Below are 84,585 nucleotides of genomic sequence, written 5' to 3'. Positions count from 1 at the left end.
ACCGGCAATGTAGCCAGCTACAACACCAACGGAGCAGTCGCGACAACGTCCTGGTCGGTATACGGGAGAGAACGGGTCCGAAGAACCCGCTCGCCCTCCTTCTTGGTCGCCGCGATGATCGGGGTTCCGACATGCGGGCCGACCAGGCTGATGCCCATGGCGACTGTTCACCTCGCGCTCATGTCAGGGGCCGCCCTGGATGCGTAGGGTGGCTGCGTGCCTCGGAGACGTATGTGCCTGCCGATCCTCTTCGCCGCCGTGCTGACGCTGACCGCCGCGCCCGCCGTCGGCGCCAAACCGGCGCCGGACGCGCGATTCGCGACGTTCAACGCGTCGCTGAACCGTGGCACGGAAGGAGAGCTGCTCGCGGACCTGTCCGCGCCGGGCGACGGGCAGGCCGCCGCGATCGCCGAGGTGATCCAGCGCAACCGGCCGGACGTGCTGCTGCTCAACGAGTTCGACTACGTGCCCGGTGGCGCCGCCGCCGACGCGTTCCGCCGCAACTATCTGGCGCGGCCGCAGAACGGCGCGCGGCCCATCGACTACCCGTACGCGTTCACCGCGCCGGTGAACACCGGGGTCCCGACCGGGTTCGACCTCGACCGCAACGGCACGGTCGGCGGCGGCAACGACGCCCACGGTTTCGGCCTGTTCGAGGGCCAGTACGGGATGCTGGTGCTCTCGAAGTACCCGATCGACACCGCGAAGGTCCGCACGTTCCAGCGGTTCCGCTGGCGGGACATGCCGGGCGCGCTGCTGCCGGACGATCCCGCGACGCCGGCACCGCGCGACTGGTACCCGCCGGAAGCGCTCGACGTGCTGCGCCTGTCGTCCAAGTCGCACTGGGACGTGCCGATCCGTATCGGCAGGCGCGACGTCCACCTGCTTGCGGCGCATCCGACGCCACCCACGTTCGACGGCCCCGAGGACCGCAACGGCACCCGCAACCACGACGAGATCCGCTTCTGGGCCGACTACGTCACCCCCGGAAGGGGCGGCTACATCTACGACGACACCGGCCGCCGCGGTGGCCTCGGCGCGGGCGAGCGGTTCGTGATCGCGGGTGACTACAACTCCGACCCGGTCGACGGCGACAGCGTCCCCGGCGCCATCGACCGGCTGCTGCGCGCGCCTCGGGTGCACGACACACGGCCGGCCAGCATGGGCGCGGCCGTCGCCGCACGGCAACAGGGCGGGGCGAACGCGGAGCACCGCGGCGATTCGCGGCTGGACACCGCCGACTTCAACGACGCCGCACCGGGCAACCTGCGGGTCGACTACGTGCTGCCCTCCCGGGGGCTCGTGGTGCGCGGCGACGGCGTCTTCTGGCCGGTCCCCGGTACGCCGATGGTGCGGCTGAACGACGCCTCGGACCACCACCTGGTCCGCGTCGACGTGCTCGTGCCTTAGCGTTGGCGGCATGAAGATCGCCATTCTGGACGACTACCAGGACGTCGCACTCGGCCTCGCCGACTGGGGCAGGCTCGATGCGGAGACCGTGGTGTTCACCGAGCACATCGCCGACCGGGACGAGCTGGTCCGGCGGCTCGCCGGCTTCGAGGTGGTCGTCGCGATGCGGGAACGCACACCGTTCCCCGCGGAACTGCTGGAGCGGCTGCCTGATCTGCGCCTGCTGGTGACCACCGGCCAGCGCAACGCGGCCATCGACGTGGCGGCCGCGGACCGGCTCGGGATCGTCGTCTCCGGCACCGGCTACCTGCCGCACCCGACCGCGGAGCACACCTGGGCGCTGATCCTCGCCGCGATGCGCCATCTGCCGGAGGAGGAGCGCTCCGTCCGCGCCGGCGGCTGGCAGCACACGGTCGGCACCAGCCTGCACGGCGCGACCCTCGGGCTGCTCGGGCTGGGCAGGCTGGGCTCACGCGTCGCGCGGGTCGGCCAGGCGTTCGGCATGCGGACCATCGCCTGGAGCCAGAACCTCACCCGGGAACGGGCGGACGAGCACGACGTCACCGCGGTGTCCAAGGAGGAGCTGCTGCGCGAGTCCGACGTGCTCTCGATCCACCTGGTGCTGAGCGAGCGCACCCGCGGCCTGCTGGGCGCCGACGAGCTGGCCGCCATGAAACCGACCGCGTGGCTGGTGAACACCTCCCGCGGCCCGATCGTGGACGAGGCCGCGCTGCTGGACGCGCTGCGCACGACCCGGATCGGCGGCGCCGCGCTCGACGTGTACGGCACCGAGCCGCTGCCGGCCGAGCACCCGCTGCGGTCGCTGCCGAACACCGTGCTCACACCGCACATCGGCTATGTGACCCGGGACGTGTACGAGATCTTCTACGGCGACGCCGTCGACGACATCGCGGCGTATCAGGCCGGATCGCCGGTCCGCGTCCTGCGGCCGTGATCGCTACCGGCGCAGCTCGGCGAGCACGGCGTCGGTGAAGGCGGGCCATGCCTGCGCGGCCCACGGGCCGAAGTCCCGGTCGGTCAGCGCGATGCACGCGGCACCGGCGTCCGGGTCGACCCACAGGAAGGTGCCGGACTGTCCGAAGTGGCCGAACGTGCGTGGTGAGCTGTTCTCGCCGGTCCAGTGTGGACTCTTGCCGTCCCGGATCTCGAAGCCCAGCCCCCAGTCGTTGGGCTTCTGGTGACCGAAGCCGGGGAGGACGCCCGTGACGCCGGGGAAAGCGACCCGCGTTGCGGTGGCGAGCGTGTCCGGCGAGAGCAGCTTGGGACGCTGCAGCTCGGCGGAGAACAGGACGAGATCGTCCAGTGTGGACACCGCGCCCGCGCCGGGCGAGCCGTCCAGCCGGGTGTTCTCCAGTCGCAGCGGCTGGAACAGGGCCTCGTCCTGGTATGCCTTGAAGCCGATGCCGGAGTGCTCGGCGAGCGCGTCGGCCAGCCACTGGAAGCCGGCGTTGGAGTACATCCGGCGCTGCCCGGGCTCGGCCAGCACCCGGTCCTCGTCGAAGGCCAGCCCGGCCGTGTGCGCGAGCAGGTGGCGGATCGTCGAGCCCTCCGGCCCGGCCGGCGTGTCGAGCTCGACGACGCCCTCCTCGATGGCGATCAGGGCGGTGTAGGCGGTGAACAGCTTCGTGACCGAGGCCAGGCGGAACACCCGCGTGCCGTCACCGTGCCTGCCGAGCACCGTGCCGTCGGCGCTCACCACCGCCGCCGCGGCGTTGTCCACCGGCCACTGTTCGATCAACCGCACACTGTCCATGGCCCCACCCTACGAAGGGGGGCGGCTCAGGTCGCGGTGAGGTGCGTGCCGAACCAGCTCGCGGCGAGCTCGGCCACCTGTTCCAGGGCACCCCGCTCCTCGAACAGGTGCGTCGCGCCGGGTACGACCTCGATCCGCTGTGTCCCCGACAGCTGCGCCGCGGCCTGCTCGTTGAGCCGCAGCACCTGCTCGTCGCGTTCGCCGACGATGAGCAGCACCGGGCTGACGACGCCCCCGAGCGACTCTCCGGCCAGGTCGGGACGGCCGCCGCGGGAGACGACCGCACGCACCTCCCGGGGCCGCCGGGCCGCGGCCGTCAGCGCGGCGGCGGCGCCGGTGCTCGCACCGAAGAGGCCGAGCGGGAGGCCGGCGGTGTCGCGGTGCCGCGCGAGCTCGTCCACCGCGTCGGTCAGCCGCCCGGCGAGCAGCGGCACGTCGAACCGCAGCTCGGCGGTGGCCGCGTCGATCCGCTCCTCCTCGGGGCTCAGCAGGTCGAACAGCAACGTGCCAAGCCGGTAGTCCTGCAGGGTCCTGGCCACGGCGACGTTGCGCGGGCTGTGCCGGGAGCTGCCCGAGCCGTGGGCGAACGCGACCACCCCGGCCGCGTCGGCGGGCAACGTCAGGTCGCCGCGCAGGGACGTGGTCTCCGTGTTGAGGACGAAGGGCGCTGTCATGGGTCACACTCCGGGGCTGCGGTCGCGGGCGTCGGCGAGGAGCCGGACCACCTCCTCGTCGGTGGTCTGCCGGAAGTCGCCGTACCACTGGCCGACGGCGCGGAACTCCTCCGGCTCGCCCGCGCAGACGACCTCGTCCGCCTCCTCGCGCAGCCCGGCGGCCGCCTGAGCCGCGCAGACCGGGGCCGCGAGCACGAGCCGGCGCGGCCCCTCGGCCCGCAGCGCGCGCAACGCCGCGGTGGCGGTGACACCGGTGGCCAGGCCGTCGTCCACGACGATGACGTCGCGTCCCTCGACCCGCACGGGGTCGCGACCCTGCAGGTAGCGGTCCACTCTGCGGCGGGCCTCCGCACGCTCCTGCTCGCAGGCCTTTTCCAGCGCCTCCGGCGTGAGGCCGAGCATGCGGATGCTGCGCTCGTCGTAGATGGCCGGGCCCTCCGCGGTGACCGCGCCGACACCGAACTCGGGGTGGCCGGGTGCGCCGATCTTGCGCGACACGGCAACGTCCAGGGGCGCGTCCAGCTCGGCGGCGATCTCCGCGGCGACCGGGACCCCGCCGCGGGCCAGGCCCAGTACGACGGGCTCCGCCCAGTCCCGCTCGCCCAGCAACTCCGCCAGCCTGCGGCCCGCGGCACGCCGGTCGGCGAAGGTCTCGCTGGCGGTAGCGCTCCACCGCATCATGTGCTGACTCCTCCTCGCGTGTCAGCCGGGTTCGCCCCGGCGCTTGCGATGGATGACCCATCCGAGGTCGATCGCACTCCCGACGGCGAGCACGCAGAGCAGCGCCGTGCCCCACAGGATTCCCGCGACGGCGAACACGACCGCCCCTCCGACGGAGAGTACGACGGCGACCGCGGACAGGATGATGCGCAGCGTCAGCGCGCTGTAGGCCGGTGCGGCGCCGCCGAAGCCGCCGGTCGGGTCGTGGTAGTCGGGCAGGCCCCGCTCGTACTCCTCGCGGGCGCGAGGCCGGTCGTGCCGTCGTTCCATACCGGCCGGATACCCGCCGCTGCCCCGGCCCACACGCCCGCGCCGGTTCCCCGGCGCCGTGCGGCACCGGGGAACCGGTTGGTCACTCGTCGAGGTCGGCCGCGATGAGCTCGGCGACCTCGTCGAGGGCCTGTTGCGCGCCCTCGCCGTCGGCGGAGAGCACCACCTCGTCACCGTGGCCGGCGCCGAGCGTCATCAGGTTGAGGACGCTGCCCGCGGGGACGGGGCTGCCACCGTTCTTGGCGATCGTGATGGTCACCGGCTGTGCTGCGGCGGCCTTGGCGACGAGCGCCGCCGGCCGCGCGTGCAGGCCGACCTTGCTCGCCACGGTGACCGTTCGTTGCGGCATCTCTCGAGCCTTTCTAGGATTTGGCGCCGTCCGGCCCCTGTCGGCCTTCCTCGGTCTTCTCGGCCTTCTCGACCCTCTCGGCCGGCTCGGCCTTCTGCACCGGATCGCGGGGCGTCTCGGCGGCCTCGATCTCCTCGTCCTCCTCCCGGCCAGGCGTGCGGAGGTTCCACTTGATGATCACCCAGCGGAAGAGGAAGTAGTAGATCACCGCGTAGCCGAGGCCGATCGGGATCAGCAGCCAGGCCTTGTTCGCGGCGGCCGCCCCCGAGTTCAGCAGGAAGTCGATCGCTCCCGCGGAGAAGGAGAAGCCGAGGTGGATGTCCAGCGCGTTGACCAGTGCCAGCGAGATCCCGGTGAGCACCGCGTGGATCAGGTACAGCGGCCAGGCGACGAACATGAACGAGAACTCGAGCGGCTCGGTGACGCCGGTGATGAACGACGTCAGCGCGGCCGCCATCATGATGCCGCCGACGATCTTCTTCTGGCTCGGCCGTGCGGTCTGCCAGATCGCCAGTGCCGCGGCGGGCAGTGCGAACATGAAGATCGGGAAGAACCCGGTCATGAAGGCACCGGCCTCCGGGTCACCGGCGAAGAAGTTGGGGATGTCGCCGCCGTCGAAGATCAGCCACACGGGCACGTTGAGCAGGTGGTGCAGCCCGAGCGGGATGAGCAGCCGGTTCAGCATGCCGTAGATCCCGCCGCCGACGACGGCGTCGCTGGTGACCGCCTCGCCGAGGTTCTGCATGCCGGCGTCGATGACCGGGAAGATCAGGCCGAACACGACACCGAGCAGCAGCAGCGCGAACGAGTTGATGATCGGCACGAACCGGCGCCCGCCGAAGAAGGCCAGGTACTGCGGCAGCTTGATGCGGTGGAACCGTTCCCACAGCTTCGCCGTCACGAGGCCGACGACGACACCGGAGAGCACGCTGTAGGGCCATTTGGTCGGCTGTAGGTACCAGGCCGGATCGAAGCCCTCGACCGAGTCGATGGGCGCGAAGACCTGTACGACCTGGTTGAACACGACCCAGCCGACCACCGCGGCGACGCCGGTGGAGCCGTCGCCCTTGCGCGCGAAGCCGACCGCGATGCCGACCGCGAACAGCAGAGGCAGCCAGCTGAACAGGCCGCCGCCCGCCGCGGCGAGGACCTCGGCCACCCGGTTCCAGCCGAGCCCGTCCTCGCCCAGCATGTCGGCGGCACCGAGCCGGGACAGCAGACCGGCGGCGGGCAGGGTGGCGATGGGCAGCATCAGGCTGCGGCCGAAGCGCTGCAGCCCGGCGAAGCCCTTCTTCTTCCTGCCCTTCGACTCCGTTTTGGTGGGTGTGCTCATGACCGTCCTCCCTCTGCTCGTGCCGCGTCGCGCGAGGACTGCCATGAGGCACGCTCGCGCCGCGTTAAACGGAGCGAGCCCGCGCTCCGCTCGTCATTGCTCATCGGGTACCTCCATGTTTCGGAAGGCGGCCGGAGTCCGGGGAGCTCCGGTCCAGTTGCACGGTCACCTGGTAGTGATCTCCCCGGTACCAGGACGTCATGTCCTCAACCGGCTCTCCGCGCACGCTGGAGATCCGGCGGAAGACGAGCAGCGGGCTGCCGGTGCGGATTTCGAGCAGCCGTGCGGTTTCCCGGTCCGCGGACTCCGCCCGGACCGTCTGCCACGCGTTGTCGAAGCGGATCCCGTAGCGCTGCGCGAGCTGGGCGTAGAGCGACTGGCTCAGGTCCAGCTCCAGCAGCCCGGGCACCGCGTGCGGGCGGTACCAGCCGCGCTCGACCGCGAGCGGCACGCCGTCCGCCCTGCGCAGCCGGTGCAGCCGGTATGCAGCCTCGCTCCGGCCGAGCCGCAGCGCCTTCGACGTGGCCGCGGGTGGTTGCTCCGTCGCCGTGGTGAGCACCTCGGTGGCCGGTGCCAGCCCGCGGCGGCGCATGTCCGCGGTGAACGACATCAGGTAGAGCTGGAGCTCCATCCGCCTGCTGGCGGTGAAGGTTCCCTTGCCGCGCACCCGGGACAGCAGGCCCTCGTCGACGAGCCTGCCGATCGCCGAGCGCACGGTGAGCCGGGAGACCGCGTAGCGCTCGGCGAGCTCCCGCTCCGACGGGATGGGGGAGCCGGGCGGGAGCTCCCGCTCCACCATGCGCCGCAGGATCTCCCTGAGCTGGGCGTGTTTCGGGGTCGGCCCGTCCACGACCCGGTCGACGGAGATGCGGGCACCGGCTGCGGTATCCACGGGCACCTCCGTACTCGCGTCCTGGGGCGGGGATTGGTACGTTCCGGTCTAGACCATTTGATGATGGGGCAGAATGCTCCGCTATCCGATCGGGTGTCAACCACCGTTACGGGTTCGTGCTCCGTAACCGAACGATTCAGGAGGCCGCGATGGCGGACGACAGGCCGGAGAAGATCCTGGCGGCGCTCGGCGGCGCCGGGAACATCATCGACATCGAAGGCTGCATCACCCGGCTGCGCTGCGAGCTGGAGGACGGCTCGGTGGTCGACGAGGCGGCGCTGAAGAAGGCAGGCGCGCACGGCGTGGTGCGGGCCGGGGACGTCGTTCAGGTGATCGTGGGACCGGAGGCGGACACGATCGCCTCCGACATCCAGGACCTGATGTGAACCTGCCGGTGGGGAGCCCGGTCGCGGGCACGACGCTGGCGCTGGGCGAGGTACCGGATCCGGTGTTCGCGCAGGCGATGGTGGGGCCCGGGATCGCGGTGCGGCCGGAAGGCGGGCGCGGCGGCATCGTGGCAGCCGTGGCGCCCATCGACGGCACGATCGCGACGCTGCACCCGCACGCGTTCGTCGTGGCGGGCGAGGACGGCCGCGCGGTGCTCGTGCACCTGGGCATCGACACGGTGAAGCAGAAGGGCGAGGGCTTCACGCTGCACGTGGTGCAGGGGGAGTCGGTGCGCGCAGGGCAGCCGATCGTCGGCTGGGATCCGGACGCCGTGAGCGCCGCGGGCTACTCGCCGATCGTGCCGGTCGTCGCGCTCGACGCCGCGGAGGACGCGCTGTCCGGGCTGCGGCCCGGCACGGGCGTCGGGGCCGGCGACGAGGTCTTCACCTGGTCGGGCTGACGGGGGTGCTCCATCCCCGGGAGCACCCCCGTCGGCCCGCGCTCACGGCGACGGCCGTCAGGCGGTGACGATCTGCTCGTTCTCGATCTTGACGTTGACCGCGGGCAGCGGCTCGCTGGCCGGGCCGTTCTTCACCTCGCCGGTGAAGGCGTCGAACACCGAGCCGTGGCAAGGGCACTTCAGCTCGGCGCCCTCGGGGGTGACCTTGCAGCCCTGGTGTGTGCAGACCGCGCTGAAGCCGGCCACGGTCGTCTCGTCGGGCCTGGAGACGATCGCGTCCTGGCCGTCCGGCGTCGTGACGGCCTTCCCCTGGCCGACGGGGACGTCGCTGAGCGCGGCGAGGGGCTGGTCGGCGGCCGGTGCGGGGCTGTCGCCCCCGCCGGAGTCGCCGTAGCCGGACGAGGACGTGTCGCCGCCGTTTCCACAGGCGGCCAGTGCGGCGCCGCCCGCGGCCACGCCGGCGACGGCGGCTCCGGTGGTGAGGACGGTGCGGCGGGTGTGGGATCGGTCAGTCATGTGTGTGGACACGAGGCGGCCGCCCATCCGGTTCAATCGCACTTGCGGATTGAACCCGGCCGTGGTCTACATCGTGTTCAGGGGTGCGGTGATCCGGGTTTCTCGAACGGCGGGAGCGAATGATGGTCGGCTGGGTGTTGCGGCTGCTGGTGGTCCTCGGACTGCTCGGCTCGGCGTGGGTGCATCTGGTCGTCTGGCTCGACTGGGCGCGCGACACGGCGGTCGTCGGGCCGTTGTTCCTGGTCAACGTGGTTGCCGGGGTGGTGATCGCGATCGGCGTGCTCGCGTGGCGGCACTGGCTGCCCGCGCTCGCGGCCGTCGGGTTCGGCGCGGCCACGCTGCTCGCCTACGTGCTGTCGCTCACGGTCGGGTTCTTCGGTGTGCAGGAGCAGTTCCGGACCCAGGCCGAGCTCTGGGGCGTGATCACCGAGGCCGCCTGCATCGTCTTCGGCATCGCCCTGCTCTTCGTGCGGGAGGGCAGGCGGACGTGAGCGAGGCGGCCGAGTCGCGGTTGATGCGTGAGCTGCACGACGAGCACTCGGCCGCTCTCTGGTCCTACGCGCTGCACCTCACCTCGGGGGACCGCGCGCGGGCCGAGGACGTCGTGCAGGAGACGCTGTTGCGGGCGTGGCGCCATCCGAGGGTGCTGGACCAGTCACAGGGCTCGGCGCGCGCGTGGCTGTTCACCGTCGCCCGCCGCATCGCCATCGACGGCTGGCGCTCGGCGGCCGCCCGCTCCGAGGTGACCACCGACGCGCCGCCCGAGCTGTCGGTGCCGGACGGCACCGAACGGGCCGTGCAGGGCTGGCTCGTCGCCGACGCGCTCGGCGAGCTCTCCCTGCGGCACCGGGAGGTCCTGTCGCTGTGCTACTTCCAGGGCCTCTCGGTCGCGGACGCGGCGGTCCGTCTCGGCGTGGCGGAGGGGACGGTCAAGTCCCGGACGCACTACGCGCTGCGTGCGCTGCGGCTGGTGCTCGAGGAGAGGGGCGTGACCAGATGAACGAACAGTCCGGGTCGCGGACCGACCCGTTCGCCACGTTCGACGCCGCCTACGTGCTCGGTGCGCTGTCCCCGGAGGACCGCGCGGCCTTCGAGGAGCACCTGCGCGGATGCGACGCGTGCGCGCGCTCGGTGCGGGAGCTGGCCGGGCTGCCAGGGCTGCTGGCCGGGGCGGACCGGCCGGATTTCCCGCCACCGCGACCCGACGTGCTTCCCGCGCTGCTGGCGAGGGTGGACCGGGAACGGCGCCGAAGGCGGGTCGTGAGCCTCTCCGCCGCGGTGGCCGCGGTGGCGGCCTGCCTGGCGCTGGTCTTCGCGCTGGTCATCCCGCGCGGGGCCGAGGGACCGGCCGGTACCGAGATGACCTCGCTGGGCGGCTACCCGGTGCGGGCCAGCGCGAGCGTGACGGAAGCCCCTGCGGGCACGCGGGTGTCGATGTCGTGCAGCTACGGCGGCCGCGAGGGCGGCGAGTACGTGCTGGTGGCCGTCCGCCGCTCCGGGGGCACGGCCGAGCTCGCGACCTGGTACGCGCTGCCGGAGGACACCGCGGAACTGTCCGTGGGCACTCCACTGCGCCGGGCCGAGATCCGTTCGCTGGAGATACGGGTGCCCGGGGGCCCCACGGTGCTCCGGTTGCCGGTCTCCCGGTGACGGCGCGGCCGATCGGGTGATCTCCGCGGGCCGATCGGAGCGAGCGGAGCTGTCGCTCCGCTTCGTGCTTGCTCTGCCCGCCGAGCTGGGCGGACGCTCGCTGGGTGTACTGGGAACTGGTGTTCGCCGTTGCCGGCTTCGGCCTTGCCGGTTTCGGCGTCGGCCGGGCCGGTGGCCGGGTGCCTGCGCGGGCCCAGCCACCGGCCGCCGTGCCCGGCCGGTGGTGCGCGGCGGGCACCGCCGTGCTGTGGTCGGCGGTGGGCTGGCGGTGGTGTGCGGGCGGCTGGCCCGGCTGGTGGCTGCCCGTGCCGCTCGTCGTCACCGCCCTGGCCGTTCCGCTGGCGCTGGCCGATCTGCTCCACCGGCGGCTGCCCGACGTGCTGACCCTGCCCGCGTACCCGCTCGCGGGTGCGGCACTTGGCGTCGCGGCGGCCGCGGGGCCGGGTGGCGGCCTGCTCGTGCGAGCCGCTCCGGCCGCCGTGCTGTTCGCCGGTGCGCACGTCCTGGTGCACGCGGCCGCGCCCGCCGCGCTGGGCGCGGGCGATGTGAAGCTGTCGGGCAGCCTCGGCGTGGTGCTCGGCGCGACCGGCTGGCAGGCCCTCGTGGTCGTCGCGTGCCTGGCGGCGGCGATCACACTGGGCCTTGCCGTCGCCGTGGCGCTCCTGCGCGTGCGCCGCTGGCGCGGGGCGGTGCCGCACGGGCCGGGTCTTCTGGCGGCCACCTGCCTGGTCGCGGTGTTTCCCGGTGCCGGGCTGGGGGTGGGCATGGGCAGCTGAAACGAGAACACGCCCACGTGACAGGATCGTTGCGTGTTGCGCTGGATAACCGCTGGTGAATCGCACGGCCCCGCCCTGGCCGCGGTTCTCGAGGGCATGGTCGCCGGGGTCGAGATCACGACGGCCGACGTGGGCGAGCAACTCGCGCGCAGGCGGCTCGGCTTCGGCCGGAGCCCGCGCATGGGTTTCGAGACCGACCGGATCGAGTTCGTCGGCGGCGTCCGGCACGGCCGCACGCAGGGCGGGCCGGTCGCGGTGCAGATCGAGAACGCCGAGTGGCCGAAGTGGGAGAAGGTGATGGCGGCCGACCCGGTCGATCCCGCCGAGCTGGAGGGCCTGGCCCGCAACGAGCCGCTCACCAGGCCCCGGCCCGGTCACGCAGACCTGCCCGGAATGCAGAAGTACGGGTTCGACGAGGCGCGGCCCGTGCTGGAGCGGGCGAGCGCACGGGAGACGGCGTCGCGCACGGCGCTGGGCACCGTCGCGCGGGCGTATCTGCGGCAGCTGCTCGGCGCCGAGGTGATCAGCCACGTGGTGTCCATCGGCGGCGCGCGGGCTCCGGAGGGACCGCTGCCCGGGCCGGGCGACCTGGCGGCGATCGACGAGAGCCAGGTCCGCGCCTTCGGCGACGCGGCGACCGAAGCCATGGTCGCCGAGGTCGACGCGGTCCGGAAAGCCGGTGACACGGTCGGCGGGGTCATCGAGGTGATCGTCTACGGGCTGCCGCCAGGGCTCGGCTCGCACGTGCACTGGGACCGCAGGCTCGACTCGCGGCTGGCCGGCGCGCTGATGGGCGTGCAGGCGATGAAGGGCATCGAGGTAGGCGACGGGTTCACCACGGCGAGCCGCTGGGGCAGCAAGGCGCACGACGAGATCGACCCCGGCTCCGGTGCCACCGGCGTCACCCGGCGCTCGAACCGGGCCGGTGGTCTCGAAGGCGGGATGACCAACGGTGAGCCGCTGCGGGTCCGGGTCGCGATGAAGCCGATCTCCACGGTGCCTCGCGCACTGGCCACGGTGGACGTCGCGACCGGGGAGCCTGCGGTGGCGATCCACCAGCGTTCCGACGTGTGCGCGGTGCCGAGGGCCGGTGTCGTGCTCGAATCCGTGGTGGCGCTCGTGCTCGCCGACGCCGCGCTGGAGAAGTTCGGCGGCGACTCGCTCGCCGAGAGCAGGCGCAACGCCGACTCCTACCTGCGTTCGCTGGAGGAACGTCGGTGATGCCGCGCGCCGTTCTCGTGGGACCGCCCGGATCGGGCAAGTCCTCGGTGGGAAGGCTGCTGGCCGAACGGATCGGCGCCGGTTTCCGCGACACGGACGCCGACGTCGTCGCGCGCGCGGGCCGGCCCATCGCGGACATCTTCACCACCGACGGTGAGCCCGCCTTCCGGGCGCTGGAGGAGGAGATGGTCGCCCTCGCACTCGACGAGCACGACGGCGTGCTGGCGCTGGGCGGCGGCTCCGTGCTGTCACCCGCGACCCGCAAGCGGCTGATCGGGCACACGGTCGTCTTCCTCAACGTCGGGCTGGCCGAAGGAGTCCGCCGGACGGGCATGTCGAGCGCCCGTCCGCTGCTGGCCGGCGTCAACCCGCGGGCGACGTACAAGGAACTTCTGGACGCACGGCTGCCGGTGTACCGGGAGGTCGCCACCGTCGAGGTGGTCACCGACGGGCACAGCGTGGCCGAGGTCGTCGCCGAGATCACGGCGCGGTTGCCGCCACAGTAAAGCCGCAGTAAGGAGCACAATGACCGAGCCGGTCCGCATCGAGGTGAAGACCGCGCAGCCGTACCAGGTGGTGGTGGGCCGCGGCCTGCTGGGCGAGCTGACCGAGGTGGTACGGGACGCCTCGAGGATCGCGGTGATCCACCCGCCGACCCTGACCACCACCGCCGAGGCGATCCGGGCCGAACTGGCCGGGGCGGGTCTCGACGCGCACCGGGTCGAGATCCCGGACGCCGAGGAGGGCAAGGCGTTCTCGGTCGCCTCGTTCTGCTGGGAGGTGCTCGGCCGGATCGGCCTCGACCGACGGGGAGCCGTCGTCGCGCTCGGCGGAGGTGCGGTCACCGACCTCGCCGGGTTCGTCGCCGGCACCTGGATGCGCGGCGTGCGCCTGGTGAACGTGCCCACGACGCTGCTCGGCATGGTGGACGCCGCGGTCGGCGGCAAGACCGGGATCAACACCGACGCCGGCAAGAACCTGGTCGGCGTGTTCCACGAACCGTCGGCCGTACTGGCCGACCTCACGGCGCTGGAGACGCTGCCGCCGAACGAGCTCGTCGCCGGGATGGCCGAGGTGGTCAAGGCGGGGTTCATCGCCGATCCCCGGATCCTCGAACTGATCGAGGCCGAGCCGGCCGCCTCGCTCGACACCCAGGGCGACGTGCTCGGTGAGCTGGTCCGCCGCTCGATCCAGGTGAAGGCCGACGTCGTCGCCGCCGACCTGCGCGAGTCGGGGCCGCGGGAGATCCTCAACTACGGCCACACGCTCGCGCACGCGATCGAGCGCCGCGAACGTTACCGCTGGCGGCACGGCGCGGCGGTGAGCGTCGGCCTGGTCTTCGCGGCCGAGCTCGCGCGGCTCGCCGGGCGGCTCGACGACGCCACCGCCGACCGGCATGCCGCGGTGCTGCGCGCGCTCGGGCTGCCGACCACCTACGACGCCGACGCGCTGCCCCAGTTGCTGGAGGGCATGCGCGGCGACAAGAAGACCCGGTCCGGCACGCTGCGGTTCGTGGTGCTCGACGGTCTCGCCAGGCCAGGCAGGCTGGAGGGCCCTGATCCGTCGCTGCTGGCCGGCGCCTACTCGGCGATCGCGGCCGAGACCGACGGCAACGGGGGAGTGCTGCTGTGAACGTGCTGGTCCTCAACGGGCCCAACCTGGGCAGGCTCGGCAGGCGCGAGCCCGCCGTCTACGGCGCCACCACGCACGACGACCTGGAACGCCTCTGCACCGACGCCGGCAACGAGCTGGGCCTGCGCGTCGAGGTGCGCCAGACCGACCACGAGGGGGAGCTGGTCGGCTGGCTCCACGAGGCCGCCGACGCCGGGTGTCCCGTGGTGCTCAACGCCGGAGCGTGGACGCATTACTCGATCGCCGTTCGCGATGCCGCGGCGCAGCTGACCGCGCCACTGATCGAGCTGCACATCTCGAACGTCCACCGGCGCGAGGAGTTCCGCCACCACAGCGTGCTCTCCGACGTGGCCACCGGCGTGATCGTCGGCCTCGGCGTCGACGGTTACCCGCTGGCCCTGCGATGGCTCGCCGACAACGCCCGCTCGTGAGTGCGCACGCGAGTTCTGACTCGCGTGCGCACTCACGAGCTCGTCAGGCCGCGGGTCGTTTTGTGGCCAGGTGCAGGCCCCATTCGACGAGCAGCCAGCCCAGTCGCTGCCGGCGATTCCGGAGCCGGGGCGGGCGGACCGGCCGGGCGCGACCCCTGTGGGCCGTCGCCAGCAGGTTCGCATGTCTCTGCCGGACCACTGCCTCGGTGAACACGGGATGGGTCATCGGGCCCCCAGTCTCAGCTCGGGTTCGGCCGCTCGGGTGCCACGGTGGTCGCGGCGAAGAGCCGGACCTCGCGTGACCCGGCGGGTCGCAGGTCGGGGTCGGTGAGCCGGTCCCGGTAGCGGTCGACGATCGCCATCAGCTCCTCGCGCACCGCCGCGAGCTCGTCGGCGGTGAGAAAGGTGTTCGAGCTGATCATCCCGATCGTGCGCTGCCACTCGACGGGTTCGAGGCCGTGCCGGCGGATGCGGTCCTTCAGCAACGCCGCCTCGCGGTCGACCAGGGCACCCGCTGCCGCCTCGCCCGCGAGGACGCCCTCCTGCTCCAGGTCGTACAACCGGAAGTCCTGGTTCACGCTGGTGACCCGCCACGGCTTCTCCCGGCCCTCACCGCCGGCAGCCTCCTCGACGAAGCCGTACTTGGCCAGCATGTTCAGGTGGTACGAGCAGCTCGCCACGCTCTGGTCGAGGACGTGCGCGCACCGGGTGGCGGTGGCGGTCCCCTCGGCGGCGATCAGGTCGAGCAGCTCCCAGCGCAGTGGATGGGCCAGGGCACGCAGGCGCCTCGGGTCGCGGATCAGCTCGCGCTCGTCCTTGTCGGGCATGCTTAACAAGGTACCTTTAGAAAGACTCCTTTAGCAAGGCATGCTGCTAACCGCCGTCACCTTTTCGGGTGAGCCACTCGTACACTGGACGCGTTCCAGGCCGGACCCGTTTCCGTGCCGTGGCGGAGGATGGAGGTCCGGTCAGCATGGTCGATGCCGCTCGCCGGGCTCGCCTGTGCGCCGCGGTGCTGGCCGTGCTCGCCCTCGCCGGGGCGGCGGCCTGCAGCTCCGGCCTGCCGCAGGCCGAGGGAGCGCGGCCCGGAGGTGGCGGCGGTGTCGAGCAGGCGCCGCCGGAGCCCGGTCAGCGGACGCTCCTCGTGGACCGGGAGCGGGCCAGTTCCGGTGTCGTCGCGGCGGGTGGCGCGGACGCCGTGTACAACTACGGCCCCACCGTGATGGCCGACGGCGAGCGGGTCCGGATGTGGTGGTGCAGCCAGTACGGCAGCGCGCGGCCACCCGGCGACGACATCCTCCACGCCGAGGCGGACTCACCGGGCGGGCCGTTCACCGGCCGCGGCGGCGGAGCCCCCGGCGCGGTGCTCTCCGGTGAGCCGGGCGGGTTCGACGGCGTGCACACCTGCGATCCGTCGGTGATCCGCGTCGACGGCACCTACTACATGTACTACACCGGCGCGCGCGGCGACCACGCCGTCGGCAACGCGATCGGCCTCGCCACCAGCAGCGACGGGCTGAGCTGGCATCGTGCGGGCGACGGCCCGATCGTCACGCCCGCCCAGGACACGCGAAGGGACAACAGCTACGGCGCGGGACAGCCCGCCGCGGTCTACCTCGACGGCTGGTTCTACCTGATGTTCACCGACACCACCGGCGGCGCGGCCGGCTGGAACGGTGCCGGGCAGTTCCTGCTGCGGGCGAAGGATCCCGCGTTCGGCGCCGGCGTCGAGGCACTGGGGCCGGACGGCTTCGCACCCGTCTCCGGCACCGCCGGACCGCGGACGAGCTCACTGGTCGACGCGTTCAGCGCGGACCTGATGTGGGTCGCCGCGCTCGACGCGTTCGCGATCGCCCACCAGACCGACGGCGGCACCACGATCACCTTCTGGAACCGCGACTTCAGCGCGACGCCGTACCGGCCCGTCGTCATCCCGGGCAGGTGGCAGGAGGGTCCTGGCCTGCTCCGCAGGCCGCAGGGCCACGCGCCGGTCGATCCACTCGACCCGTGCGGGCGGGTCCCGCTCGACGTCGTCCACGCGACGGTGATCGGCTCGGCGAAGGCGCCGACCGACCTGCGCCATTTCGGCATCGACGTGCACGGTCTCGACGCGTGCGCCGAGCCGGAACGGGCGCTCGCCGTGCTGGAAGGGTTCACGATGCCCTCCCCGGCCCGCACGATGGATCTGGTGACCGGCGGCAAGGTGGTGCGGGTCGACCGGCGCTCGGTCGCCACCGTGCTCGCGACCCGCGTGCTCGACGAGCGTCTCCCGGTGCTGGACGAGGTCCCGGTCGCCGCGCGGCTGGCGTCCGGTGCGCGAGCGGTGCGGGCGCCCGGGCTGGGCACGGGCTTCGTCCTGGACGGCGGAACGCTGTGGCCGGTCACCGTGCCGGAGGCCGTGGAACGCAACGACTCCACCGCCGAACCGGTGAGCAGGCCGGAATGGGAGCGCTACGTGGTCGGCTCGACCCTGGGCCCGCGATCCTGAGCCTCCTCGGCTTCCTCTTCCGCCCGTTCGCTCCGGCGGGGCGTGCCGAGCCTGCGGCCCACCAGCAGTCCGGCGCCCGCCGGCACCAGCACCAGCAGCGCGGTGAACGCCGCGCCGCCGGTCAGCGCCGAGCCGAGCTCGCTGATGCCGGTGCGGTCGACGAGCACCGCACGGCCGATCACGGTCAGCAGGCCGGAGACCGGTCCGGCGACCAGCGCCGCGATGAACCAGATCCGGCCCGCGTCCACGAGGCCGAGCCAGCCGTCGAGCGCGCTCCACAGCGCGGCCGCACCGACCAGCAGCGCGAGCACCACGGCGGTGATCACGGTGAGATCGGTCGGCCGGAAGACCGCGATCTTGGCGAGCGCGACGGCGGTGGCGGCATGGAGCAGGGCCATGCCGAGTCCGCGGACAACCCAGGACGGCATCCGCCCACTGTAACCCGGCGTGCCGCCCGCGACGCGCCTCCTAGACTGGCCCGGTGCCCGAACTTCATGCCGGCCGCCGGATGGCGCTGCGCGGCCTGCTCCGCGCCGCGGACGTCGACGCTCTGCTGGTGACCGATCTGCTGAACATCCGCTACCTGACCGGATTCACCGGGTCGAACGCGGCGCTGCTCGTGCACGCGGCGGACGACGAGCGAAGCCTGTTCTGCACCGACGGGCGCTACACCGCGCAGGCGGCCGCCGAGGTGCCCGACCTGGAACGGGTCCTCGACCGGGCGAGCGCGCAGGCGTTGCTCGGCCGGGCCGCCGCGCACCCTGACCGCTACCGGTGCACGGGCTTCGAGAGCCAGCACGTGAGCGTCGAGCGGTTCGACGAGCTCGGCGCCGCCGCGGAGGGTATCGAGCTGCGCCGCGCCCCCGGGCTGGTCGAGCGGCTGCGCGTGGTGAAGGACGAGACCGAGGTGGAGGCGCTGCGCACGGCGTGTGCGGCGGCCGACCGGGCGCTTGCCGATCTGCTCGAACACGGCGGGCTCCGGCCGGGCCGCACGGAGCGCGAGGTGGCCAGGGACCTGGAGAACCGCATGCTCGACTTCGGCTCCGAAGGCGCGTCGTTCCCTTCGATCGTGGCAGCCGGCGCCAACTCCGCGATCCCGCACCACCGGCCCACCGGCACGCCGCTGGCCGCGGGCGACCTCGTCAAACTGGACTTCGGCGCCGTCGTGGACGGATACCACTCCGACATGACCCGCACCGTCGTGCTCGGCGAACCCGCGGCGTGGCAGCGGGACCTGCACGAGCTGGTCCACACGGCGCAGGCGGCGGGCTGCGCGGCCGTGCGGCCCGCCGCCGAGGTGGTGGCGGTGGACCGGGCGGCGCGGAAGGTGATTGAGCGCGCCGGGCACGCGGATGAGTTCTCCCACGGCCTCGGCCACGGCGTCGGGCTGCAGGTGCACGAGGCACCGAGCCTCGCCGCGACCGCCGTCGGTACACTGGCCGCCGGTATGGCGGTCACCGTCGAGCCAGGCGTCTACCTCGCCGGCCGCGGTGGCGTGCGCATCGAGGACACGCTCGTCGTGCGGGAAGGCACTCCCGAGCTCCTCACCCTGAGCACGAAGGAACTCGTGGTCGTCTAGAACGCGGCCCGCCCGAACACACAGGAGATCTCACACTCGTGGCCACCACCAACGACCTGAAGAACGGCGTCGTCCTCAAACTGGACGGCCAGCTCTGGTCCGTCGTGAACTTCCAGCACGTCAAGCCGGGCAAGGGCGGTGCGTTCGTGCGCACCACGCTCAAGCACGTGCTCTCCGGCAAGGTGGTGGACAAGACGTTCAACGCCGGTACCAAGGTCGACACCGCGACCGTGGACCGCCGCACGATGACCTACCTCTACAACGACGGCACCGACTACGTGTTCATGGACGGCGAGACGTTCGACCAGATCACCGTGCCGCAGGAGGTCGTCGGGGACAGCGCCGACTACCTGCTGGAGAACAGCGAAGCACAGGTGGCGATGCACGAGGGCAACCCGCTCTACGTGGAGCTGCCGGCCTCCGTCGAGCTGGTGATCGAGCACACCGACCCGGGCCTGCAGGGCGACCGCTCCACGGGCGGCAGCAAGCCGGCCCGGCTGGAGACCGGCGCCGAGGTGCAGGTGCCGCTGTTCGTCACCACCGGCGAGAAGATCAAGGTCGACACCAGGGACGGCCGTTACCTCGGCCGTTCCTCCAGCTGAGCCCGTTCGTGAACGCGGACGACACCCCCCGGCGCGGCTCCACCGGCCGCCGCGCGTCCCGCAGGCGCGCCGTCGAGATCCTGTACGAGGCGGCGCAGCGTGCCGCCGACCCGGTCACGTTGCTGTCGGAGCGGGTCGGCGCCACCGGGGCCGAACCGATCGGCGACTACACGATCACCCTGGTGGAAGGCGTGAGCGCGCAGCGCGAGCACATCGACGAGGTGCTCGCCGAGCACGCGCAGGGCTGGTCCCTGACCCGCATGCCGCCGGTCGATCTGGCCGTCCTGCGGCTCGGGGTCTACGAGCTGCTCTGGGCGTCCGACGTGCCGGACCCGGTCGCGATCGACGAGGCGGTCGGGCTGGCCAGGGAACTGTCGACCGAGGACTCGCCGCGCTTCGTCAACGGTGTGCTCGGCCGCATCGGCAACATCGCCGACCGGCTGCGCGCGGTTCTCTAGCGCCCGGTGCCCCACGGCGTCGTGAGTGGCGACAAGCGTTCTAACTCGCGTGCGCACTCACGACCCCGGGCCCCGTGCTGTCAGTCTTCCTTCGCCGGGCGTGCCTCCGGCGGCAGCACCCCCCAGTCGATCAGCTGCTCGGTGAGCTCGCCGGGCGTCATGTCGTAGATGATCGCCAGCGACCGCAGGTCCTCGGTGCGGATCGAGAGCACCTTGCCGTTGTAGTCGCCGCGCTGGCTCTGGATCGTCGCCGCGTAGCGCGCGAGCGGGCCGACCTTCTCCGCAGGCAGTTGCTGGAGCCGTTCCAGGTTGATCACGATCTTGGTGGCTGGCTCGGCGCCGGATGGCACCCTGCCCTCGGGCAGCAACTCGACCACCGGTACCCCGTAGAAGTCGGCCAGCTCGGCGAGCTTCTGGACGGTCACGGCGCGGTCGCCGCGCTCGTAGGAACCGACGACGACCGCCTTCCAGCGCCCGCCGGACTTCTGCTCGACTCCGTGCAGGGACAGGCCCTGCTGCTGGCGGATCCCGCGGAGCTTCGCCCCGAGCGCCTTGGCGTAATCGCCCATGTGGTGGTTCTCCGTTTCCTCGCCCGTTCGGCCCGGATGACCGACAGGGGACTCCTGAGTCGAATACTCAGAGTAATGGTTACTCGTTGTCGTCACCAGGTCAAGCAGATCATTGCTGGCTGCGTTGTGGACGTCGGCACACCACCCGGAAGATTGAGCCCGCCGGCCTGCTACTGTCTGTGCGATCGCCCAGCGAATCCGGGTGGTCGACATCCTTTAAGGACCCGTCCAGTGAGGCGGGGAAGGAGGTCCACCGTGGCGCCACGTCCACGTGGCGCGGCGGAACCGGCCGCCGAGCGCGAGCTGCTCTCGGCCGGCGATGTCGCGCGCACCATCGCTCGAATGGCCCATCAGGTCATCGAGAAGACCGCACTCGGTGCGGGCCCGGATGCCCCACCCGTGTTGCTGGGCATACCCACGAGGGGAACACCCCTCGCCACGCGGCTCGGCGTCAGGATCGGCGAGTTCTCCGGCATCGCCGTGCCCACCGGGGCGCTCGACGTCACGCTCTACCGGGACGACCTGCGGCGCAGGCCCACCCGGCCGCTGGAGCAGACCCAGGTTCCCGAGGGCGGCATCGACGACCGGGTGGTCGTGCTCGTCGACGACGTGCTCTACTCCGGTCGCACCATCCGCGCCGCGCTCGACGCCCTGCGCGACCACGGCAGGCCGCGTTCCGTCCAGCTCGCCGTCCTCGTCGACCGGGGCCATCGTGAGCTGCCGATCCGCGCCGACTACGTGGGCAAGAACGTGCCGACCTCGCGCAGTGAGGACGTCTCGGTGCTGCTCACCGAGGTGGACGGGCGTGACGCGGTCCTGCTCAGGGAGACCGGGGAGCAACGGCGATGAGGCACCTGCTGACCACCGACGGGCTGGACCTCGCCGACGCGACCGCCGTGCTGGACACCGCCGACGAGCTCAAGCGCACGCTGCTCGGCCGCGAGGTCCGCAAGCTGCCCACGCTGCGCGGCCGCACCGTCATCACGATGTTCTACGAGAGCTCGACGCGCACGCGGGTGTCCTTCGAGCTCGCCGGCAAGTGGATGAGCGCCGACGTGGTGAACGTCTCGGCGGGCGGGTCCTCGGTCGGCAAGGGGGAGTCGCTGCGGGACACCGCGCTGACCCTCGCCGCGGCAGGAGCGGACTGCGTGATCGTTCGCCATCCCGCGTCGGGAGCGGCGCACCGGCTGGCAGGCTGGCTCGCCGAGGCCGGGACCTCGGTGGTCAACGCCGGTGACGGTACCCACCAGCACCCGACCCAGGCCCTGCTCGACGCCGCGACGCTGCGCGAGCGGCTCGGCGACCTGGCGGGCAGGCGGATCGCGATCGTCGGCGACGTGCTGCACAGCCGCGTCGCCCGGTCGAACGTGCACCTGCTCGCCACGCTGGGCGCCGAGGTGGTGCTCGTCGCCCCGCCGACGCTGTTGCCCGCCGGGGTGGCCGGCTGGCCGGTCACCGTCTCGCACGAGCTGGACGCGGAGCTGCCCGCCGTCGACGCGGTGATGATGCTGCGCGTGCAGGCCGAGCGGATGCACGGCAGCTACTTCCCCTCGGCCAGGGAGTACTCGATCTCCTACGGGCTGAGCGAGGCGCGCCTGCGGCTGCTGCCCGAGCACGCCGTCGTGCTGCACCCGGGGCCGATGCTGCGTGGCATGGAGATCGCCTCGGCCGTCGCCGACGCGCCGCAGGCCGCGATCACCGAGCAGGTCCGCAACGGCGTGCACGTGCGGATGGCGGTGCTCTACCACCTGCTCGCGGGAGAAGAAGAAGGACGAGGGTCATGAGCCGGGTACTGATCAAGGGCGCGCGGTGTTACGGCGAGGGCGACCCGGTCGACGTGCTGATCGCCGACGGAGTCATCGCCGAGATCGGTTCGCCGGAGGCGGCCGGGGACACCGAGGTGATCGACGCCCGCGGGCAGGTGCTGCTGCCCGGCTTCGTCGACCTGCACACGCATCTGCGCGAGCCCGGCCGGGAGGACACCGAGACCGTGGAGAGCGGTTCCGCCGCCGCCGCGCTGGGCGGCTACACGGCCGTGTTCGCGATGGCCAACACGGATCCGGTGGCCGACAACGCCGTGGTGGTCGAGCACGTGTGGCGCCGGGGCCGGGAGACGGGGCTCGTCGACGTCCATCCGGTCGGCGCCGTCACGGTGGGGCTGGCCGGTGAACGGCTCGCCGAGCTTGGCACGATGGCCAGGTCGGAGGCCGGGGTGCGGATCTTCTCCGACGACGGCCACTGCGTGGCCGATCCGCTGCTCATGCGCAGGGCGCTGGAGTACTCGACCTCGCTCGGCGTGCTCGTCGCGCAGCACGCCGAGGAGCCCAGGCTCACCGTCGGCGCGCAGGCGCACGAGGGCGAGCGGGCCGCGCGGTTCGGCTACACCGGCTGGCCGGCCTCGGCGGAGGAGTCCATCGTGGCGCGGGACTGCATCCTCGCCCGGCACGCAGGGGCCCGGCTGCACGTCTGTCACGTTTCCACCACCGGGACGGTCGACGTGCTGAGCTGGGCCAAGGAGCGCGGCACCCGTGTCTCGGCCGAGGTCACCCCGCATCACCTGCTGCTCACCGACGAGCGGCTGGCCACCTACGACCCGGTGAACAAGGTGAACCCGCCGCTGCGGGCCGACGCGGACGTGGAGCGGATGCGGCAGGCGCTGGCCGACGGCGTGCTCGACTGCGTGGCGACCGACCACGCGCCGCACGCGGTACAGGACAAGGACTGCGAGTGGGCCGCGGCGCGGCCGGGAATGCTCGGGCTGCAGACCGCTCTCTCGATCGTCGTGCGGACGATGGTGGAGCCCGGCCTGCTCGACTGGCGTGGTGTGGCGCGCGTGATGAGCGAGCGGCCCGCGGAGATCGCCGGGCTGCCGGACCAGGGCAGGCCGCTGGCCGAGGGCGAGCCGGCGAACGTCGTGCTGGTGGACCCGGAAGCCGGGTGGACCGTGCGCGGCACCGAGCTGGCGAGCATCGCCGCGAACACCCCGTACGAGGGGATGCGGCTGCCCGCCGTGGTGAGCGCCACGCTGCTGCGCGGGCGGATCACGTCGCGCGAGGGGAAGATTGACTGATGGACAGGTTGTTGCTGACGCTGCTGGTCGCGGCGTTCTTCGCGCTGTGCGTGTACGGCATGTGGCGCGGCTGGCGCAGGCAGGCGCGGGCGCAGAGCGTTCGCTACCCGCCGTTCCCGGACGTCCCGGCCGAGCCCGGCGAACCGCTGCTCGAGGCATCCGGGGTCTACGTGGCGACGACCAGTGCGGGGCACTGGCAGGAGCGCGTGGTCACCCGCGGGGCGGGCCTGCGCGCCCGCGCGACGCTGCGCCGCCATGCCGGCGGCATCGCGGTCGAGCGCGCCGGCGCGCCCGCGTTCTGGATCCCGGGTGAGTCCATGGTGGATGTCAAGACCGCCAGGGGGATGGCGGGCAAGGTGATGGGAACGGACAGCCTGCTGGTGTTCACCTGGCGGCTGGGCGACAACGAGCTCGACACCGGTTTCCGCGGTGACGACCTCGACGTCTATCCGGAGTGGATCAAGCAGGTAAAGGGAGGAGCCCAGGTATGACGGGCACGCGGACACCGGCGGCGCTGGTGCTGGAGGACGGGCGGGTCTTCCGCGGCGCGGCCTACGGCGCGCGCGGGCGGACCCTCGGCGAGGTCGTCTTCTGCACGGGAATGACCGGCTACCAGGAGACCCTGACCGACCCGTCGTACCACCGGCAGATCGTGGTGCAGACGGCGCCGCAGATCGGCAACACCGGCTGGAACGACGAGGACGACGAGTCCGCTCGTATCTGGGTCTCCGGTTACGTCCTGCGGGACCCGGCGCGCACGCCGTCGAACTGGCGGTCCACCGGGTCGCTGGACGACGCGCTCGCCGGCCAGGGCGTGGTCGGCGTCTCCGAGGTGGACACCCGCGCGCTCACCCGGCACATCCGCGAGCACGGCGCGATGCGCGCCGGGGTGTTCTCCGGGGACGCGCTCGGTGACACCGGCGACATGGTGCGCGAGGTGCTGGCGAGCCCGCCGATGAAGGGCGCGGACCTGGCGGGCGAGGTGACCACCGCCAGGCCCTACGTGGTGCCCGCGGCAGGCGAGCCGCGTTTCCGGGTGGCGGCGCTGGACCTCGGCATCAAGAGCAACACCCCGCGGGAGCTGAGCCGGCGCGGGATCGACCTGCACGTGCTGCCCGCGGGCAGCGACATCGAGGACGTGCTCGCGGTCGAGCCGGACGGGGTCTTCCTGTCCAACGGACCGGGCGATCCGGAGACGCAGGAGCAGGCGATCGAGCTCACGAAGGCCGTGCTGGGCCGGCAGATCCCGCTGTTCGGAATCTGCTTCGGCAACCAGATCCTCGGCCGCGCACTCGGGCTGGGCACCTACAAGATGCGCTACGGCCATCGTGGGATCAACATCCCGGTGCTGGACGCGGAGACCGGCCGGGTAGCGATCACCGCCCAGAACCACGGGTTCGCACTGGAGGGGGAACCGGGCAGCCGGTTCTCCTCGCCGTTCGGCTCGGCGCGGGTGAGCCACTACTGCGCCAACGACGGCACGGTCGAGGGCATCAGGTGCGACGACGTGCCTGCCTTCTCCGTGCAGTACCACCCCGAGGCCGCCGCAGGCCCGCACGACGCGGCGCCGCTGTTCGACCGGTTCGTGACTCTGATGGAGAAGTCGAAGTAATGCCGAAACGTACTGACATCGAGCACGTGCTCGTGATCGGCTCCGGGCCGATCGTGATCGGACAGGCCGCCGAGTTCGACTACTCGGGCACCCAGGCGTGCCGGGTGCTGCGGTCCGAGGGCCTCAGGGTGAGCCTGGTGAACTCGAACCCCGCCACGATCATGACCGACCCCGAGTTCGCGGACGCGACCTACATCGAGCCGGTCACGCCCGACTTCGTGGAGAAGGTGATCGCGACGGAGAAGGCGCTGGGGCGGCCGGTGGACTCGATCCTGGCCACACTCGGCGGGCAGACCGCGCTGAACTGCGCGGTCGCGCTGCACGAGCGCGGCGTGCTGGAGAAGTACGGCGTCGAGCTGATCGGCGCCGACGTCGAGGCGATCCAGCGTGGCGAGGACCGGCAGAAGTTCAAGGACATCGTGCGCTCCGTCGGCGCCGACGTGCCGCGCAGCGCGGTCTGCCACTCGATGGACGAGGTACGGGAGACGGTCGCCAAGCTCGGCCTGCCCGTGGTGATCCGGCCGTCGTTCACGATGGGCGGGCTCGGCTCGGGCATGGTGCACACGCAGGACGAGCTGGAGCGGATGGCGTCGCTGGGGCTGGAGGAGAGCCCGGTCACCGAGGTGCTCATCGAGGAGAGCGTGCTCGGCTGGAAGGAGTACGAGCTCGAGCTGATGCGCGACCGCCACGACAACGTGGTGGTGGTGTGCTCGATCGAGAACATCGACGCGATGGGCGTGCACACCGGCGACTCGGTGACCGTCGCCCCCGCGATGACGCTGACCGACCGCGAGTACCAGCACATGCGCGATGTCGGCATCGACGTCCTGCGCGAGGTCGGGGTCGACACGGGTGGCTGCAACATCCAGTTCGCGATCAACCCGGCCGACGGCCGGATGGTCGTGATCGAGATGAACCCCCGGGTGTCCCGTTCCTCGGCACTGGCGTCGAAGGCCACCGGCTTCCCGATCGCGAAGATCGCGGCCCGGCTCGCGGTCGGCTACACGCTGGACGAGATCAGCAACGACATCACCGGCGAGACGCCCGCGTCGTTCGAGCCGACGCTGGACTACGTCGTCGTGAAGATGCCGAGGTTCGCGTTCGAGAAGTTCCCCGGCGCGGACCCGACGCTGACCACGACGATGAAGAGCGTCGGCGAGGCCATGTCGATCGGCCGCAGCTTCCCGGAGGCGCTCGGCAAGGCGATGCGCTCGGTCGAGACGAAGGCGGTCGGCTTCTGGACGGTGCCCGACCCGGAGGGCGCCACCCTGGAGTCGACGCTGGAGGAGCTGCGCACCCCGCGGGACGCCCGGCTGTACGCGGTGGAAAGGGCGCTGCGGCTCGGGGCGACCGTGGCTCAGGTGCACGAGGCCAGCGGCATCGACCCCTGGTTCGTCGACCAGATCGCACTGATCGGCGAGGTCGGGGCCGAGGTGCGGGACGCGCCGGTGCTGGACGCGGACCTGCTGCGGCGGGCCAAGCGCACCGGGCTGTCCGACCGGCAGCTCGCGGCGCTGCGGCCGGAGCTGGCCGGCGAGGACGGGGTGCGGGCGCTACGGCACCGGCTGGGTGTGCGCCCGGTGTTCAAGACCGTGGACACCTGCGCCGCCGAGTTCCCCGCGAAGACGCCGTACCACTACTCGGCCTACGAGGGGGACCCCGACTCCTCGGAGTCGGAGGTGGCGCCGCAGCCGGACCGGCCGAAGGTGCTGATCCTGGGCTCGGGGCCCAACCGCATCGGGCAGGGCATCGAGTTCGACTACTCGTGCGTGCACGCCGCGCTGGCGCTGCGCGAGGCCGGCTTCGAAGCCGTGATGGTCAACTGCAACCCGGAGACGGTCTCCACCGACTACGACACCTCGGACCGGCTGTACTTCGAGCCGCTGACGTTCGAGGACGTGCTGGAGGTCGTGCACGCCGAGCGGGAGTCGGGGACCGTCGCCGGGGTGATCGTGCAGCTGGGCGGGCAGACCCCGCTGGGGCTGGCGCAGCGGCTGGCCGACGCGGGCGTGCGGATCGTTGGCACCCCGCCGGAGGCGATCCACCTGGCCGAGGACCGGGGCGCGTTCGGCGACGTGCTGGTCGGTGCCGGACTGCCCGCGCCCAAGTACGGCATGGCCACCTCGTTCGAGGGCGCCAAGCGCGTCGCCGACGAGATCGGCTACCCGGTGCTCGTGCGGCCCTCCTACGTGCTCGGTGGCCGCGGCATGGAGATCGTCTACGACGAGCCCTCGCTGGAGGGCTACATCGCCAGGGCCACCGAGGTCACTCCCGAGCACCCGGTGCTGGTGGACCGCTTCCTGGACGACGCGATCGAGATCGACGTCGACGCGCTCTACGACGGCGAGCAGCTCTACCTCGGCGGCGTGATGGAGCACATCGAGGAGGCCGGGATCCACTCCGGCGACTCGGCGTGCGCGCTGCCGCCGATCACCCTCGGCCGCACCGACCTGGACACCGTGCGAACCTCCACCGAGGCGATCGCCCGCGGCGTCGGCGTCCGGGGGCTGCTCAACGTGCAGTACGCGCTCAAGGACGACGTGCTCTACGTCCTTGAGGCCAACCCGCGTGCCTCACGCACCGTGCCGTTCGTCTCCAAGGCGACGGCCGTCCCGCTCGCGAAGGCCGCCGCGCTGATCATGACCGGCTCGTCGATCGGCGAGCTGCGGGAGCGCGGCATCCTGCCCGCCGAGGGCGACGGCGGGCATCTGCCGGTCGACTCGCCGGTGGCGGTCAAGGAGGCCGTGCTGCCGTTCCACCGCTTCCGCACCCCCGAGGGGCACGGTGTCGACTCGCTGCTCGGGCCGGAGATGAAGTCCACCGGCGAGGTGATGGGCGTCGACACGTCCTTCGGCACCGCCTTCGCCAAGTCCCAGGCGGGCGCGTACGGCTCGCTGCCGACGCACGGCAAGGTGTTCGTCTCGGTGGCCAACCGCGACAAGCGCTCGCTGGTCTTCCCGGTCAAGCGGCTGGCCGATCTCGGCTTCGACGTCCTCGCCACGTCCGGCACCGCGGAAGTGCTTCGCCGCAACGGGATCCCGTGCACCGTCGTGCGCAAGTACTCGGAGGGCGCCACGGAAGAGCCCGCCGGGCCGAACATCGTCCAGGTGATCCTCGACGGTGGCGTGGACATGGTGATCAACACGCCGTACGGCAACAGCGGGCCCCGCATCGACGGCTACGAGATCCGCACGGCGGCGGTCTCGCGGGACATCCCGTGCGTCACGACCGTGCAGGGCGCGGCGGCTGCCGTGCACGGCATCGAGGCACTCATCCGCGGCGATATCGGCGTGTGCTCCATCCAGGAGCTCCAGGCGACGATGCGGGCCAAGCGGTGACGGAGAGGGCCGGGACGTTCGGCCGGCGGCTGGCGGCCGCGGTGGCGGCCCGCGGGCCGCTGTGCGCCGGGGTGGACCCGCATCCGGAGCTGCTGCGGGCGTGGGAACTGCCCGCCGACGCGAGCGGGCTGGAACGCTTCGCGCTCACCGCGACGGAGGTGCTGGCCGGGCAGGTGGCCGTGCTCAAGCCGCAGTCGGCCTTCTTCGAGTGTTACGGTTCGGCCGGGATCGCCGTGCTCGAGCGGGTCGTCGCGCGTGCCCGGGACGCGGGCGCACTGGTGCTTCTGGACGTCAAGCGGGGCGACATCGGCTCCACGATGGCGGCGTACGCGGCGGCCTACCTCACCGACGGTGCGCCGCTCGCCGCCGACGCGATCACCGTGTCGCCCTTCCTCGGCTTCGGCTCGCTGGAGCCGGCACTGACGGCCGCCCGCGCGTCGGGCCGGGGCGTGTTCGTCCTCGCCCGTACGTCCAATCCCGACGGCGGCCCGGTCCAGACCGCCGTGCCACCGAACGGTTCCACCGTCGCACAGTCCATTGTGGATTCCGCTGCGGAGCGCAACTCGGGTGTGGCCCCGGTCGGCGACGTCGGCGTCGTGGTGGGGGCCACGAACGCGCCGGGGGAGCTGGATCTGACGGCGCTCAACGGGCCGGTCCTTGCGCCGGGTTACGGAGCACAGGGGGCGGGTGCCGCGGACCTCGCCCGTCTCTTCGGCGGCTCGGCCCGGAACGTGCTGCCTGCCTCGTCGCGGGACATCCTCCGGCACGGACCCGACCCGACGGCGCTGCGCGCGGCCGTGCGGCGCGCACAGGACGCGCTCGCCAGCCTACCGGCATAGCCGGAACGCCGAAACGCTCCCACCGAGGTCCACGCCCAAGTTGATCTTGCACTAGGCTGATCGGCGTGGCGTCAGGCGGGGGCTCGAGCAATGGCCCGGAAGCCGGATTCACAGGATGCGAGCCGAGAACCGGCGCGTGAATGTGAGTAGGGTCGTCTCCGGCCGTGCCACGGCGCCCAGCCGCGGCGCGATCGGACCGTGCGCGAAGATGCGTCCATACGGCGTACTTTCGTTCCGGTCAGCGCACACCCCCGCATTGTGGGTCCAGGTCAAGGGTGGGTACGGTCGCCACACCCACCCAGAATTTTGAGTAATACCGGAGGAAAACGTGGCACTTCCCCAGCTCACCGAGGAACAGCGTGCTGCGGCGCTGGAGAAGGCCGCCGCTGCCCGTCGCGCCCGCGCGGAGCTCAAGGAACGGCTCAAGCGTGGCGGTACGACCCTCGCCGACGTGCTGAAGCAGGCCGACGAGGACGAGGTCCTCGGCAAGATGAAGGTCTCCGCTCTGCTGGAGGCTCTGCCGGGCGTGGGCAAGGTGCGTGCGCAGCAGACGATGGAGCGACTCGAGATCGCTTCCAGCCGCCGGCTGCGCGGCCTCGGCGACCGGCAGCGCAAAGCGCTGCTCGCCGAGTTCAGCGGCGAGTGAGCGAGCAGGACAACCGCGGCTCGATCAAGGCCGGCGTGTGCGCCGGCCGGCAGTCAGGCGGTGAGCCGGTGCCGGGCGGCCTCGCCCGGCACCGGCTCACGGTCGTCTCGGGGCCGTCCGGCGTCGGCAAGTCCAGCGTCGTGGCGGAACTGCGGCGGCTGTGCCCGGACGTGTACTTCAGCGTCTCGGTGACCACGCGCCCGCCGCGTGCAGGCGAGGTCGACGGCGAGCACTACCGGTTCGTCGACCGCGAGACGTTCGACTCCATGGTGGCCGCGGGGGAGTTCCTCGAGTACGCCGAGTTCGCAGGCAACTGTTACGGCACGCCGCGGGCGCCCGTCGAAGCGGCGCTCGACTCGGGCAGGCCGGCGGTGCTGGAGATCGAACTCCAGGGCGCGCGGCAGGTCCGCGCGGCCATGCCCGACGCGCGGCTGGTCATGCTCCTGCCGCCCTCGTGGGACGAGCTCGTCGGCAGGCTCACCAGTCGCGGTACGGAGCGGCAGGACGCCGTGCGGAGCAGGCTGGCCGAGGCCCAGACCGAGATCGCGGCCGCCGGGGAGTTCGACGCGCGGGTCGTGAACGACGACGTGCAGGCCGCCGCGAGGCGGTTGCTAGACTTGGTCGCCGGCGAAACCTCTCTTCTCGACGATTCGGAGCACAACGAGTGACCGCGATTACGTTGGGTGCCCAGAGCGAGCAGCTCGAAGGCATCACCAACCCGCCCATCGACGACCTGCTCGAGAAGGTCAGCTCCAAGTACGCGCTGGTGATCTACTCCGCCAAGCGTGCCCGCCAGATCAACGACTACTACGCGCAGCTGGGCGAAGGCCTGCTCGAGTACGTCGGCCCGCTCGTCGAGCCGGGCCCGCGGGAGAAGCCGCTGTCGATCGCGCTCCGCGAGATCCACGCCGGCCTGCTCGAGCACACCGAAGGCGAGTGACGCCGGCGTTTTGCCTGGCCAGCGCTCGTGAGTGGCGGCACGCGTTCTAACTTGCGACGCACTCACGAGGCCTGACCTGCGGAAACGGGTGGATGTGAGCCAACCGAAGATCGTCCTCGGCGTGGGCGGCGGCATCGCGGCCTACAAGGCTTGTGAGGTGCTGCGCGGCCTGACCGAGTCCGGGCACGACGTGCGCGTGGTGCCGACCGAGGCCGCGCTGCGCTTCGTCGGTGCGGCGACCTTCGAGGCGTTGTCCGGGCATCCGGTGCACACCGGCGTGTTCACCGAGGTGCCCGACGTGCAGCACGTGCGCGTGGGCAAGGAAGCCGACCTCGTGCTCGTCGTCCCCGCGACCGCCGACCTCCTCGCCAGGGCGGCTCACGGACTCGCCGACGACCTGCTGACCAACACGTTGCTCACCGCACGCTGCCCGGTCGCGTTCTTCCCGGCGATGCACACGGAGATGTGGGAGCACCCGGCCACCCGCGACAACGTCGCCCTGCTCCGTGCGCGCGGTGCCGTCGTCACCGAGCCCGACTCGGGGCGGCTGACTGGCGTGGACACCGGCAAGGGGCGGCTCGCGGACTCGCGCGAGATCGTCGATCTCGCGCGGCTGCTCCTCGCCCGGCCGGATGCGCTGCCGCGTGAGCTGGAGGGCGTGCGGGTGGTGGTGTCCGCGGGCGGCACCCGCGAAGCCCTTGACCCGGTGCGCTATCTCGGCAACCGCTCCTCCGGCAAGCAGGGTTACGCACTGGCCAGGGTCGCCGCCCAGCGCGGCGCCGACGTCACGCTGGTCGCCGCGCACACCGTGGCCCTGCCCGAGCCGGCCGGCGCCGAGGTCGTGCACGTGTCCAGCGCAGAGCAGCTCGGCAAGGCCGTCAGTGCCGCGGCGGTGGACGCCGACGTGGTCGTGATGGCGGCCGCGGTCGCCGACTTCCGGCCCGAGTCGCGGGCCGAGCACAAGATCAAGAAGACCGACGACGCGCCCGACCCGGCGATCACCCTCACCCGGAACGCCGACATCCTCGCCGGGCTCGTCGCCGACCGCAGGCCCGGCCAGATCATCGTGGGCTTCGCCGCCGAGACCGGCGACGCGCACGGCAGCGTGCTCGACCACGCCAGGGCCAAGCTCCGGCGCAAGGGCAGCGACCTGCTCGTCGTCAACGCGGTGGGCGAGGGCATGGCGTTCGAGGTCGAGGACAACACCGGCTGGCTGCTGTCGGCGGACGGGCTGGAGCAGCGGATCCCGCTCGGCGCGAAAGCCCAACTGGCGGCCACTCTGTGGGACGCGGTGACCGACCTGCTGGGCCGTTCGAGGGATCGCCAGTAGGCTTCCGGCAGGCGGTGCCGTGTGCGTCGCCGGGTAGCCGTTTGAGCGAGGATGTGAGGGACAGTCGTGACCGCGACCAACCGCAGGCTGTTCACGTCGGAGTCGGTGACCGAGGGACACCCGGACAAGATCTGCGACGCGATCAGCGACTCCATCCTCGACGGTCTGATCGGCAAGGACCCGCGTAGCCGGGTCGCCGTGGAGACACTGGTGACCACCGGCCAGGTGCACGTCGCGGGCGAGGTGACCACCGAGGCCTACGCCGACATCCCCACCATCGTGCGGGACGTCATCCTGCGGATCGGTTACGACTCCTCGGCCAAGGGCTTCGACGGCAACTCGTGCGGTGTGAACGTCGCGATCGGCGCGCAGTCGCCGGACATCGCGCAGGGCGTTGACACGGCGTACGAGTCGCGAGTCGGAGAACTCGGAGGACTCGGAGAACACCGCCAGGGGCAGGACACAGACGATCTGGACAAGCAGGGCGCGGGCGATCAGGGGNCAGTCGCCGGACATCGCGCAGGGCGTTGACACGGCGTACGAGTCGCGAGTCGGAGAACTCGGAGGACTCGGAGAACACCGCCAGGGGCAGGACACAGACGATCTGGACAAGCAGGGCGCGGGCGATCAGGGGCTGATGTTCGGCTACGCGTGCTCGGACACGCCGGAGCTGATGCCGCTGCCGATCGCGCTGGCGCACCGCCTGTCCCAGCGGCTCACGGCCGTGCGCAAGCAGGGCGTGCTGCCCTACCTGCGGCCGGACGGCAAGACGCAGGTGACCATCGAGTACGCGGGGGAGCGGGCGGTCCGGCTGGACACGGTCGTGGTGTCCACCCAGCACGCCGACGGCATCGACCTCGACACCATGCTCGGCGTCGACGTGCGCGAGCACGTCGTGGCGCCGGAGCTGGACCGGCTGGAGCTGGACAGCGCGGACGTGCGCCTGCTCGTCAACCCCACCGGGCGGTTCGTCATCGGCGGCCCGATGGGCGATGCGGGCCTGACCGGCCGCAAGATCATCGTGGACACCTACGGCGGCATGGCGCGGCACGGCGGTGGCGCCTTCTCCGGCAAGGACCCGTCCAAGGTGGACCGCTCCGCCGCGTACGCGATGCGGTGGGTGGCCAAGAACGTGGTCTCCGCCGGCCTGGCCTCGCGGGTCGAGGTGCAGGTGGCGTACGCCATCGGCAAGGCGGCTCCGGTTGGCCTGTTCGTGGAGACCTTCGGCACCGAGGCCGTCGACCCGGCCAAGATCCAGGCCGCGATCGACGAGGTGTTCGACCTGCGCCCGGCCGCGATCATCCGGGATCTGGACCTGCTGCGCCCGATCTACGCGCAGACCTCCGCCTACGGGCACTTCGGCCGCCCGGAGCTCGACCTGCCGTGGGAGCGCACCGACCGGGTGGAGGAGCTGCGCGATGCCGCCGGCGCCTGAGCACCTGGTGGATCACGAGGCGTGAGCCGGCCGGAGACGACCCCGCTGTGGAACCTGCCGCAGCCCTCGCGAGCCAAGGGCGGGCGTGGCAGGTCCACCGGCACGCCGCGTAAGGGGCAGCGGCACCCCGCGGACACCGACCCGGTGGCGCGGGTGATCGTCGACGTTCCGCTGGCCCACCTGGACCGCACGTTCGACTACCAGGTGCCGCGGGAGCTCGCCGACGCCGCGGTGCCCGGCTGCCGGGTGCGGGTCCGCTTCGCCGGCCAGCTCGTCGACGGGTTCGTCCTGGAACGCGCGGCGACTTCCGAACACCAGGGCAGGCTGGCTTTTCTCGAACGCGTCACCTCCAGCGAACCGGTGCTGCCGCCCGGGCTGGCGGCGTTGTGCCGGACGGTGGCCGAACGCTACGGCGGCACGCTGATCGACGTCCTCCGGCTGGCCGTCCCGCCGCGGCATGCCCGCACGGAGGCCGAGCCGCCCCGGGAGCCCGCCGCCGCGCCGCCGGAGCCGGAGCGGACCGGATGGCCGCGCTATCCGCGCGGGCCGGTCTTCACCGAGGCGCTGCGGGCGGGCCGTCCGGCGCACGCGGTGTGGCAGGCGCTGCCGGGGGAGGACTGGCCCGTCCGCCTCGCCGAGCTGGCCACCACGGTCGCCGCCGCCGGGCGCGGTTCGGTGCTGGTGGTGCCGGATCACCGCGACGCCGCGCGACTGCACGCGGCGTGCGCCGAGATGGCCGGACCGGAAGCGGTGGTGGCGCTGTCCGCCGACCTCGGGCCTGCGGAACGCTACCGCCGCTGGCTCGCCGTGCTGCGGGGAGCGGTGCGGATCGTCGTGGGCACCCGTGCGGCGATGTTCGCCCCGGTCGCCGACCCGGGGCTGTACGTCGTCTGGGACGACGGCGACGACCTGCACGTCGACCCGCACACGCCCTACCCGCACGTCCGGGACGTGCTCATGCTCCGGGCGCACGCCGACCGGGCCCCGCTGCTGGTCGCCGGGTTCGCGCGGACGGCCGAGGCCCAGTTGCTCGTGGAGTCCGGCTGGGCGCATCCGGTCGTCGCGGCCCGCGACGAGCTGCGCGCTGCCGCTCCGCGCGTGACCCCCACGGGCGAGGACTTCGACGTCGCCAGGGACGAGGCGGCGAGGGCGGCGCGATTGCCCGCCGTGGCCTTCGAGGCCGCCCGGCAGGGCCTCGCCGGGGGCGCTCCGGTGCTGGTGCAGGTTCCCCGCCGCGGCTACGTCCCCGGCCTGGCGTGCGGGCACTGCCGTGGGCCCGCACGGTGCCGCCGGTGTGCGGGGCCGCTGCTGTTGCCCGGCGGCGGGGACGCCGGGGTGCCGCGTCCGCCGTCCTGCCGGTGGTGTGGCGTCGCCGACGCCGGCTACCGCTGCCCGGCGTGCGGGTCGAGCAGGCTGCGGGCGGTGGTGGTCGGCGCGAAGCGGACCGCGGAGGAGCTGGGCAGGGCCTTCCCCGGCGTGGCCGTGCGCACCTCCGGTGCCAGCGAGGTGCTGGCGGAGGTGGCGGGGGAGCCGGCGCTGGTGGTCGCCACGCCGGGCGCCGAGCCGGTGGCCGAGGGCGGCTACGGGGCGGCCCTGCTGCTGGACGGCTGGGCGCTCCTCGGCCGCCAGGACCTGCGCGCGGCCGAGGAGACGGTGCGCCGGTGGATGGCGGCCGCGGCGCTCGTGCGACCGGGGCGGGACGGCGGCCGGATCGTGGTCGGCGCGGAGGCCGGGCTCGCCCCGGTGCAGGCGCTCGTCCGGTGGGACTCCGGCTGGCATGCCGAGCTGGAGCTCGCCGGGCGGCGTGAGCTCGGCTTCCCGCCCGCGGTGCGGATGGCCAGCTTCGAGGGCGCGCCGGAGGCCGTGGCGGCGCTGCTGGACGAGATCACGCTGCCGGAGTCGGCGGAGGTGCTCGGCCCGGTACCGGTCGGTGATGTCGACGAGGACGGCAACGCCGACCGCGAACGTGCCCTGGTCCGGGTGCCCCGCTCCGACGGCCGCGCGCTGGCCGCCGCGGTCCGCGCGGTGAAGGTCCTCCGCGACGCGCGCAAGGAGCTCGCGCCGGTCCGCATCCAGCTCGACCCCCTCGACCTGATCTGACGGCCGCGTGCTCCCCAATGCCACATTCGTAGCGTTCAACGCACCGAATGCCACATTGGGGAGCCATCGGGGTCGGCGCTCTAGACTGGCGGGGATGTTCGTTCCTCTCACCGCCCCGGACCGCCGATGAGGCTCGTGTTCGCCGGCACTCCCGAACCGGCCGTTCCCTCGCTGCGCGCGCTGCTGGAGTCGGACCGGCACGAGGTCGCCGCCGTGGTCACCCGCCCGGACGCGCCGGCGGGCCGTGGCCGCAGGCTGGTCCGCTCGCCCGTCGGCGCGCTCGCCGACGAATACGGCATCGAGGTGCTCACCCCGCCCCGTGCGGGCGAGCCCGGCTTCCTGGCCCGGCTCGCCGAGCTCGCGCCCGACGCCTGCCCGGTCGTGGCCTACGGCGGGATGCTGCCGCAGCCCGCACTGGACATTCCCCGGCACGGCTGGATCAACCTGCACTTCTCCCTCCTGCCCGCCTGGCGCGGTGCCGCGCCGGTGCAGGCGGCGATCGGAGCCGGGGACGAGATCACCGGCGCGTCGACGTTCCGCATCGTGCGGGAGCTCGACGCGGGGCCGGTCTACGGCGTGGTCACCGAGAAGATTCAGAGCACCGACACGGCGGGCGAGCTGCTCGACCGGCTCGCGGTGTCCGGCGCGGGGCTGCTCGTCTCCACGATGGACGGAATCGAGGACGGCTCCCTGCGGGCCGTGCCGCAGCACGCGGACGGGGTGAGCTACGCGCCGAAGGTGACCGTCGCCGACGCGCGGGCCGACTTCACCGTTCCGGCGGTGGCGGTGGACCGGCACGTGCGGGCGATGACCCCCGAGCCGGGGGCGTGGGCGGAGTTCCGCGGCGAGCGGGTGAAGCTGGGTCCGGTCACGCCGGCCGAAGGGCCCGCGCTGGCCCCGGGTGAGCTGCTCGTCGAGCGCAAGCGGGTGCTGGCCGGAACGGCGACCGCGCCGGTGCGGCTCGGCGACGTGCAGGCACCGGGCAGGAAACGGATGGCGGCCACCGACTGGGCGCGCGGCACGAGGATCGAACAAGGAGAGCGCCTGACATGACACCCGGCCGGGAACGCAGGCCGTCGCGGCCACCGAGGAAGGGGCCCGCACCGCGCAAGGAGAGTCCTCGCAAGCCGCCCGCCACCGACCCCGCGCGGCGGGCCGCGCTCGACGTGCTGCGCGCCGTCCGCGAGCGGGACGCCTACGCCAACCTCACGCTGCCGGAGATGCTCCGCAACCGGCGCATCAGCGGCCGGGACGCCGCGTTCGCCACCGAGCTGACCTACGGCACCGCGCGGGCGCAGGGGCTGCTCGACGCGGTGCTCGCCGCATGCCTCGACCGTCCGCTGGCCAAAGTGGACGCCAGTGTGCTGGACGGTCTACGGCTGGGCGCCTATCAGCTGCTGCGCACCAGGACACCGCCGCACGCCGCGGTGACGTCCACGGTGGACCTCGTGCGGGAGGACGGTGGCTCGCACGTAGCCGGGTTCGTCAACGCGGTACTGCGCAAGGTGTCCGAAAAGGACGAGGAGGCGTGGCTGGCCGAGCTGGCGCCCGATCCGGACACCGACCCCATCGGCAATCTCGCGCTGCGTACCGCGCACCCGCGGTGGGTGGCCCGCTCCTTCGCCGAGGCGCTCGGGGACAAGGGCCCCGAGCTCGAGGCGGCGCTGCGGGCCGACGATGCGCGGCCAGAGGTGCACCTGCTGGCCAAGCCGGGGGAGATCAGCGCCGACGAGCTCGCCGCGATCGCCGGTGGGGACGTGGCGCCGTACTCGCCCTACGGTGTACACCTGCCCTCCGGTTCCGGCGACCTCGCGGAGTCGGAACCGATCCGCGAACGGCTCGCGATCGTCCAGGACGAGGGTAGCCAGCTCACCGCCATCGCCGCGACGAGGGTTCCGGTGGAGGGTGACCAGGATGCCCGCTGGCTCGACCTGTGCGCCGGTCCCGGCGGCAAGGCCGTGCTGCTCGGCTCGCTGGCCCTGCTTTCCGGCGCGACGCTCGACGCCGTGGAGCAGGCACCGCACCGGGCACGCCTGGTGGAGCGCGTGGTCGAGGGCCTGCCGGTGACCGTGCACGAGGTCGACGGCCGCGAGTCCGGGCTCGAACCCGGCTACGACCGGGTGCTCGTGGACGCGCCGTGCAGCGGGCTCGGCGCGCTGCGCCGCCGCCCGGAGGCGCGCTGGCGAAGGCAGCCCTCCGACGTCCCCGAGCTGAGCAGGCTCCAGGGCGAGCTGCTGGCCTCGGCGTTCCGGCTGGTGCGGCCCGGCGGCGTGGTCGCCTATGTCGTGTGCTCGCCGCACCTTGCGGAGACCGAGGGTGTGATCGCGGAGGCCGCGCGCCGGTGCGGCGCCGACATCATCGACGCGCGCGAGTTCTTCCCGGGCGTGCCCGACCTCGGTGCCGGGCCGTACGTGCAGCTGTGGCCGCACCGGCACGGTACCGATGCGATGTTCTGCGCGATGGCACGCAAGCGGGCGGACGGCCGAGTTTGAGCCGGAGCCGTGTGCTCGGCCTGGTCGCGGCCTCGTGCGGCGGGGTGGAGACCCGGCTCTGCGCCGAGCTCGCCGCGCCTGCCGTCGAGCGGGGCTGGCGGCTGGCGGTCACGCTGACCCCCACGGCGGCCCACTGGCTCGCCGCGACGGGCGAGCTGGACCGGCTGCGGGCACTCAGTGACCTGGAGGTCCGCAGCGAGCCGCGGCGGCCGGGGCAGCCGCGCCCGCACCCCGATCCGGAGGTGTTCCTGTTCGCCCCGGCGACCGCGGGATCGGTCGCCAAGCTCGCGCTCGGCATCGCCGACAACCAGGCGCTGACCGTGCTCGGCGACGCGGTCGGCGAGCACGGCGTGACGATCGTCGTCGGCTACCAGGTGCGGGACAGCCGCTTCCGTCACCCGGCGTGGCGCGGACATCTCGACGCGCTCGCGGCCGCCGGGGTGCGCGCGCGGCGGCTGCCGGTCGACGAGCCCTGGACCGGGGTGCTGGACCTGCTGCCGTGACGGTGCCACCGGCTTCCGCGCCGCGGCCTTCTACACTGCGGCCGTGGCCCATGAACCTCTCATCGCACCGAGCATCCTGTCCGCCGACTTCGCACGTCTCGGCGAGGAGATCGCGGCCGTCTCCGGGCCGGGGGACGGCAGAGCGGACTGGGTGCACGTCGATGTCATGGACGGCCACTTCGTGCCCAACCTGACGATCGGCCTGCCCGTGGTGCAGTCGCTGCTCAGGACGACGGACATCCCGCTCGACTGCCACCTGATGATCGAGGACCCGGACCGCTGGGCACCCGGCTACGCCGAGGCCGGGGCCCACAACGTCACCGTGCACGCCGAGGCGGCACACGATCCGGTGAAGATCGCGAAGGACATCCGCGCGGCAGGCGCGAGGGCCGGGTTGTCGGTCAAGCCCGGCACGCGGCTCGAGGACCATCTCGACACCCTGCGCCACTACGACACGCTGCTCGTTATGTCGGTCGAGCCCGGCTTCGGCGGGCAGAAGTTCATGCCCGAGGTGCTGGACAAGGTCCGCACGGCCCGCCGCCTCGCCGACACCGGGCACCTGAACGTGCTGGTGGAGATCGACGGTGGCATCAAGGAGGACACGATCGAGCAGGCGGCCGAGGCCGGTACCGACTGCTTCGTCGCGGGTTCGGCCGTCTACGGCGCCGGCGATCCCGGGCGTGCCGTCGCCGCGCTGCGCGAGCAGGCGGCACGGGCCCGGCAGGCGGCGCGCTGACCGTGACCCCCCCGGCAGGCGAGCGCGACGCCATGGCCCGGGCCCTCGCCCTGAGTGCGGGCGTGCGGGGCACGACGAGCCCCAACCCGCCGGTCGGCGCGGTCATCCTGGACGCGAAGGGCGGCACCGTCGGGGAGGGCGCCACGCAGCCGCCCGGGGGCCCGCACGCCGAGGTGATGGCGCTGCGGCAGGCCGGAGACCGGGCCCGCGGCGGTACGGCGGTCGTCACCCTCGAACCATGCGTCCACCACGGCCGCACTCCGCCGTGCACCGGAGCGCTGCTCGATGCCGGGATCGCGGCCGTGCGCTACGCGGTCGCCGATCCCGGCGCGGCGGCATCCGGGGGTGCTGAGATGCTGCGGGCGGCTGGGGTCGACGTCGAGGGCGGCCTGCTGGCGGAGGAGGCCGCGACCGGTCCGCTGCGTGCCTGGCTGCACTTCGTGCGGACCGGGCGCCCGCACGTGACCTGGAAGTACGCGATGACCCTCGACGGGCGGGTCGCGGCCGCCGACGGCAGCAGCAGGTGGATCTCCGGCTCGGAGTCGCGCGCCGAGGTGCACGCGATCAGGGCCGCGGCCGACGCGGTCGTGGTGGGAACCGGCACCGTGCGCGCCGACGACCCGTGGCTGACGGTGCGCGGACCGGACGGCGTGCCCGCCGGGCGCCAGCCGCTGCGGGTGGTGGTGGGCGGCGGCGACGTGCCCGCGGGTGCCCGGGTGCTGGACGACGCCGCGGAGACACTGCTGGCCCGTACCCGCGACCCGGCCGAGGTGCTCGCCCGGCTGGCGGGGCGCGGCATCGTGGACGTGCTGCTCGAGGGCGGCCCGACGCTCGCGGGCGCCTTCGTGCGGGCGGGCCTGGTGGACCGCATCGTGGCCTACGTGGCGCCCGCGCTGCTGGGCGCCGGACCGGTCGCGCTGGGTCCGGCGGGCGTGTCGACCATCACCGAGGCACACCGCTGGCGGGTCGAAGGGGTCACCATGAGCGGAAGTGACGTGCGGATCTCCGCCGTACCGGGCCAACCTGAGGGAGGCAGCTAGTGTTCACCGGCATTGTCGAGGAGCTCGGCGAGATCGCGCGCGTCGAGGAGATGCCGAACTCCGCGCGCCTGACGGTCCGCGGCCCGCTGGTCACCGGCGACGCCGGGCACGGTGACTCCATCGCGGTGAACGGCGTCTGCCTGACCGTGGTCGAGGTGTCCGGCGACGAGTTCACCGTCGAGGTGGTGCACGAGACACTGCAACGATCCAGCCTGGCCAAGCTGGACGTGGGGCGCCCGGTCAACCTGGAACGGGCCGTTCGCGCCGACGGCAGGCTCGGCGGGCACATCATGCAGGGCCACGTCGACGGCACCGGCGTCTTCCTCTCCAGGGAGCCGGAGGGCCTCACCCACTTCGCCCTGCCCCCGGACCTGGCCAGGTACGTGGTCGAGAAGGGCTCCATCGCGATCGACGGCGTGTCGCTCACGGTAGCGTCGGTGTCGCGGGAGGAGTTCGGCGTCGCGCTCATCCCCACCACCTTGGAGCTGACCACGCTCGGGCGTGTCGAGCCGGGCGATCCGGTCAACCTCGAGGTGGACGTGCTCGCGAAGTACGTCGAGAAGCTGGCCACCGCGCACCTGCCCGGCGTTTCGGTGGACAATGGCCTGGGCGGCGTTGGTGGCGTCGGCGGCGTCGGCAAGGAGGAAGCGTGACCATGATTGAGGCCGGGGCCGGCGCCTCGCTGGACATCGAGAGCATCGAGCAGGCGATCGCGGACATCGCGGCCGGCCGCCCGGTGATCGTCGTCGACGACGAGGACCGGGAGAACGAGGGCGACCTGATCTTCGCCGCGGAGAAGGCCACCCCGGAGCTGCTGGCGTTCATGGTGCGCTACACGTCCGGCTACATCTGCGCCTCGCTGACGCAGGAGGACTGCGACCGGCTCGACCTGCCCCCGATGTATCACACGAACCAGGACCGGCGCGGCACCGCGTACACGGTGACGGTGGACGCCTCGGAGGGCATCGGCACCGGGATCTCCGCCGCCGACCGCAGCCACACGATCCGGCTGCTTGCCGAGGCGGACTCCAAGCCCGCGGACTTCCGCAGGCCGGGCCACGTCGTGCCGCTGCGCGCCAAGGAGGGCGGCGTTCTGCGCAGGCCCGGTCACACCGAGGCGGCCGTGGATCTGGCCCGGCTCGCCGGGTTGCGGCCCGCGGGCGTGCTGTGCGAGATCGTGTCCCAGAAGGACGAGGGCGACATGGCCCGCCGGGACGAGCTCGAGGTGTTCGCGGCGGACCACGACCTGCGGCTCATCACGATCGCGGACCTGATCGCCTACCGGCGCCGCAAGGAGAAGCAGGTCGAGCGGGTGGCGGAAGCGCGCATCCCGCTCGCCGCGGGCACCTTCCGCGCGGTCGGCTACGACAGCCTGCTCGACGGCATCGAGCACATCGCCTTCGTCTACGGCGAGATCGGCGACGGCGAGGACATCCTCGTGCGGGCGCATTCGGAGTGCCTGACCGGGGACGTGTTCGGCTCGCTGCGCTGCGACTGCGGACCGCAGTTGCAGGCGGCGCTCGAGGCGGTGGCCACCGAGGGCCGTGGTGTGGTCCTCTACATCCGCGGACACGAGGGCCGCGGCATCGGGCTGCTGCACAAGCTGCAGGCATACCAGCTGCAGGACTCCGGCGCGGACACCGTGGACGCCAACCTCGCGCTGGGAGTGCCCGCCGATGCCCGCGACTACGGCACCGGCGCGCAGATCCTGTGCGACCTGGGCGTGCGGTCGATGCGGCTGCTCTCCAACAACCCGGCCAAACGGGTCGGCCTCGAGGGTTACGGCCTGCGGATCACCGGGCGGGTGCCGCTGCCGGTCTCGCCCAATCCGGAGAACCTGCGGTACCTGCAGACCAAGCGCGACCGGATGGGCCACGAACTGGCGCAGCTCGAGCACTTCGACGAGGTCGGCGCCGAGGTCGGTGACGTGCGCAACGGTGGAGGGCAGGCGTGAGTGGTGAGGGCAGGCCGGACGTCGAGCTGGACCTGAGCGAGTGCGAGAACCTGAGGCTCGCGATCGTCGCGACCCGCTGGCACTCGAGGATCACGGACAGCCTGCTGGAGAACGCGCTGCGGACGGCGGGGGAGGCGAAGCTCGCGGAGGAGCCGACGGTCGTCCGGGTGCCCGGTGCCGTCGAACTTCCCGTGGTGGCGCAGTCGCTGGCGCGTGGCCACGACGCCGTGGTGGCGCTCGGTGTGGTGATCCGCGGCGGCACACCGCACTTCGAGTACGTGTGCGACGCCGTCACGGCGGGGCTGACGCGGGTCGCCCTCGACGAGAGCACGCCGGTCGGCAACGGCGTGCTGACGTGTGACACCGAGGCGCAGGCGCTGGACCGTGCGGGCCTGCCGGGCTCGGCCGAGGACAAGGGCCGGGAGGCGACGGCGGCGGCACTGACCACCGCGCACGTGCTGCGCGGCCTGCGCCAGCCATGGACCGAACGAGGCTTCGTGTGAGTGACGTGGGGACCGACGAGACTGCTGGGACGGCCGGGAACGTGGTGATCCGGCCCCGCCGGGTGGCGTGGATGGCGGGGGTGAGCGCGGTCGCGCTGCTCGTCGTGTTCACGGTCGTCGCGGTGCTGCTGCGGCAGTCCGACACCGGCGTGGTCTTCCGGACCAGCGACCAGGTCGCGATGATCGGCGTCGGGGTGATCCTCGCGGGCCTGACGCTGCTGTTCGCGTTGCCGAGGGCGCGGGCCGACGCCGAGGGCATCGAGGTACGCAACGTGGTGGTCACCAAGCGGCTCTCGTGGGACGAGGTGCTGTCCGTCAGCTTCCCCGACGGGGCCTCGTTCGCGCGGCTGGAGCTGCCGGACGACGAGTACCACGCGATCCTCGCCGTGCAGGCCGTCGACCGGCAGCACGCCGTCGATGCCGTCCGCGCCCTCCGCCGCCTGCACAAACAGGCCCGCTCCCGCTGATTCGGGGGGTCAGGGGGTGAGGTCGACGACCACCGGGGCGTGGTCGGAGGAGCCCTTGCCCTTGCGTTCCTCGCGGTCGACGTAGGCGTCGGTGACCGCGCCGGCGAACGACTCGTCGGCGTAGACGAGGTCGATGCGCATCCCGTTGTTCTTGGGGAAGGCGAGCTGCCGGTAGTCCCAGTACGTGTACGGCCGGTCGTACTTCAGCGGCCGCGGCACCACGTCGCTCAGCCCCGCGTCGCGCAGCATGGCCAGCGCCTTGCGCTCCGGCTCCGTGACATGGGTCGACTCGGTGAACAGCGAGATGTCCCACACGTCGTCGTCGGTCGGCGCGATGTTGAAGTCGCCCAGCACCGCGAACGGGGTCCCGGTGCCGGACTCGGCGACGACCGTCCCGCGCAACGCCTCCAGCCAGCGCAGCTTGTACTGGTAGTGCGGGTGGCCGGGCTCTCGCCCGTTAGGCACGTACACCGACCAGACCCGTACACCGCCGCAGGTGGCCCCGATCGCACGCGCCTGCGTCGCGTCCTCGAACACCGGCTCGTCGACGAGCCCGCACGTGACGTCGGTGAGCCCGACCCTGGACAGCACGGCGACGCCGTTCCACCGTCCGGTGCCGTAGCAGGCCACCTCGTAACCCAGCTCCGCCATCTCGTCGCGGGGGAAGGCTTCGTCGGTGCACTTGAGCTCCTGCAGGCACAGCACGTCCGGCCGTGCCGACGACAGCCAGCCGCGCAGCCGGGGCAGCCGCGCGCCGATCGAGTTGACGTTCCACGTGGCGATCCGCATGCGAAGAGAATCGCACAAAGCCTCTGTATAACGGCCTATACGGCCGTGCACTGGTGCGCGACGGCTCCCGATGCCATTCTGGCCGGATGGAACGGGCATCGGCACGGAAGCCGAAGGTCGTGCTGTTCGACGTCTTCGAGACGCTCGTGCGGCTGGAACCGCTGCGCGAACGGCTCACCGCCGTGGGCAGGCCAGGGCACGAGCTCGAACTGTTCTTCGCGCGGACGCTGCGGGACGGCATGGCCTGCACGCTCGCCGGGGACGCCCCGCCGTTCCGCGAGATCGCGAAGGCGCAGCTGGCGCTGACCTCCGGCTACACACTCGACGACGACGCGATCGAGCACGTGCTCGCGGGCTTCGCCGAGCTGCCACTGCAACCCGACGCCGAACCCGCATTCGACCTGCTCGCCGCCGAGGGCATCCGCGCCTACGGTTTCACCCACGGCTCGGCGTCCGTACTCGAGTCCATTCTGGACAGGCACGGCATGCGGGCGAAGCTGGCCGGGGTCCTCTCCGCCGAGGAGATCCGTGCGTTCAAGCCGCCCGCCCGCGTCTATCACTGGGCCTGCGAGTGTGCCGGTGCGGCGCCGGAGGACACCGCGCTCGTCGCCGTGCACTCGTGGGACACCCAGGGCGCCGTGCGGGCCGGCCTGCTCGCCGGTTTCGCCACGCGGCTCGAGGGCGGTCCACCCCTGATCGAGCGGCCGCACGTGGTGGCCGAGCGGGTCGACGAGGTGGTCGAGGGCCTGCTCGCGATCGGCTGAGACGGAAAGCGCCGGAGGGGTTCGCGAGCCGCCTGCCGCCGAGGCCATAGGCTGGGAGCGTGGCTGACCCGTCGACCTACCGTCCCTCGCCGGGGAGCATCCCCGAGGCCCCCGGCGTGTACAAGTTCCGCGACGCAACCAGGCGGGTCATCTACGTCGGCAAGGCGAAGAGCCTGCGCAGCAGGCTCAACTCCTACTTCGCGGACCTGTCCGGCCTGCACCCCCGGACCCGGCAGATGGTCACCACCGCGGCGAGCGTCGAGTGGACCGTCGTCTCCACCGAGGTCGAGGCGCTCCAGCTCGAGTACAACTGGATCAAGGAGTTCGACCCGCGGTTCAACGTCCGCTACCGCGACGACAAGTCGTACCCGGTGCTCGCGGTGACGTTGCACGAGGAGTTCCCCCGGCTGCACGTGTACCGGGGACCGCGCAAGAAGGGCGTGCGCTACTTCGGTCCCTACGCACACGCCTGGGCGATCCGCGAGACCCTCGACCTGCTGCTCCGGGTGTTCCCCGCGCGGACGTGCTCCAACGGCGTGTTCCGCAGGCACGGCCAGATCGGCAGGCCGTGCCTGCTCGGCTACATCGACAAGTGTTCCGCGCCCTGCGTCGGCAAGGTGTCGGCGGAGCAGCACCGCGAGATCGTCGAGGAGTTCTGCGACTTCCTCGCCGGGCGCACCGACGCGATGGTGCGCAGGCTCGACAGGGAGATGGCCGAGGCGTCCGAGTCACTGGAGTTCGAGCGGGCGGCCAGGCTGCGCGACGACATCGGGGCGCTGCGGCGCGCGATGGAGAAGCAGGCGGTGGTGCTCGGCGACGGCACCGACGCCGATGTCGTCGCCTTCGCCCACGACGAGCTGGAGGCCGCCGTGCAGATCTTCCACGTCCGCGGCGGGCGCGTCCGGGGACAGCGCGGCTGGGTGATCGACAAGGTCGAGGAGATGGACGTGCCCGCGCTCGTCGAGCAGTTCCTCGCCCAGTTCTACGCCGAGCAGGCCGAGCTGGCCGCCGAGTCGCCGGACACCGGTTCGCCCGTCCCGAGGGAGGTGCTGGTACCGGAGCTGCCCGCCGACGCCGCCGCGCTGACCGAGTGGTTATCCGGTCTGCGCGGTGCCAGGGTGCGGCTGCGGGTGCCGCAGCGCGGCGACAAGCGGGCGCTGGCCGAGACGGTCTCGCGCAACGCCGCCGAGGCGTTCACCCAGCACAAGCTGCGCCGGGCGGGCGATCTCACGGCCCGCTCGGCCGCGCTGGCCGAGCTGCAGGAGCACCTCGGCCTCGACACCGCGCCGTTGCGCATCGAGTGCGTCGACATCAGCCACATCGGTGGCAGCGACGTGGTGGCCTCGCTCGTCGTGTTCGAGGACGGTGTGCCCCGCAAGACGGAGTACCGCCGTTTCGCCCTGCGGGAGGCGGCCGAGGAAGGCGACGTGGCTTCGATCGCCGAGGTGGTGCGCCGCCGGTTCGCCCGCTACCTGAAGGAAACCCAGAACGGCGATCCGGAGCCGGCGCAGGGAGAGCGGCCGGGCATCGACCCGGAGACCGGCAGACCGCGCAAGTTCGCCTACCCGCCGAACCTGCTCGTGGTGGACGGTGCGGGCCCGCAGGCGACCGCGGCCGCCGACGTCCTCGCGGAACTGGGCATCACCGATGTCGCCGTGGTGGGGCTCGCCAAGCGCCTCGAGGAGGTGTGGCTGCCCGCCGACCCGGACCCGGTCATCCTGCCGAGGACCTCGGACGCGTTGTACCTTCTGCAGCGGGTCCGTGACGAGGCGCATCGCTTCGCGGTCCGCTATCACCGGGAGAAGCGTTCCAAGCGGGTGCAGGCGTCCGTGCTGGACGGTGTTCCCGGGCTCGGTCAGGCGCGCAAGTCCGCGCTGATCAAGCATTTCGGCTCGGTGAAACGGCTCAGGCAAGCCGGCGTGGACGACATCGCCGAGGTGCCCGGCGTCGGCAGGCGCACGGCCGAGGCGGTGTACGCGGCATTGGCGGGCGGGCAGGGGGCCCGCGAGAACACGGAAAGGGAGTCGAGCACGTGACGGACGACGACGCCAGGACCTCGGGCATGGAGGTCGCTGTGGTGAGCGGGCTTTCCGGCGCCGGGCGAAGTACGGCGGCGAAATGCCTCGAGGACCTCGGCTGGTTCGTGGTGGACAACCTCCCGCCCGAACTGATCTCCACCATGGTCGAGCTCGGTGCCCAGGCGCGTGGTGCCATCACCAAGGTCGCCGTGGTGATGGACGTGCGCTCGCGCGCGTTCACCGACGACCTGGCGTCGGTCATCAAGGATCTCGACGCCCGCGGGTACAAGCCGAGGGTGCTCTTCCTCGAGGCGACCGACCCGGTGCTGGTGCGCCGGTTCGAGCAGGTCAAGCGCGGGCACCCGATGCAGGGCGGCGGCAGGCTCGTCGACGGCATCACCGCGGAGCGGGCCCTGCTCGCGCCGCTGCGGGAGGACGCCGACCTGGTGCTCGACACGTCGGCGCTGTCGGTGCACGACCTGCGGGCGAAGATCGAGGACGCGTTCGGGTCGGAGGCCAGTACCCAGACCAGGGTCACGGTGCTCTCCTTCGGCTACAAGTACGGTCTGCCGATGGATTCCGACCTGGTGATGGACGTGCGCTTCCTGCCGAACCCGTTCTGGATCCCCGAACTGCGCGACCACAGCGGCCTCGACGGCGACGTTCGCAACTATGTGCTGGGACAGGAGGGCGCCGACGAGTTCCTCGATCGTTACCACGAGTTGCTGCGCCTCATCGGCGCGGGCTACAAGCGCGAGGGCAAGCGGTACCTGACGCTCGCGGTCGGCTGCACCGGCGGCAAGCACCGCAGCGTGGCGATCTCGGAGGAGCTGGCCAGCCGGTTGTCCAAAGAGGACGGCATGGCCGTCAAGGTGGTGCATCGGGACCTGGGCAGGGAGTGAGGCCGGCAATGCGCGCCGTCGCGCTGGGCGGTGGGCACGGGCTGCACGCGACACTGAGCGCGCTGCGGCGGATCACCCCCGACGTCACCGCCGTCGTCACCGTCGCCGACGACGGCGGCTCGTCGGGGCGGCTGCGCCGCGAACTCGGGCTGCTGCCACCCGGCGACCTCCGCCAGGCACTGGCCGCCCTCGCCGCCGCCGAGGCGGGCGGGACGCTGTGGGCGGACGTGTTCCAGCACCGCTTCGGCGGCAGCGGTGCGCTCGCCGGGCACGCGGTGGGCAACCTGTTGCTGGCCGGGCTGTTCGAGGTGCTCGGCGACCCGGTCGCGGGGCTGGACGAGGCGCGCAGGCTGCTCGGCATCTCCGGCCGCGTGCTGCCGATGTCGGCCGAGCCGCTCGAGATCGAGGCCGAGGTCACCGGCCTGGAGAACGGTGAGGTCAGCCGGATCCGCGGTCAGGTCGCGGTGGCGAGCACGCCCGGCAGGGTGCGCCGGATCACCCTGCACAATCCGGGCCGTCCCACCGAGCCGCCCGTCGCCTGCCAGGAGGCCGTCGACGCCGTGCTGTCGGCCGACGTCGTGCTGCTCGGGCCCGGTTCGTGGTTCACGAGCGTGCTGCCGCACCTGCTGGTGCCGCGGCTGCACGACGCGCTCGTGCGGACCCGCGCGACCAAGGTCGTGATCCTCAACCTCGTGCCGCAACCGGGAGAGACGGCTGGCTTCTCACCCGAACGGCATCTGGACGTACTCTTCGAGCACGCTCCCCGGCTGCGGGTCGACGCGGTGATCGCCGACCGTGACTCCGTGCCGACCCCGGCCCGCCTGCGTCGTGCGGCGGCCGCGCTGGGCGGGCGTGCGCATCTGGCTTCGGTGTCGGACTCGAGGGAGACGGGCCGGCACGATCCGGATGCCCTGGCCGGCTGTGTGCGAGAAGCCCTCGGTCTGACCGCGGGCGATAGGGAGGGGCAGTAATGGCGATGACGGCTGCGGTCAAGGACGAGCTGAGCCGGCTCGAGATCACCAGAGTCGGCCCGCGCCGCGCGGAGGTCGCCTCCATGCTGCGCTTCGCCGGCGGCCTGCACATCGTGGCGGGCCGGGTGGTCGTCGAGGCCGAGCTCGACACCGGATCGGTGGCCCGCAGGCTGCGCAAGGAGATCCATGAGCTGTACGGCCACCACTCCGACGTGCACGTCATCTCATCGGGTGGTCTGCGCAAGGGCACCCGGTACGTGGTGCGGGTCGTCAAGGACGGCGAGGGGCTGGCCAGGCAGACCGGGCTGATCGACCACCGCGGGCGCCCGGTGCGCGGCCTGCCCGCGGCCGTGGTGTCCGGCGGCATCGCCGACGCGGAGGCGGCGTGGCGGGGCGCGTTTCTCGCGCACGGCTCGCTCACCGAGCCGGGACGGTCGTCGTCGATGGAGGTGACCTGCCCCGGACCCGAGGCGGCGCTGGCGCTGGTCGGCGCGGCGCGCAGGCTCGGCATCCAGGCGAAGTCGCGTGAGGTGCGCGGCGCCGACCGGGTGGTGGTCCGGGACGGCGACGCGATCGGTGCCCTGCTCACCCGGCTGGGCGCGCACGAGAGCGTGCTCGCCTGGGAGGAGCGCCGGATGCGGCGTGAGGTGCGCGCGACCGCGAACCGGCTGGCGAACTTCGACGACGCGAACCTGCGCCGGTCGGCGCGCGCCGCGGTGGCCGCCGCGGCCAGGGTCCAGCGCGCGATGGACATTCTCGGCGACACCGCACCCGACCACCTGCTCGCGGCGGGCAAACTGCGGCTGTCCAACCGGCAGGCCTCGCTGGAGGAACTGGGCCAGCTCTCCGACCCGCCGATGACGAAGGACGCCGTCGCGGGCCGGATCCGCCGCCTGCTCGCGATGGCCGACAAGCGGGCCAAGGACCAGGGCATCCCGGACACCGAGTCGGCGGTGACCGCGGAGATGCTGGAGGAGGAAGAGGTCTGAGTGCCTGGTCACCTCTCGTGAGTGCGCACACGAGTGAGAACACTGTTACGCACTCACGACCGGTGGCCTGCGGAAACGACTCAGTCGGCGAGGTCGGCCTGCGCCACCACCTTGGTGATCCTCGCCCGCACGAGGTACTCCCCGGGCACGGCGTTGCGCTTGCCGAACGCCTCGGCGTTGTCCTCGCCCATGTAGCGGGCCGCGATCGCGGCGGCCCAGCGCAGCAGCTCGGCGGGCTCCTCGGACAGCCGCGCCTCGGCGGTGAACTGCACGAACGAGTACGGCGGCTGCTGGTCGTCCACCGTCAGCGAAACCCGCGGGTCCCGGCGCAGCGCCCTGCCCTTCACCGTCTCCGCGCCGGTGTTGAAGATCAGCTCGTCGCCGCCGGGACCGGTGTCGAGTACGAACCAGATCGGTGTGACGTGCGCCGATCCGTCCGCACGCACGACACCGAGCTTGCCGGTGCGGGTTCCCGCGCTCGCGAACTCCCGCCATTCGTCCCTGGTCATCTGTCGCATGAACCCGACGCTACCGGCGCGCGGGCACGGTGGGTGGCCGACTAACGTTACGCGCTGTGCGAGACGACGTGTTGATCGGGGCGGGTGGCCCCGACGAGGGGCTGGCGCGCCGGCTCAAGGCGCTCGCGTGCACCGCGCCGCTGCACGACCTCGACGCCAGGAAGGCGAAGCTGGACTGGGCCGACGCGACCGTGTACCAGATGGCCGAGATCGCGCTGCACACGATCGACCAGGTCACGATCGCGATGGACTTCGACACCGGCGCCGACCACCAGCAGGTCGCCAACCGCCTGCTGCCGTTCATCGCGGCTCAGGCGCCGCACCGCACGCCGGGCGAGCACGCGAGGGTCGCCCGCTGGGTGCTCGACAACCTGATCAACGTGGGGACCACCGACCGCGGCTTCCGCCGGGTCTACGGCTCGGTGGACGGCGAGGGGCGCTACCAGCGCCGCGCGTTCGACTTCAAGCTGCTCGTCGAGCTCGCCGCCCGCGACGGCGAGGTGTACCTGCGCGCCACCGACGAGGCGATCAACGTGCTCGTCGGCGCGCTCGACACCGACGTCGAGTCCGCGCAGATCGCCGCCGAGGTGAAGCTGGAGAACCTCATCAGCAGGGGCAGGCTCGCCGACGCCAAGCTCGCCGCCGAGCAGGCCCGCTACCGCACCGTGCAGTACGGCGAGACACTGCGGGCCAAGCTCGACGCGACCCGCCGCGACGTCCGCTCGGTCGACTGGGAACGGGAGGTGCCGGAGCTGCTGGACGCCGCGCTGACGCACATCGAGTCCCGCTTCCGCGCCGAGACCGCGATCCTGAAGAACATCACCGCCTCGCGCGACGAGGCCGAGGACCCGGACCGCAAGCGGCGGGCCGCCGAGCTCGTCGACATCGTCGGCGACTGCGTCCGCAGGCACACGCAGCTCCAGTCGCGCCTGCAGGCCGCGGGCGCGGTGTTCCGCGCCGAGCAGGACCGTCAGCAGTTCTCCGGCCCGCCGCAGCGGGCCGCCATCGACCTGTTCGGGCAGCTGCTGCTACCCACGCTGGCGCTGCCGCTGGCCGACGCGGTGCCGCCCGCGCAGTCGTTCTTCCACGCGGCCACCGGTATCGGGGTGCCGACAGTGCCGTCGCTGTCGGCGCTGGTCTCGTTGCTGCTGCGGCCGGCGCCGGAGCGCGAGCAGCTCGTCGGCGAGGTGCCCGACCCGGAGCTGACGCCGGCCGAGGAGACCGACCGCTACAGCGACGAGCAGTGGCGCTACGCCGACGAGCTGCTGGACCTGCCCGAAGTACCGCGCAGGCTGTCCGGGCTGCTCGCCGAGGCACGGCGCGCCGACCCGGCGGTGGCGCGCCTCGTGGCGCTGCGCGCGTTGCACGCCTACGGTCCCGAGGTCGGCGGCGCCGTCCGGCAGGGGGAACGGCGGGTGCTGCTCGCGCTGGACGACGGGACACCGCTGGACGATCCCGAGTTCGGCGGTGCCGACCTGCTGCTGCAGTCCGCCGCCGTGGGAAGCGGCAGCGACGCCACCCTGCAGAGCGAGACGGAGGAGGTCGCATGAGCCGTCCACCCGCACCGGCCGACGCCGAGGCCGCCGCCCGGCTGATCGCCTTCGGCATGCGGCCCAAGCAGCTGCCCGGCCGCGATGTCGTGTACGCCGACCTGGTGCGCCGCTACGGCGAGGACAGCGGGTTCAAGCAGCTCACGCACGCGGTCGCCGCCGGGCTCGGGCTGATGGTGCTCGAGGTGAGCATGCAGGCAGGCGCCGTGCTCGCGGCCACCGACGAGTCGGTCTTCGAGATCAAGATGGACAGCTACGCGCGGCAGAGCAAGATCCGTGAGCGGCGGGACACCGAGAAGGTGCTCCACGGGCTCGTCCACCTGGCCACCGCGGCACTGGGCTACCCGCGCCCCGACGACCTCGCCAACGACACCTACATCGGCCGGGTGAGCGTCGAGCAGGTCGACGGCGTGGTGCGCGAGGCGTGCCGCATCCTCGACGAGCGCGCGGCGCGGGCGGAGGCGAACAACGATCCGCTCGCCGACGCGCCGGAGCTGGAGCAGGCGTGGCGTGCCTACGCTCGGCGCCCCGCCGCGGCGGCCACGAAGGACGGGCGGCTCGCCGCGGACACCACCAGGGGGATGGTGGCCAGGGCGCTGCGGTTCCTGTCGGAGCAGGGTTTCCTGGTCCCGGTGAGCGGCGAGCAGGGCGGGACGTACCGCACCACGCCGCGCTACCAGGTGCAGGTGCGCGAGCTGGCCGCGGACGCGGCGTTCGACGAGCTGCTCGCGCTGGACGTGGTGTCGGTCGGCGGGGACGGTGACGGGGGCGGCAGCCTGCGTGCCGCGACGTCCGAGACGCTGTAGGGGGATCGAGGACCATGTACGAGCTCGCGCGGGTGCGCCTGCATTCGGTGGGGCCCGCGGGCGCCCGCTACCAGGACGTCGTGCTGGACCTGAGCGGCGTCGGCGAGGTGGTGCGCTCGCCGCGGCAGGACGCGCTCTTCGGCGCGGGCATCCACTCCGCCGACCCGGGACCGCCCCGGCGCCCCGCACCGGCCAGCGTGCTGTTCCTGGAGAACGGCGGCGGCAAGTCGGTGCTGATCAAGCTGATCTTCTCGGTGATGCTGCCCGGCAGGCGCCAGGTCGTCGGCACCACGAACACCCGCGTGCTGGAGAAGTTCGTCGGCGGCAAGGACGTCGCGCACGTCGTCCTGGAGTGGCAGCACACCGAGACCGGCGAGCGGGTCATCACCGGCAAGGTGTCCGAATGGCGCGGGCACGTGTCCTCGTCCGACCCGGCCAACCTGGTCGACTCCTGGTACTGCTTCCGGCCGGGCACGTCGCTGGGCCTCGACTCACTGCCGCTGACCGCCGACGGCAGGCTGCTCACGATGTCGGGCTTCCACGAGCGGCTGAGCGCCGCGCACGGCGAGGTGCCGGAGTTGGAGTTGTTCTGGACCCGGCGGCACCACGAGTGGACCGAGCGGCTCGACCTGCTGGGGCTCGACACGGAGCTGTTCCGCTACCAGCGGGCGATGAACGCGGGCGAGGGGGAGGCGGCCGACGCCTTCGCCTTCAACACCGACGGGGCCTTCGCCGAGTTCCTGCTCAAGGCCGTGTTGTCCGAGGAAGAGCCGAAGGACCTGGCCGAGGTGGTGGCCACCTATGCCGGCAACCTGGCGCAACGCGGTGAGCTCATGGTGGAGCGCGACTTCGTCGCCGGGTCGCTGGACCTGCTGGGGCCGCTCGCGGAGGAGGAAGAGCTGGCCGCCGCCTCGCGCAAGCTCGCGGCCGCCGCCAGGGCCGACCTGGAGACCCTCGCCGGGGAGGTCGCGGCGCGTGACCGGCTGGAGAACGAGCGGCTGGCCGGCCTCGAGGCCCACGTCGAGGAGGTCGCGAGCGCCGAGAAGCTCGCGGAGGGCGATCACCGCAGGCTCACCGCCGCCGTCACCGAGCTGCGCCGCGTGGTCGCCGGTATGCGCCTCGACGAGGCGGTGCGGGACAAGGAGCGCGTCGACGCGGAACTGGCGGAGGCGAAGATCACCGCCGACGCCTGGCGGGAGACGGCGACCGTCCTGACCCACCTCAACGCCACCCGCAAGGCCAGGGACATCCGCGAGCTGGTCGGCACGCGCGAGCAGAAGGCCCGGCCCGCGCTGGAGGCCAAGAACGCCGCGGCGACCGCACTGGCCCGCGGCCTGCTGGCGCTGGCCGGGCAGGCGCAGGCACAGGCCGACGAGGTCGAGCGGGAGGCGCGGGCACGGCAGGCGGAGGCCGAGCGGGCGCAGCGGGAACGGGACGAGGCGACCGGCACGGCGGCCAACCGCCGGGCCGAGGCCGAGGGACTGGCCGGGCGCATCGAGGAGGTCAGGGCCGAGATCGGCCGCCGCACCAAGGAAGGGCTGCTCACCGAAGGGACCGGGGACACCGACGTTGCCGAAGCGGCCCGCGCGGCGAACGCGGAGCGGGAGTCCGTCGCGGCCGAGCTGGCGCGGCGGGAGGCCGAGCTGGAACGGCTCGCCGAGGAGCTCGGTGCCGCGCAGGGCGCGGTGAACGACGCCCACCGCGCCGCCGGTTCCGCCAGGGACCGGGCCGAACGGGCCGCCGACGAGCTCGACCGGGCGCACCGCCGTACCGATGGCCTCGCGGCGGAACCGCGCCTGGGGGAGTTGCTCGGCGCCGAGGACGTCACGCTGGAGACGGACACCCCGGCGCTGATCGAGCGGCTGCGCGAGGCGCGCACCGCCGCCGAGAGCGAGCAGACGGCGCTGCGCATCGAGCAGTCGCGCGACGAGCGGGCGCTGGGTGCCCTCGGCTCCGGCGGCCTGCTGCCCCCGCCCGAGGAGGTGCAGGCCGCGCTCGACGCGCTGGAGTCCGCGGGAATCACCGCGTGGTCGGGCTGGCGCTACCTGTCCGGGCTCGAGGCGGGACGGCGGGCGGAGGCGCTGCACCGTGCTCCGCAGCTCGTCTCCGGCGTCCTGCTCAACGACCCGGCGCAACTCGACCGGGCCAGGGAGGTGCTCACCGGCGCGCGGCTGCTGCCGGGCGCGGCCATCGCCGTCGGCACCACCACGGCGCTGGCCGACGGTGACCTGGTCCCCGCCGCGGGCGTGGAGTTCCTCGTTCCGCCCAACCCCGCGATGTACGACGAGGACGCCGCCGACGCCGAACGCGACGCGATCGCACGGCGGCAGGACGAGCGGCACCGGCGGCTCGCGGCGCTCGAGGAGTCGATCGGCGCGGACGCCGCCCTGTCGTGGAAGCTCACGACGTGGCGCGAGGACTACCCGCCGGGCAGGCTCGCCGTCCTCGCGGAGGAGGCCCAGGCCGCGACCACCGCGAGGGACACGGCGGAGCGGGCGGTGACCGACGCGGACGCCGAGCTGAAGCGGCTCGGCGCGGCGCGCGACACCCTGCGCGAATGCGTACCGGCGCTGCGCTCGGCGTTGCGCGACGCCGAGGAGAAACAGCGCGCGCTCGACGACCTCGCCACCCGCGCCGCGCGGATCCCGCAGTGGACGGAGGAGGCCGAGCGGGCCCGCGAGGCGCTGGAGCACGCCGAGACGCTCGCGCGGGAGGCGGGTGCCAGGGCCGCCCGGCTGCGTGAGCGGGCCGCCGAGGAGCAGCGCACCGCGGACGGGCACCGCCGGACCGCGAGCACGGCACGGGCCGAGCTGGCCGAGGTCCCCGGTGGCGGTTCGGTGACCGAGCACGATCCAGCCCCGGCCGAGCCGGTGGACGCGCTCCGCCGGACCTTCGCCTCGGCGGCGGAGGCCTACGCCAAGGTGGAGGTCGGCAGCGACCTGCGGGCCGAGCTGGAGCAGGCCGAGAGCGCGGAGTCGTCCGCGCGGGCCGCGCTCGAGGGCCTCGACGAGTCCGTGCGGACGCTGGCCGGGGAGTTCCTGGAGACCCCGGACGGATCGGACGCCTCCGCACGGGCCGCCGCGCAGGCCCGTGCGGCACGGGCGGTGGCGGCGCTGGAGGACGAGCGCTCCGAGGTGATCGGGCTGGTCGCCACCCGCAAGGCCGAGCGGGACCAGCTTCCCGGGCAGCCCTCCTCGCTGGACCCGGCCGAGCGGCCGCGGAACATCGAGCACGGCCGCGAGCTCATCGACGCCGCGAGCGAGGAGGTGTCGGCCGCCGCCCGGAAGTGGGAGGAGCTGCGCGAGCGGCGCGCGGCGGCGCAGGCCGGCCTTGACGCCGCCCGCGGCTCCGCGTCCGGTTTCAGGATGCTCGCGGAGTCGCTCGCCGCCCACCTGCCAGCGGCTGAGCCGGATCGCGTCTACGACGGCGAGCTGGAGACCGCGCGCGGCCGCTACGGCGAGCTGAACTCCGCACTGAACACCGCGCAGGAGGCGGTGGACGCCGCGGAGAAACGGGTGCGCGCGGCGGCCGACGCACTGGCGCAGTACGCCACCGAGAAGCGGTTCGAGCAGCTCGGCACGCCGGTCCGGCAGCAGATGATCTCGGTGCGGCGGGACAACCTGCCCGCGCACGCGCGGGAGTGGGCGCAGGCGCTGCGGCCCCGCCTGCGCACGCTGACCGACGACCTCGCGCAGATCGACCGGCACCGGTCCGGCATCGTGACCCGCCTGCACGGGATGGTCGACGGCGCACTGCGCACCCTGCGCTCGGCGCAGCGCGTGTCACGGCTGCCGGACGGCCTCGGGGACTGGTCCGGGCAGGAGTTCCTGCGGATCCGCTTCACCGAACTGGAGGACAACGACCTCGCCGAGCGGCTCGGTGAGGTCGTCGACGAGGCCGCGGCCGGCCGGACCAGCGACGGGCGCGAGGTCAAGCGGGACGGGATGTCGCTGCTGCTGCGCGGCCTCCACGCCGCCGTGCCCAAGGGGTTCCGGGTGGACATGCTCAAGCCCGACTCGGTGCTGCGGACCGAGCGGCAGCGGGTCTCCGAGATCCGGGACGTGTTCTCCGGCGGGCAGCAGCTGACCGCCGCGATCATCCTGTACTGCACGCTGGCCGCCCTGCGCGCGAACAACCGCGGCAAGGTGCGCAGCCGGCACTCCGGTGTGCTGTTCCTCGACAACCCGATCGGCCGCGCGTCCGCGGGCTACCTGCTGGAGCTGCAGCGGGCCGTGGCCAGGGCGCTCGGCGTGCAGCTCATTTACACGACAGGGCTGTTCGACGCGGGCGCGCTCAGCGAGTTCCCGCTGATCATCCGCCTGCGCAACGACGCCGATCTCCGGGCGGGCCGCAAGTACCTCTCGGTCGACTCGACCATCCGCCGGGAGCTCGACGAACTGGCCGAGCCGGACGGAGTGGCCCGGCTCTCCGCGACCCGCCTCTACGCCAAACCCCTCGTGAGTGCGCACCCGAGTTAGGCCCACCCGTCGCCCGACCGCCACCCCTGGGGACGCCGCTTCACGGCACAGCATTTACGCACTCACGAGTCGTTGCGGCCGCCGGTGACCGCGAGCGTGGTGCCGAGGCCGATCATCATCAGCCCGCCCGCGCCACCGATCAGCTCCAGCCGCCGGGGCGAGCGTGCGAACCAGGCGCGCGCGGTGGCCGCCGCGAGCGCCCACACGCTGTCCGAGATCAGCGCGATGGCGGGCAGCAGGATGCCCAGGAGCAGGATCTGCACCGTGACCGAGCCGCTGCCGTAGACGACGAACTGCGGCAGCACGGCGGCGAGGAACACGATCGACTTCGGGTTGGCGAAACCCACCACGAACCCGTCGCGCAGCACCCGCACCGTGCGCCCCCTGGTGGCGGACACGGCGGTGTGGAACGTCTCCGCGAGCGACCGCCGGTGCCGCCACGCCTGCACCCCGAGGTAGACGAGGTAGCCTGCGCCGACGAGCTTCACCGTGGTGAACACCGCCGCCGAGCTCTCCACCAGTGCGCCGAGCCCGAAGGCGACTGCCACCACCTGCACGTACACGCCCGTGGCGTTGCCGACGACGCTGAGCAGGGCGTCGCGCCTGCCCACCGTCAGGGCCCGGCTGATGGCAAACAGCACGCTCGGTCCGGGGACGACGATCATCACGAAGGTCAGCGCGGCGAAGCCGGCCAGCTGGCTGAGCGAGACCACGCCTCACCATAGGACGTCCGCGGCGCAGGCCGGCAGCGTTTTCGCCGTTTTCGCCGTTTCGCCGGAGTGGCGCTGTCGGTGCCCGGTGGTAGAACTCGCCGATGAGACGGAAGATCGGCGTGGACGAGCGCAGGGCACGGCTGGGCATCCGGCACCGGCTCGCCGGGGAGCATCGGGCCGCTACGCCGGAGGAGGCCGCCGACAGCCTGGTCGCCCTGCATGCCACCGACCCCGCCACGGTCCACCTCGCGGTTGCCGCCAGGCTCGGGCGGCCCGCGGTCGCCGAGGTGGAGCGAGCCCTCTACGACGACCGCACGCTGCTGCGGCTGCTCGGCATGCGGCGGACGATGTTCGTCGTCCCGCGCGAGCTGGCCCCCGCCGTGCAGGTCGGCTGCGCGGCGGACATCGCGAGGAAGCAGCGGCGGCTGCTGCTGGCGCATCTCGGCACCGCGGGCCTGCCCGCCGGAACCGACCTGGACGGCTGGCTGCGCGAGGTGGAGGACAGCACGGTCCACGCGCTGGCCGCCCGGGGCAGCGCGGGTGCGCAGCAGCTCGCCGAGGACGAGCCGCGGCTGCGGACGCAGCTGTTGATGGCGGAGGGCAAGGCTTACGAGTCCCAGCCCTACCTCACCAACCGAGTGCTGTTCCAGCTCGCGGTGGACGGCCGGATCGTGCGGGGCCGCCCGCGCGGCTCGTGGCTGAGCACCCGGTACGAATGGTCGGCGACGCGGGACTGGCTGGGCGGCGAGCTCGCCGAGTGGTCGCCGGAGGCCGCGAGGGCGGAACTGGCGCGGTGCTGGCTGCGAGCCTTCGGGCCCGCCCCGGTGAGCGACCTGCGCTGGTGGAGCGGCTGGACCGGCGGCCAGGTGAAGAAGGCGCTCGCCGATGTCGGACCGGCCGAGGTCGATCTCGACGGTGAGCCCGGCGTCGTCCTGCCGGACGACCTGGAGCCGGTCGCCGCGCCGCGGCCGTGGGTGGCGCTGCTGCCCGCCCTCGACCCGACGCCGATGGGCTGGGCCGGGCGGGACTGGTTCCTCGGCGAGCACCGGGCGGCGCTGTTCGACCGCACCGGCAACATCGGCCCTGCCGTCTGGAGCGACGGCCGGATCATCGGCGGCTGGGCACAGCGACCGGACGGCGAGGTGGTGGTCCGCCTGCTGGAGGACGTCGGCACCGAGACAGCGGCCGCGGCACGCGCGGCGGCGGAGCGGCTCGGCGGGTGGCTCGGCGGCGTCCGGGTGGTGCCACGGTTCCGGACACCGCTCGAGAAGGAGCTCGCGGGGCCGTGATCGCGCTCTCATCTTGATCGATTCGCCCAAAGGTCCAGCGTGGGGCGGGTCTCCCGTGGGGTATGCCGATACGCCCAGGCCAGCACGCTAGGGTTGGGCCCTGAGCCCGAAGAAGTGTTGCCCGGCACAGCCCGGGTCGGATCTCGAGGAGAGCAGCAGTGACGGTTCGCGTAGGCGTCAACGGCTTCGGCCGGATCGGCCGCAATTTCTTCCGCGCCGTGCAGGCCAGCGGCCACGACATCGAGGTGGTCGCCTTCAACGACCTCGGTGACGTCGCGACGATGGCGCACCTGCTCAAGTACGACAGCATCCTGGGCCGGTACCCGGAGGAGGTCGGCGTCAGCGACGAGGGCCTGGTCGTCGGCGGCAAGACCATCAAGGCCCTCGCCGAGCGCGACCCGGCGAACCTGCCGTGGGGTGACCTCGGCGTCGATGTCGTCGTCGAGTCCACCGGCTTCTTCACCAACGCCGACGCGGCCAAGGCCCACATCGCCGGTGGCGCGAAGAAGGTCATCATCTCCGCGCCCGCGAAGGGCGAGGACCTCACCGTCGTCCTCGGCGTGAACGACCAGGCCTACGACGGCTCGCAGACGATCATCTCGAACGCCTCCTGCACCACCAACTGCCTCGGCCCGCTGGCCAAGGTGCTGCACGAGAGCTTCGGCATCGAGCAGGGCCTGATGACCACCGTCCACGCCTACACGGCCGACCAGAACCTGCAGGACGGCCCGCACAAGGACGCGCGGAGGGCCCGTGCCGCCGCGCTGAACATCGTGCCGACCTCCACCGGCGCCGCCAAGGCGATCGGCCTGGTGCTGCCGGACCTCAACGGCAAGCTCGACGGCTACGCGCTCCGGGTGCCGGTGCCCACCGGCTCGACGACCGACCTGACCGTCACGCTCTCCAAGAGCGCGTCGCTGGACGACGTCAACGCCGCCTACCGGGCCGCCGCGGAGGGGCCGCTGCGGGGCATCCTGCGCTACAGCGAGGAGCCCATCGTCTCCAGCGACATCGTGACCGACCCCGCTTCGTGCATCTACGACGCGCCGCTGACCAAGGTCATCGGCAACCAGGTCAAGGTCATCGGCTGGTACGACAACGAGTGGGGCTACTCGAACCGTCTCGCGGACCTGGCGAAGCTCGTCGGCTCGAAGCTCTCCTGAGCCATGGCGGTGAAGACACTCGACGACCTGCTGGGCGAGGGCGTTGCGGGCAGGCGCGTACTCGTGCGCTCCGACCTCAACGTCCCGCTCGGCGACGACGATCCGGAAACGCCCCGGCAGCGCCGGATCACCGACGACGGCCGCGTGCGCGCGGCGCTGCCCACGATCAGGCGCCTGGCCGAGGCCGGTGCGAAGGTGATCGTCACGGCGCACCTCGGCCGGCCCAAGGGTGCCCCGGAGGAGAAGTTCTCCCTGGCACCCGTGGCCCGCCGGCTCGGTGAGCTGCTCGGTGCGAACGTGACACTGGCCGGGACCGTCGTCGGCGAACAGGCCGAAGCCGCCGTCGGCGGGCTCGCCGACGGCCAGGTCGCGCTGCTGGAGAACGTCCGCTTCGATCCACGGGAGACGAGCAAGTCGGCGGACGAGCGGGCCGAGCTGGCCGCCGAGCTGGCCGCGCTCGCCGGTCCCGGCGGCGCTTTCGTGTCCGACGGCTTCGGCGTGGTGCACCGCAAGCAGGCCTCGGTGTACGAGGTCGCGCGGGCACTGCCCGCCTACGCAGGCGGACTGGTGCTGGCGGAGCTGGAGGTCCTGACCACGCTCACCGGCGACCCGCAGCGGCCCTACACCGTCGTCCTCGGCGGCTCGAAGGTCTCCGACAAGCTCGCGGTGATCGAGGCGCTGCTGCCCAAGGTCGACCGGCTGCTGGTCGGCGGCGGAATGTGCTTCACGTTCCTCGCGGCGCAGGGCCACGACGTGGGCGGTTCGCTGCTGGAGCGGGACATGATCGGTACCTGCGAGCGGCTGCTGGGCGAGGCGGGTGGCAAGCTCGTCCTGCCCGTCGACGTCGTGGCCGCGGACGCGTTCGCGGCGGACGCGAACACGCGCACGGTGGCCGTCGACGGTATCGGCGAGGGCTGGCTGGGCCTGGACATCGGCCCCGAGAGCGTGCGCGAGTTCGCCGCGGCGGTTGCCAACGCGAGGACGATCTTCTGGAACGGCCCGATGGGCGTGTTCGAGATGGCGCCCTTCGCCGAGGGCACCCGCGGCGTCGCCAGGGCGATCGCCGACTCGGCGGCGTTCAGTGTGGTCGGCGGCGGTGACTCGGCCGCGGCCGTGCGGGCGCTCGGCCTGCCCGATGACGGCTTCTCGCACATCTCGACCGGCGGCGGTGCGTCGCTGGAGTACCTCGAGGGCAAGGAACTGCCCGGGGTCGCCGTCCTGGACGAGGGGGAGTGATGGCGCGCAAACCGCTGATCGCGGGCAACTGGAAGATGAACCTCAACCATCTCGAGGCCATCGCCCTGGTACAGAAGATCGCGTTCTCGCTGCCGGACAAGTACTACGCCAAGGTGGACGTCGCGGTGCTGCCACCGTTCACCGGCATCCGCAGCGTGCAGACGCTCGTCGACGGCGACCGGCTGCTCCTGCGCTACGGCGCGCAGGATGTGTCGCCGCACGACTCCGGCGCCTACACCGGCGACGTCTCCGGCGCGATGCTGGCCAAGCTCGGCTGCACCTACGTGGTCGTGGGGCACTCGGAGCGCCGCGAGTACCACGAGGAGAACGACGAGCTGGTGAACAGGAAGGTCCGGTCGGCGCTCAAGCACGGGCTCGCCCCGATCCTGTGTGTCGGCGAGCGGCTCGAGGTGCGCGAGGCCGGCGGGCACATCGACCACACCACCGGCCAGCTGATCGCCGGGCTGAAGGGGCTCAAGGCCGAGCAGGTGAAGGACACCGTGATTGCCTACGAGCCGGTGTGGGCCATCGGCACCGGCCGGGTGGCCACGCCCGCGGACGCCGAGGAGGTCTGTGCCGCCCTGCGTGCGGCGCTCACCGAGAAGTACGGCGCGGAGATCGCCGAGGAGGTCCGCGTGCTCTACGGTGGTTCGGTGAAGTCGGGCAACATCGCCGAGCTGGTCAAGTGCGACAATGTCGACGGCGCGTTGGTCGGCGGGGCGAGCCTGGACGGTGAGGAGTTCACCAAACTCTGCGCGATGGCGGCCGGTGGGCCGCTACCCTGATGACGTCGGAGACCCGCTAGTCTGGTCTCTCCGCCACCCGCAGTACAGAGGATGACATGAAGCTGTTCCTGCAAATCCTGTTGATCGCGTCCAGCGTGTTCCTGATCGGCGCTGTGTTGCTGCACCGCGGTCGCGGCGGCGGGCTGTCGTCGCTGTTCGGTGGCGGTACGCAGTCGAGCCTGGCCGGTTCGAGCGTGGCCGAGAAGAACCTCGACCGGATCACCCTGGGTCTCGGTGCCGTGTGGGCGATCGCCATTGTCGGTCTGGGTCTGCTGCTGAAGATCTGATGGTAGCGGCGTGCCTGACGGGGTACGTCAACTCTCTGGTGGGTGTGAGGATTCATGGTTGGCGGTAACGCGATTCGAGGCACGAGAGTCGGTGCCGGTCCGTCGGGCGAAACGGAGCGGGGAGAGTCGGCGCCGCGGCGACGGATCTCCTACTGGTGCGCCAACGGGCACGTGACCAGGGTGTCGTTCTCGATGGAGGCCGATGTTCCGGAGGAGTGGGACTGCCCGCGCTGCGGCCTGCCGGGCGGGCAGGACGAGCAGAACCCGCCCTCGGCTCCGCGCACGGAGCCGTACAAGACCCACCTGGCCTATGTGAAGGAGCGCCGCAGCGACGCCGACGGCGAGGCCATCCTGGCCGAGGCGCTGGAGCGGCTGCGCAAGCGCCGAGAGGTCTGAGCCGCAGGCCACCGGTCGTGAGTGCGTAGCAGTGTTCTAACTCGCGTACGCATTCACGACAGGTGACCAGGCCCGCCCGCACCGCGTGGGCGGAGCAGGCGGGCCCGGACGCTCAGGTGGCGACCGGGTAACGGGCGCTCACCCGGAATCCGCCGTCCTCGGTCGGCTCCGTCTCGAAGGTGCCGCCGAGTAGCTCGGCGCGCTCGGCCAGTCCGGCGAGGCCGTGCCCGCCCGATGGCAGTTCGCCGGCGGGCCGCTGGCGTGCCCGGTCGTTGCGCACCTCGATGGAGATGCCGTCGCGGTCGCCGCTGATCCGCACGAACGCCGTCGCGCCAGGGGCGTGCTTGTGCACGTTGGTCAGGCATTCCTGCACGGTCCGGTAGGCGGCCGCGGAGACCTTCGGGGGCAGCGCCTCAGGCAGGTGCTCCACCGAGAGCTGGACCGGCACGTCAGCATCGCGGATGAGCGTGTGCAGGTCGTTGATCTCCGGCTGCGGGCCGTCCGGCTCGGCTCCCGAACGCAGCACGCCGACCAGCGCGCGGAGTTCCTCGAGCGTGTGCGTACTGAGCCGCCGGATGGTTCGTGCGGTGCGCTGCGCCTCGCCGCTCGTGTTCGAGGCCGAAAGCGCGCCGGCCTGCATCGCGATCAGCGTGATGTCATGGGAAACGACGTCGTGCATCTCCCTGGCCAGCCGCGCCCGCTCCTCGGCGCGGACGGCCTGGGCGTGCAACTGGCGTTCCCGGTCGCGGCTGGCAGCCAGTTCGGCGAGCCGGGCCGAGAGCTCGGTCCGGGCGCCGATGAGCAGACCGATCGCGATCGGCATCCCCGCCACGATGACGCCGTAGATCGCGTCCAGTGCGTGTTCCCGCCAGCCGAGCTGGGCGAACTCGGGCAGCGGCCAGAGAACGAACCGGCACAGCCAGATCAGGCCCGCGCCCACCCAGGTCTGCCAGTGCATCTGCTTACGGGTCGCCAGGTAGCCGAGGGCGAGCATCGCGGAGAGCTGAGCCCAGCCGGCGAGGAAGCCGGGGACCGTCGCCAGCAGGACCGCGAACGGTAGCCACCTGCGGGCGATCAGCGCGACGCAACTCGCCGCGGAGAGTACGACGGAGTAGGTCGGTGCCTCCTCCGGGAAGACCAGCCACACGTCGAGTGCCGCGATCACGATCACGAGCGCGTCGAGCGCGAGCTTACGCAGATACGGGCGGCGGGACCGCAGGTACTCGGACAGCGCCGCGGCGGTGGTTCGGCGCCGGTGGGGGTGGTCGGCGGCCCCCGCGCCCGGGCCGCCGACCGAAACTCCGGGGATGGAGAGTTCCTCTGTGGTCATGGGTATGGACCTCTCGTCTTGTGGACTTGTCCATGAGAGGTCATGCCGGGCGGATTGGGACGCTTTTCGCGCCAGAAATGTGCGACTGCAACGGAAAGCAGAGGAAGCGGTCGGAGCCGGCGCCGCACCCTCGTGAGTGTGAAACCGAGTTCTAACCCGGTTTCACACTCACGAGGGTGGCCAGGCGTTCCTAGACCCGGGGCGACCGGTACGTGGTGCCGAGCTTGCCCGCGGCGGCCTTGTCGAGCAGCCACAGCGTCCGCCGCTGCCCACGCGCACCGGCCACCGGGATCTGCACCTCACCGGCCCCGGCGAGCGCGAGGGCCACCGCGTCGGCCTTCCCCTCGCCCGTGGTCGCCAGCCACACCTCGGCCGCCTGGCGGATCGCCGGGAAGGTCAGCGAGATACGGGTCGGCGGGGGTTTCGGGCAGTTGCGGACGGCGACCACCGAACGCTCCGTCTCGTACGCCGCGGGCGACTCCGGGAAGATCGACGCCGTGTGCCCCTCGCCGCCGAGACCGAGCAGCATGACGTCGAACGTCGGCACGGCGGCGTGGTCCTCGGGCTGGGCGTTGGCGGCGAGCAGGTCCGCGTACGCTGCGGCGGCCGCGTCCGGGTCGTCGCCGTACTCGCCGTCGGAGGGGGCCATCGGGTACACCCGCGCCGGGTCCACCGGCACGTGGTCCAGCAGCGCCTCGCGGGCCTGCTTCTCGTTGCGCTCGTCATCGCCGGCCGGGACGAACCGCTCGTCACCCCAGTACAGGTCCAGCCGCGACCAGTCGACGGCGTCGCGGGCGGGGGAGGAGCGCAACTGCTCCAGGATCGCGATGCCGGTACCGCCGCCGGTCAGCACCAGCGAAGCCGAGCCCTTGGCCGCCTGGAGATCCACCAGGCGCGTGACCAGCCGCGCGGCGCAGGCGGCGGCCAGCAGGTCGCCGTCGGAGTAGACCAGTACCTCGGACGTGCTCATGTTCTGTCACCTGGCTCCGCGTGCAGGTTTGTTCATGCCTTGCTCTTCGTGGCCGTCTTCTTCGCGGCGGCGCTTCTCGTGCCGGTGCTCTTCGTTCCCGTGCCGGCCTTCCTGCGGGTGCTGAGCTTGCCCAGCCCGTTGAGCGCCGCCTCGTAGACCTCATCCGGGTCGAGCCTGCGCAGTTCCTCGATCAGGCAGTCCCTGGTGTCGCGGCGTTGCAGCGCGATCCGTCGCGTTGGCTGGTTCGGCTGGGTGAGCGTGCCGGTCCGGCCGTCGGGCCTGGTGAGCTCGATGGTGCCCGAGCGGCGTTCCATCGCCACCGACACGATCCCCTGCGCGCTCGAGGTCTTCACCCGCTTCACGGGCACCTTCAGGTACTCGGCGAGCCAGCCGGCGAGCAGCTCGGTGGACGGTGAGTCGGCCTCGCCGGTCACCGACGCCCCGGTGATCCGGTCGAACGGCGGCAGGTCCAGTGCGGACACGAGCTGCGCCCGCCAGTTCGTGAGCCGGGTCCACGCCAGGTCGGTGTCGCCGTCGGTGTAGGACCTGCTCCGGGCCGTCAGCGCCCGGATCGGGTTGCGCTCCGCCGCCGAGTCGGTGATCCGGCGCTGCGCGAGCTGGCCGAGCTGGTCCTTGGCAGGCGCCTTCGGGCCGCCACCCGGCCACCACGTCACGATCGGGGCGTCGGGCAGCAGCAGCGGCACGACCGCGCTCTGCCCCTGGATGGCCAGCGGGCCGTAGAGCCGCAGCACGATCACCTCGCTCGCGCCGGCGTCACCGCCCACGCGGATCTGGCCGTCGATCCGGGGCGCCGCCGTGCGCGATCCCTTGGCCACGACGATCACCCGCGACGGGTGCTCGCGGCTGGCCTCGTTGGCCGCGTCGATGGCCTCCTCGAGCTGGTCGTCGTCCTCCGCGGCGATCACCAGGGTGAGCACCCGGCCGAGCGCCACCGCGCCACCGCGTTCACGCAGCTCCACCAGCTTCTTGTTCAGCTGCGAGGTGGTGGTCGAGGGCAGGTCGATGATCACGGACGCCTCCTGTCTGCACGAACTGTCACGGGCGCCGCCAGTGCCGGCCGCTGCGGGTGAGCATGTCCTCCGCCGACGGTGGTCCCCAGGAACCGGGCTGGTAGGGCTCGGGAGCGCCGCGCTTCGCCCAGTGCTCGAGAATGGGATCGAGGATCTGCCAGGACAGCTCGACCTCCTCGTTCACCGGGAACAGCGAGGGCTCGCCGAGCAGGACGTCGAGGATGAGGCGCTCGTAGGCCTCCGGCGAGGACTCGGTGAACGAGTGCCCGTAGCCGAAGTCCATCGTGACGTCCCGGACCTCCATCGTGGTGCCGGGAACCTTGGAACCGAACCGCATCGTCACGCCCTCGTCCGGTTGCACCCGGATGACCAGCGCGTTCTGGCCGAGTTCCTCGGTCGAGGTGGTGTCGAACGGCAGGTGCGGCGCGCGCTTGAACACCACCGCCACCTCGGTCACCCTGCGGCCGAGCCGCTTGCCGGTGCGCAGGTAGAACGGCACCCCGGCCCAGCGCCGGTTCTGCACCTCGAGGGTCACCGCGGCGTAGGTCTCGGTGATCGAGTCCTTGGCGAAGCCCGCCTCCTGAAGCAGGCCCACCACCTTCTTGCCGCCCTGCCAGCCGCCCGTGTACTGGCCCCGCGCTGTGGTCTCGTCGAGCGGTTCCACCGGCTTGGTGGCGCCGAGAACCTTGACCTTCTCCGCGCGCAGGGCCTTCGGCGCGAACGAGCCGGGCTCCTCCATCGCGGTGAACGCGAGCAGTTGCAGCAGGTGGTTCTGGATGACGTCACGAGCGGCGCCGATGCCCTCGTAGTAGCCCGCCCGGCCGCCGAGACCGATGTCCTCGGCCATCGTGATCTGCACGTGGTCGACGTAGTTGGCGTTCCAGATCGGCTCGAACATCTGGTTCGCGAAGCGCAGCGCCAGGATGTTCTGCACGGTCTCCTTGCCGAGGTAGTGGTCGATGCGGAACACCGACTCCTCGGGGAACACGTCGTTGACGACCGCGTTGAGCTCCTTGGCGCTGGTCAGGTCGTGCCCGAACGGCTTCTCGATGACGACCCGGCGCCAGACGTCCTCGCTGGACTCGGCGAGCCCGCAACGCGCGAGCTGCTTGGTGACCACGGGAAAGGCCCATGGCGGGATGGAGAGGTAGAACGCCGTGTTGCCGCCCGTGCCGCGCTCGGCGTCGAGGTCCTTCACCGTCTGCGCGAGACGGTCGAAGGCGTCGTCGTCGTCGAAGGAGCCCTGCACGAACCGGATGCCCTCGGCGAGCCGGTTCCACACCGACTCCCGGAACGGGGTGCGGGCGTGCTCGGCGACCGCGTCGTGCACCTGCTCGCCGAAGTCCTGGTGCTCCCATTCGCGGCGGGCGAAGCCGATCAGGGAGAAGCCGGCGGGCAGCAGTCCACGGTGTGCGAGGTCGTAGATCGCCGGCATCAGCTTCTTGCGGGAGAGGTCCCCGGTGACGCCGAAGATCACCAGGCTGGACGGTCCGGCGATCCGCGGCAGCCGCTTGTCGCGGGGGTCCCGCAACGGGTTGTTCCAGCGTCGTGTCATGAAGCGAGCTCCTGTACCGCACGCATGAGTTCGGCGAGGCCCGCGGCCCGGTCGGTCAGGTGCAGCCGCAGCACCGGCCTGCCGTGGTCGGTCAGCACCCGGCCGTCCCCGAGTGCCTGCGCCAGTTGCAGGGTGCCGAGTGTGTACGGCCGGTCCGGCACGTCGAGGTCCTCCTCGGCGGCGCCGGTCAGTTGCAGGAAGATGCCGTTCTGCCGGCCGCCCTTGTGGTACTGGCCGGTGGAGTGCAGGAACCGCGGGCCCCAGCCGAACGTGGTCTGCAGGCTTGTCCGCTTCGCGAGCTCCGGGCGCAGCAGCGACGCCGACGCGTCGTCGAGCCGGTCGAGGTAGGCCTGCACCGCGAGGTAGCCGCCCTCGGGCGCCGAGTCCAGGAACTCCTGCAGGATGTCGGTGAGCGTGCCGTCGCCGGAGGTGCCCGCCGACGCGTACACCTCGACCGGGCCGAGGACGGTCGCCGGCTCGGGGCTGCCGCCTGCGGCCCCACCGGCGGCGCCGGTTCCCTCGAGCAGCGAGCGGGCCGCGTTCTTCGCGGCCTCCACATCGGGCTGGTCGAACGGGTTGATCGCCAGCAGCCTGCCGACGATGGCGACCGCGTACTCCCACAGCAGGAACTGGGCGCCGAGCGGCCCGTTCGTGGCGATCTTCGCCACGACGGTGGACGGGCCGACCGCGACCGGTGTCGCGTCCGCTCCGGCGTCGGCGAACCCGGGGGCGTCCGGCCCCTCGACCACCACCGGCAGCAGGCCGGTGTCCCGCTTGCCGGTCGACTCGGCGATCAGCTGCTCCGCCCAGTCGCCGAAGCCCGCGATGCCGGAGCCGGTGTCGGCGAGCACGACCTTCTCCGCGCCATCGGTGTGTGCCGCCCCGAGCGCCGCGGCCAGCCGCAGCGCCGGGTTGTCCGCGGAGTCGGCGGCGAGCGCGTCGGCGACGCCCGCCGCCTGGTCGAGCAGCCGGGCCACGTCGGCGCCCGCCAGCCCGGCCGGGACGAGGCCGAACGCGGTCAGCGCCGAGTAGCGGCCGCCGACGTTGGGGTCGGCGAGGAAGACCCGCCGGTACCCCTCGGCCTCGGCCAGTTCGGCGAGCGGCGAGCCCGGGTCGGTGACCACGACGATCCGCCGGGCGGCGTCGATCCCCGCCTCGGCGAAGGCACCGGCGAAGATGCGCCGGTGGCTGTCGGTCTCCACCGTGCCGCCGGACTTGGACGACACGACGAGGACGGTCCGGTCCAGGTCACCCGCGAGGGCATCGGCGACCTGACCGGGATCGGTGGTGTCCAGCACGGTGAGTGCCACGCCCTCGGTGCCGGTGATCACCTCCGGCGCCAGCGACGAGCCACCCATTCCCGCGAGCACCACCCGGTCGATGCCCTCGGCCTGCAACTCGGTCCGCAATGCGTCGATCTCACCGATCAGCGGCCGCGACGACTTGTGCAGGGTCGTCCAGGCCAGCCGGATGGCGGCCTCGGACTCCGCCTCGGCGCCCCACAACGTCGGGTCCTGCGCGGCGATCTTGCCCGCCACGCCGTCGGCCAGGAGCTTGTCGAGCAGTGCGGCGGAGGCGGTCTCCAGCGCGGAGTCCTCGATGGTGACGGTGACGCCTGTGTGGTCTCCCGTCATCCGGACTCAGCCCTTCGCCTTGTCGAGCTGCGCGGCGACGGTGTCCAGCAGCTCGGTCCAGGACTTGTCGAACTTCTCCACACCCTCGTTCTCCAGGACGAGGAACACGTCGGCGACGTCGATCCCCGCCGCGGAGAGCCGGTCGAAGACCTCCCGCGCCTGCGGGGCGGTGCCGGTCACCGTGTCGCCGGTGATCTCCGCGTGGTCGGCGGCGGCTTCCAGCGTCTGCTCCGGCATGGTGTTGACCACGCCCGACACCACCAGGCCGTCGACGTAGCGGGTGTCGGAGTACTCCGGGTCCTTCACGCCGGTGGAGGCCCACAGCGGGCGCTGCGGGTTGGCCCCGGCTTCGGCGAGCGCCCGCCAGCGGTCGGAGGCGAACTCCTCCTGGTAGGCGGCATAGGCGAGCCGCGCGTTGGCGATGGCCGCCGTACCACGCAGTGCCTTCGCCTCCTCGGTGCCGATCGCCTCGAGCCGCTTGTCCACCTCAGCGTCGACGCGCGAGACGAAGAACGACGCGACGGACTGGATGCCGCGCAGCTCGTGGCCGTTGGCCTTGGCCTGCTCCAGACCGGCGAAGAAGGCGTCGATCACCGCGCGGTAGCGCTCCACCGAGAAGATCAGCGTGACGTTCACGCTGATGCCCTCCGCGAGCGTCCTGGTGATGGCGGGCAGACCCTGCTCGGTGGCCGGGATCTTCACGAAGATGTTCGGCCGGTCCACCGTCTTCCACAGGTCCGCGGCCTCGGCCACCGTCTTCTCGGTGTCCCTGGCGAGGCCCGGGTCCACCTCGATGGAGACGCGGCCGTCCGCGCCGCCCGTCGCGGTGTAGGTCTCCCGGAACAGGTCCGCGGCGTCGCGCACGTCGGTGGTAGTGAGCTCGCGGACCGCGGCGTGCACGTCGGCGCCGCGCTCGGCGAGCCGGCGCACCTGCTCGTCGTAGGCGTCTCCGCTGGAGACCGCCTTGGCGAAGATCGTCGGGTTGGTGGTCACCCCCACGACGTGCTTGTCGCGGATGAGCTCGGCGAGATTGCCGGAGGTGAGCCGCTCCCTCGACAGGTCGTCGAGCCAGATGGACACACCGGCCTGGGAAAGGCGGGCCAGCCGGTCGTTGTTGCTCATGACTTCATCCCTTCGCTCGTGCGGTTTCTCGTCAGGCGTTCCTGGCCAGCGAGCGGCGGGCCGCGTTCACGACGGCGTCGGCGGTGAAGCCGAACTCGCGGAACAGCGTCGCGAAGTCCGCGGAGGCGCCGAAGTGCTCGAGCGACACGACCTCGCCGTTGTCGCCGACGAAGCGGTGCCAGGGCTGGGCGATGCCTGCCTCGACGGCCACCCGCGTCCGTACGGTCGGCGGGATCACCGCCTCGCGGTACTGACGGTCCTGCTGGTCGAACCACTCGACACACGGCATCGACACCACACTGGTGGGAATGCCCTCGGCCTCCAGGGTCTTCCTGGCCTCGACGGCCAGCTGAACCTCGGAGCCGGTACCGATCAGCACCACCTCGGGCGAGCCGTTGGACGCCTCGGCCAGCACGTACCCGCCCTTGGCGACACCCTCGGCGCTCGTGCCTTCGAGCACGGGAACGTTCTGCCGGGTCAGGGCCAGGCCCGACGGCGCGTGGATGTCCTCGAGCACCGCCTTCCACGCGGCCGCGGCCTCGTTGGCGTCCGCGGGCCGGACCACGTTCAGCCCGGGGATGCCGCGCAGTGCCGCCAGTTGCTCGACCGGCTGGTGGGTCGGCCCGTCCTCGCCGAGACCGATCGAGTCGTGCGTCCACACGTAGACCACCGGCGCCTTCATCAGCGCGGCGAGGCGCACCGCGGGCCGCATGTAGTCACTGAAGATCAGGAAGGTGGCGCCGTAGGGCCGGGTGCCGCCGTGCAGCGCGATGCCGTTGAGGATCGCGCCCATCGCGTGCTCGCGGACACCGAAGTGCAGGTTGCGGCCGTAGGGCCGGGCCTTGAACATCTCGGTCGAGGCGCTCTCCGGCCCGAACGAGTCGGAGTTCTTGATGATCGTGTTGTTGCTCTCCGCCAGGTCGGCCGAGCCGCCCCACAGTTCCGGGAGCAGGTCGCCGATGGTGTTGAGCACCTCACCGGAGGCCTTCCGGGTGGCGATGCCCTTGGCGTCGGGTTCCCAGCTCGGGAGCTTGTCGGCCCAGCCGTCGGGCAGCGAGCGGGTGCGCAGCCGGTCGGCGAGCGCCTTGCGCTCGGGGTTGGCCGCCGCCCACGTGTCGAACCGCTCCTGCCACTGCGCGCGGACCTTCGCGGCGCGCCCGGCGATCGACCGCGTGTGCGCGAGCACCTCGTCCTCGACCTGGAAGCTCTGCTCCGGGTCGAAGCCGAGGATCCGCTTGACCTCGGCGACCTCGTCGGCACCCAGCGCGGCGCCGTGTGCCTTGCCGGTGTCCATCTTGTTCGGTGCCGGGTAGCCGATCACCGTCCGCAGCAGGATGAACGACGGCCGCGTCGTCTCCGCCCTGGCCGCCGCGACGGCCTGCTCGAACGCCACGACGTCCTCGGCGCCGTCGACGACCTGGACGTGCCAGCCGTACGCCTCGTAGCGCTTGGCGGTGTCCTCGGACAGCGCGATGTTCGTGTCGTCCTCGATGGAGATCTTGTTGTCGTCGTAGATCACCACCAGGTTGCCGAGCTCCTGCCTGCCCGCGATCGAGGACGCCTCGGAGGTGACGCCCTCCTCGATGTCACCGTCGGAGGCGATCACGTAGACGTGGTGGTCGAACAGGCTCTCGCCCTCGGGCGCCTCCGGGTCGAGCAGGCCACGCTCGCGGCGGGCGGCCATCGCCATGCCCACGGCGTTCGCCAGACCCTGGCCGAGCGGGCCGGTGGTCGTCTCGATCCCAGGCGTGTGCCGGTACTCGGGGTGGCCGGGTGTGCGCGAGCCCCACTTGCGCAGCTGTCGCAGGTCCTCCATCTCCAGGCCGTAGCCGGCGAGGAACAGCTGGATGTAGAGCGTGAGGCTGCTGTGCCCGGCGGAGAGGACGAACCGGTCGCGGGCGGGCCACTCCGGATCGGCCGGGTCGTGCCGCATGATCCGCTGGAACAGCGAGTAGGCGGTCGGCGCGAGGCTCATCGCCGTGCCGGGGTGACCACTGCCACAGTTCTCCACCGCGTCGGCGGCGAGCACTCTGACCGTGTCCACGGCGCGGGTGTCCAGATCGGTCCAGTCCGCCGGGACGTTACGGCGCAGTAGACGGTTGGTCTCGCTGGTAGAGGCGATATCCGACACTGAAATCGGCTCCTGAGTCTGCACGTAGTGGGTGTGGTTCCTGGACTACCCGGTGGCCCGGCCACCACCGACCTTAATCGATCCCGAAGTAGATATAACCCAGAATCGCCGGAGGCAATCCCGCACGTCGTGACCGACCGTCGCCAGCCTAGCCGGTGGGGGGCCGACGGGGCGGAGGGCCGACTCGGCGGCGCGCAACCGCCCCGCGGACGCGGGACGCGGATGCGACTACTACGATCTGTCAAGGTGCCGGGCGCACATGTGCGCCCGGGCCGCGGCCACCCGAGTCTGACGCAGGGAGCGAAATGTCGTTGGTGCCCGCTGCGCACGGGCGCAGTGCCAACACCAGCGCCGTGCATCCCACCGGTGAGTCCCCAGCCGGTGGCCGGCGAGGTGTCCGGCAGGTGGTCGGCGCCTACGCCGCGCTCGCCAAGCCCCGGGTCATCGAGCTGCTGCTCGTCACGACGATCCCGGCGATGTTCCTGGCCGGCCGGGCGATCCCGTCGCCGTGGCTGGTGCTCGCCACGCTCGTCGGCGGCACGATGGCTGCGGGCAGCGCGAACGCGCTCAACTGCGTGATCGACGCGGACATCGACAAGGTCATGAACCGCACCAAGCGGCGCCCGCTGGTGCGCGACTCGGTGCCGCGGCGCAACGCGCTGATCTTCGGGCTCGCTCTCGGCGCCGCCTCGTTCGCGGTGTTGTACGTCGCCGTGAACCTGCTGGCCGCGGTCCTCGCCGTGGCGACGATCCTCTTCTACATCTTCGTCTACACGCTCGTGCTCAAGCGGCGCACGCCGCAGAACGTCGTGTGGGGCGGCGCCGCGGGCTGCATGCCGGTGGTGATCGGCTGGGCCGCGGTGGAAGGCACCGTGCAGTGGCCAGCCTTCGTCATGTTCGGTGTCATCTTCTTCTGGACGCCACCGCACACGTGGGCGCTCGCGATGAAGTACCGCGAGGACTACGAGCGCGCCGGGGTGCCGATGCTCCCGGTGGTGGCGACCCCGCAGCACGTCGCCAGGCAGATCGTCATCTACTCGTGGGTGATGGTGGGCTGGACGCTGCTGCTCGCGCCGGCGACGAGCTGGCTCTATGCCGCGTTCGCCGCGTTGGCCGGAGGCTGGTTCCTCTTCTACGCGCACCGCCTGCACGCGGCCGTCCGTCGCGGCGTGCAGACCCGGCCGATGGCGCTGTTCCACCGTTCGAACACCTACCTCATGATCGTGTTCTGCGCGCTCGCCGTCGACTCGGCCATCGGCCTGCCGGTGCTCGGCCTGCCCTTCTAGCGGGTCACCGGCGTTATCTCCGCTGCTAGGATGCTCGCGTGGGTGGCGACCAGCCGAGCCGACGGCGATTCCTGCGTGCGACGGGACTCGTCGGCGCCGCGATCACCGTCCCGGCCGTGTCGGGACTCGTCGGCTACCACTGGCCCCGCTCCGAGGCGGAGCCGGAACCCGAGCCCCAGGGACCGCCGCCGCAGCAGGGCTCTGACATCGAAAGGTTCGTCTCCCGGCCGGATCTGAGCCCGCCGCGGCTGCGCGTGACCCGCGATCGGGAGGCCGCCGCGGCCTTCGACGCGGGGCCGCGGCACCTCCTGGTCGCGCCGAAGGGCTACCAGGAGGCGGGGCCGGGCCAGCAGGGTTGCCTCATCACGACGGTGAGCGGCGAGCCGGTGTGGTTCCTGCCGTCCACGGGCCCGGATCGCGTGCCGATGGACTTCCGTACCCAGACCTATCGTGGCGAACCCGTGCTCACCTGGTGGCAGGGCACGGTACTGGAGGGCTACGGCACCGGCGCCGGCATGATCTACGACAGCTCCTATCGCAAGGTGGCCGAAGTGCGCGCCGGCAACGGGGTCGAGGCGGACCTGCACGAGTTCCTGATCACCGACCGCGACACCGCGCTGCTGGTCGCGTACCCGCCGGCCCGGGCCGACCTGACCCCCGTCGGCGGCCCCCGTCGGGGCTGGGTGTTCGACGGTGTGATCCAGGAGGTGGACATCGAGTCCGGTGACGTGCTCTTCGAGTGGAGCAGTCTGGACCACGTCCCCGTCGAGGAGACCCGCAAGGAGCTCGGCGAGACGGGTGGCGAGGAGCACCCGTTCGACTACTTCCACATCAACTCGGTCGCCGTCGACGCCGACGGTGACCTGGTGGTCTCGGCCCGGAACACCTGGGCGGTCTACAAGCTTTCCCGGGACAGCGGCGAGGTGCGCTGGCGGCTCGGCGGCGTGCGCTCGGACTTCGCCCTCCGGAGGGAGGACGTCTTCTACTGGCAGCACGACGCGCGCCCGCAACCCGACGGGGCCCTGTCGCTGTTCGACAACGCCTCGTCACCACCGCGGGCGGACGAGTCGCGCGGCATGGTGCTGCGGCTGGACCCGGAGGCCGGGAAGGCGACCGTGGAGCGCCAGTTCCGGCATCCCGCGGGCTTGCTGGCGGACAACCAGGGCAACATGCAGCTGCTGCCAGACGGGCGGGCGCTGATCGGCTGGGGAGCTCAGCCGTTCGTCTCCGAGTTCGGCCCCGAAGGAGAACTGATCCGCGACACGCGCTTTCCCGCGCCGGACCAGACCTACCGCGCCTATACCGCCGACTGGGTGGGCCGACCCGCCGACAGGCCCGTGGCGGCCATCGGGCCGAACAACGCCGGTGGCGTGACCCTCTACGTCAGCTGGAACGGCGCCACCGAGGTCCGGCGGTGGCAGATCCTGGCCGGGAAGAGCCCTTCCGCGCTCGAACCCACCGCGACCGTGCCTCGCGGCGGCTTCGAGACCGCCGTTGTCGTCAAGGCCGAGAGTACGTACTTCGCCGCCGTGGCGCTGGACGCCGACGGCCGCACGCTCGGGCGGTCCGACCCGGTCACCGGACCCCGTTGATCGCTCCGCTGCGGCGCGGCCGGGAATTCCGCGCGGGTGGTGCTCGTTATTCCTCGGCTACCGATCGCGTACGACCGAAAGTGGGCTGCCCTTGTCCGTGTCCCCGTACGACCGGGTACCCGACACCGTCCGACAGGCCGACAACCCCGAAGACCGTGAGCACACCGCGGGCAAGGCGACCGAGATCGCCGCGGAGCAGGAGTACGTCTCCGTGCTCTACACCAAGCTCGACGCCGAGCGGGAGCTCGCATCGCGGCGGCTCACCGAAGCGCTGCGGCAGACGGGCGGCACCCCACAGGCGCGCGCGGAACGGGAGGCGTCGACCGCGCTCCACAGCGATCGGCTCGCCCAGCTGGGCGCGGTGGAACAGGGCCTGTGTTTCGGCAGGCTCGACTTCCAGCCCGGTCACGAAGGCGACTCACCGATCCACATCGGCAGGCTCGGCCTTTTCGACGACGAGGACGACTACCGGCCGCTGCTGGTGGACTGGCGGGCGCCGGTCGCGCGGCCGTTCTACCTGGCGACCGCGGCCTCGCCGGACGGTGTCCGCCGCCGCAGGCACATCCGGACTCTGACCAGGCGGGTCGTTGGCGTCGACGACGAGATCCTCGACCTCGCCGAGGCGGAGCAGGGTGACGACCTCGGCCTCGCCGGGGAGGCGGCGCTGCTCGCCGCGCTGGAGCGTAGACGGACCGGCGAGATGGCCGACATCGTCGCCACCATCCAGGCCGAGCAGGACGAGATCATCCGTGCCGGGATGAGCGGCACGCTGGTGGTGCAGGGCGGACCGGGCACCGGCAAGACCGCCGTCGCGCTGCACCGGGCCGCCTATCTGCTCTACACCCACCGGCGGCAGCTCACCACGCGCGGCGTGCTCGTCGTCGGACCGAACAGCACCTTCCTGCGCTACATCGGCCAGGTGCTGCCGTCGCTGGGGGAGACCGGGGTCCTGCTGGCGACCGTCGGCGAGCTGTACCCGGGGCTGACCGCGACCGGCACCGAGTCGCCGGAGGCCGCCGAGATCAAGGGCAGGCTGACGATGGTCGACGTGCTCGGGCAGGCCGTCCGGGACCGCCAGGTCGTACCGGACGACATGCTGGAGATCGATGCCGAGGACGACGTCCTCACGCTCCACCGGGCGACCTGTGAGCAGGCCCAGGACCGGGCCCGCCGCACCCGGAAACCGCACAACCTGGCCCGCCGCGTGTTCGTCGACCGGTTGCTGGACGCGCTCGCCCAGCAGGCAGCCGAGCGGCTGGAGGGCCGGGCACTGGACGGGGTGCCCGACATCCCGCTCGCCGAGGGGGAGACCGCCGATGCCGAGGTCCTGGACGCCCGCGACCGCGCCACCATCCGCCAGGAGCTGGCCGAGGACAAGAAGGTCCGGGCCGCCCTCGACTCGCTCTGGCCCAAGCTGAGCCCGCAGGAGCTGCTCAGCGACCTGCTCACCTCCGCAGGGCGCCTCACCTCCGCCTCGCGGGAGCACCTCACCGGCGCCGAGCTCGAGACGCTGCTGCGCCGGCCCGGCTCCCTGTGGACCGCTGCCGACGTGCCGCTGCTCGACGAGCTGGCCGAGCTGCTGGGGGAGGACGACACCGAGGCGCGTGCGGAACGCGCCCGGCGGGAGCGCGAGGAGCGCGCGTACGCCGAGGGAGTGCTGCACGTGCTGGAACAGGACGAGGAGATCCTCGACGAGGAGGTGCTGCGGGTCCGCGACGTCCTCGACGCCGAGCTGCTGGCCGAGCGCCAGGAACGCAGCAGCGCCCTGACCGCGGCGCAGCGGGCGGCACAGGACCGGACATGGACGTTCGGGCACGTCATCGTCGATGAGGCGCAGGAGCTTTCCGCGATGGACTGGCGCATCCTGATGCGGCGCTGCCCGAGCCGGTCGATGACGATCGTCGGCGACGTCGCGCAGACCGGTGCGGCCGCGGGCACCTCGTCCTGGGGCGATGCGCTCGGCCCGTACGTCGGGGACCGGTGGCGGCTGCGCGAGCTGACCGTCAACTACCGGACCCCGGCCGAGATCATGGACGTCGCCGCCCGGGTGCTGGCCGAGATCGATCCCGAGCTGCGGGCGCCCGTGTCGGTGCGCGAGTCGGGCATGCCGCCGTGGCAGGTGCGCCTCGACCGCGCCGAGGCTGCGCGGAGTGTGCCCGCGCTCGTGGAGTCCGAGCTCGCCGAGGTGGACGGCGGCACGGTCGCCGTGGTGTGCCCGCCCGCGCTGCACGAGCCGCTGGCCGACGCGCTCGCCGGGTACACGTCGACGACCGAGGACGACAACCCGCGGGTTTCGGTGCTCGGCGTCGACCGGGCCAAGGGACTCGAGTTCGACTCCGTCATGGTGATCGCGCCGGACGAGATCGTCGCGGGCTCCGCCAGGGGCCGCAATGATCTCTACGTGGCGCTCACCCGGGCCACCAAACGGCTGGGGATCGTCCACACAGGAGCCGAGCTGCCCAGCCTGTCGGGTGCGGGAAAGGTGCGCCCGGCGCCCGGCTAGGGTGTCCGACATGCGCAAAGCTGGGAAGATCATGGTTGTGGCGGCCGCCACCTTCGCCCTCGTGGCGTGCTCGCCGCCCAACGAGGAGCCGTCGGACCTGCCGCCCGGTGCCGAACCGACGCCCACCTCGCAGCCGACGATGTCCTCCACCGTGCCGCCGTCCGAGAGTGCCGGGCACGGGGAGCAGAGTGCCGAATGCGCCGCCGGGGACCTCACGGTGACCGGAGAGCTCGGGCAGGAGCCACGGGTCACCATCCCCGAGGACTGCGCGCCGCCGAAGACGCTGCTGCGGGAGGACCTCTCGGAGGGCCTCGGACCGAGCGCCGACCCCGGCGAGACGGTCGAGGTGAACTACGCCGTGTTCACCTGGTCGGGCGAGCTCAAGGACAGCACGTTCGGCCAGGAGCGCACGGTCACCCTGGAACTGGGGGACGAGCACGAGTTCAGGGGCTGGACCGAGGGGCTCATGGACATCCAGCAGAACATGCGCCGGCTGCTGGTCGTGCCGGCCGATCTGGGTTACGACCCGCAGAGCGGGCACCCGCTCGCGGACGAGACGCTCGTGGTCGTCGTCGACGCCGTCCGGATCACCCAGAGCGAGTGACCGCCCGTCCCCGATGTGGCACCGGTGGCGCGCACGCACCGGCTGCCACATCGGGGAGGCCGGCCTCGTCAGGGGATGAGCAGCAGCTTGCCGGTGGTGCGGCGGCCCTGCAGGTCCTCGTGCGCCTGCCGGGCCTCGGCGAGCGGGTAGCGGCCTCCGATCCGGACCGTCAGCGAGCCCCGCGCGACGGCGTCGAGCAGCTCGCCGGTACGCCACTCCAGCTCCTCGCGGGTGCGGGTGTAGTCCGCCGTCTTCGGGCGGGTCAGGAACAGTGAGCCGCCCGCGTTGAGCCGCTGCGGGTCGATGGGTGGCACCGGTCCGCTCGCGGCGCCGAACAGCGCGAGTGTCCCGCGTACCCGCAGGCTGGCCAGACTGCCGTCCACAGTGGACTTACCTACGCCGTCGAACACGGCCGCGACGCCCTCGCCGCCGGTGAGCTCGCGGACCGCCTCGGTGAAGTCCCGCTTGGTGTAGCGGATCACCTCGTCGGCGCCCGCCTCCCGGGCCAGTTCCTCCTTCCCGGCCGTGGACACCGTGCCGATGACCCGCGCGCCGCGCGCCTTCGCCAGCTGGATGAGCAGCAGTCCGACGCCACCGGCCGCGGCGTGGACGAGCACCGTGTCGCCGCGCTGCACGGGGTACGTGGAGGACACCAGGTAGTGCGCCGTGACGCCCTGCAGCAACGTGGCGGCGGCGACCTCGTCCGAGACGCCGTCCGGCACGCGGACCGCGATGTCGGCGGGTACCAGCGCCTGTTGCGCGTACCCGCCGGGCGAGCCCTGCCACGCGACGCGGTCGCCCACCGCGAACCCGGTGACCTCGTCACCGACCGCGGTGACGGTTCCGGCGCCCTCGAGACCAGGCACGTAGGGCAGGTCGACCGGGTAGATCCCCTCCCGCTGGTAGGTGTCGATGTAGTTCACGCCCGAGGCGGCGACGTCGACGAGGAGCTGCCGTTCGCCCGGGCCGCCGATGTCGACATCGGCCGCCTCGAGCACTTCCGGGCCGCCGGTCCGCCGAAGCCGAATCGCCGTGGGCATGCATCCTCCTCAGTGCTGGGTTCGTCTGCCTTCCGGTGCAACTATGGCCGCGGACACGATGTTCCGCGCCCGGTGAGCGCCACACCTTAGACTGGCGCCGTGGCTGACAGCGAGAAGACCGAACAGACCCCTGCTCCGCCGTCCGCGCGGCAGCTGGCGACCGCCCGGGCGTTCGTCGCGGCGCACGGCAAACCGTCGAAGGCCGTGCTCGAGTACGTGGGCCGCGCCGGGGTGCGGGTCGTACTCGTCGGCGCCGACGGCGCGCTCGGTGACGTGATGGTGCCCAGCACGGAGACCGCCGAAGCGCTGGTCGAGGCCGTGGCGGATCTCGAGAAGGCGACCTGGGACGCCGAGACGGTGAACGCGACCGTGATCGGCCCCGAGCACCGGCGCCGGATGGCCGGGCCGCTGGCCCGGCGGTGACCGCACGCGCGGTCCTCGTCGGCTGCGCGGAGCTACCGCAGGGCAACGGCGACGAGCGGGCGGTGCTGCCCGCGCTCGCCGACGCCGGCGTGGCCGCGCGCTGGGCGGTGTGGGACGACCCGGACTTCGACTTCGCCTCGGCCGACCTGGTGATCCTGCGGGCGACCTGGGACTACACCGCCCGCCGCGCGGAGTTCCTGGACTGGTGCGCCGCCGTTCCGGGCCTGCGCAACCCGGTGGACGTCGTGCGGTGGAACACCGACAAGGCCTACCTCGCGGATCTCGCCGCGGACGGGGTGCCGGTCGTGCCGACGCGGCTGCTTTCCCCGGGCACCGTGCCGGACTGGCCGGGGCGGGCCTTCGTGCTGAAGCCGACGGTGGGCGCAGGCTCCCGGGGTGCCGCGCGGTTCCCCGGCGGCGCCGATCCGCGGGCGGCCGAGCACCTCGGCGCGCTGCACGCCGCAGGTCACACCGTGCTGCTCCAGCCTTATCAGTCCAGTGTGGACATCGAGGGGGAGACGGCGCTGGTGTTCTTCGGCGGGAGGTACTCGCACGCGTTCACCAAGAGCGCGATGCTGACCGGCGCCGCCGTGGACGGCTCGGGGCTGTTCGTGTCGGAGAAGCTGGGCACCGTCGCGCCGGAGCCCCGCTTCCGGGCGCTGGCCGAGGACGTCCTCGACGCCGCCGTGGCGCGGCTCGGCAGGCGCCGCGCCGACCTGCTGTACGCCAGGGTCGACGTCGTCCGCGCCGACGACGGCACACCGGTGCTGCTGGAGCTAGAGCTGGCCGAGCCGTCGCTCGGGTTCGGCTGCGCGGACGCCGCCGCGCCCGCGCGGTTCGCGGCAGCGGTCCGCGACCACCTCCCCTAGCCCCGCGAAATGCCCAGGGCTAGGCCGGGGCGCGTTTGGCGGCCAGCCGTTCGGGCTTGGGCCAGCGGACGTTGCGGGCCCAGCCGAGCTTCTCGAAGATCCAGATCAGCCGCGCGGAGATGTCGATCTGGCCACGCAGCACGCCGTGCCGGGCGCACGTCGGATCCGCGTGATGGGAGTTGTGCCACGACTCGCCCATCGAGAGGATCGCCAGCGGCCAGAAGTTCGCCGCCTTGTCCCGGCTGGTGAACGGGCGTGAGCCGACCATGTGGCAGATCGAGTTCACCGACCACGTGATGTGGTGCAGGAACGCGATGCGCACCAGGCCCGCCCAGAAGAACGCCGTCACGCCGCCCCACCACGACCAGGTGAGCAGCCCACCGAGGATCGCGGGCAGGGCGAGGCTCAGCGTGATCCAGGCCCAGAAGAAGCGGTTCACCACGCGCAGGTCGGTGTCGGCGAGCAGGTCGGGGGCGAACCGCTCGTAGTTGGTCACCTCACGCTTGAACATCCAGCCCATGTGAGCGTGCCAGAAGCCGCGGGCGAGCGCCTTCGGCGAGGTGCCGAACAACCAGGGCGAGTGCGGGTCGCCCTCGCGGTCGGCGAACGCGTGGTGCCTGCGGTGACTGGCGACCCAGAAGATCACCGAGCCCTGCACGGCCATGCTGCCTGCGATGGCGAGCGCGACGCGCAGCGGGCGGCTGGTCTTGAACGCACCGTGCGTGAAGTAGCGGTGGTAGCCGACGGTCACGCCCAGCGTCGCGACGGTGTAGAACACGACCGCGAGGCCGACGTCGACCCAGTTGAGGCCCCAGCCCCAGGCGAACGGGACCGCCGCCAGCAGGGCGAGGAACGGGATCAGCAGGAAGGCCTTGAGGACGATCATCTCGGTGGTCGAACGTTGCCCGGAGACGAGCGGTTTGGCACCGCTCTCCGTGGCGGGTGCGCCGGTAGTGCTAGTCATAGCTCGGAATGACCTCGAATCGGGGGAGGGGAAACCGGTCCTGTGGTCGGAATACCCAAACGGGCGCCAGCGGAATCAGGGTACCGGCGTGGGCGGGCTCGCGGGCCGCCCGGGGATGACGGCCGCGTGACGACCGCGGAACCAGCACCTATTCCCGCAGTGCCGGCTCGGGGGCACCGGCCGCGGGGGTGCTGCTGGTCACCGGCCCGCGGTCACGGGCCGCGCACCACAGCGTCGCGGTCGCCACGATCAGCAGGGCGGCCCCGAGAACGTGGAAGGAGACCAGCGCCTCCGGTACCCCGAGCGCGTACTGCACGCTGCCGAGCACGCCCTGGGCCAGCGCGACGATCCAGACGGCGGCGTAGCACCGCCACAGCATCGCGGGCGCCCCGGCGCGCAACCAGTGCCCGCCCAGCGCCGCGAGCACCAGCAGGTAGACCACCAGCAGCGCGCCGTGCACCTGGGCCAGCGTCTCGATCGGGGCCTGCAGGCGCGGGGTGGCGGGATCGCCGCCGTGCGGTCCGGCCCCCGTCACCGTCGTGCCCGCGACGAGGACCGCACCCAGCGCCGCGACCAGCGCCACCAGCAGCGCCCGGCCCACGGGGGTCACCCGCCAGCGGGGCGGTTCGTCGCCCTCGTGGAACGCGTGCAGCAGCAGCACCGCGAGCCACACCAGCACGGTGGAGGCGAGGAAGTGGATGGCCACCGTCCACCACAGCAGCCCGGTGAGCACGGTGAGCCCGCCGATCGCGCCCTGCGCGACGACGCCCGCGGGCATCGCCCACGCCAGTTTCACCAGGCGCCGCCGCCCGGGGTGGTCGAGCAGGATCCGCCACGCCGCGAGCACGCAGAGTGCGGCGGCGATGCCGACGATGCCGGTCAGCATCCGGTTGCTGAACTCGATCCACTGGCGGAGCGTGTCGTACTCGGGGTGCTCGACCGGGAACATGCTGCCGGAGAAGCACTGCGGCCAGGTCGGGCAGCCGAGGCCGGAACCGGTGACCCGCACGACGGACCCGGTGACGCCGATCCCGCCCTGGGTGACGATCGCGGCGACGGCGACGGCGCGCTGGACGGCCTGCGAGGGATAGGGCAGGCGTGCGACGAGCGAGGAGAGCAGCTGCACGGGCCCAAGTCTACGACCGCGCGTAGTTCCCGCGGCCGGTGGCCGTCCGGAAACGATGCCCGCTCCTCAGGTGAGGCGGGTGGTGCGGGTGGCCAGCGCGGCGGCCGCGACGCCCCAGACGGCGAGCGTGGCGACGGGCCCCCACGTCACGGTGCCCTCGGTCAGCGCGGCACGTAGGCCCTCGGCGAGCGCGCCCGACGGCAGCAGGAGCACGAGGTCGCCCGCGACCCCGGGCAGCGCGGACGGCGCGAGCAGGATCCCGCCCGCGAGCAGCAGCACGAACCACACGATGTTGGCGAGGGCGAGTACCAGTTCCGGCCGCAGCGAGCCACCCAGCAGCACGCCGAGTGCGCCGAAGCAGAGGGTGCCCAGCACCAGGAGCACGATCGCGAACGCGATCCCCGAGGCGGACGGCGACCACCCGAGCAGCGCGGCGACGGCGCCCAGCACGAGCACCTGGAGCGTCACGACGACGAGCGCGGCGACCAGCCGGCCCGCGACGAGCAGCCAGCGGGGCAGCGCGGTGGCCGAGAGCCGCTTGAGCACCCCGTAGCGCCGGTCGAAGCCGAGTGCGATGGCCTGGCCGGTGAACGCGGACGAGAGCACGGCCAGCGCGAGGATCCTCGGCGTCATCCAGTCCACCTTGGACAGGGAGTCGAGCTCGCCGGTGGGCAGGACGTCGAGCAGGCTGAGGCCGACGAGCAGCGCCAGCGGGATCAGCAGGGTCAGCAGGATCTGCTCGCCGTGGCGCAGCGTGAGGCTCGTCTCCAGCCTGGCGTGCGTGAGCAGCATGCGGCCTCGCCTGCCCGCTCCGGGCGCGGGGGTGAACGTGCCCGGTTCGAAGCGGGACTGGCTCCTGGCGCCCGTCGTGCTCACGTGCGCAGCTCCCGTCCGGTCAGTTCGAGGAAGACCTCTTCCAGATCACGCCTGCCGACGTGCAGCTCCTCGGCGAGTACACCCTGCTGCGCGCACCACGCGGTCACCGTGGACACCACCTGCGGATCCACCGTCCCGGCCACCCGGTACGCGCCCGGCGTGGCCTCCCGTACCAGGTATCCCTCCGGCAGCGCGGCCGACAGCAGTTCGGTGTCCAGCCCCGGCCTCGCGCGGAACCGCAACTGGGCGTCCTCGGTGTGCTCGGCGGTGAGCGCACTCGGCGAGCCCTTGGCGATGACCCGGCCGCGGTCGATGATCACGATCTCGTCGGCGAGCGACTCGGCCTCCTCCATCAGGTGGGTCGTGAGCAGCACGCTGACCCCGTCGGCGCGCAGGGCGTTCAGCAGGTCCCAGACCAGGTGCCGGGCCTGCGGGTCCATGCCTGTCGTGGGTTCGTCGAGGTACACCAGCTCCGGCCGCCCGACGAGCGCGCAGGCGAGCGAGAGACGCTGCTGCTGGCCACCCGAAAGCCGCTTGAACGGCGTGCGCCGCGCTCCGGACAGACCGAGTACGTCGAGCAGCCACGGCGGGTCGAGGGGAGCCGCGGCACAGGCGGCCACCAGCCGGAGCATCTCCTCGGCGCGGACCCCGGGATAGGCGCCGCCGCCCTGGGGCATGG

At 72.4% G+C, this 84,585-nt stretch carries 82 protein-coding genes and 2 pseudogenes (1 of these 84 running past the window's edge); 58 read left to right on the top strand and 26 right to left on the bottom strand.

Annotation, left to right across the window (positions count from 1 at the left end):
* The first annotated feature begins 231 nt into the window (after positions 1-231).
* Both JAP66_RS19360 and JAP66_RS19355 read left to right on the top strand, forming a co-directional pair.
* Complete coding sequence (locus JAP66_RS19360; RefSeq protein ID WP_199433208.1) at positions 232-1,410, top strand: endonuclease/exonuclease/phosphatase family protein; 1,179 nt, start codon at positions 232-234, stop codon at positions 1,408-1,410.
* A gap of 10 nt (positions 1,411-1,420) precedes the next feature.
* Entirely contained in the window at positions 1,421-2,365 is a 945-nt protein-coding gene (locus tag JAP66_RS19355) for a D-2-hydroxyacid dehydrogenase family protein (RefSeq protein ID WP_199433186.1), read from the top strand.
* A gap of 3 nt (positions 2,366-2,368) precedes the next feature.
* Here JAP66_RS19355 and JAP66_RS19350 read toward each other — a convergent pair whose 3' ends face one another.
* From JAP66_RS19350 to JAP66_RS19320, 7 genes are all read right to left on the bottom strand, one after another.
* The gene (locus JAP66_RS19350) at positions 2,369-3,184 is read right to left on the bottom strand and encodes a serine hydrolase domain-containing protein (RefSeq protein ID WP_199433185.1); all 816 of its coding nucleotides are present in this window, start codon (positions 3,182-3,184) and stop codon (positions 2,369-2,371) included.
* Positions 3,185-3,210: 26 nt separating this feature from the next.
* Positions 3,211-3,858 (bottom strand): dienelactone hydrolase family protein, encoded by a 648-nt coding sequence (locus JAP66_RS19345; protein WP_199433184.1) that lies wholly within the window; start codon positions 3,856-3,858, stop codon positions 3,211-3,213.
* 3 nt (positions 3,859-3,861) lie between these two features.
* Positions 3,862-4,536: a phosphoribosyltransferase gene (locus JAP66_RS19340; RefSeq protein WP_372448988.1), complete on the bottom strand. Its 675-nt coding sequence runs from the start codon at positions 4,534-4,536 to the stop codon at positions 3,862-3,864.
* Between the two features lie 24 nt (positions 4,537-4,560).
* Positions 4,561-4,848 carry a DUF6343 family protein gene (locus tag JAP66_RS19335; protein WP_199433182.1) on the bottom strand — a complete coding sequence of 96 codons (288 nt, stop codon included), beginning with the start codon at positions 4,846-4,848 and terminating at the stop codon, positions 4,561-4,563.
* Positions 4,849-4,930: 82 nt separating this feature from the next.
* On the bottom strand, positions 4,931-5,197 hold the full coding sequence (locus JAP66_RS19330; protein ID WP_199433181.1) for an HPr family phosphocarrier protein: 267 nt from the start codon (positions 5,195-5,197) through the stop codon (positions 4,931-4,933).
* A gap of 13 nt (positions 5,198-5,210) precedes the next feature.
* Positions 5,211-6,530: a PTS transporter subunit EIIC gene (locus tag JAP66_RS19325; RefSeq protein ID WP_199433180.1), complete on the bottom strand. Its 1,320-nt coding sequence runs from the start codon at positions 6,528-6,530 to the stop codon at positions 5,211-5,213.
* A gap of 100 nt (positions 6,531-6,630) precedes the next feature.
* Positions 6,631-7,422 (bottom strand): GntR family transcriptional regulator, encoded by a 792-nt coding sequence (locus JAP66_RS19320; protein ID WP_307849624.1) that lies wholly within the window; start codon positions 7,420-7,422, stop codon positions 6,631-6,633.
* A gap of 149 nt (positions 7,423-7,571) precedes the next feature.
* Between JAP66_RS19320 and JAP66_RS19315 the strand changes: the two genes are divergently transcribed.
* Both JAP66_RS19315 and JAP66_RS19310 read left to right on the top strand, forming a co-directional pair.
* Positions 7,572-7,808 (top strand): PTS sugar transporter subunit IIB, encoded by a 237-nt coding sequence (locus JAP66_RS19315; protein WP_199433179.1) that lies wholly within the window; start codon positions 7,572-7,574, stop codon positions 7,806-7,808.
* Positions 7,805-8,269 carry a PTS sugar transporter subunit IIA gene (locus JAP66_RS19310; protein ID WP_199433178.1) on the top strand — a complete coding sequence of 155 codons (465 nt, stop codon included), beginning with the start codon at positions 7,805-7,807 and terminating at the stop codon, positions 8,267-8,269. Before JAP66_RS19315 ends, JAP66_RS19310 begins: the two co-directional genes overlap by 4 nt.
* Before the next feature lie 57 nt (positions 8,270-8,326).
* On the opposite strand, the gene JAP66_RS19305 is transcribed toward JAP66_RS19310, so the two are convergent.
* Positions 8,327-8,785, bottom strand: coding sequence for a Rieske (2Fe-2S) protein (locus JAP66_RS19305; protein WP_199433177.1), 459 nt, complete (start codon positions 8,783-8,785; stop codon positions 8,327-8,329).
* A 122-nt stretch (positions 8,786-8,907) separates the two neighbouring features.
* Between JAP66_RS19305 and JAP66_RS19300 the strand changes: the two genes are divergently transcribed.
* The 8 genes from JAP66_RS19300 to aroQ all read left to right on the top strand — a co-directional run bounded on the left by JAP66_RS19300 (position 8,908) and on the right by aroQ (position 14,495).
* Positions 8,908-9,276: a hypothetical protein gene (locus tag JAP66_RS19300; protein WP_199433176.1), complete on the top strand. Its 369-nt coding sequence runs from the start codon at positions 8,908-8,910 to the stop codon at positions 9,274-9,276.
* Positions 9,273-9,785, top strand: coding sequence for a sigma-70 family RNA polymerase sigma factor (locus JAP66_RS19295; protein WP_199433175.1), 513 nt, complete (start codon positions 9,273-9,275; stop codon positions 9,783-9,785). Before JAP66_RS19300 ends, JAP66_RS19295 begins: the two co-directional genes overlap by 4 nt.
* A complete protein-coding gene (locus JAP66_RS19290; RefSeq protein WP_199433174.1) occupies positions 9,782-10,435 on the top strand; it encodes an anti-sigma factor family protein in 654 nt (217 codons plus the stop codon). The genes JAP66_RS19295 and JAP66_RS19290 overlap by 4 nt, the downstream gene beginning before the upstream one ends.
* Positions 10,436-10,539: 104 nt before the next feature.
* The gene (locus JAP66_RS19285) at positions 10,540-11,211 is read left to right on the top strand and encodes a prepilin peptidase (RefSeq protein WP_307849623.1); all 672 of its coding nucleotides are present in this window, start codon (positions 10,540-10,542) and stop codon (positions 11,209-11,211) included.
* A 33-nt stretch (positions 11,212-11,244) separates the two neighbouring features.
* On the top strand, positions 11,245-12,432 hold the full coding sequence (aroC, locus tag JAP66_RS19280) for a chorismate synthase (protein ID WP_199433173.1): 1,188 nt from the start codon (positions 11,245-11,247) through the stop codon (positions 12,430-12,432).
* The gene (locus JAP66_RS19275; RefSeq protein ID WP_443706211.1) at positions 12,429-12,938 is read left to right on the top strand and encodes a shikimate kinase; all 510 of its coding nucleotides are present in this window, start codon (positions 12,429-12,431) and stop codon (positions 12,936-12,938) included. The genes aroC and JAP66_RS19275 overlap by 4 nt, the downstream gene beginning before the upstream one ends.
* A 19-nt stretch (positions 12,939-12,957) precedes the next feature.
* Complete coding sequence (aroB, locus tag JAP66_RS19270) at positions 12,958-14,064, top strand: 3-dehydroquinate synthase (RefSeq protein ID WP_199433171.1); 1,107 nt, start codon at positions 12,958-12,960, stop codon at positions 14,062-14,064.
* The gene (aroQ, locus tag JAP66_RS19265; RefSeq protein ID WP_199433170.1) at positions 14,061-14,495 is read left to right on the top strand and encodes a type II 3-dehydroquinate dehydratase; all 435 of its coding nucleotides are present in this window, start codon (positions 14,061-14,063) and stop codon (positions 14,493-14,495) included. Before aroB ends, aroQ begins: the two co-directional genes overlap by 4 nt.
* A 239-nt stretch (positions 14,496-14,734) precedes the next feature.
* Here the strand turns inward: aroQ and JAP66_RS19260 are convergent, their stop codons facing one another.
* Entirely contained in the window at positions 14,735-15,322 is a 588-nt protein-coding gene (locus JAP66_RS19260; protein WP_199433169.1) for an ArsR/SmtB family transcription factor, read from the bottom strand.
* A 146-nt stretch (positions 15,323-15,468) separates the two neighbouring features.
* Here JAP66_RS19260 and JAP66_RS19255 point away from each other — a divergent pair, with 146 nt between their 5' ends.
* Entirely contained in the window at positions 15,469-16,983 is a 1,515-nt protein-coding gene (locus JAP66_RS19255) for a glycoside hydrolase family protein (RefSeq protein WP_199433168.1), read from the top strand.
* Here the strand turns inward: JAP66_RS19255 and JAP66_RS19250 are convergent.
* Positions 16,947-17,411 (bottom strand): B-4DMT family transporter, encoded by a 465-nt coding sequence (locus tag JAP66_RS19250; protein WP_199433167.1) that lies wholly within the window; start codon positions 17,409-17,411, stop codon positions 16,947-16,949. The two genes, JAP66_RS19255 and JAP66_RS19250, sit on opposite strands and share 37 nt — an antisense overlap.
* Before the next feature lie 53 nt (positions 17,412-17,464).
* On the opposite strand from JAP66_RS19250, the gene JAP66_RS19245 reads away from it, so the two are divergent.
* From JAP66_RS19245 to nusB, 3 genes are read left to right on the top strand one after another with little or no spacing between them, the layout of a single operon-like run.
* Positions 17,465-18,562: a M24 family metallopeptidase gene (locus tag JAP66_RS19245; protein ID WP_199433166.1), complete on the top strand. Its 1,098-nt coding sequence runs from the start codon at positions 17,465-17,467 to the stop codon at positions 18,560-18,562.
* A 38-nt stretch (positions 18,563-18,600) separates the two neighbouring features.
* Positions 18,601-19,164: an elongation factor P gene (gene efp / locus JAP66_RS19240; RefSeq protein ID WP_199433165.1), complete on the top strand. Its 564-nt coding sequence runs from the start codon at positions 18,601-18,603 to the stop codon at positions 19,162-19,164.
* Between the two features lie 8 nt (positions 19,165-19,172).
* On the top strand, positions 19,173-19,622 hold the full coding sequence (nusB, locus tag JAP66_RS19235; RefSeq protein WP_199433164.1) for a transcription antitermination factor NusB: 450 nt from the start codon (positions 19,173-19,175) through the stop codon (positions 19,620-19,622).
* Positions 19,623-19,702: 80 nt separating this feature from the next.
* On the opposite strand, the gene bldD is transcribed toward nusB, so the two are convergent.
* Positions 19,703-20,191 (bottom strand): transcriptional regulator BldD, encoded by a 489-nt coding sequence (gene bldD, locus JAP66_RS19230; RefSeq protein WP_020422358.1) that lies wholly within the window; start codon positions 20,189-20,191, stop codon positions 19,703-19,705.
* Between the two features lie 255 nt (positions 20,192-20,446).
* On the opposite strand from bldD, the gene pyrR reads away from it, so the two are divergent.
* From pyrR to JAP66_RS19120, 22 genes and pseudogenes are all read left to right on the top strand, one after another.
* A complete protein-coding gene (gene pyrR, locus JAP66_RS19225; RefSeq protein WP_199433163.1) occupies positions 20,447-21,040 on the top strand; it encodes a bifunctional pyr operon transcriptional regulator/uracil phosphoribosyltransferase PyrR in 594 nt (197 codons plus the stop codon).
* Positions 21,037-21,975 carry an aspartate carbamoyltransferase catalytic subunit gene (locus JAP66_RS19220; RefSeq protein ID WP_199433162.1) on the top strand — a complete coding sequence of 313 codons (939 nt, stop codon included), beginning with the start codon at positions 21,037-21,039 and terminating at the stop codon, positions 21,973-21,975. The genes pyrR and JAP66_RS19220 overlap by 4 nt, the downstream gene beginning before the upstream one ends.
* Positions 21,972-23,261, top strand: a complete 1,290-nt coding sequence (locus JAP66_RS19215) for a dihydroorotase (protein ID WP_199433161.1) — start codon at positions 21,972-21,974, stop codon at positions 23,259-23,261. Before JAP66_RS19220 ends, JAP66_RS19215 begins: the two co-directional genes overlap by 4 nt.
* The gene (locus tag JAP66_RS19210) at positions 23,261-23,752 is read left to right on the top strand and encodes a PH-like domain-containing protein (RefSeq protein WP_199433160.1); all 492 of its coding nucleotides are present in this window, start codon (positions 23,261-23,263) and stop codon (positions 23,750-23,752) included. The genes JAP66_RS19215 and JAP66_RS19210 overlap by 1 nt, the downstream gene beginning before the upstream one ends.
* A complete protein-coding gene (gene carA, locus JAP66_RS19205) occupies positions 23,749-24,873 on the top strand; it encodes a glutamine-hydrolyzing carbamoyl-phosphate synthase small subunit (RefSeq protein ID WP_199433159.1) in 1,125 nt (374 codons plus the stop codon). The genes JAP66_RS19210 and carA overlap by 4 nt, the downstream gene beginning before the upstream one ends.
* Positions 24,873-28,211 (top strand): carbamoyl-phosphate synthase large subunit, encoded by a 3,339-nt coding sequence (gene carB, locus JAP66_RS19200; protein WP_199433158.1) that lies wholly within the window; start codon positions 24,873-24,875, stop codon positions 28,209-28,211. The genes carA and carB overlap by 1 nt, the downstream gene beginning before the upstream one ends.
* Positions 28,208-29,050 (top strand): orotidine-5'-phosphate decarboxylase, encoded by an 843-nt coding sequence (gene pyrF / locus JAP66_RS19195; protein WP_199433157.1) that lies wholly within the window; start codon positions 28,208-28,210, stop codon positions 29,048-29,050. The genes carB and pyrF overlap by 4 nt, the downstream gene beginning before the upstream one ends.
* A 328-nt stretch (positions 29,051-29,378) precedes the next feature.
* Positions 29,379-29,696, top strand: a complete 318-nt coding sequence (mihF, locus tag JAP66_RS19190; protein ID WP_005455668.1) for an integration host factor, actinobacterial type — start codon at positions 29,379-29,381, stop codon at positions 29,694-29,696.
* Positions 29,693-30,364, top strand: a complete 672-nt coding sequence (gene gmk / locus JAP66_RS19185; protein WP_199433156.1) for a guanylate kinase — start codon at positions 29,693-29,695, stop codon at positions 30,362-30,364. Before mihF ends, gmk begins: the two co-directional genes overlap by 4 nt.
* On the top strand, positions 30,361-30,636 hold the full coding sequence (rpoZ, locus tag JAP66_RS19180) for a DNA-directed RNA polymerase subunit omega (RefSeq protein WP_199433155.1): 276 nt from the start codon (positions 30,361-30,363) through the stop codon (positions 30,634-30,636). Before gmk ends, rpoZ begins: the two co-directional genes overlap by 4 nt.
* Positions 30,637-30,730: 94 nt before the next feature.
* A complete protein-coding gene (coaBC, locus tag JAP66_RS19175; protein ID WP_199433154.1) occupies positions 30,731-31,966 on the top strand; it encodes a bifunctional phosphopantothenoylcysteine decarboxylase/phosphopantothenate--cysteine ligase CoaBC in 1,236 nt (411 codons plus the stop codon).
* A gap of 66 nt (positions 31,967-32,032) precedes the next feature.
* Positions 32,033-33,401, top strand: a pseudogene (metK, locus tag JAP66_RS19170) (methionine adenosyltransferase).
* 21 nt (positions 33,402-33,422) lie between these two features.
* A complete protein-coding gene (locus tag JAP66_RS19165; protein ID WP_199433153.1) occupies positions 33,423-35,501 on the top strand; it encodes a primosomal protein N' in 2,079 nt (692 codons plus the stop codon).
* 126 nt (positions 35,502-35,627) lie between these two features.
* The gene (gene fmt / locus JAP66_RS19160) at positions 35,628-36,554 is read left to right on the top strand and encodes a methionyl-tRNA formyltransferase (protein ID WP_199433152.1); all 927 of its coding nucleotides are present in this window, start codon (positions 35,628-35,630) and stop codon (positions 36,552-36,554) included.
* Positions 36,551-37,993: an RsmB/NOP family class I SAM-dependent RNA methyltransferase gene (locus JAP66_RS19155; RefSeq protein WP_199433151.1), complete on the top strand. Its 1,443-nt coding sequence runs from the start codon at positions 36,551-36,553 to the stop codon at positions 37,991-37,993. The genes fmt and JAP66_RS19155 overlap by 4 nt, the downstream gene beginning before the upstream one ends.
* Positions 37,990-38,496, top strand: a complete 507-nt coding sequence (locus JAP66_RS19150) for a flavoprotein (RefSeq protein ID WP_199433150.1) — start codon at positions 37,990-37,992, stop codon at positions 38,494-38,496. Before JAP66_RS19155 ends, JAP66_RS19150 begins: the two co-directional genes overlap by 4 nt.
* 43 nt (positions 38,497-38,539) lie before the next feature.
* On the top strand, positions 38,540-39,232 hold the full coding sequence (gene rpe / locus JAP66_RS19145) for a ribulose-phosphate 3-epimerase (protein ID WP_199433149.1): 693 nt from the start codon (positions 38,540-38,542) through the stop codon (positions 39,230-39,232).
* A 32-nt stretch (positions 39,233-39,264) separates the two neighbouring features.
* Positions 39,265-40,272: a bifunctional diaminohydroxyphosphoribosylaminopyrimidine deaminase/5-amino-6-(5-phosphoribosylamino)uracil reductase RibD gene (ribD, locus tag JAP66_RS19140; protein WP_199433205.1), complete on the top strand. Its 1,008-nt coding sequence runs from the start codon at positions 39,265-39,267 to the stop codon at positions 40,270-40,272.
* Positions 40,272-40,925 (top strand): riboflavin synthase, encoded by a 654-nt coding sequence (locus tag JAP66_RS19135; RefSeq protein WP_199433148.1) that lies wholly within the window; start codon positions 40,272-40,274, stop codon positions 40,923-40,925. The genes ribD and JAP66_RS19135 overlap by 1 nt, the downstream gene beginning before the upstream one ends.
* Before the next feature lie 2 nt (positions 40,926-40,927).
* A complete protein-coding gene (locus tag JAP66_RS19130) occupies positions 40,928-42,226 on the top strand; it encodes a bifunctional 3,4-dihydroxy-2-butanone-4-phosphate synthase/GTP cyclohydrolase II (RefSeq protein ID WP_199433204.1) in 1,299 nt (432 codons plus the stop codon).
* Positions 42,223-42,729: a 6,7-dimethyl-8-ribityllumazine synthase gene (gene ribH / locus JAP66_RS19125; protein ID WP_199433147.1), complete on the top strand. Its 507-nt coding sequence runs from the start codon at positions 42,223-42,225 to the stop codon at positions 42,727-42,729. Before JAP66_RS19130 ends, ribH begins: the two co-directional genes overlap by 4 nt.
* A 71-nt stretch (positions 42,730-42,800) precedes the next feature.
* The gene (locus JAP66_RS19120; RefSeq protein WP_235999155.1) at positions 42,801-43,196 is read left to right on the top strand and encodes a PH domain-containing protein; all 396 of its coding nucleotides are present in this window, start codon (positions 42,801-42,803) and stop codon (positions 43,194-43,196) included.
* A 9-nt stretch (positions 43,197-43,205) separates the two neighbouring features.
* Here JAP66_RS19120 and JAP66_RS19115 read toward each other — a convergent pair whose 3' ends face one another.
* Positions 43,206-43,985, bottom strand: coding sequence for an exodeoxyribonuclease III (locus tag JAP66_RS19115; protein WP_199433145.1), 780 nt, complete (start codon positions 43,983-43,985; stop codon positions 43,206-43,208).
* A gap of 86 nt (positions 43,986-44,071) precedes the next feature.
* Here JAP66_RS19115 and JAP66_RS19110 point away from each other — a divergent pair, with 86 nt between their 5' ends.
* The 5 genes from JAP66_RS19110 to whiA are packed head-to-tail and all read left to right on the top strand — an operon-like array spanning position 44,072 to position 49,629.
* Positions 44,072-44,749, top strand: coding sequence for an HAD family hydrolase (locus tag JAP66_RS19110; RefSeq protein WP_199433144.1), 678 nt, complete (start codon positions 44,072-44,074; stop codon positions 44,747-44,749).
* Positions 44,750-44,808: 59 nt separating this feature from the next.
* Positions 44,809-46,785, top strand: coding sequence for an excinuclease ABC subunit UvrC (gene uvrC / locus JAP66_RS19105; RefSeq protein WP_199433143.1), 1,977 nt, complete (start codon positions 44,809-44,811; stop codon positions 46,783-46,785).
* A gap of 26 nt (positions 46,786-46,811) precedes the next feature.
* Positions 46,812-47,669 (top strand): RNase adapter RapZ, encoded by an 858-nt coding sequence (gene rapZ, locus JAP66_RS19100; protein WP_199433203.1) that lies wholly within the window; start codon positions 46,812-46,814, stop codon positions 47,667-47,669.
* Positions 47,670-47,677: 8 nt separating this feature from the next.
* Positions 47,678-48,640: a gluconeogenesis factor YvcK family protein gene (locus JAP66_RS19095; RefSeq protein WP_199433142.1), complete on the top strand. Its 963-nt coding sequence runs from the start codon at positions 47,678-47,680 to the stop codon at positions 48,638-48,640.
* On the top strand, positions 48,640-49,629 hold the full coding sequence (gene whiA, locus JAP66_RS19090) for a DNA-binding protein WhiA (RefSeq protein WP_199433141.1): 990 nt from the start codon (positions 48,640-48,642) through the stop codon (positions 49,627-49,629). Before JAP66_RS19095 ends, whiA begins: the two co-directional genes overlap by 1 nt.
* An 80-nt stretch (positions 49,630-49,709) precedes the next feature.
* Here whiA and JAP66_RS19085 read toward each other — a convergent pair whose 3' ends face one another.
* Positions 49,710-50,147 (bottom strand): PPOX class F420-dependent oxidoreductase, encoded by a 438-nt coding sequence (locus tag JAP66_RS19085; protein WP_199433140.1) that lies wholly within the window; start codon positions 50,145-50,147, stop codon positions 49,710-49,712.
* 1,367 nt (positions 50,148-51,514) lie between these two features.
* On the opposite strand from JAP66_RS19085, the pseudogene JAP66_RS33225 reads away from it, so the two are divergent.
* The 3 genes and pseudogenes from JAP66_RS33225 to JAP66_RS19070 all read left to right on the top strand — a co-directional run.
* Positions 51,515-51,697, top strand: a pseudogene (locus JAP66_RS33225) (hypothetical protein); the annotation flags it as partial.
* Positions 51,694-52,503 (top strand): hypothetical protein, encoded by an 810-nt coding sequence (locus JAP66_RS19075; RefSeq protein WP_199433138.1) that lies wholly within the window; start codon positions 51,694-51,696, stop codon positions 52,501-52,503. The pseudogene JAP66_RS33225 and the gene JAP66_RS19075, both read left to right, overlap by 4 nt.
* Positions 52,504-52,517: 14 nt before the next feature.
* Positions 52,518-56,981 (top strand): hypothetical protein, encoded by a 4,464-nt coding sequence (locus tag JAP66_RS19070; protein ID WP_199433137.1) that lies wholly within the window; start codon positions 52,518-52,520, stop codon positions 56,979-56,981.
* Between the two features lie 62 nt (positions 56,982-57,043).
* Here JAP66_RS19070 and JAP66_RS19065 read toward each other — a convergent pair whose 3' ends face one another.
* On the bottom strand, positions 57,044-57,694 hold the full coding sequence (locus tag JAP66_RS19065) for a LysE family translocator (RefSeq protein ID WP_199433136.1): 651 nt from the start codon (positions 57,692-57,694) through the stop codon (positions 57,044-57,046).
* A 101-nt stretch (positions 57,695-57,795) separates the two neighbouring features.
* Between JAP66_RS19065 and JAP66_RS19060 the strand changes: the two genes are divergently transcribed.
* The 6 genes from JAP66_RS19060 (at position 57,796) to JAP66_RS19035 (ending at position 62,850) form a co-directional block, all read left to right on the top strand.
* A complete protein-coding gene (locus tag JAP66_RS19060) occupies positions 57,796-58,983 on the top strand; it encodes a winged helix DNA-binding domain-containing protein (protein WP_199433135.1) in 1,188 nt (395 codons plus the stop codon).
* Positions 58,984-59,141: 158 nt separating this feature from the next.
* A complete protein-coding gene (gap, locus tag JAP66_RS19055) occupies positions 59,142-60,146 on the top strand; it encodes a type I glyceraldehyde-3-phosphate dehydrogenase (RefSeq protein ID WP_199433134.1) in 1,005 nt (334 codons plus the stop codon).
* A gap of 9 nt (positions 60,147-60,155) precedes the next feature.
* Positions 60,156-61,382, top strand: coding sequence for a phosphoglycerate kinase (locus JAP66_RS19050; RefSeq protein WP_307849628.1), 1,227 nt, complete (start codon positions 60,156-60,158; stop codon positions 61,380-61,382).
* Positions 61,382-62,167: a triose-phosphate isomerase gene (gene tpiA, locus JAP66_RS19045; RefSeq protein ID WP_199433132.1), complete on the top strand. Its 786-nt coding sequence runs from the start codon at positions 61,382-61,384 to the stop codon at positions 62,165-62,167. The genes JAP66_RS19050 and tpiA overlap by 1 nt, the downstream gene beginning before the upstream one ends.
* A 56-nt stretch (positions 62,168-62,223) precedes the next feature.
* A complete protein-coding gene (secG, locus tag JAP66_RS19040; protein WP_199433131.1) occupies positions 62,224-62,454 on the top strand; it encodes a preprotein translocase subunit SecG in 231 nt (76 codons plus the stop codon).
* A 54-nt stretch (positions 62,455-62,508) separates the two neighbouring features.
* A complete protein-coding gene (locus JAP66_RS19035; protein WP_199433130.1) occupies positions 62,509-62,850 on the top strand; it encodes an RNA polymerase-binding protein RbpA in 342 nt (113 codons plus the stop codon).
* 112 nt (positions 62,851-62,962) lie between these two features.
* Here the strand turns inward: JAP66_RS19035 and JAP66_RS19030 are convergent, their stop codons facing one another.
* The 7 genes from JAP66_RS19030 to tkt all read right to left on the bottom strand — a co-directional run bounded on the left by JAP66_RS19030 (position 62,963) and on the right by tkt (position 72,623).
* Positions 62,963-64,180, bottom strand: a complete 1,218-nt coding sequence (locus tag JAP66_RS19030) for a sensor histidine kinase (RefSeq protein WP_199433129.1) — start codon at positions 64,178-64,180, stop codon at positions 62,963-62,965.
* A 190-nt stretch (positions 64,181-64,370) separates the two neighbouring features.
* Positions 64,371-65,150 (bottom strand): 6-phosphogluconolactonase, encoded by a 780-nt coding sequence (gene pgl, locus JAP66_RS19025; protein WP_199433128.1) that lies wholly within the window; start codon positions 65,148-65,150, stop codon positions 64,371-64,373.
* 32 nt (positions 65,151-65,182) lie between these two features.
* Positions 65,183-66,181 carry a glucose-6-phosphate dehydrogenase assembly protein OpcA gene (gene opcA / locus JAP66_RS19020; RefSeq protein WP_199433127.1) on the bottom strand — a complete coding sequence of 333 codons (999 nt, stop codon included), beginning with the start codon at positions 66,179-66,181 and terminating at the stop codon, positions 65,183-65,185.
* A 25-nt stretch (positions 66,182-66,206) separates the two neighbouring features.
* Entirely contained in the window at positions 66,207-67,736 is a 1,530-nt protein-coding gene (zwf, locus tag JAP66_RS19015) for a glucose-6-phosphate dehydrogenase (protein WP_199433126.1), read from the bottom strand.
* Positions 67,733-69,370 (bottom strand): phosphoglucose isomerase-related protein, encoded by a 1,638-nt coding sequence (locus JAP66_RS19010; RefSeq protein WP_199433125.1) that lies wholly within the window; start codon positions 69,368-69,370, stop codon positions 67,733-67,735. The genes zwf and JAP66_RS19010 overlap by 4 nt, the downstream gene beginning before the upstream one ends.
* Before the next feature lie 6 nt (positions 69,371-69,376).
* Positions 69,377-70,492: a transaldolase gene (tal, locus tag JAP66_RS19005; RefSeq protein WP_199433124.1), complete on the bottom strand. Its 1,116-nt coding sequence runs from the start codon at positions 70,490-70,492 to the stop codon at positions 69,377-69,379.
* A gap of 31 nt (positions 70,493-70,523) precedes the next feature.
* On the bottom strand, positions 70,524-72,623 hold the full coding sequence (gene tkt, locus JAP66_RS19000; RefSeq protein WP_199433123.1) for a transketolase: 2,100 nt from the start codon (positions 72,621-72,623) through the stop codon (positions 70,524-70,526).
* Positions 72,624-72,928: 305 nt separating this feature from the next.
* Between tkt and JAP66_RS18995 the strand changes: the two genes are divergently transcribed.
* The 4 genes from JAP66_RS18995 (at position 72,929) to JAP66_RS18980 (ending at position 78,608) form a co-directional block, all read left to right on the top strand.
* Complete coding sequence (locus tag JAP66_RS18995; protein WP_199433122.1) at positions 72,929-73,909, top strand: heme o synthase; 981 nt, start codon at positions 72,929-72,931, stop codon at positions 73,907-73,909.
* Between the two features lie 38 nt (positions 73,910-73,947).
* Positions 73,948-75,501: an arylsulfotransferase family protein gene (locus JAP66_RS18990; protein WP_199433121.1), complete on the top strand. Its 1,554-nt coding sequence runs from the start codon at positions 73,948-73,950 to the stop codon at positions 75,499-75,501.
* A gap of 91 nt (positions 75,502-75,592) precedes the next feature.
* Positions 75,593-78,004 (top strand): HelD family protein, encoded by a 2,412-nt coding sequence (locus tag JAP66_RS18985; RefSeq protein ID WP_210770355.1) that lies wholly within the window; start codon positions 75,593-75,595, stop codon positions 78,002-78,004.
* Between the two features lie 10 nt (positions 78,005-78,014).
* Positions 78,015-78,608 (top strand): FKBP-type peptidyl-prolyl cis-trans isomerase, encoded by a 594-nt coding sequence (locus JAP66_RS18980; protein ID WP_199433120.1) that lies wholly within the window; start codon positions 78,015-78,017, stop codon positions 78,606-78,608.
* A gap of 68 nt (positions 78,609-78,676) precedes the next feature.
* Here JAP66_RS18980 and JAP66_RS18975 read toward each other — a convergent pair whose 3' ends face one another.
* Entirely contained in the window at positions 78,677-79,648 is a 972-nt protein-coding gene (locus JAP66_RS18975) for a quinone oxidoreductase family protein (RefSeq protein ID WP_199433119.1), read from the bottom strand.
* Between the two features lie 99 nt (positions 79,649-79,747).
* On the opposite strand from JAP66_RS18975, the gene JAP66_RS18970 reads away from it, so the two are divergent.
* Positions 79,748-80,071, top strand: coding sequence for a hypothetical protein (locus JAP66_RS18970; RefSeq protein WP_199433118.1), 324 nt, complete (start codon positions 79,748-79,750; stop codon positions 80,069-80,071).
* The gene (locus tag JAP66_RS18965) at positions 80,068-80,940 is read left to right on the top strand and encodes an ATP-grasp domain-containing protein (RefSeq protein ID WP_199433117.1); all 873 of its coding nucleotides are present in this window, start codon (positions 80,068-80,070) and stop codon (positions 80,938-80,940) included. Before JAP66_RS18970 ends, JAP66_RS18965 begins: the two co-directional genes overlap by 4 nt.
* A 19-nt stretch (positions 80,941-80,959) precedes the next feature.
* On the opposite strand, the gene JAP66_RS18960 is transcribed toward JAP66_RS18965, so the two are convergent.
* The 4 genes from JAP66_RS18960 to JAP66_RS18945 form a co-directional block, all read right to left on the bottom strand.
* On the bottom strand, positions 80,960-81,904 hold the full coding sequence (locus JAP66_RS18960) for an acyl-CoA desaturase (protein ID WP_199433116.1): 945 nt from the start codon (positions 81,902-81,904) through the stop codon (positions 80,960-80,962).
* Positions 81,905-82,052: 148 nt separating this feature from the next.
* Positions 82,053-83,030, bottom strand: a complete 978-nt coding sequence (locus tag JAP66_RS18955) for a COX15/CtaA family protein (protein WP_307849621.1) — start codon at positions 83,028-83,030, stop codon at positions 82,053-82,055.
* Between the two features lie 66 nt (positions 83,031-83,096).
* Entirely contained in the window at positions 83,097-83,822 is a 726-nt protein-coding gene (locus JAP66_RS18950; protein ID WP_199433200.1) for an ABC transporter permease, read from the bottom strand.
* 80 nt (positions 83,823-83,902) lie between these two features.
* Positions 83,903-84,585 carry the 3' portion of an ABC transporter ATP-binding protein gene (locus JAP66_RS18945; protein ID WP_199433115.1) on the bottom strand. It continues 244 nt past the right edge of the window, so 683 of the gene's 927 nt are visible here — the last part of the coding sequence; its start codon lies off the right edge, out of view — the gene reads right to left on this strand; its stop codon occupies positions 83,903-83,905.

This window comes from Qaidamihabitans albus (genome assembly GCF_016464705.1).
In the GTDB taxonomy this organism is placed as follows: domain Bacteria; phylum Actinomycetota; class Actinomycetes; order Mycobacteriales; family Pseudonocardiaceae; genus Qaidamihabitans; species Qaidamihabitans albus.
The sequence above is the reverse complement of the archived record's forward strand: the minus strand, read 5'-3'. Positions and strand labels throughout refer to the sequence as shown.

Coding starts and splice junctions, on each gene's coding strand:
- JAP66_RS18960 (WP_199433116.1), bottom strand. CDS start 81,904: ATGACTAGCACTACCGGCGCACCCGCCACGGAGAGCGGTGCCAAACCG.
- JAP66_RS19085 (WP_199433140.1), bottom strand. CDS start 50,147: ATGCGACAGATGACCAGGGACGAATGGCGGGAGTTCGCGAGCGCGGGA.
- carB (WP_199433158.1), top strand. CDS start 24,873: ATGCCGAAACGTACTGACATCGAGCACGTGCTCGTGATCGGCTCCGGG.
- secG (WP_199433131.1), top strand. CDS start 62,224: ATGAAGCTGTTCCTGCAAATCCTGTTGATCGCGTCCAGCGTGTTCCTG.
- whiA (WP_199433141.1), top strand. CDS start 48,640: ATGGCGATGACGGCTGCGGTCAAGGACGAGCTGAGCCGGCTCGAGATC.
- JAP66_RS19255 (WP_199433168.1), top strand. CDS start 15,469: ATGGTCGATGCCGCTCGCCGGGCTCGCCTGTGCGCCGCGGTGCTGGCC.
- zwf (WP_199433126.1), bottom strand. CDS start 67,736: ATGACACGACGCTGGAACAACCCGTTGCGGGACCCCCGCGACAAGCGG.
- pgl (WP_199433128.1), bottom strand. CDS start 65,150: ATGAGCACGTCCGAGGTACTGGTCTACTCCGACGGCGACCTGCTGGCC.
- JAP66_RS19220 (WP_199433162.1), top strand. CDS start 21,037: ATGAGGCACCTGCTGACCACCGACGGGCTGGACCTCGCCGACGCGACC.
- JAP66_RS19300 (WP_199433176.1), top strand. CDS start 8,908: ATGGTCGGCTGGGTGTTGCGGCTGCTGGTGGTCCTCGGACTGCTCGGC.
- JAP66_RS19010 (WP_199433125.1), bottom strand. CDS start 69,370: ATGACGGGAGACCACACAGGCGTCACCGTCACCATCGAGGACTCCGCG.
- JAP66_RS19305 (WP_199433177.1), bottom strand. CDS start 8,785: ATGACTGACCGATCCCACACCCGCCGCACCGTCCTCACCACCGGAGCC.
- JAP66_RS19035 (WP_199433130.1), top strand. CDS start 62,509: ATGGTTGGCGGTAACGCGATTCGAGGCACGAGAGTCGGTGCCGGTCCG.
- JAP66_RS18980 (WP_199433120.1), top strand. CDS start 78,015: ATGCGCAAAGCTGGGAAGATCATGGTTGTGGCGGCCGCCACCTTCGCC.
- JAP66_RS19210 (WP_199433160.1), top strand. CDS start 23,261: ATGGACAGGTTGTTGCTGACGCTGCTGGTCGCGGCGTTCTTCGCGCTG.
- JAP66_RS19110 (WP_199433144.1), top strand. CDS start 44,072: ATGGAACGGGCATCGGCACGGAAGCCGAAGGTCGTGCTGTTCGACGTC.
- JAP66_RS19290 (WP_199433174.1), top strand. CDS start 9,782: ATGAACGAACAGTCCGGGTCGCGGACCGACCCGTTCGCCACGTTCGAC.
- JAP66_RS19330 (WP_199433181.1), bottom strand. CDS start 5,197: ATGCCGCAACGAACGGTCACCGTGGCGAGCAAGGTCGGCCTGCACGCG.
- JAP66_RS19115 (WP_199433145.1), bottom strand. CDS start 43,985: ATGCGGATCGCCACGTGGAACGTCAACTCGATCGGCGCGCGGCTGCCC.
- JAP66_RS19130 (WP_199433204.1), top strand. CDS start 40,928: ATGATTGAGGCCGGGGCCGGCGCCTCGCTGGACATCGAGAGCATCGAG.
- JAP66_RS19345 (WP_199433184.1), bottom strand. CDS start 3,858: ATGACAGCGCCCTTCGTCCTCAACACGGAGACCACGTCCCTGCGCGGC.
- JAP66_RS19260 (WP_199433169.1), bottom strand. CDS start 15,322: ATGCCCGACAAGGACGAGCGCGAGCTGATCCGCGACCCGAGGCGCCTG.
- JAP66_RS19315 (WP_199433179.1), top strand. CDS start 7,572: ATGGCGGACGACAGGCCGGAGAAGATCCTGGCGGCGCTCGGCGGCGCC.
- JAP66_RS19350 (WP_199433185.1), bottom strand. CDS start 3,184: ATGGACAGTGTGCGGTTGATCGAACAGTGGCCGGTGGACAACGCCGCG.
- JAP66_RS18975 (WP_199433119.1), bottom strand. CDS start 79,648: ATGCCCACGGCGATTCGGCTTCGGCGGACCGGCGGCCCGGAAGTGCTC.
- tpiA (WP_199433132.1), top strand. CDS start 61,382: ATGGCGCGCAAACCGCTGATCGCGGGCAACTGGAAGATGAACCTCAAC.
- JAP66_RS19075 (WP_199433138.1), top strand. CDS start 51,694: ATGAGCCGTCCACCCGCACCGGCCGACGCCGAGGCCGCCGCCCGGCTG.
- JAP66_RS19060 (WP_199433135.1), top strand. CDS start 57,796: ATGAGACGGAAGATCGGCGTGGACGAGCGCAGGGCACGGCTGGGCATC.
- JAP66_RS19250 (WP_199433167.1), bottom strand. CDS start 17,411: ATGCCGTCCTGGGTTGTCCGCGGACTCGGCATGGCCCTGCTCCATGCC.
- JAP66_RS18995 (WP_199433122.1), top strand. CDS start 72,929: ATGTCGTTGGTGCCCGCTGCGCACGGGCGCAGTGCCAACACCAGCGCC.
- JAP66_RS19325 (WP_199433180.1), bottom strand. CDS start 6,530: ATGAGCACACCCACCAAAACGGAGTCGAAGGGCAGGAAGAAGAAGGGC.
- JAP66_RS19360 (WP_199433208.1), top strand. CDS start 232: ATGTGCCTGCCGATCCTCTTCGCCGCCGTGCTGACGCTGACCGCCGCG.
- tal (WP_199433124.1), bottom strand. CDS start 70,492: ATGAGCAACAACGACCGGCTGGCCCGCCTTTCCCAGGCCGGTGTGTCC.
- JAP66_RS19215 (WP_199433161.1), top strand. CDS start 21,972: ATGAGCCGGGTACTGATCAAGGGCGCGCGGTGTTACGGCGAGGGCGAC.
- fmt (WP_199433152.1), top strand. CDS start 35,628: ATGAGGCTCGTGTTCGCCGGCACTCCCGAACCGGCCGTTCCCTCGCTG.
- JAP66_RS19340 (WP_372448988.1), bottom strand. CDS start 4,536: ATGCGGTGGAGCGCTACCGCCAGCGAGACCTTCGCCGACCGGCGTGCC.
- ribD (WP_199433205.1), top strand. CDS start 39,265: ATGGCCCGGGCCCTCGCCCTGAGTGCGGGCGTGCGGGGCACGACGAGC.
- aroB (WP_199433171.1), top strand. CDS start 12,958: ATGACCGAGCCGGTCCGCATCGAGGTGAAGACCGCGCAGCCGTACCAG.
- carA (WP_199433159.1), top strand. CDS start 23,749: ATGACGGGCACGCGGACACCGGCGGCGCTGGTGCTGGAGGACGGGCGG.
- JAP66_RS19155 (WP_199433151.1), top strand. CDS start 36,551: ATGACACCCGGCCGGGAACGCAGGCCGTCGCGGCCACCGAGGAAGGGG.
- JAP66_RS19030 (WP_199433129.1), bottom strand. CDS start 64,180: ATGACCACAGAGGAACTCTCCATCCCCGGAGTTTCGGTCGGCGGCCCG.
- JAP66_RS19070 (WP_199433137.1), top strand. CDS start 52,518: ATGTACGAGCTCGCGCGGGTGCGCCTGCATTCGGTGGGGCCCGCGGGC.
- JAP66_RS19355 (WP_199433186.1), top strand. CDS start 1,421: ATGAAGATCGCCATTCTGGACGACTACCAGGACGTCGCACTCGGCCTC.
- JAP66_RS18950 (WP_199433200.1), bottom strand. CDS start 83,822: ATGCTGCTCACGCACGCCAGGCTGGAGACGAGCCTCACGCTGCGCCAC.
- rapZ (WP_199433203.1), top strand. CDS start 46,812: ATGGAGGTCGCTGTGGTGAGCGGGCTTTCCGGCGCCGGGCGAAGTACG.
- JAP66_RS19120 (WP_235999155.1), top strand. CDS start 42,801: ATGGCGGGGGTGAGCGCGGTCGCGCTGCTCGTCGTGTTCACGGTCGTC.
- bldD (WP_020422358.1), bottom strand. CDS start 20,191: ATGGGCGATTACGCCAAGGCGCTCGGGGCGAAGCTCCGCGGGATCCGC.
- JAP66_RS19335 (WP_199433182.1), bottom strand. CDS start 4,848: ATGGAACGACGGCACGACCGGCCTCGCGCCCGCGAGGAGTACGAGCGG.
- JAP66_RS19095 (WP_199433142.1), top strand. CDS start 47,678: ATGCGCGCCGTCGCGCTGGGCGGTGGGCACGGGCTGCACGCGACACTG.